Raw genomic sequence first — 115,343 nt, forward strand, 5'->3', positions numbered from 1 at the left:
CAGGTCGCTTGTGGCGGCGGTGCCTCGCAGAACGAGACCGTCCTGACTGTGCGTTTGGGTGATGGCGCGGCCGACGCGCAGCAACGTCGCGATGTTGTAAGGCGTGCTCGCCCACCGCACCTGCACGACCCCGGCCAGACAACCGTCCTCATCAGGATAGGTGACTTTGGGCGAGGCGTCGAAGGTCGCCCGGTCCCCCAGCAGGGAGCTGTATCCGGTGTTGCCGATGAGGGTCGCGCTCACCGGGACCTGCGCACAGCCCTTGTCGAGACTCATCTGGTAGCTGGTGGAAGCGCTGCCGTCGAACGACAGACCACCGGTGGCGTGAAGCTGGTACTCCCCCTCGGTCTGCTGATTCGACAACTCGAACGTGGCGGTGCGCGCGCGGGACATCGCTTTCATCGCCGAGGCGCTCAACTCCTCCGCGGACGCGTCACCGCGAATCGTCCGCCCGGAACCGGCCGCGGACGCAGCAGCCGACGCGCCCGGTGACTTGCGCGCCGCAGGTGAGGACGCGGCGGTGGCGGCCGTGTCCTGCGATCGCAGACCGCGAACCCAGAACGCGCCGCCGATCACGCCGGCCACCAGGAGAACGGCGACCGCCGCCACGACGGCCCGGCGAACCGTCGGCGGACTGCTGACCCGCGCGCCCGTTGGCACGACCTGGAGTGGAGGAAGCGCCAAGGTGGACGCGACCGCCGCCCCCTCCGACAGGATCACCGTGGCGTCGTGGCCCTCAAGCTCCGGCTCGCTGGCGGGAACGGCCAGGCCGGTTCGATCCAGCAGAGATCGCAGCAGTCCCGGCGTGTCCGGCCGCCCCTCCGGATTCTTGTCCAGGCAGGCGATGAGGATGTCCCGCAGATGTTCGGGAACGCCGTCCAGCTGAGGCGGCTCTTGCAGGACGCGAGTGATGACGGCGGGAATCGAGTCATCGCCGAACGGCGGACGTCCCGTGGCGGCGAACACCGTCAGGCTGGCCCAGGCGAACACGTCGGCCGCCGCGCCACCGGACCGGCCGGCCAGCTGCTCGGGAGCCATGTAGGCCGGCGTGCCGACCACATCGCTGGTCACGCCGGTCGCCGTGTCCAGCGCCTTGGAGATGCCGAAGTCGATCACACGTGGACCACCGGCCGCCAGCAGGACGTTGCCCGGCTTGAGATCCCGGTGGACGATCCCGGCCTGGTGGATCGCGCCCAGCGCCGTGGCCGTCCCCACGGCGAGCCGATCCAACTCGGCTCCGCCCAGGGGGCCGCCGTCCCGCACGACACGCAAGAGGTTCGGCCCCTCGACGTATTCGGTGACGAGATAGCAGTCGTCCCCCTCCATCCCGCTGGCCAGGACACGCGCGGTGCAGAACGCGGCCACCCGTCGCGCCGCGGAGAGCTCTTTCACCAGCGCCCGTTGCGAGCTCAGATCGCCATGGGAGTAGAGCAGCTTGATCGCCGCCAGGGTTCCCTCGCTTCCGCGACCGAGATAGACCACACCCTGGCCTCCCGACCCAAGCCTTCCCAACAACGTATAGCCACCGATCAAGCGGGGATCGGAGTGACGCAAAGGCAGGGCGGTGGAAGGCACGCCGTCAGAGGACGAGGTCACGGGTTTTGGAGGCTCCATGCCGATCAGGAAGGTCCGCGGATCATACTTGCGGGCGCGTGCCGTCGTCCGGAGGTAGCGCCGTTCAGGCCGGGTGCGGCCACCCTTGGTGGCATTTCTGGCAAGGACCGGAATGTGTGCCGCTTCGTTGGCTGGTGAATGGCGGGCTATTCGAGGTCGAGGATGGGGGAGTCGAGGCCGCGTCTGCGTCTAGTGCGGCGTGGCGGACGTAGCGGCGGCGGCCCGTTCCAGCAGGGCGGGGTCGGCCATCGCAGCCGGGTGCCGCAGCATGTACGAGATGTCGTTGAGAGCGCGGGCGACGAAGGGGTCGACGAGGCCGGCCTCGAGCAGCTGACGCAGAACCTGGCGCTGCCGCCGCACCTCCTCAGGAGGCTCGATTCCGGCGGCGGCTTCGAGGCGCTCGGTGTCTCCGCCCGTGGAAACACTCCAGGCGGCGTCCACCACGACCTGTTGCAGGTCGAAGAAGCCCTCGGCCGGGACGGACAGGTCGGGCCCGCTCGTCAGGTAGGCCGACAGGCACGAAGCCTGAAGCGCCGCGGAGCTCATGCCCTGGCCGTAAGCCGGATTGAACGACGCGACCGAATCCCCGACCCCGACCAGGCGCGCCGGGAAGTGCCGCAGGCCGGTGAAGTCTCGACGGCGGCTCTCCCCCTGGTGGTAGGTCGCGATGTCGCGGGTCGGCGCACCGCTGGCGGCCTGCGCGAAGACACCTGGGAGTTCGGAGCAGGCCGCGCGGAACTCCGCCAGGGTCCGCCCCGGCCGCTCCTGGCCGTAGCCCATCACCAGGACCAGCCACTGGTCGTCCTCGATCGCGTTGAGGGAGGCGACCGAGAGGCCGGTCGCGCCCAGACCCTGCGCGTAGACCGCGATCGCGGCGGCCACGTCCAGGTCGGCGGCCGGGGTGGGACGTTCGAACAGCGCGGTCGCATAGTTGATGGGGTTGCGCAGGCGCTCGAGTCGCGGCTTCTCCAAGCCCGCGTCGCCGAGCCACTCCGCCAGGCGGCTCGAACGGCCCATGGCGTCCACGACGAAGTCCGCCTCCACGACCCCGTCGGCATGGCGGACGCCCCGGACCTCGTCCTCCCGAACCACCAGACCAGCTGCGCGCGCCCGCACCACCCTGACGTTCGGCAGTGCCGTGACGCGCTCGCGGATGCGCGCCTCCAGAAACGGCCTGCTGGCCATGAGCAGGACATGCCGATCATCGTGGGTAGCCGCTTGGAGCCGCCCGTCGAAGGCGGTGATGGAGGTGGCCGTCCCCGACAGGACGGCCCCCAGATCCTGTGCCCGCTGCGTGAAACCCGGCAGCCACCGCTCGATCCAGTGCAGACCCGCCGGAAGCAACGTATGCACCTGCAAGTCATGCGGCGTACCAGGACGCGACCCCGCCCCACCCGAGATGTCGTCACGCTCAACGATGACGACCTCACGTGCATGGTCAGACAGAACCCGCGCCGCCAGCAGCCCCGAGACGCTGCCCCCGACAACACACGCGGTGTCAACCAGAACCCGCCCCCGACCAGGAGGACCCGCCGCCACAAGCTCGTCGAAAACACCGACCACCGACTCAGCCATGGCACTCCCCCCGCGTCGACAGGCTCACCTCATGATGATGCGGGACGAATCCCCCTCCACTCCCCCGTAACCCAGATGTGGCCAACACGGCCAGGCGGCCCAGCCAGACCAGGCCAGACCTAGCTGCAGCGTCCCGTCACACGCCGCCTTGACAAAGGCCAGCCAGGGCCCGTCTGGCCTCGTCTGTGAGCGGGAACATGGAGCCGAGGGGTGGCCCGAGAATGTCTCTCTCGAGCGCCGTGCGTGGCATGGTTCATCGCTGGGCCCTCAGGCACCAGTTGTGCAGGCTCCTATCCCATGAAACGGGTGGATTCGTCGAGAACGATGCTGGCGTTCTCCAAGTCTGCCAGCCGAGCCGCAAGCGTGGCCATGGCAAGCCGCTCAGGTAGCGCTTCAGAGAACTTCAGCCCCTGCAACGCCTTTTCGTCGACGTCGGGCAGGCAGAGCCGTTCAGCCGCATCAGTTACTCCCCATTGCCAGATCTCGCGAGTGAGGTCAGGACGAAGCCGGATCCATTCGTCCTGAAACCGCTGCTTCTCATCGGCAACGCCCGCCAAGGTAGCTGCCAGCACCGCGTTGGCCCGGTAGCCCGCCCAGGTCCACCAACGCACGTCCTCGCCATTGCGGCTGATGACGAGCCCGCCCGGATGCACGCTCCCGACATCGTCCTCTCGCGCTTCCGCAAGCCCTCTGACCGCCCGGTCGGTCAACGCGACCCCAGGGCTTTCCCCCAGCAGGACCGATCGGCATGCACGACTCAACTCGAAGCTCGCGCCGCCGACGGCCGCGCTGAACCATCGGGCCTTGCCAGGAAGATCGGACGGCTCGACGAAGCAGCGACGGCGCTTCCAGTCGATCCAGGTGACACGCCAATTGCGGCCGGCCAGCAGCAGGACACGGGGCCCGTCGACCTTCTCGGTCAGCAGCATGGGGTCAGTCCGGCCGATCTCGCGCCGTCCTGACAGCACGGTGAACTGAGGCGGTGCCGTGAAGACGGCGGTCATGTCCATGAAGTGGCGGCGGCCGAAACGCTCCTCCGCGGCCGGACCGATGAAGTAGTACTCGCCGTCCCTCTCCACGAAGCCGTGGTCGAGCAGATGCCGAATGATCGGCGAGGCGCTCCTGTCGAACGGCGGCAGGCCGCTCCATTCCTCGCTCCACACGCCACGCCCGACCTTGTGTTCTTGGAGGCACAGCGCCAGGAACTGCTGGGCGACGATGTGGCGTGGTTCGGGCGGGGGTTGCACCGGCTCGACGAAGCCTCGCTTCCAGAGCAGCAGCAGCGCCGCTGCCTCCACCAGGGCCGAGTGATCAAGGGCCAGGAAGAGGCAGTTCCGGGTTGTGCCGGGACGGCGGCCTGTGCGACCGAGCCGTTGGAGGAAGGACGCGACCGTGCCAGGTGCGTTGATCTGGATGACGCGGTCGAGGTCGCCGACGTCGATGCCCAGTTCGAGGGTGCTGGTCGCGACGATGACGCAGTCGCGTGCTTCCGCGAAAGCGTGTTCGGCACGGCGGCGTTCCTCCAGTGACAAGGAGGCATGCGACAGGAAGGTGGTCACATCACGGGCTCGAAGCGCCGCTCCGAGCTCCTCCACCAACGCCCGTGAGTCACAGAAGACCAGGCGTTTCTCTCCTCGATGCAGCGCCGCGATCACTTTGGCGGCGTTGCCGACCGATCCCACGTAGTCCAGCTCGACGTCACCTGCGGGCGGGCCGCCCGCGTGGACGCCAGGGGCGATGACCTCGGCCGGACGACTGCCCCGTCCAGAACCCTGAATCCAGTGCAGGAGTTCGGCGGGGTTTCCGACCGTGGCCGACAGCCCGATCCGCTGTATCGGACGTCCGGTGACGCGGGTGAGGCGTTCCAAGACCGCCAGCAGGTGCCAGCCGCGGTCGTCCCCTGCGAACGCGTGCACCTCGTCCACCACAACGGCGCGGAGGTCGGCGAAGAACCTCCGGTGGTCGGTCTTGACACTGACCAGCATTGCCTCCAGAGATTCGGGTGTGGTCAGCAGGATGTCTGGTGGGTCCCTGAGGATGCGCTGCCGGGCTGAGGCCGACACGTCTCCGTGCCACAGTGCGACCTTGCGTCCGAGCCATGCGGCGTAGCTCTCCAATCGAGGCAGAAGATTGTTGAGCAGCGCCTTCAGCGGACACACGTACAGCACGGACAGTCCGGTCCAGTGCTGTTGATCCATCGCCGACAGGATGGGGAAGGCCGCCGCCTCGGTCTTCCCCCCTGCGGTGGGGGCGAGCAGAATCGCGTCGGATCCGGCCAGCAGCGGACCGATCGCCTCTTCCTGGAGTGGACGAAGTTCCCGCCACCCGAGCGAGTTGACGATGTGATGAACCAGGACCGGTGACAGTCGCTCGAAGCTCTGCGCTGTCACGGCAGATCCAGGTCGACGTCCCCTGCGCTCGCGGCGACGACGTTGCGCTCGAGCTCGTTCAGTTCACCGGACGAGACCGTGAGCGCGTAGTCGCGGCGTGGATCGAAGTCGTCGAACTCATCGATTCGGTCGAGGACGTCAGCCACCAGTTTGCGGAGGAAGACACGTGGTGCGACGCCGACCCGGCCGCCGAGCCCGCCGGTCACCGCAGTGGCAAGTTCGGCGATATAGGCGTCGTCTGCGCTGGCCAGGATGGGTTCGGGGTTGCGGGCACCTGCCGCATACAGGTCACGGACGCGGCGGCCGAGCTCTCCGAGGCCTGGCAGGTCGAACCCGGTGAGGCGGAGCTGAACGGCACGCGGGGAGTCGAAGCGCGGATCGGTGGTGAAGTCGGTGGCGAGCCGCTGGGCAAGCGGTTGCAGCCGTTGGATGCCCTGCTGCCCGTCGAAGAACGCGGGCGTCCCGGTGATCATCAAGAAGAGGCCGGGGAAGCGGCCACCGTCGATCTCGTCCAGGAGCTGCCGGAGGGCGTTCAGTCCCTTCTCCCGGACATCGCCGCGCACCCGTTGCAGGGTCTCGATCTCGTCCAGCACCACCAGGAGTCCCGGGTGGCCGCTGTCGCGCAACAGGGTCAGCAGGCCCTGGAGGAACCCGAGGGCGGCGAAGTGGTCGAGGTCGCCCCGGACTCCGGCGGCACGGCGTGCGGACGCGGCGACGGACTTCTGCCCTCCGATCCAGGCGACGAGCGCCTCGGCGGTGGCGTTGTCCCCGGCCGCCGCCGCACGCCGGTAACCGCGCAGGGCGGCGGCGAACGCCGGAGTCGTGCGGGCGACGTCGGCAAGCCGCTGCTCCAGCAGGGCGTCCACGGCCCGGAGCAGGCCCTCGGTATCGTCCTCGGCGACCTCCCCGGCATCGAGGATCTCTTCTTCGAGGGTGTAGAACCACAGGTCGATGACCGGGCGCAGCGCGCTCGCGGTGTGCGTGGCCGTCACGAGCCGCTCGGTCAGCCGGCGGTACACGGTCTCCAGCCGGTGAAGGGGCGTCTCGGTCTCGGAGATCTGGATCTCGGCCACGGCCAGGCCCGCGCGTTTGGCGCGCTCTCCCAGCCACCGGGCGAAGAAGGTCTTGCCCGAACCGTATTCGCCGCGAATGGCGTGGAAGGCTGCGCCTCCCTTGGCCACCGTGGCCAGCTCGTCGTCCAGCGCGCCGGTGAACCGGCCGAGTCCGACAGCGAGCAGGTCCAACCCGGCCTGCGGCACGGTACCGCGCCGCAAGGCGTCGATGACCTCGCGACGCCGTGCGGCGCTGACCGTCTCGCCACCGCTCACTGTGAACTCCCCACGCCGAACTGTTCGCGCAGCGTTGCGACGTTCAGCTGGACGGTTCGGCCGGAGTCGATGAGGTCGAGCACCGGGTACCCCTCGACGTTCAGCAGCCGTTGCAGTGCGGTGACGAACAACTCCGGGCTGCGTGGCGCACGGCCACCCGCCGCGGCCGCCGCCGCGGCGACGGCGGCGACCGACAGCCGTTCTCCTGCCGTGGCCAACGCATCGACCACAGCGGCGACCTGGTTGGCAGGAGGAGGCTTGCGCAGGTAGCGGCGCTGCTCGGAGTAGACCGCCGACGCGGTCACGACAGCTCCAAGGGTCGCCGGGACGGGCTCGGCAGGTGGAGCGGACGGCGCGGCCTCGCCCACCGAGAACAGCGCCTCGCCCTCCGGCTCCTCCATCCTCTTGCGGGCCCGTGTTGTCTTGAGCACCTGCGAGCTCGATGGAACCTGCACAGGCACCGGCTTCTCGGAAGCCTCCCTGCCCGTCCACCATGCGGGCTCGGTCTCCTCAGGCGGCAGCAGTTCCCAACCCTTGGGCCGGTCGGCGGCGTCCGGCAACAGGACGAGGACGGGCACGGCCATCTCCGCAAGCGACGCCCCACCGTGGTAGCCCGCCTTGCGCGGCGTGTACCGGATCTCCTCACGCCACGGCACCACGACTCGACCACCGTTCTCCAGCACCCGCGGCCCGGCAAGCTCGACCTCACCCTCACCGGGCGTCCCCGTGCGCCACCGCGCCGCGCCGATCTCCGTCGACGTCACACGCGGCGTACCGGGCGCGGACTCCTCGCGTTCGAGCACGTGTCCGTGGTCGGCGACCAGCACGACGGGACGCCCGAAGTCGAGTGCCGCGTTGAGCAGGTCCGGAAGGTAGCTGATGTCCTTGAGACGCCAGCCGGCACGGTCGCCTTCCTTTCCGTGGTCGAGGGCGTCGTCGATGGTGTTGAGAACCACGGCGACCACATGGTCCTCCGCCAGGGCGACGGCAAGGTCGTCGGACAGGCGCTGTCCGGCAGGGCCGGGAACCTGCGCCTTGTGGAAGACGAGCCCGCTCCGCCGGTGCCGCTTCCAGAACCGCTCGAACCCCGCCACCTCGACGGCCTGCCCGCCCTCGGCCGGTTCACCCGAAAGCAGCGAGGCCCGGCTGATCCTGGTCACGGAAGGAATCATCGCGACGGCCGCGGAACGGCGACCGGAGCGTGAGGTCACCTCGGCCCACCTCCCGCCGCGCGCCAGTTCCTCTCCCAGCTGGACGGCGACCGGGCCGCTCATGCCGTCCAGCACGATCACCAGCGGAGCCCCACCAGAAGCGGCGACCGGCACCACGACCTCCGCGAGCACCGACTCGACCAGCAGTGCACCGCCCGGTGCCTCGACGGCAGCGCCCGGTGCCCAGGAGGCCAGCCGGTCGGCGAACCTCTGATCCAGTTCAGTTCGGCGGGTGCGTGCCCGCTCGTACAGGCGGCGATAGGCGCGTCCCACCGTGCTGTCCAGGTCGGACGAACCCGACCACAGCACGGTGAGCGCCCGGTCCAGCCACGCCCCGTCGGCCAGGTAGTCGGCGACGCCATCCGCGACGGAGCGGGCATCAGGCACATCGGATCGGTCCAGCCAGCGGCGCACCCGCAGCGCCATCCTGGCTACCTCGACGCTGTCCGGTCGCAGGCCGCTGAGGCGGTGCTCGACCACCCTCGCCAAGGTCTCCTGGGCCGACTCCACGCGACCGCTCAGCACGGCGGCGAAGTCCTGAATCCTGCTGCGCAGTCCGGACGGCAGGAAGGCGTTGTCGACGGGCGTGGCACCGCCGGGTGCGAGTCCCGCACTCGCGGCGAGCCGGTCGGCCCGTCCCAGGACGGCCTCCACCCGGTCGCGGGCTTCGCCGGTGCGATCGGGGCTGGACTCGGCCTCGGCGATCCAGCGGGCGAGGATGCCCTGGACAGCGACCGTGAACATCCTCAGTTCCTCGATGCCCGCGGTGACGTCGGCGAACAGCCGTCCGATCGCCAGCGTGGCAGCGGGCGGCGACGCCGGATCGTCCAGGGGCCCTGCGATGATGCCGAGTGCCATGGCATCCTCGCCCCGGCCGGCGCCCGCGAGGCCGAGCAGCACCGCGACGGCGGGTCCGGAGGTGCGTTGAAGCCATGCGGCGATGCCGTGACGCTCGTCCGGGCCGAGTGCCGCGAAGCGGTCGGTGGCCCCTGGCTGACGCGACCAGGCCAGCAGTGTGTCGATGTCGAGCTCACCCGAAGAGCCGGAGCGGCCGGTGGTGATCTCAAGGCGGGTCTCGACGAGGGCGTGCAGTGCCGCGTCATGGGTGAGCAGCGCGCCGCCGCTTCGCCGCCAGGCCGCAGCGGCGGGGTGGGTGCGCCAGCCGCCCGACGGTTCGGCGTCCAGCAGGGCGTCCACCAGCCATTCCTCGGCCCGGATGCGTGGGTCCAGCCGGGCCGCGCCGAACCGCTGCTTGACGATCTCGGCCCGGTCCACGTTGAGCGGGCGGCGTGCCAGCGCGTGCCCGCGCAGGTCCGCGCCCAGTTCCCGGGCGTCCACCCCGGTAGTGATCACGAGGAGGGGGGCAGAGTCCGCCGGTGTGCCGCAGTGCCGTTCCCAGGCGTCGATGATGCCCAGCACGGACGGCTGGTCGCTGACCCGGACGCGCTGCTGCCGGTCCCCGATGGTGATCGTGAACTCCGAGGCGGTGCCGGGCTGGTAGCGGCCGTGGACAAGGACCAGGCGCGGTCCTGCCGGACCGGCCTCGTTTCCGCGCGCGGGCAGTTCGAGGCTCAGCAGCGCCTCCAGGACGCGCCTGTCCACCAGTGGCGGAGTGCTCACCGGCCCGTCCCCTCGTCCACGACGCGCCACTCGATCTCGATCGATGCTCCCGGGTTGGCCTCGGCGAACTCCCTGATCTCCGCCTGGAGGGCGACGACCGCCTCGGGCAGAGCGGAGTCGACGCGGGCGGCGGGGACGCGGCGGCTCCCCCTGGCCCGGGGAACGGGGGGACGCGGAACGACCGGTGCGACGGGATCGCTGGGGACCTTCGGCTCTCCACCGCCTGCCAGATCGACGTCACCAGGGCCGCTGGGCCGGTCCGGGTTCGGCGCCGGAGCAGGCGGAGTGTCGATCTGAGCCGCCTCGGTGACCAGCGCCGACGCGGTGTCACTGGCAGCGATCAGCACGGGCGCGAGGCGCGTGGTGAACTCGTCGTGGATCGCGGCCTCGGCAAGGTCGGCCAGCAGGGTGCGGGCGCGGGAGCCGATGCCGTCGGAACGGCGCGCCAAGGTGGGGACGGCCCCGAGAAGCTGCCACTGAGCGCTGGTCAGTGCTTCGAGCTGGTTTGGGGCGGAGGTGACCGCCGCACCGAGCACCTCGTCGGAAACCTCGTAGGTCGCCGCAGCGAGTTCCTTCAGCAACGGCGTGTCCCCGTCGCTGCTGCGGGGTGTCAGCCGGGCGAGGAGGTCGGCGGCGTAGCGTGCGGAACGCCGTCGGTCGCCGTTCTCGTCGGTGAGGCCCAGCAGGTCCGCGCGGTCCTTAAGCGCCCGCTCCACACCGGTGACGGCGTTCTCCAGATCCGCCGACCGCTGCCGCACCTTGCGAGCGAGCTCGGTGACGTTCCGGGTGGTCAGCGTGTCGGCGACGGTGACGCCAAAGATCCGCTGCGCGCGGCGGCGCGCCTGCTCGAACTCGGTGGCGGACGGTTTGGGCTGGTCCCGCAGCGCCCAGCCGGGTCCGATCTTGCCGAGTTCCGGCGTCGGTTCCGGGCTGCCGTTGAGCACCCAGACGCGGTCGGACAGCAGCGCGTATCCCGTGATGATGAGGTCGGCCACGGGCCGGTCGAGCCCGGTCCAGCCGTACTCCTCGATCCAGCGGCGGATCTCCTCTACCGGATAGTCGCCGGTCTTGCGGTGAAGGGACGCCTTCTGCTCGATCCGTCGCTGCCATTCGGGTGAGAGAACGAGCGGACCGTCGTGGACCTCGCCGAGTTCCAGCGGGTGCACGATGCGCTTGAGGGTCGTGAGGTGCTTGCGGTCGTCGACCACGGCCCGTCCTGTGCCATCAGCCTGGGCTTCGGCCAACCATCGCGCGGCGAGCCGCAGTTCGGCGAGCGTGACCGGCTTGCCGCTCTTCAGCAGGTCGAGGTCGGGATGCTTGGGGTAGATGTCGTCGAACAGCCGACGCGCGAGGTCGGTCATGTTGTAGTCGAACCCGGCGGCGGCGTGGAGCTGCCGGGGCTCGAAGCCAGGGCGCAGCGACAGGATGTGCTTGTTGTCGGGAACCTCGCCCGCCCGGTTGGTCTCGTCGCCCTGGGCGATGCCGTAGAGCTGCTGCAACACGGTGGTGAGCTGCGAGGTGAGGTTCTCGGCCTGCGCCTTGAGCTGGTCGCGCAGCCGGGCCCGCTGGTCGGACGCCAGGTGCCCGGCGTAGTCGTCCAGCCGGTCCCGCTCCAGCAGGTACTGGATCTTCAGCAGGCGGCCGAGCTGCTTGGACTTGGTCACCGACAGGTGGTCGGGCAGCCAGACCAGGGTGTCGGCGGCCAGGCCGTCGCGGCGCAGTTCGTCCACCCGCCCCATGTCGTCGGACGGGTAGTAGTCGGCGACGTCGAAGGGGTAGTCGAAGACGAACCGGATGTTGCCCGCCACGGACGGCTCGAACGCGAAGGAGTGCATCTCGGAGTCGTCGCGGACGTTGCCGAAGACGAACTCGGCGGTCCGCCGGGTGCCCTTCCAGATCACCTCGCGCTCGTCATGCTGGCCGCCGGACTCCTGGACTCCCAGCTCCTTCCAGAGCCGCAGCTTGACCCAGCGTCTCCGTGCGCCGACGTTGTCGACCTCGCCGACCCGGTCGAGCAGCGGTTCGACGTCCAGGTCCGACAGGTGCAGGGTGAAGACCGGGTCGTTGTCCCCGTCGGCGCGGATCTCCCCGAAGCCGGCGCCGATCATCTCCTGAAGCCGGGCGATCACGACGCTTGAGGGCGAGCTGACCCGCGACCGGATCGTGCCGTGGTTCAGAGCTGCCAGCCGCGCGCCGGTGAGCCGCTGCAACGCGGGCACGTCCGGCGCGAGCGCCGCCAGGATCAGGGTCTTGACGAGGCGGTCGTCGGTGCGGAGCCGCTCGTCCTCCGCCCCGTACTTCTCCAGCAAGTAGTTCCGAACGCGGGTGTGGAAGCGCTTGGCGTGCTCGACCTCGGTACGCAGCAGGTCGGAGAAGGGTTCACCGACGCCGTCCATGAGGACGTCCCACAGGTCACCGAGCGGGATGAGCTGGCCGACCTTCATGTCGTCGCGCCGCCGCGACAGCAGCTCCAGGATCAGTTTGAGGCCGGAACGCTCACGCTGAAGCGCGCCCGACAGGGCGACCAAGGTGTTCAGCAGCGCCGGAGACAGGGGGTAGACGTCCCGGAACTCCTGCCAGGTGGCGTGGGTCGCGCCGCCGGAGTCGAGCAGAATGTCCTTGACCAGGGAATTGCTGGACTCGATCCCGGCGAACGCCTCGTCGAGCTTCCCCTTCATGTCGGGACGGGGCCTGAGTATCCGCTCCTTGACGATCGCCGGAAGGTTGCGGTCCTCCAGGCTGATCACCTTGAGCCGCCCGGCCAGATAGTTGACCTTGTTCTCCAGCTCCTTGACGTCAGAGCCCATGACGTCCTCGCCGACGAGCTGCGTCAGGTCCCGCTGCTGGGAGATGAACGACACGATCGGAACCGGACGGCGGCCGGTCCCGGACTCGACCAGCTTGACGAGCTTGTCGAGCTCACTCTTCACCTTGGCCTGGTCGGACATGTACGCCTGGAGCCACAGGATCAGCTCGTCCAGGAACAGGATGATGCCGTCGTAGCCGTGGCGCTGCGCGTGGGCGCTCATGGCGGCCAGGCCGTCTTCGAGCGGCAGGAAGGAGTCGGCATCGCCCTGAGTGCCGGTGACGTAGTGGCCGAACGGGCCATCGAGCAGCGCGGTCTCCAACGCACTGCGCGACTCGTCGCCGTAGGGCGCCGTGAACGCCTGATCGAGCAGCTCCGTGGTCCAGCCGCCGTCCGACTTGCGGTCGAGGTTCGGCAGATCGCCCTCGTCCTCGCCGTCCAAGGCGATGCCGAGCAGGCCGGCGAACTGCTCGTCGCCAAGCCGCTCGCGCATGTTGCGGGCGTCCGCGAGCATCGCGTCGCTGCGGTAGACCGGCGGAGCGGACAGCCCGAGCCGCCGGGCCTCCCGCGCGTATCCACCGAGGATGGCCGAGCCCAGGTCGGTCGCACCGATCAGGTGGAAGGGAATCATGAGGAACCGACGGTCCCTCATCCACTCCTTCTCGTGGTCGTCGATGAGCGTCCGCAGCCGCTCCTTGCGCTTGGCCGCAGGGTCGCCCGACAGGACGGCGTGCAGAACGGTGAGGAAGTGGCTCTTGCCGGAACCGAAGGAGCCACGCAGGTAGGCGGCCTCGGACTCGTTCCTGGTGACAGCGCCCTTCACCATGCCAAGCGCGGTGGCGAAGGCCCGTTCGAGCTGGTCGGTGACGACGTACTCGTCCACCCGGCGCGCGACATCGTCGAACCCACCGGACAGCTCGACCTTGAAATCACCGGCGTGCACCATCTCGGGGATGACCAGCACGTCCCGCAGGTACACCACGTCCGCCGCCCCGCTCATGCCGACATCACCGCGCAGTCCGCCACCGTTGTCCCCATTCTTCGGCGTTTTCTGGGCACCAAAGATAGTGCTCGAGGTGGCAGCTTGACCTGATGTTTACAGGAGGGTGATCAACCTGGATCGATCGTGCTCACGAGGGCTCAGCCACCCGGCCTCACCGTCATCACCCGCCTGGGCTCCCCTGCCCCTGGTGAGGGTCATCGTCACCTCCTAGCCCATGGCGTGGAGGTATTCGGCCAGCAGGTCGATCTGGATATTGCCGTCGCCGTCGAGGACCTGGTTCACAACCGACCGACGGATGCCCAGCCGCTCGGCAAGCTCGGCTGCGTCATGCCGGAGGACTTGAGTCCCTGGTGCAGAAGGTTGAGCACGCCGCGCCGCAGCCGCGCAGCCGCCAGTCCCCGCATCCCGTCCGGTGTCCGAGCGAGAAGCTCGTACAGGATCTCCGCCATTTCTGTTCCTCCTCCGGATCACCAGGCCCTGCGAACCCGAGCCTTCGGTGCCCTACCTTCAAGCGCTCACCTGGTAGGGCAGGGCCGCGGCGGACGGGGGTCCCGCGCGGCCCTGCCGGTCTGCGAAGGCTCAGGCGGTGTCGACCTGGGCGATGATGGCCTCGATCGCCTCCTGTGCGTTGGGGAGCGGCATCTGAACGGGCTCGCCGTCCACACCCCGCCAGGCGTAATGCGTACTGGTGATCTCCACGCACAACTCCTCGACGGTCACCAGCACCGAGGTGTCGAACTCGCTGATGTGCGCCGCGAAAAGACCCCGCAGGCACAGCTCGATCAGCAGCCCGCATCCGGCCTGCAACGGTGTGACCGCCTCACGCGACTCCGGCCACGCGTCCGGAAGAGCCAGTGAGAACCACACCGCCTTGCCGCTGACAGGACACGGCCGCAGACGCGACCGGCTGCGGTGCGTGCCCATGTCCTCGGCGAGTGCGGCCACGATCGCCAGGCCCTTCCCCGACTCGGCGAGGAGGTCCCGGCACACCGGCGTGACCAAGTCACGAGGATCGGCGTCGAACACCGACACGACCAGCGCGGGGCGCGGAGTGGTCCGCACCCATACCCAGAGCTCGGCGGCATCCTCGTTGGCGTGCAACAAGGCATTGGTGCTGAGCTCCGACACCCCGAGCGTCCCGTCGTCGATCAGGTCGACCGGAAGCCCCATCTCGTGCATCACGATCGAGAGCGCCGACCGCGCCACCGACGCGCACGTCCGGTCCGGCGGCAACGGGAACACTCGAGCCTCCCCCGCCATCAGGACGGGTGTGTCGCTGCTCAGCACGACCCACCCCGCAGCTCCCGCTCGCCACGCGGAGCCTCCTGTGCGCAGCACTCGTACGGGCACGCGGAAGGTTCAGCAGACCGACGGCGCAGCACACGCCGCACCAGCCCACCCCGGCTGTCCCCTCCGGTGTGCACACCCGACGCAGACGGCGGCATCGCCACGCTCTCCGCAGGCACCGGAGCGAACCGCATCGGCCTCGGCTCGGATGCGACGTCCACGTCCGACCAATGCAAGACGGACGGCATGGCCGCCTGCCTGCACCCGGACTGCGTGGCCAGCAACCGCACCAGCTCGTCGGCATTCCGGGCCTCGATCAGCCTTCCGTCCTGCGAGAGGAACCAGAAGCTCCCAGTCTGCTCTCCGTACCAGCAGACCATCTGCGGGCACCAAACCCGCAACACAGCCAGCACCTCCGCCGGCCTCCGTCCGACACCCAGCGCAGTGCGCTGAGGCACGAACTGCACCTGAACGGGTGGCCTCTCAGAGCTGGCCACCGCCGCTCCCGCCGCAGCCGGTTTCGTGGGATCGTAGATCACAGTCGGACCTCCGTTGTCCGATCAGGTCCCGGCCGGTGCGCTACCACCGCGTCCGGGACCGTCCCTTTTCTGAACCTCCCCAGGAAAACGATCTTCCGCTGGGGCTTCTCTGCTCCCCAGAGTGAACCCGCAAGCTAGAATCTGCAATGCAGAAATTCAAATCAGTCCAAAACGCGTTTGGATGTCCGGTTGCAGGTGATCGAACTATCGTCGTCCCGACACAGCCCCATCCTGGAGAGGCTCCATGAATGATCAAAGGCGCAGCCCAACCGTGCGCCGACGTCGCCTTGGGATTGAATTGCGCAAATTGCGCGAATCCAACGAGATGACCGCGCAGGACGTAACAAGATCGCTGGAGTGGTCCCCAGGCAAGGTCACCCGCCTCGAGAAGGCGCAGGCGGTCAAGCCGATGGTCGTGGACACCCGGTTGCTGCTCGATCTCTACCGCGTCACCAGCGACGACCCCAGGTACGACGAGCTCGTCACCCTGACACGCCAGGCACGGCAACGCGGCTGGTGGAACTCCTACAAGGACGTCCTCGACGACTCGTACGTCGAGTTCGAGGCCGGGGCTGCGAGAATCCAAGGATTCCAGCTCTCGGTGATCCCTGGACTTCTCCAAACTCCCGAGTATGCGACCAGCTTGATTCGCGGCAACCTCACCCGCGACCCGACTGAGGTCGAGCGCCTCGTACAGCTCCGGATGCGTCGTCAGGAGTTGCTCAGCGACCCGCATCCGCCGTACTTCTGGACGGTCATCGACGCCAGCGCCGTCATGCGCCCCTTCGGCAACGTCGAGGATCAGCGTGCACAGCTACAGCGCCTTATCGACACCGACCATATGGAGCACGTCAACATCCAGATCCTGCCGCTGGATGTCGGGCCTCATCCAGGCTTGGCGGGATCGTTCGTCGTCCTGGACTTCCCTGACGAAGACCCGAGTCTTGTGTACCTGGAGACGCAACAAACCAGCATCTACCTCGAAGAACGCGAGGAGCTCCAGCGCTACGGCATGATCTTTCAGCATCTCAGCGCCATGGCCTTGAGCCCGGACGCCAGCGTCGCATACTTGAAGGATCTTGCTGGCCAGCTCGGCTGACGACGGAGGAACCATGCCCGAGAACCTTGCAGTGACACCAGAAACCGCTTGGCGGAAGTCCAGCCACAGCCAGGGCAGCAGTGGCGACTGCGTTGAAATAGCCGAGCTCCCCAATAGCGAAATCGCGCTGCGCGATTCCAAACTCGTCCCAGGCCCCGTGCTCACACTCACCCGTGCCGCCTTCGCCGCCCTGGTCACCACCGCTCTCCTCACCACCCCCAACCCGTAGCACCGACGAATCCTTCGAGCCCGAGCCATCTGTCCGATCACACGGAGACCCGAGCAGCTTCGTCCTGATCGGGCTACTCGCGACCGGTTCAGGCAGTCTTGCCGGAGCCGATGGACCGTTCGTGCTGCTGGCCTTCGATGAACCTGACCCCATGTGGGGTACTCCGGGGGCATGACCGGTTGCATTTACGTCGGAAGCCGAGAGCAGGTCACCCGCTGCAGGGTGACGTTTGAGCGTCTGTTCGAGGCCGCGCTTTCTTCGGAATCGGTCGCAAAACCTACGCCAAGGAGTGACGGGTACCCATGCCTACCGCCCCTTACGTTGCCCCTGTCTGGCGGAAGTCAAGTCGGTCCACCAGCAGCAACGACTGCGTGGAGGTGGCCGAGCTCCGACACGAAGTGATCGCCGTGCGCGACTCAAAGCTCGTCCCCGGCCCTGTGCTCATCCTCTCGCGCGTTGCCTTCGCTAACATCGTCACCGCTGTCCGACTCACAGTCCCGTCACCTGAAGCAGACCAAGCACTCGAACCTCAGCCGACTCCCCGTGCGTCGCGGAGCCCCGAGCCACCCGTCCGCTGGATGAACGGGTATTGAGGCAGGCGAACAAATCCACCAGCAACATGTAATGAAGTATCGCCTTCGAAGGCATCAACCTCACTCGGTCTTCTTGCGTCCGCCCCGCTTCGTCTCGACAGGCCGCCAGTCTCGAAGGTCTCGTTCGGAGATTTGGTGCTTGGCTCGCTGCTCATCAAGGAAGGCTTGGAACTCCTCGGCCGGAACACCCTCCCACTCACTGTCGTACTCGCCGTGCCACTGGTGAACCCACGGCATCAGTTCAAGAAGGCCTGCCAGCAGCGGCGTGATCTTTTCAACCTCCCAGGCTGCCTGCTCGGTCCGGTCATTCACGATGTTGACGAGCGCCTGCGCCTGATCCTTGTGGTCCCATCCTGCCCAGCCGAGCAGCAGCGTCCGATCCCCTCCCGGTGATGCCCCGGGGTACGAAATGAACCGCTCCTTGGGCACGTCAAGGTTGCCACGCTGCGACCAATACGAGCTTTTCTTGAAGTCCTTGGACGCATACCTTGATGGAAGGGCAATGTCGAGCCGCTGACCTGTTCGATCCTCCTCGCGCTGGTCCTCCCATACCTGTTCCCACTCTGACCGCTTGCGCAGCCCCGTTTCGGTGTAGCGAAGCGCGGCAAGGTACGGAACGTTCTGATCTACGATGAGCTCAGTCAGCACTACCTCAAGCGGAACGTCGGCTTTGCCCAAGTGATCGCTCGCGTACAGGGCCGCGACGCTCTGCATGTCAATGTCGCCACTGAACTGATCAGCAAGTTGCGCAATTGTCAGCGTGCGTGGCTGCCGGAAGCCATCGCGTATCGAATGCCAGCCACCCTCCCGCTCACAGCGGTCGAGAATCCACTTTCGCAGCGCAGCTGACTCTTTTCTCTCCCAAGTTTCGTCAGACCAGCGCCGCTTATGATCAGGCCGCTCCAACAATCCGATATCTTTAGGTCGTTTCCGAATCAGGTCGATCCGGGCCTGCACAACCCGCCGGTACTCCTCCGGCCAATGCGAAGGAATCTGCGTTATAGGCGTAGATCCATGCCGCCGAAACCATTCGTCGCTGGTCTCACCGGACTCAATCTGTCGAGCGAGCACGATCTCGAATGCGCGTTGCCCCAACTCGATAGGAGGAACGTGCTGCTCTGTGGGCATGGTAACTGCGTTCAGCGTCATGCCGCGGAGCACCCCATAGAGCCCGTAGACTTTCCAGTCGAGCTCCTCCTGAAGAGAAATTGCAGCTTCCCGCCGAACGTCAGACTCGCGCCGGAGTCTGGCAAGCTCCTCGCGCCACGGAATTATGGGGAAATTTTCGCGCCAAACGGACAAATTCAACCGGGCAAGTTTGTCGATTTTACCAGCCAATTCCCTCACATCCCCCGGTGGCATTGGGAGTTTTTTTAGGTTAGTGCCGGTAAACTCATAAAACCTCTCCCACTCATGGGCCTTATAACCTTCATTGACCCCCTGTCCACCCTTGTCATGGCTCACATACTTAAGCCAGAAGCAGGCAACCGAAGAGTTCAGGATTCCGAGCAGCCCAAGGTGATCGTCTTCCGTGGCCGAGGGGACCAACTTGATTCCCGGTGCACTTCTGTTGAAAACCTTACCGTCTCGATCGAGGGAAAAGTGAGGATGGCTCGCCACAAAAGCCATACCTATCCCCAATTTCACCACAAATCGCTCTGGGTGCCACCGACTCCATTCGAACCATGTAAGTCCTATCTCTTCATGGGAACCAGCTGGCTCGCGCCGAGCTCGAAGGAGTGTCCTGTTGGGCCATAGAATTCGGGCTAGCTCCACATCACCAAGTGACGGGGAGAGCTTAGAATCATATGGAAATAGCGCAGTCTCACGGTCACGGACAGTCCAGTCGCGAATCACATCGCCCGTCACCATGGCGACAATTGACTCCTTCTTCACTCTATGCCGTTCCCAAACACCTCGAGCGGCAAAGTAGCTTTCGTCTGACCCTGTATGAGTGACTCGCCCAATAACTTTCACGAGATCGCCCAGCTCGGCCGCCTGATTCTTTTCGAGCAGCTTAACTAGGTCGTCTGCGCCCCCACCGTTGAGACTCCACGGGAATCGACGCAGGATGTTTCGCGGCCAATCTACGACCTCAATCCAGGGAGATTCGAACCCGGGATTTTCGATCTGAGTAACGATGGACCTCCAAACACGCCCTTCTTCAGGACTTCCCATCTCTTCCGTGTCACCATTCACTGCGAGGGCGACACGAACTGTTTCCCCCTCATAGCCAAGCATATTACGACCCACGAGAATTACGGTGGGAGTGCCATGGCTGGGAATTCGCACCCCTGATGTGTCAATAACGTAGCTCATTGACACGCTGGCCAGGAACTGCTCGACCAGCTTCTTGCCAAATTCGCGCTTCATGAAAGCATTTGAGGTCAGCTGGCCAACAAATCCTGCGTTACGATTGCTTCCGCCAGCCGTAATGGCGAGATCAAAAGAACGCTCCATGAATGGAACAGCCAGCGTCCACAGCCCTGCACAAGTTCGATATGCCTTCTTGTAATTCTCTTTTTCCTGGCGATCTTTAACCGTAATATAAGGCGGATTTGCCACCACTGCATGGTATGCATTCAATCCAAGCAGATCGCATCTATCGACATACAAATCGACATCTTCGAATCGATATCTGAACTCTTCATCGCCACCAAAGAGTACGTCAGTTGGCTTACCTGCCCCCCTGCCATGGAGTAGCGAGTCGCCCACTGCGATATTGATCGGGAATTGCGGAACACTTTTTAGTTGAGCCTCACCTGCAGCTTTCAGAACTGCGACCAACAGGCGAAAGCGAGCTATACCTGCCGCAAAAGGATTCTTGTCACATCCGTGAATCGATTGCAATGTGCGACGGATTCGCTCCCATTTATCGAGATTAGGGGCGTGCGCATCCCATTTTCGGAGCAGGCGATTAAAAATTCCCAGCAAGAAGTGTCCGGAACCGCATGCAGGGTCGATCGTGCGCAGGCCCCGAATATCCTCGCTTGGGTCTCCAGTCCAACCGTTCGGGCGATATTTCCAAACCGGCTCAAGGCCGAATTCCTTAACGGCAGGCTCAAGAACTAGGTCAAGAATGAACTCCTCGACAAACTCGGGGGTTTGTCTAAGTGCATATTTTTCCTGGGCATGCTTCGACAAGTGCTCATACAGGTCGCCGAGGAAGCGAGTCTCCAGATCCGGGTCGGTGAAGTCATGAACGGCCGCGCCGTCGGAACCAACGCGTCGCCAGAACTTCAGCAGGTCGCTTGCCGCTTCATAGGACGGCTCCAGCTCCCAAAGAGGGTTGTGGTCACGGTCGAACAGGCCCGCGACCGTCTCGTTCGTCCCGGCGAGGTGGTCGAAGGCGGCGGTGAGCCAGTCGCGGTCGTTCTTCTCTGGGTGTTCGCGGAAGAACCTCTGGTGACGTTCGTCCGCAACGACGAGGCGTTCGCCAGGGCCAGCGATCCATGCGTCCGCGATCAGGCCGTTGTCCTCGCAGAACCGGACGAAGACCGTGGCCAGGACCCATGCCACTGCGGCCTGCGTGACGCGGTCGTCGCGCCACGCGCCGTAGGTCGCCGCAGTACGCTTCGCTGCTCGGGCCCGCTCGTACTCCGCTTCCAATGCCTCGCGATATTTCGGTTCCGACTCGGTCCGTTCGCGCAGGTCGTCTTCCAGGGCTGTGACCTGCTTTCGCAGGTCCTTCAGCAGGGCGGCCTGGTTCACGGTCACTCGAGTGTCCTCTCCGAAAACGGCTTACGAAGGGTCAAGCACGAAACGAGGGATTACGCTGCGCGGGGGCCGTGGAGGCGCTCCACGGACTCGCGGTCGAGCACCACCCACTCGGCGTCGCCGCCGATGGCCTCGACGGTTCGGCCGTCCAGGTTCGGCAGAGCGCGGGGGGACTCCGACGGGCAGAGCAGCCACAGCCCGTGCGGGGCATCGCCGGGGCGGCGGGCCGCTTTTTGCAGATCTGCCAGCATCTGGCGTCCGCCTACGTCGAAGTAGCGGGCCAGCAGGCCCGCGTTGTGGAGGAGCAGCACGCCGGTTTCCCGGTTCAGCAGGGTGTCCCGGGTGCTGTCCATGACTCGGGTGACGAAAGAGCGGAGGCCTCCAGGGACCTTCCCCTGCTCAGTCATGCGCTCGTCTGCCCGAAGTACCTGGGACCAGTCCACGCCTTGCTCGTCCGCAAGCTTGCGGAACTCGGTCAGGAAGACCTCGGCGACGTCCACCAGGACGACCGGGTATCGGGTGGCGAGGGCTTCGGCGAGGCCGGGGAGGCGCTTGTAGTGCACCGTCAGTGCCAGGAATCCCCCTTGGCGGTGCGCCGAGTCCAGCTTGGCGGCGACGGCGTCTTGGTGCACCTGTTCCGGTGTCGCCACCCCGCGGCCGAGCGGCTTGCTCGTCGCGGTGATCGACGATGTGAGTGCCGGAGCCGGGGCCGGGGGCAGGAACCTCTTCTGCTCACGGCTGTAGACGAGCGGGAAACCGGCGTCCTTGAGAGCTGCCTCCATCGTGATGTACGTGGGCGATGGGGCATAGGCATTGAGGCCGGGGAATGCAGCCTGGACCTTGGACATCAACCTGTCCAGGGTGATGCCGTCCGGGTGGCGGACGCCCGCTCCGGCTTGCGCCAGCCGCAGTGCCTTGGCCAGTGGAAGGTCACGCCGGTAGAGCTGCATCCCCGGCGACATCAGCACGCCTGGAGCGACGGCCGCGGCGAGGGCGATCAGGCGGGCGTCGGCGAGTGCGCCCATGCCTTCCGGGGGCGCGACGGCCCGCAGCGCTCGCAGAACCTCCGCACGGCCTGGCAGTGGCTCGGCCTCTGCCAGAGAGGCAGCTTCGCCACCCAGCTTGTCGGCGTAGTCGGCGAGTTCGCTGGGGGTGGGATCGTCGGTCCCGGGCAGGGATTCGAGCGCGACGAGCACCTTGCCTCGCCGGCGCAGGCGGGCCAGCCTCGGCTCGTCCTCCTCCGACTGGCCGACTCCGACGTACATCTCGGCCTCGACAGCGGCACGGACGACGGCCAGGGCCATGGCGGCGACGGTCTCGGGGGTGAGGCCCGATGCGGCTCCGTGGCGGACGCGCAGGGCGGCAGAAAGCTCGCCCGCGGTCGCCACGCCGCCCAGGGCGTCGAGCCGTTCGACGATCTCCGCGCGGACGGGATCGAGCCAGCTCGCCGCGGCCCAGTCGGCGGTCGCCGCCTTGTGGTGTCGCGACACGGTCGCCTGGGTGAGGCCGTGCCTCTTGGCGACCTCGCCCTGGGTGGGCCAGCCGAGATCTGGAAGGGTGCCGTCCGGTGCGGGCAGGCCGAGCAGCAGCCGCAGAACCTCGTTCCTGCTCGAGTTCTTCCGCGTGCTGGACGGGACGAGGAGCGCGGCAAGCTCGTCGACGCGCAGACGGTCCCGGTCTTCCGCCGAAGAGGAAGGCGTCGCCGGGCCGGTGGACGAGCTTCCGGCTACCGTCTTGTCCCCGGCATCGCCGGTGGGTTCGGGCGTGCCGTACTTGGCGGTCCACTGCCTGTGGCGGAGGTTGAGCTCCTTGCGGGCGATCGCGCCCGCGCCGCGGGCCCTCGAGATGAGATATGGGGGCACCCGCAGGAGCTGTCCGACGGTGGCAGCTCCGAACCCCCGGGCCACCGACACCCCGCGCGGCGACAGGCCCGCGGCCTCCAGCGGTGTTTCCAGGGTCGCGGCCTCGGCGGCGGCGTCGCGGGCGGCCTGCAGGGCGTCGCGGTCCAGGATGGGGTCGGCGTTCTCCCCACTGGCCGTGATGGGCGTCCCGGTCGGTGCGCCCACCGGAGCAGTCTGGTCCGCCTGTTGGAAGATGGCCCGCCAGGCCGACGTCATCTGGGCGAGCGATTCGAACCGCTGCGCGACGTCGCGGTGGAGTGCCTTCCGGAAGTAGGCGGTGAGGCCCTCGCGCAGGGCGGGTTCGAACACGTCCTCGGCGATGCGCGGCAGGTCGTCGTCCGCGGTGCGTGGGTCGGTCTTGCCGTCGCCCCAGACGGGCCGCTCGCTGGAGGCCATCTCGTGGAGGGTCACCGCAGCGGCGTACCACTCGGCGTGGTCGTCGAAGAACGGGCGGCTGAGCTCACCGACGAAGGGGTCGACGTAGCCGCGGGTGCCCGCGGTGATGTCGCTGTCGGACACACCAGCGTGGGAGAAGTCCAGCAGCTTCAGTGCCCAGGTGCGGTCGGCGCGCAGGAGGACACCGAAGTTCTCCGGCTTGAGGTCCCGGTGCCGCAGGCCCTCGGCCGCGAGCTGGTCCAGTGCCCGGAACAGGTCCTCGGAGAAGCGTTCGAGCTGGTGGTAGGTGAGTCTGCCCTCTTCGGTGAGGACACGGGCGAGCGTGCGGTCTCCGGCGAACTCCAGGTCGAGGACGGTGCGCCCGGCGACCTGCCGGGGGCCGTCGTACAGCTTGACGACCGCTCCGCCGCCGACTTTGGCGAGTGCCTCAGCCTCGATCTGGAGCCGGTCGGCCCGCGACTCGTCCAGGGCGACCTTCAGGACGCGCCGCTGCACGACCTCCTCGCCGTCCCCGTCCTCAACCGAACGAGTGACGAGGATCGCACGGGCGGTGCCGCCGGTGCCGAGCTGGCGTTCCATCCGCCAGGGCCCTTCGGCGTCCCCGTCCACGGCCTGGCCGGGCTGGGCGAGGAGCGGGTCCACCACCTCCCAGTCCTGGCCACCAGGCTCACCGGTGGGGACGGCATTGTCCTCCTCGGCCTCGTCCAGCAGGTCCAGGAACTCGTCGGCCGACGCCAGGCGGAGCGCGGGCTCACCGGCGGTGGCGCGGTAGACGAGCTGGTCGAGGTCGTCGGTCAAGCCGTCGGCGACCGCATAAGGGTGCAGGCCGCCTGCACCACGGCTCGACACCCGGTCGATGAGGGCCGGCCGGTCCGGCGCCGGCTGCTCGCCGGTGAGGATCAGGTAGGCGACCGCTCCCATGCCGAACACGTCCAGCTCGACAGGATCGGCGTAGGAGTACTCGAACTCAGGGGCGAGGTACACCTGAGCGGTGTCCTGGAGATGGGCGTCGGTCTGCGGCGAGTTTCCGATCGTGGTCGAGGTGTCGAAGTCACGGGCGGCGGCCTGCCAGTCGATGATCCGCAGAACGGGCCGGGAGCCGTCGTCCGCGGACGACACGTACACCGACCGGGCCGCGAGCGCCCGGTGGTACAGCGACCGGTGGTGCGCGTACCGGACGGCCTCGGCGAGCTGGCGGACCAGGTCGAGCCGCGTCTCCGGCGTGAGTTCGGACGCGTACTGGTCGAGGTAGGTCTCCAGCGGCTGGTCCGCCGGGTCGTGCCGGAAGAGGATGGCCGGAGCACCGCGGTGGTCCCGGATCAGCTGGGCCTGGGCGATGCCGCGGTGGTTGATGCCCTGGAGCACCTCGTACTCGCGGCGCGCAGCACGCTCGACCGAGACGTAGGTGTCCTGGGTGGCCTGCTTGCCGACCAGGTAGACGCGCACGCGTCCGGCCTCGTGGACGAGTCCGGTCCGCGCGGCGAGGCGGTCCTCCCAGGTCGGCCCGGAGTCCAGGACGTCGGAGTCGAGCTTCCAGCCGTCGCCGAAGTCCAGGTGCGCCAGGGAGTGGGTGATGCCGATGGCCTCCATCAGCCTCGGCAGGTGCTGGGACAGGAGCGGGCCGACGCGCCGCGCCTCGCTCTGCGGCGGCCGTCCCAGCAGGTCGGCCCAGATCTTCGAGAGCCCGTGGGAGACGTCGTCGCGACCGTAGACGTTGCGGTCCTGGACCTCGTCGAGTTGGCTGACCAGTCCGGTGTCGGAGAGGAAAACCGCCGGCTCGATCCGGGGAATCCTGAGGCTCGAACCAGGAAGTACCTGGTGGACGGCCCATTGGAGCTGGTTCTTCAGCTCCTTGCTCTTCTGGTCGGTGAGGTGCAGCGGGTTGCGGATGCTCTTCGGACGAGCCGTGCCGTAGCGGAACGTCCACCAGCCGCCATTGTTGGAGACTTCTCCGCGATGCCCCTTCAACTCGACGAGATACAGGCCGCCAGGGGTGGCGATGAAAAGGTCACACTCGTTCACTCGGCCCGAGCGAGCGGTGAAGGAGAACGTCGCCCACGCACGGTAGGGCTCCGTCCGGGGCATCAGGTTCCTGATGAAGTCGAGGCCCTCCTGCTCCCAGGGGTACTCGGACGGCAGCTCCTGGAACCAGCGGCGCTGGGGCCTCGGAGGCCGTGGCACCGGCCCGCTCACGTCCGCCACCGACAATCCTCCCCCGTGGAATTTTGCGTAGATCTTAACCAGTCGGTCCCGTCAGCGCACCGTAGTTCGGGCGAACGATTACCACCCGGACCACGGCCTGGATAGCCTGAATTGCTCCGAGACACGGGAACGGTGCGGAGCCGAGTGCTGACTCATCTCGAAAAGCCGCAAGACATAGCGGTCAACGGGGTCGATACCGGTCACCGCACCTTGGCTTGGGGGGTGCATGGAGAGCACGGTCGCGCGTCCGTTCGCGCATCTCGACACATCGCTCGTCGAAACCTATCGCCGCGTGATGCGGGTCTTCATAGCCAACAAACGGCGCTTCGTCGTGCATCTACGTCCCGAGGACGTAGCCGAGGCGCTACGGCAAGACGGCGGCCCGTCCATCAGTCAGGACGCCGTGGACGCGGCGCTGAAGTCGCTCACCGGATGGGTGAACCTTCGTTCGTCCCCGGACACGGGCCGGGTCACCACCGTGGAGGACTTCAACCGGCCGCGCCACCTCTACCAGCTGAGCCGGGAAGGCGAGGCCGCCGAGCGGGCTCTGGAGGTCTACGAGCAGGAGATCGGTCGGCGCGGTGAACTCCAGGCGGTCGCGCTGGAGGACATCCGGGTGCGACTGCGGGCTCTACGCGATCTACCGGAGCACCCCGACCCTGCGGTGGTCCACAACCTGCTGCTGGAGCTGATGGGAAGGCTCGACAGCCTGGCCGCCAACGCGAGCGCGTTCATGAGCGGACTCCAGCGCACGATCGAGCTACAGGACGTGGACGAGGAGGCGTTCCTCGCCTACAAGGACCGCCTGATCGTCTACCTGGAGCGGTTCGTCTCCGAGCTGGTCGTCAAACAACACGACATCGGCTCGACGCTGCGCGACTTGCCGACCGCGCGGGTCGCGGTGCTGCTTGCCCTCGCCGCCGAACGCGAAGCCGTCGACGCCGTGCCGGAGGGCGCCACGTCCGAGAACGCGCCAGAAACAGGCGACATCGAGGCCGGCGAGCCGATGGTCACCGTTCCGGTGGGCGAGAAGCTGGCCTTGTGGGAGAGCCGCTGGTCAGGGCTGTGGTCGTGGTTCGTCGGTGGGCGCAGTCATCCCAGTCAGTCCGACCTGCTGCGTACCCGAGCGCGCAAGGCGATCCCCGACCTGCTGGCCACCATCAGCGTGCTTCAGGAGCGGCGCGCCGGACGCAGCGACCGGTCCGCGGACTTCCGGACACTCGCCCGCTGGTTCGCCCAGGCGCCCAACGAGCAGGACGCGCACCGGCTGTGGCGGGCGGCCTTCGGCCTGTCCACCGCCCGCCACCTGACCGCCGAGAACGACACCGAGCCTGCCGATGTGCCCGCCGCGACGAGCTGGGCGGACGCTCCGGAAGTGAAGGTCTCGGCACGACTGCGGGCCACCGGTCAGTACGCCAAGCGCGGGGCGAAGAAACGGGTGCGCGACCGCTCGGCGGAGCGGCGACAGCTCGCCGCAGAGATCGCGGACGAGCGTGAGCAGATCGAGTCCGCCCGCCGGGCCCTGGCCACGGGACGACCCATCCTGCTCAGCGAGCTGGGCAAGCTCGACCGGCGCGAGTTCCGGCTGTTCCTGCGCCTGCTCGGCGACGCACTCGCCGCCGGTCCGTCGGATCCGTCTGGGACGATCCACATCCGGACGTCCGACGGCACGCTGGAAGTCACCTTGCGGCCACGCGACGGCCTGGCTGAGATCCACACCGAGGACGGCGTGCTGCGCGGTCCCGACCACGAGATCACGATCGTCGACCTGAGCAGCCCCCGCCCGGCAGCGCCGACAGAGGGTGCCCGATGAGCGGCAACCTCGCGGACGTGCTGGACGAGCGGCGCGATGACGAACGCCGCCGCGCCGTGCGCGCGCTCCTACGGAATCCGCTGCTCACCCCGCGCGATCGGGACTACGCGCTGGTCCGCAGGCACGCGGGGTACCTCGGCCAGTGGTTCCCCCGCGAGACCGGCTGGAGCCTGTACACCGACCCGGGCGTGGCGCGGCTGCGCAAGGTGCCGGGCGACCTGTCCGACGGCAGCAGGGCTGCGTCGGTGCGCGGTGGCGGAGCCCGCGCACGGCTGCCGTTCAGCCGTCGCCGCTACGTGCTGACCTGCCTGGCGCTGGCGGCACTGGAACGCGCCGAATCGCAGGTCACACTCGGCTGGCTGGTCGACCGAGTGATGGTGTTCGCCGCGGACGAGCAGATCACCGCGGCCGGGATCGTGTTCACCATGGATGACCGCGACGAGCGCGGCGACCTGGTCGCGGTCGCGCAACTGCTGCTGTCGCTGGGCGTACTGGCGAAGATCGCCGGTGACGAACAGGCGTTCGTCAACCGCACCGGCGACGCCCTCTACGACGTGGACCGGCGCGTGCTGGCCGTACTGCTCGCCACCCGGATCGGCCCATCCCTGGTGGAGACTGACGACCACGACGCGCGTCTCTCAGCGGTGACGCGCGACATGGTTCCCGACACCGAGGACGGCCGCAACCGGCAGGTCCGCCACACCATCGCACGGCGGCTGCTGGACGATCCCGTCCTGTACTACGCCGACCTCACCCCTGAGCAGCGTGCCTATCTGGACATGCAGCGCGGCCCGCTGCTCAAACGGCTCACCGAGGCGACCGGTTTCCTGGCGGAAGTGCGCGCCGAGGGCATCGCGCTGGTCGACCCGACTCACGAGGCCACCGATTTCGGGATGCCCGACGAGGGGACCGAGGGGCACGCCACGCTCCTGCTGGCCGAATACCTGTCCGGCCGACTCCGCGACGCGGCCGGTCCCACCACCGTCGCCGAGGCCGAACGCCACATGACCGAACTGATCGTCGAGCACGCCCGGCACTGGCGCAAGAACACCCGCGACCCCGGCGCCGAGCAGCCTCTCACCGCGCACGCGCTGTGGCGCCTGGAGGCTCTCGGGCTGGTCCGGGTCGAGGGCCAGATCGTGACGCCACTGCCCGCACTCGCCCGCTTCGGCTACGCCGACCCCACGATCATCGGAAAGCGAGACGACCAATGACGGCCATAGCCGACGCCGCCCCCGGTCCGGCCGAACCGGCGGACCTGCCGATCGCACGCACCTCACGCTGGCAGCCGCTACGCAGCGGCCTGGTCGACCTGTTCTACTACGACGCCCAGGAGTTCTGGTTCCGCGACGGCCGGGTCACCTTCATCGGCAACAACGGCACCGGAAAGTCCAAGGTCCTCGCGCTGACCCTGCCCCTGCTGCTGGACGGCGTCCTCACTCCGAGCCGCGTCGAGCCGGACGGCGACGCCAAGAAGCGCATGGACTGGAACCTGCTGCTCGGCGACCGGTACGACGAACGGCTCGGCTACACCTGGCTGGAGTTCGGCCGCGTCACCGAGGACGGCGAACACGCGTACCTGACGGTCGGCATCGCCCTGAAGGCCGTCGCCGGACGCGGCATCACCGACCACTGGTTCTTCCTCACCTCCCAGCGGATGGGCCGGGACCTGTTCCTCATCGGCCCGACCGGGACGACACTCACCCGCGACCGCCTCACCGAGGCGATCGGCCCGCACGGCCAGGTGACACAGACCGCCGAACGGTACCGGCGGATGCTGGACGAGCACCTGTTCCGACTGGGTGAGGAACGCTACGACGCCCTGGTCAACCTGCTGATCCAGCTCCGCCAACCCCAACTGTCCAAGCGTCCGGACGAGAAGCGACTGTCGACGGCCCTGTCGGACGCCCTCACACCGGTCGACCAGGCAGTGCTCAGCGACATCGCCACCGCCTTCCACGACCTGGAACAGCAGCGCAAAGAGCTGAAAGACCTCCGTGACACCCGCCGCCACGTATCCCGGTTCCTGCAGCGCTACCGCCACTACGCACAGGTCTCAGCGCGCCGACAGGGGCGTGAGCTCCGCACGGCGCACAGCGGTTTCGAGAACGTCCAGCGTTCCCTGGCCGGCCTACGTGAGGAGATCACGGAGGCTGACACCAAAGAACGGCAGGCGAGCGAGCGCATCGAGGAGTCCCGGACCGAGCGGGCCGAACAGAACGCGGCCCGGGAGGAGCTCAGCTCCGACCCTCGGCTGAAGAACCTCGCCGACGCCCAGCGCTACGCCGAGCAGGCCGAACAGGACGCCGCGCGCGCCCGTGGAACAGCCAAACGCGCCGAACGGACCCGCGCCGAACGGCAAACCCGCCACGACGCCGCCACGCGCGCCGCCGAGTCCAGCGGCACGGCCCTGGACGAAGCGCGCGTGCTCGCCACGAACGTCGCCCACCACGCCGGAGTCGCCGGACAGCACGCGGAGATCGTTCTCAATCCGCCGAGCGAGGAGGTTCTGCGCAGGGCCAAGCAGCGCACCACCTCGATCGCCGATTCCCGCGACGAGGCCATCCAGCACGTCACCGCCCTGGCGGGCAAGGCCATCGCCGCGGAGGCCGAACTCAGCCAGGCGCGGCGGACCCTGACCGAGCGCGAAGCCGACCGCGATGCCGCAGCCGGCGCACTCGGCGAAGCCCAGGACACGCTCATCGACCGGATCGGCGAGCACGTCGGGGAGTGGCGTGACTACGGGCGATCGCTCGCCGAGCTGACCGTCCCCGACCCCGACGATGTCGGCCTGGCCGACTGGGCCGAGACCCTGGACGGCCCGCATCCGCTGGTCCATGCGTTGCGCCAGGCCGCAGACGGCACACGGGAAATGCTGGTCACCGCCCGCGCCGAAGCGAATGCTCGCACCGCCAACGCGCAGAGCGAGCTGGAGGAGCTGACCTCCGAACGTGAGCGGCTCGTCTCCGGAGCCGATGAGCCCCCGCCCGCCCCGCTTACCCGAGGATCCGGCACGCGCACCGGTCCAGGCGCCGCGCTGTGGCAGGTCGTGGACTTCGCACCTGGCCTGGAAGCGCCCGAACGCGCCGGACTGGAGGCGGCACTCGAGGCGTCGGGCTTGCTGGACGCCTGGCTCACCCCTGACGGCCGCCTGGTGAACGCCGACGCCCACGACATGGTCGTCCTGCCGGGCGCTCCCACGGCGCGACCGCTGACCGACGTGCTCACCGTCGCCATCGACCCCGACGACGTACAGGCCACCGCACTGTCACCGGAGACCGTGACGGCCGTCCTGGCCGGGATCGGCCTGGGCGAGCAGGACACGACCGCATGGGTCGAGCCGTCCGGCCGCTGGCGGGTCGGCCCGCTGCGCGGTGCGTGGACCAAGGACGCCGCAGCCCATGTCGGAGCCGGCGCCCGGGAAGAGGCACGCAGACGCCGGCTCGCCGAACTCACAGAGTTGATCACCCGCGCCGAGCGTTCCCTCACAGACGCGCTCAGTGCCGTGCAGCAGATCGACCTTCGTCGTCGGGCGCTTGAGGCCGAGCTACGGCGCGAGCCGTTCGATCAGCCGCTGCGTGACGCCCACGGCGCCGTGACGGGAGCAGCGGGGTCGCTCGCCCGCGCCGCCGAGCGCGTAGACCGATCGGCCGAGGCCGTCGAATGGGCTCAACATGACCTCTCCGCCGCTCTCGCCCAGCGCGACCAGGTGGCGGCCGATCTCGCGCTGCCCGGCGACCCGGCGGGCCTCACCGAGGTGTCCGCCGCGCTGACCGACTACCGCCAGGCCATGATGGACCTGCTCTCAACGGCTCGCCGACACTCCGACCGCCTCACCGAAGTCCAGACCTGGACCGCCGAGTTCGTGGCCGCTGCCGAGGCCGCGGCGGAGGCCAACGAGGAGACGCGGAGCGCGGCGGAACGCGCCGCCGAGGAGCGCGGTCGATTCGAGGCCCTGCGCACGTCGATCGGAGCCTCGGTCGAGGAGTTGCGCGACCGGCTGGAACGGACCCGCCGGCGGATCACCGAACTCGACGGCATCATCACGGAACTCGAAGGCGAGCACCGCCGAGCGAGTGAGAAGCGCGCCCGGGCGCAGGGCCGAGAGGAGCAGTTGGCTGAACAACTCGGCCAAGCGGCCAGGCAGCGCGACCGCGCCGTCGACGAACTCCGGCGGTTCGCCGACACCGGGCTGTTCGTGGTGGCCTGCGACGATCTGCCGATCCCCGACCCGGCCGAGACATGGGCCGCCGATCCCGCCGTCCGCCTCGCCCGGCGTCTGGAGGATCGCCTGCGGGACGTCGAGGACGGGGACGATGCCTGGCGTCGAATCCAGGACGAGATCACGCGCTCCTACACCGACCTGAACGAGGCTCTCAGCAGGAACGGCCACCACGCCCACGCGGGGCTGACCGACTGGTTCGTGGTCACCGTGACCTTCCAGGGCCGCGAGCGCACACCGACCGAGTTGACCGACCTGCTCGAAGGCGAGATCGGTTACCGCGAGCGGATGCTCACCGCCAAGGAACGCGACCTACTGGAAGAGCATCTGGTCAACGACGTCGCCAGCCACCTCCAAGAGCTGATCGGCGAGGCCGAGGAACAGGTCGGATTCATGAACAGCGAACTGGAGGAACGCCCGACCTCCACCGGTATGCGGCTGAGGTTGCGCTGGGAACCGCTGTCCGAGTCCGACGGTGCACCGATCGGACTGGCCGAGGCCAGAGCCCGTCTGCTGCGGCAGGGCTCCGACCTGTGGTCTCCGGCCGACCGCGCGGCCGTCGGCGACTTCCTCCAACACGAGATCGAGCGAGTGCGGACCAAGGACGAGCACGGCACCTGGCAGGACCACCTGCGCAAGGCACTGGACTACCGCGCCTGGCACCGCTTCGTCATCGAGCGGCACCAGGACGGCCGCTGGCGCAGCGCACTGGGACCGGCCTCCGGCGGTGAACGCGTCCTCACTGTGTCGCTGCCGCTGTTCGCCGCCGCTGCCGCGCACTACAGATCCGCACATCCCCATGCTCCGCGCATGGTCGCGCTCGACGAGGCATTCGCAGGTGTCGACGACGACGCGCGCCGAAAGTGCCTCGGGCTGCTGACCACCTTCGACCTGGACGTGGTGATGACCTCCGAACGCGAGTGGGGCTTCTACGACACCGTCCCCGGCCTGGCAGCCCACCAGCTCCGCCGTCGGGACGGCATCGACGCCGTCCACGTCACCACCTGGGAATGGGACGGGAGCACACCCGTCCGAGCCGACCGCGAAACCCGCTCACGTCCGCCTACAACCCGCCCGAGTCTCGATGAGACCAGCGCCGGGTCGGACACGGATGCGGGCCCGGACGATGACTCGCTGTTCTGAGCGGGGGGCATATGGACGTCGATCTCCCCAGGCTTCGCCGCACGCTCGGCGCGCCATCACTCGACCGTCTGGTGCGCAGACTTGCCCGGCGGATCGAACTCGGCCGTCCGCTCACCGGATCGTTGGTGCTGGATTCCCCGTCCGCCGACGAGATCAAGGCACTGCGGTCCCTGCTGGGCTCGGGCCGACTCCGCGCCGCGGCAACGGTGACCGTCGACCTGGACCGGCTCTCGGGCGTGCTCGCCGACGCGGGCATCGCCACCGACCTACCCGCCGCCGTCGAGGCACTGGTCGGCTCGATCACGCCACGCGAGCAGGTCCGTGCCACTGACCGTCTCGCCCATGAGGCGATGTTCGCCACGCTGGCGACGAGCAGGCATGCGGAGTCCGGCTGGTACAGGCAGTGGACGAAGAGCCTGGACCGCGAGGGCGCTCTCACCCGAATGCTCCGTCGCGGCGACACTCGACTTCTCGCCGCGGCCGTCGCCGTCCTGGACACGCTCCCCGCCTCGGGACTGCCGCTCCCGGTGGTAGCCGAGCGCGCCACCGGCGACACAAAGGCGTTGTCCAGCACACCGCTGGCCACCCTGGTCCTGCGTGCGCTGGCGGTTCGGGCAGGTGTTCCGGTCCCGCGTGGATCCGAGGCAGAGCGCCGGTTGTGGGAGTCGGCGGGAGTCCTTACCGACGACCTGTCCAGCCAGGTTCTGGTGTTGGGGCTACACGCGGAGCCTGGCGCGCCACTGGCGGGTTGGCTGACCGAGGCCGCCCACCGTCGCACCCCGTTCCGCGTCACCCTGCACCAGCTGGTCACCATGCCGCCCGTGCCCAAGGCGGCCGAGGTCTATGTGTGCGAGAACCCCTCAGTCCTGCGCGCAGCCGTCGCCGAGCCGCCGGGCGCACCACTGATCTGTACCGAGGGAGTCCCGTCGGCCGCCTGTCACCGCCTGCTGGAAGCCGTGCGGAACACCGGGGCGGCCATCCGATGGCGCGGCGACTTCGATTGGACGGGCCTGCGCACCACGACGATGGCGATCGACCGCTACGGCGCCGTCCCCTGGCGGATGACCTCCGATGATTACGACACCGCGCTGGGGGAGGGTGAGTCCGAGCCGCTGCGAGGTTCCCCGGCCGCGAGCCCCTGGGATCCCGACCTGGAACAACGTCTGCACGCCACCGGCAGGGCGGTCATGGAGGAACGCCTCATCCCCCTCCTCCTCGCCGACCTCACCCGGGAGTGAGCCGACCCGATTGTCGCGATATGCACCCTTGGCGCCAATTACGCTTTTCTGACGACCGTCAGGTATCCGAAAACTTGGCGAATATCCCCGTTTACGTTGCCCTTGGCCGGGCCCTGCGGGAGGATCTTCCATAGTCCGCTCGATTCCGAGCGGGCATCGCGGCCTCAACGCGGAAGGGCCGACACTCCAGCACCTGCGGGAACAGGCGCTAATCCGAAGTGTCGGCCCTCCACGCACCGCCGCGACCGGTCCTTAACGAGTCGTCACGGAGGTACGTTCGTGCGCGAGTGTACTATTCACGCCCCCATGGTCGTGGCCCACCCCCTCATCACAGGGTCGGCCCTTCCTGGCCAGAGGTTCATCTCCCAGGGCAGCATCTCAACGACGATCCTGCTCTGGAGCGTCCTCGGTCCGGTCGCCGTCTCTCTCGGGATGGTCGCCCTGATCGGCCTGATCGCATGGCGGACGCACGTCAGGGGCGACGTCGAGCGCAACATCCGCGTCCTGGAGATCCTGGTCGGCGTTCTCCCGTGGTACCGCGGCCGTCGCCCCTCCCCCAGGACGCGGAGGCCGGCCAAGTCCGTCACCGCACGGAAGCGGCGCAGCTGATGGCCGCCGTCGGACGCAGGCCCGCCGCTGCGGAAGGAACCTGCTCAGAGAAGGAATGCCGTCGGCCCACACGGTTCCGTGTCCACGTGCGGACGCCGGCCGAGCGCGACAGGACGGACTCCTGGACCACGGGCTCCTGCGGTGCCCATCTCGTCGACACCATCCAGCGGTTGGCGAGCAGGGCGCACGAACGGAGGCGCGATCCCGCCTATGTCACGGTTTACGCCACGACGGAGGCGCACTCCCCCGATGGCGGCGGCCCCGGCTCCCGCATTGAGGAACTCACGGTGGGCACCTTCCTGGTGTAAGGCTGAGCCGGAAGCCCCACAAGACGGCATTCAAACCCGTCATAACTGGCGATATCCGGCCAGCCCGCCCCGCCTTCCCCCATCGCGCCTTTTCTCGATACTGAAGGCTCCGCGACCGGAGGAAGGCGGGGCACCATGGAATTCCAGCTGGGTCTGTTCTCCCCCAACACCGAATCAGGGCTGGCCATCACCACCGTTCCCGAACGGTGGCACGCCACCTGGGACAACAATCTGCGGCTCGCCATGCTCGCCGATCGCGCGGGGCTCGACTTCCTGCTCCCGGTCGCGCGCTGGATCGACTGGGGACCCGACACCGCCTTCCATCGCAGCGCACTCGACCCGCTGGTATGGGCCTCGGGTCTACTGGCCGCAACCCAGCGGCTCCGGGTGTTCAGCACAGTGCACACCGCGTTCCATCACCCCGTCGTCGCCGCCAAGCAGTTGGCCACGCTCGACCAGGTCGGAAAGGGTCGAGCCGGGCTCAACATCGTCGCGGGATGGCACGCCCCCGAATACGCGATGTTCGGCCTCTCCCTGCCATCCGACCACGACACGCGATACGCCTACGCGCAGGAATGGTGGGACATCGTCCAACGCATCTGGACGAGTACCGCCCCCTTCGACCATGACGGCCGTTTCTTCCACCTGCGTGGCGTGGTCGGCGCACCCGGCCCGTACGACGGGAACAAGGTGCTGACCATGAACGCCGGGTCGTCCCAGCAAGGACGGTCGTTCGCCGCCCGCAACGCCGACCACGCCTTCACCGTCGTCGGAGGCCCGGAGGACGGCTCCGACATCGTCAAGACGATCAAGGCGGATGCCGAGGCGCTGGGCCGGTCCGTGGGCGTCTTCACGCTCGGCCACGTGGTCTGCAGGCCCACCCGGGCCGAGGCCGAGGACCGGCTGGCCTACTACGCCGACGCACACGCCGACTGGCCCGCCGTGGACGAGGTCATGCGCCTGCAGGGACTGCACGCACAGTCCTTCACGCCCGAGATGCTCCGCACCTACCGCGGACGGTTCGCCGCCGGTCACGGCAGCTGCCCGCTGGTGGGCACCCCCGACGACGTCGCCGACGCCCTCGCCGGGTTCGCCGACGCCGGGTTCGACGGGATCGCGCTGTCCTTCCTCGACTACGCCGACGAACTCGGCTACTTCGCTGCCGAGGTGCTGCCTCGCCTGGCCGCCCTCGGTGTCCGCCCGTCCGCCGCCGCGCCCAGACCCGAGAGCGACTCGCCATGACCGCATCCCCTCCCCCCGTCCCCCCACTGTCGAACTACCAGCGCGCCGTCAGTTCCAGCGTCGAGGTCCTGCACGACAAGGTCGAACCGTATGCCGTGGGCCACGACCTCCAGCTCAGGGAACCTGGCATTCCCCTGGACGGGATGGTCAACGCCCTCGGCATCGGGGACGTCAACCTGGTGTGGGTCCGCTACGGCGGCGGCGGGGTGATCGTCGACACCCCGCCCGTCGAAGCCGAGTTCGCCATGTGCGCCCCCCAGGCCCCCATGGACGTGGAGTACCGCAAGTCCGGCCGCAAGGACACCGTGGACGGGCTCCTCGTCCTCTCCCAGGACGAGGCCATGCGGATGAGTCCGCACCCCACCCTCGGATGCCTCGTCATGGCCACCACTACCGAGCGCCTCACCCGGCATCTGTCCGACCTCCTCGGCCGTCCCGACCACGGCCCTGTACAGATCCACCCGGAACAGGGCGACGCGATCATGTCTGCGGCGCTCGTCGAGCAGACCTGGCGGCATGTGTGCCTCGTCCTCAATGACTTCGTGGCGGGGGGCACGCTCAATCCGCTGGCCGCCCGCGCCATGGAGGAGACTCTCCTCAACGCGGTCCTGCTCGGCCTGCGACACAGCGCGACCTCCACCATCGCCGAACAGCCGGTGAACCGCCGCCGCCATCACCTCGTGCCGTTCATCGAGGATTGGGTCCAAGCCCACCACCACGAGGCCGTCGGTGTCACCGACATCGCCGCCGCAGCGGGCATAGGCGTCCAGCAACTCCGGGTCATCTGCCGTGGTGAATGGGGAGTCACCCCGGTCCAGTACCTGCGCGGCGTCCGCCTCGACCACGCTCGCACCGCCCTGCTCAAGGCCGTCCCAGAACCCGGCACGATCGCCGCCGTCGCCACAGCGGCCGGATACCTCCACAAGGGCCGCTTCGCCATCCACTACCGAGAGCGCTTCGGCGAACTGCCGAGCCAGACTCTCCACGGCCAGGCGGGCAGTTCGATATACCCCCGCATCGGCTGACCGGGCCTTACTCCTGTCGCACTCTGTTGGGCTTGGGATTGCTCCGGCTGCAGTGACGTTGGTGTGCCCTTGGCCCGAGGAGTGCCGGGCCAAGGGCCGCGTCGGTCAGTGGCCGCAGATGTGTTGGTGTTCTAGTTCGAAGGGGATCACTCCGGTCGTGGCGGGGGTCACCTCCAGGATGAGTTCGCCTGCGCGGTAAACCGGGCGGACGAAGTCGTGGGTGGTCAGGACGGTGTCGGGCGGGAGGGGGCCGCCTAGTGGGTCGATGCGGTCCACTACGCCGGTCGCCTCGGCTTCTGCCAGGGTCAGCGTTCCGCGGAGGAGGTGCTGGCCGGGGAAGCGGACGGCTCGGCCCTCGCGGCGGTGGGCGGCGAGGGCCTCGCTGGCACCGGGTGCGTGCTCGTCTGGGCCGGTGACCTGGCCGTCCTCGGCCACGGCCGCACCCTGGGCGAGGAACGCCATGGTCGCTGTGGCGGCGGTGGCCGGGTCCAGTTCCACCGATGCGGCGTGGTGGGCCTGGCCGTGGCGGACGGGGTGGGTGCAGAGCAGGATCGGCTCCGGCACGGCGTCCAGGATCATCCGTTCCAGAGCTGAACGGTCGCGGTGACCCGCGTCCACACCCAGGACGGTCATCGGACGTCGACGAAGATCGGGTTGGCGTAGCACCACAGGTCGTCCCAGGGGGCTGCCGCGCCCTGGACGTCCATCATCGGCTCGAGCCCGTTCGAGCGCTTGCCGTCGGTGCCGCGCAGCCGCACGTAGAACGGCTCGCGGACGTTACGGAAGCGGTGTTCGAAGTGCAGGACGGAGGCGTGCCCGCGCGGGGTGAACGACTCGACCACCGACACCTGCGGGTTGGTGAAGGAGTCGCGGTCGGCGGCGGGGCCGGTCACCGCGCCGCGGATGAGGTCGAGGCGGGCCAGCCGGGGGATCTCGCCAGAGGCGTTGGGGGTGGTGGCCGTCCGGACCGTGACGCGGACGGTGACGTTCGCGCCGCGCCGGACGGTGATCCGCCCGCCGAGTGTGGCGGGGTGGCCGCCGCCCTCGCCGTGCACGCGCACGTCCAGGTCCGACACCAGGCCGCCCATCGCGACCCACACGCGGCCCTGGCGGATGGCCTCCATGACGCCGCGGAAGGTGGGCGAGGTCGCGCCGACGACCGTGCGGCTGAACTGGCCGGGCCAGAAGTCGGCGTAGGTGTGCGGCGTGCCGGTGTCGACCGGGTCGGGGTAGCGGCCGTGCGCGTCGTACCAGCCGTCCGGGACCGAGGGCGAGGCGAGCGTGCTGCCGGTGGCGCTGTGGACGTCGGAGTTGCTGGTGATCCACCAGCCGCGGCCCTCGGCGAGCATCGCGTCCCAGAGTCCGCCCAGCTTGGCGGTCATCCAGTCGAAGCCGCCGAACGTCCGGTAGGACTCCGACGGCCAGCCCGTCCAGGAGTCGGTGCCGGGCGCGTTGCCGTAGCCGCCGCGGTGCCCGCCGTCGTTCTGCGCGCCCGGCGAGCCCTCCATGCCGACGGCGATGTGCGGGGCGGTGTCGCGGTAGTTGCGGAACTCGTGCGGCGAGTAGCGGCCGTTGCGGCTCGGGTGGTTGGCGATCATCAGGGCGGAGTCGATGGCGCCCCGGTCGATCTGGCCCGACATCCAGCGCAGCCCGGCCAGCGCGGTCGCCTCGTTGGCCGGCGAGGTGTGGTTGGTGCCGTTGATGTTGCCGTCGAACAGCTTCTCGAAGGCGCGCAGGGCGGTGAGCTCGTCCCGGGCGGCGTCGAAGAAGACCGTGGCGTGCTCGCCGGACGGAACGTTCCACTCCAGGCCCTGCCAGAGCAGCATCGACGGGTTCGCCCGCCGGGCCCGCAGGACGTCGGCGTAGGTCTGCTCGACGGCGAACTTCTCGTGCGCCACGTGCCCGTGGTCGGTGATGACCATCCAGTCCAGGCCGTTCTCGCGGCCTGCGGCGACCTGCTGCGCGACGGTGTGCATCGCGTCGTAGCTGGACTGGGTGTGGACGTGGTGGTCCCCGGCGAGCCAGCGCAGGCGGCGCGGGTCGGGGACGGCCGGCCGGTGCTTCGGCTCGGCGGACGCGGACGCGGGCGTGGCCAGCACGCCGGCGCCGGTCGCCGCCACCCCCACCAGCCCGAGCCGTTGCAGGAACCGGCGGCGCGCCAGGTCCCCGGGCGGCAGCTCGGCGTCGGGCACCGTCGCGTCCGCGTACGGCTCCTGGTGGTGCTGATGGTGGTGGTGGTGTCCCACGTGCCCTCCTCGTTGACAAACCCGCGTGGGACAGAACCTAGACACGTGAAACGACGGCCAAGGGTACGAAAGGTGACTATTCATCGAAGATCATCCGATATGAGGGCGGGGTTCACCTTCGAGTCACGCGGGGACGTGACGCTGCGCACCATGATCAGAACGCGCATCGTGGCGACGCTCGCCGCGGCCACCGCCGTCCTCGCCGCCGCACTCCCCGGGACGGCCACGGCCGACACCCTCCGGCTCGGCCCCTGGAAGCAGACCGGGAGCGTGGCCCGCCCGTCGGCCACCAGCAACCAGGGCCTCGCCACCGTCCGGGGCAAAGGGCTCTACTACACCGGGAACGGCACGGTTCCGGACGAGCTGAAGACCGCGGGCTGGGGCCACGTCGGCGACCCCGACTCCGCGCGCGGCCACGTCTTCGACGCCTACCAGTGGACCGCCGCCGACCCCACCGCCAAGATGTTCCTCGTCACCACGCCCGGCGGCGCGCGTTACCGGTACGTCCACCCGCTGGCGCCCGGCGAGATGATGAACAACTCCTACGCGGCCGTCACGCCGAACGGCCAGTGGCTGGTCAGCGGCGAATGGGGCACGATGAACCGGCTCCTGGTGCTGCCGACGCCCGTCCTGAACCCGCGGACCCCGCGCACGGGCGGCACGCTCCCGCTCGCCGGTCAGATCACGCTGGACCGACCCGTCCGCGACGTCCAGGGCTGCGACTTCGTGACCGCGACCTCGCTGGTCTGCGCGACCGACGACACCGGCACCGACCTGTTCCCGACCACCAAGCAGCTGCTGCGGATCACCCTGTCCGAGCCGCTGCGCGGACGGGACGTCACGGCCACGGTGACCTCGCTCGGCCAGGTTCCGCTGGTCAGCGCCTGCTCCGGCGAGTTCGAGACCGAGGGCGTCGACTACGACAAGACCAGTGGACGCCTGCGCGTCGCGGTCGTCCCGCCGAGCCCCTGCGACGTCGACACGACGATCTACACCTTCCAGCGCTGACCTCCTCCGCACGTGTTCTCCCGGAGGCCACCACGCGGGACGATCCCGCGTGGTGGCCTCCGACTCCGGTGGATCAGCCGAGCGGGAGACGCTGGACGCCGGTGTAGTTGGTACCGGCGAACAGCCAACGGCCGTCGCCGCTGGTCACCAGGGAGGACGTGGCGGGACTCGGCAGGCCCTTGCTGATGTCACGCCAGGTCACGCCCGCGTCGTCGCTGCGCCACACACCCGTGCGGCCACCATCGCCCGTCCACGCGGCGAACAGGGTGCCCGGACGGCTCGGGTCGGCGATCACCTGCTTCAACGTGCCACCGTCGGCGGGCTGGACGGTGGTGAAGGTCGCGCCGCCGTCGGTGCTCAGCCGCAGGTCCGAGCCGCCCGTGACGACGCGCTTCGGGTCGCGGGGGTCGACGAAGACCTGCGGTGAGGGGTCCTCGCTCACCGAGGTGAAGGTGCGTCCGCCGTCATCGGAGCGCATCAGCCCCTCGCGCGTGCCCACCCAGACCCGCTGCGGATCGCGCGGATCCCCGGCCATGGACGAGTAGGGCGCGTCGGGAAGGTTCGCCGTCCACCAGGTCGCGCCCTCGTCCTCGCTGCCGCGCATCTGCCAGCCGTTGAACGAGAAGTACAGGACGAGCACGCGGCGCGGGTCGGCCGGATGCACGAGCAACGCGGTCGGGTTGCCGCCGGAGCCGATGACGCTGTTCCTGGTCCAGGTCGCGCCGCCGTCGTCGCTGCGGTAGATCCCGGTGGCCAGGCCGTTCTCCTCGGCCCGCCAGACCGTCCGCGGCGACCGGGACGACACCCCGATCTTGGGATAGGCGTGCAGGGTGTCGGAGGTGACGCGCGTCCAGCGGCGGGTGGCCTCGGTGACGTTGCCCGTGGGCAGCGCCGTGTGGAACAGGTCCCAGATCCCGGTGGAGACCAGCAGCTCCCGGCCGCTCGGATCACGCGAGGTCAGCAGGTGCGTGGCCGTCTCGCTCGGCACGCCGACCGGACGGTAGTCGCGGCCGTTGGTGGTGCTGAACACGCCGTTGTAGCCGTCGGAGACCAGCGTGGTGCCGTGCGCGCCGCCCATCGGCGCGACCTCGCCCACGCCCTTGCCCGGAATCGGCACGTTCCAAGTGGCGAAGGACCGGCCGCGGTCGCGGCTCACGTAGATCTTGTTCGCGGTCGTGACGAACACGTCGTCGCCGAAGATCTGCGGCCCGTAGAGGTTGGCGGCCTTGTCGGTGACGAGCGTCCGCCAGGTCTTCCCCTGGTCGGAGGTGCCGTAGAGCGCGTGGCCCGCCGTCACCACCACGCCCCAGTCGGCCGCGGCGACCTCGTCGACGTCCTGCCGCCCCACCTGCCCGAGGCGCTCGGGGACGGGGACGGCGCCGTTGATCCCCCGGATCACCCAGAGGTCCTGGCCGGGCGCGGCCGTCGTGGCGTACAGGTCGTCGCCGACCAGGCTGAGCATCCGCTTGGGCATCGGCGCGGCCATGCTCTCGCGCGCCCACGGCCGCCGGATCTCCCGCCAGTCGTCCCCGCCGTCGGTGCTCACCCCGATCGTGTCGAGGCCCTCGGTGACGACGGTCCGTCCGGACACCGCGAGCTGGAGCGGGCCGTCCTGGGTGTCGTGGCGCAGCGTCCGCCAGGTCTCACCCCGGTCGGTGCTGCGCATCAGCCAGCCCTCGTAGGTCCCGAAGCCGGACCCCTTCGCGACCAGCAGGTACATCCGCCGGGGGTCGGCGGGGTCGACGACGAAGGAGCGGGTCGAGCCGTACAGCTTCGGGACGGTGTCACGCAGCCGCCAGTGCGCGCCGCGGTCCTCCGAGAGCCAGAGCAGCTGCGGCGAGTCGGTCATGAGGGCGAGTTGGTTGGGGTCGCGGGGCGACAGGCCGATGGACCCGCCGACCGAGTCCGGTCCCACCGCCTCCCAGCTGGTCTCCGGCCTGGACTGGACGGCCTGGTCGGCCCGCGCCGCGCTCGTCCCGGACACGGCGAGCGCCGCCCCGGTCACGACGGCGGCGAGCCGCACGATGACGTTCCGTCTCACGCGATGGTCTCCTTCAGGGGGATGATCATCAACGCCCCGAGCCTGATCGACTACTTCCCAGTAGGGAAGAGCCACAGTCCACAAGATCGTTTAAACATCAATCCCACCCCGGAGGCGACAGCATCCGCCCACCCCGCCCGGCCCTGTCCACCGGACCCAACGACGACAACGCCGCGAGCCCGTCCCGAACAGGCCGGGACGGGCTCGCCGCTTCAGCGAAGGATCAGTGCGCGGGAATGGTGTCGACCACCGTCTCCTCCACCGCGGCCGACTTCTCCTTCGGCCCCGAACCCCGCAGCGGGACCTCCTTGACGAACCAGGCGGCGACGAACGCCAGCGCGGCCAGGACCGCGCCGCCGATCGCCACGCCGTGCACCCCGCTCGTGACGCCCGCCTCGAACGCCTCGCGGATGTTGGCGGGAAGCGTCTTCAGCATCTCGGGCGTGAAGTGCCCGCCACCGGACACGATCTTGTGCGCCGCGTCCGAGCCGAGCCGGTCGGAGAGCACGCCCTCGAGCCGGTTGGTGTACACCGAGCCGAGCAGCGCGACGCCGAGGGAACCGCCGATCGTGCGGAACAGGGTGACCGCGCCACTGGCCGCGCCCATGTCGCGCAGCTCGACGCTGTTCTGCGTGACCAGCATGCTGATCTGCATGATGAAGCCCATTCCGAGCCCGACGCCCAGCGTCAGGAACGAGCTCATCGCGGTCGAGGTGTCCACGGTCAGCGTCAGCAGGACGAGCATCCCGCCGGTCAGCACCGCGCCGCCGATGATCGGGTAGATCCGGTAGCGGCCGTTGCGGGTGATGAGCTGCCCGGTCGTCAGCATCACCACCAGCATGCCGAACATCAGCGGAAGCAGCAGCAGACCACTGTTGGTCGGGGACGCGCCCTGGACGTTCTGCATGTACTGCGGCAGGAAGTTGACCGCGCCGAACATCGCGCCGCCCACCAGGAAGCTGAGCACCTGCGCGGCGGCGAAGTTACGGCTGCGGAACAGCCGCATCGGCAGGATCGGCTCGGGAACGCGGTTCTCGGCGAACACGAACGCGACCAGGGACACGACACCGACGACCCCGAGGCCGATGATCTGCGCCGACGCCCACGGGTACTCGGTGCCGCCCCAGCTGGCGACCAGCGTGACGCAGACGACGCCCACGGTCAGCAGGGCCGCCCCGATGAAGTCGATCTTCGCCTTCAGGCGGCGCGAGTGCAGGTGCATGCCGAACCCGGTCACCAGCAGCGCGACCGCGCCGATCGGCACGTTCACATAGAACGCCCAGCGCCAGCTCAGGTGGTCGGTGAGGAAGCCGCCGAGCAGCGGGCCGCCGACGAACGCGACCGGCATCATGCCGCCGATCATCGCCTGGAACTTGCCGCGCTCACGCGGCGGCACCAGGTCGCCGATGATCGCCATCGCGCCGACCATCAGGCCGCCCGCGCCGAGGCCCTGCAGCGCGCGGAACCCGATCAGCTCGCTCATGTTCTGCGCCAGGCCGGACAGCATCGACCCGACCAGGAAGATCACGATCGAGGACATGAACATGCCCTTGCGGCCGTACAGGTCGCCGAGCTTGCCCCAGATCGGGGTCGCGGCGGCCGCCGCCAGCGCGTAGGCGGTGACGACCCACGACAGGTGGGCGAGGCCGCCCAGGTCGCCGACGATGGTCGGCAGGGCGGTGCCGACGATCAGGTTGTCGAGCATCGCCAGGAACATCCCGAGCATCAGCCCGAAGATCCCGATGTAGATCTGGCGCTGGCTGTTGGCCTCGGCCCCCGCGTCCGCAGCGGCCCCGGGCCCCGCTGCGGCGGGCGGCGCGGCCTGCCCGTTTCCTGCCTGCGACATCGCTAGTCTCCCCTGAAGGACGGAACCCAACTTACTTGCCGTCCGGCTAGTTTGCTTACCTGTCGTACGGTAAGCTGCCAACTAGCCGGTCGTCAAGTAAGTTGCAGGGACAGGGGAGAGATCATGGGCGGACGACGGGGCAACACCCGCGAGGAGATTCGCAGGGTCGCACTCGAACTGTTCGCCGAACAGGGCTACGAGAAGACCTCGCTGCGCGAGATCGCCGAGCGGCTCGGCGTGACCAAGGCCGCCCTCTACTACCACTTCAAGACCAAAGAGGACATCATCGCCAGCCTCTTCGAAGAGGTCGGCGAGAAGGTGGACGAACTGGTCGCCTGGGCGCAGTCGGAGCCGATGACCCGCGAGCACCGCGTGGAGATCATCGAGCGCTACGCCGAGATGCTGCGCGGACCCGCCGGCGACCTCATGCGCTTCATGTCGCAGAACCAGCAGGAGGTCCGCGACCTCAAGCCGGGCGAGGGAGCGCGCGCCCGCTTCCTCAAACTCGCGCGCGTCCTGGCGGACGACCGCGACCCCGTGGTCGACCAGCTCCGCGCCCGCCTGTCCATCATGTCCCTGCACATGAGCGTGTTCCTGATGCGCGACATGGACATCTCCGACGACGAGCGACACGAGGCCGCCCTGCAGATCGCCATGGAACTGGTCGACAACCACCCCGCGCACGCCCAGCGGCAACAGCCCGCGAACTGACCCGCGTCACCGGCGCGGACGGCTCCGAGCGGAGCGAGCCGATCAGCGCGCCGAAGACCGGCGGCACCCGCCGGGCCGGAGATCGGCGCGTCCAAATGTTTGCACACTTGCGCAAGAGATAAATAGGATGGCGGCTGCCGGTAGGAGGCGCGGGACGCCGTCGCCCCCGACCCGGCGTCCACGTCGGGCGCCGCCCCGAAGGGGTGGCCGCCCGGGCCTCTCGTGACCGGGCCCGGACGGCCGGCCGCCCGGCGGGTCGTGCACCAAGGGGGGACGCCAGGCGGCCCCGGCCCCGGAGGACCACCCGATCCGTCCTCCGGGGCCGGGGTCAATCACAGCCCGGGACCATGCCCCGGACTCGCGTTCCAGGCCGGGGACACCGCGCCGCACGGCCCGGACGGGGCACCCCAGATCCCCGTCCGCACCGGGGCGGTCGCGCGGAGCGCCCCGACCCGGAACGCTCCATGAAGCCCCTGGCATCCGGCCGGCCGACCCCACCGCCGACCGGCCGGACGACCTTACGGGCTAGTAGCTCCGGTACAGGTAGCTCCGGTACACCCAGCCGTAGGGGTGGTAGATGTGGACGTAGCCGTAGTGGCTGTGGCACTCACCGCGGATGTGCCTGGCGTAGCGGTACAGGTGCCCCACCACGTAGTGCGGCCGGTAAGGCCGGTTCCAGACGTCGATCCAGTAGTGCCCGTGCGAGTGCACGTTGTAGTAGCAGTAGCGCGCCGCCGACGCCGCGGAGGGAGTGGCGGTCGAGCTCGCGTTCGCCTGGCCGGGGACCAGCGTCGAGGCGGCGATCAGCGGGACGGCCAGTGCGGCTGTCTGCCAGATCTTCATTGAGTACCTCCTTGATGTACTCGGTGCAGACTGTGGAACGAGTGCAGCACCGGACGGCAGAAGCCTCAAGAAAGCCCGAAATCACCCGGACGACATGTAACGCCCCAGCGAGCCCTGTCATCGCAGGTCACGGGGCCTCCACGAAGATGCTCTTACACCTCGGCGGCCTAACACCATGACCACTCGGTCACATGGTGGCGATCTGCTGTTCGCCCAGTTCAGAGCGCCGGAGAACTTCTTACACGCGCCGCGGCGCGGCGCCCGCCGGACACCGCGCCGCGGCGAGGGGAAAGGGGCGGCCCCGGAGGACGGGTCGTGCTCCGTCCTCCGGGGCCGGGGGGCGTCGGTGGCCCGGACACGCACTCCGGGCATCGGCCCCCTGGAGTCCGGCCGGCCAGGCCCCACCGCCAGGCCGGCCGGACGGTCCGGCTTGCTAGTGGACCCTCTTCAGGTAGTGACCGTCGGACCAGCCCATCGGGTGGGTGAGGTGGACCCAGGTGCGGTGGTCGGCACGGTGCGTCTTGCAGTCACTGGGGACGTGCTTGGCGTTGTACCGCAGACGGGCGACGATCCGGTAGTGCAGCCCGGGACCGAACCGGACGTTCAGGTAGTGACCGGGCTGGACGTGCACCACGTCGTAGTAGCAGACGGGCGGTGCGGACGCTGCGCTCGTCGCCGTGCTCGCGTCCGCCTGGGCGGGCGCCAGCATCGAGAACGTGACCAGTGGGGCGGCCAGTGCGGCCGCCTTCAGGATTTTCATGAGTACCCCCTTCGCGTACTCGCGCAGAACTGTTGAAAGAGTGCAACACGAGCTGGAAGAAGCCTCAAGAAAGCCTGAACTCACCGAAGCGATATATATCGCCAGGGAGAGTCATATCGCCGCAGGTCAGACACGCCGTCACGGAATGATCTGCCCCTCCGGAGGCAGCCCAGAGTGACCCCGTGGTCACAGGTCGGCGAACCACTGTTTGACCAGTTCAGAGCGCCAGAACGCGGTTCGGCTAGTGGACCTTCCTCAGGTAGTGACCGCTCGCCCAGCCCCGGGGCCGGTGGAGGTGGACCCAGCCCCTGCGGGACTTGTGGCAGGCGCCGGGAATCCGCTTGGCGCCGTGCCTCAGATGACCCACCACCCGATACCTCAGACCGGGACCGGACCGGACGTTCAGGACATGGTGGCGGTGCACGTGCACCACCTTCCAGTGGCACGTCGGCACCGAGGCCGACGAGGCCGGCTCACTCGCCTCCGCCCGCCCGGGGGCCAGCATCGAGAACGTGATCAGCGGGACGGCCAGCGCGGCCGTCTGCCAGGTCTTCATGGTTGCCTCCTTCACGCTGCGCGGGGTGTTGAAGGAGTGCAACACGAGTCAGAAGGGGCCTCAAGGAAGCCCGGGGTCACCGAGACGACAGGTGACCTCGCGGCGAGCCACATCGCCGCAGGTCAGCGGGCTTGTGACGGGTCGGCGCCCCCGCTCCGGGGGCACAGCACAGTGACCTCCCGGTCATGCGCCCGCGAGATCCCGTTCCCCCTGCTCAGAGCCCCGATGATCCGGCTCGACGCCCCCGCTCGACGCCCCGCTCGGCACCCTCCGCTCGACGCCCCCCGCTCGGCGACCGTGGCCGGTCGTGCGGTTCAGTGGACGCGGCTGGCCGTCCGGGTCCCGTGGTCCGCGTGCTCCTCGTGGACGAACCGCTTCCCGCGCAGCAGCGAGGCGACCGCGGCGACCAGCGACATGGCGATGGCCAGCGAGAACACGATGACCAGGCCGTGGTGGAACGGCCCGGAGATCAGGTGCGGGAAGTAGGACCGTCCGGTCAGTTCGGCGGCGTCGCCGGGCGGCAGCGAGGCGAGCACCCCGCCCTGGCCGAGCAGGCTGCCGATCGGGTTGTAGCCGAGGAAGGCGGCGAACAGCGTGCCGACCGGCGGCAGGCTCGCCACGTGGTCCGCCGCGGACGGCGGGACGCCGTGCGCGGTCAGCCCGCCGGACAGCGTCCCCGGCAGCCGGTCCGCCAGGCCCGCGATCATCAGGGAGAAGAACACGCCGATGGACAGCACCATCCCGGCGTTCATGAAGGTCGCCCGCATCCCGGACGCGACGCCGCGCTGGTCGGCCGGGACCGCGTTCATGATGGCGGTGGTGTTGGGCGCGGCGAACAGCCCGGAGCCGAGCCCGCTCACGAAGATCAGCAGCGCGAACAGCCAGTACGGGAAGTCGGTCGGGATCAGCAGCAGTCCGGCGAAGCCCGCCGCGGACAGCAGCAGCCCGCCGGACGCGAAGGCCCGCGCGCCGTGCCGGTCCGAGAGATGGCCCGACAGCGGCCCGGCGACCAGGAACCCGACGGTCAGCGGCAGCAGGTAGATCCCGGCCCACAGCGGGGTGTCGGCGAAGTCGTAGCCGTGCAGCGGCAGCCAGATGCCCTGCAGCCAGATGATCAGCATGAACTGCATGCCGCCGCGCGAGATCGCGGCGAGCAGTCCGGCGGCGTTGCCCGCGGCGAACGCGCGGATCCGGAACAGGCCGAGCCGGAACATGGGTTCCGGAACCCGCGTCTCGACGACGCAGAACACCGCGAGCAGCGCGATCCCGCCGATGACGCCGGTGAGCACCCAGGGGTTCGTCCAGCCCATGACGTGCCCGCCGTAGGGCTGGATGCCGTAGGTGATCGCGGCGAGCAGCGCGGTCAGCCCGGCGGCGAAGGTGAGGTTGCCCGCCCAGTCGATGCTGATCCTCGTGGCGCGCCGCGCGGTCTCGACGAGGCTGCGGTAGGCCCAGACCGTCCCGATGACGCCGATCGGCGCGGACGCGAAGAACACCAGCCGCCAGCTGACCTCGCTGAGCAGGCCGCCCGCGACCAGGCCGAGGAAGCTTCCGGCGATGCCCGCGACCTGGTTGACTCCCATGGCCATGCCACGCCGTCTGGCGGGGAACGCGTCGGTGAGGATGGCGGCGGAGTTGGCCATGAGCATCGCGCCGCCGATGCCCTGGAAGATCCGCCAGCCGATCAGCCAGACCGCGCCCGCCCCGCCGTGCAGCGGGTCGAGCGCCAGCACGAGCGTCCCGGCCGTGAACACCGCGAAGCCCGCGTTGTACATGCGGACGCGGCCGAACAGGTCGCCGAGCCTGCCGAGCGTCACGACCAGGACGGCCGACACAAGCATGTAGCCCATCAGGATCCACAGCAGGTAACTGACGTTGCCGGGCTGGAGGGGGTCCAGGTGGATCCCGCGGAAGATCGCGGGCAGGGAGATGATGACGATGGACGAGTTGACCGTGGCGAGCAGCATGCCGAGCGTGGTGTTGCTCAGCGCGATCCACGCGTAGCGGGTGGACGGGCGGGCGTGGTCCACGCGGACCTCCGGAAGGGGCGGCGGGGGAGGCTTCCGAATAGTTTCTTACGCTAACTAACGTACGTCAAAGGGTGGTATCCGTCACGTTCGGGTAGGAGTGTGGCGAAGGGAGGCGCATTCGGTGTCCGACGTCGAACTGGCCCGCGATCTGGCCGACTCCCTGTTGCTCGCGGCGGGCCGTCCGCGCCGCGCCCTGGCCCCGCCCGGGCCGGGCGCCGCGTCCCGTGTCCGCGCCGACTGCGCGCTGCGCGCAGGTCCGAGCGCGCTCGTCCGGATGCGGCTGCGCTTCCTGCACATGCAGGCCCGCCGGGTCGAGCCGGACGGCGTCACGGACTGCCACGGCGTCGCCCTGCATCCGGGCGACGAGGCCGTCCCCGAGGAGATCGCCCCCGAGTACCGGCTCGCCGACCTGCTCGCCGCCGAGCACACGCTGGTCCGGGTCGTCCCGGCGCGCCGGACGGTCGAGCCGCTCGTGTGCGGACGCGTCGTCCGAAGCCGCTGGCCCATCCACGTCCTCGTGCGCACGCGCGCCGAGGCGTTCACGCGTGCCGGGCGCCGCGGGCAAGGGCTGACGCGGCTGAACATCGAGGTCCTGAACGTCACCGACTGGCCGCACTCGCTCGACCCGGACGAGTCGCTGCGCCGTTCGCTGCTCGTCCCGCACCTGATCGTCGCGCTGGACGACGCCGTGTTCGTCCCGCCGGACCGTCCGCACGAGCGGGACGACCTCTGGCCAGTCCTGCTGGCGGGCGACCTGATGCTCGCCTCCCCCGTCCCGCTGCCCGACCGGCCGGGCACGACGGTCACCGGGCGGCGCGCGGCCGACGCGGAAACGGGTTGACCTGGAGCGCGCTCCAGATGGTGGGATCGGCGGCATGACCGAATCCCACGTGACCCTCATCACCGGCGGCGGCACCGGCATCGGCGCGGCCACCGCCCGGGAGCTGCTCGCCGCCGGACGCGAGGTCGCCATCACCGGACGCCGCCAGGAGCGCCTCGACCAGGTGGCCAAGGAACTCGGCGAACCGGACGGCCTGCTGACGATCGCGGGCGACGCGTCCGACTACGGACAGGTCGAGGCGGCCGTCCGGGCCACGGTCGAGCGGTTCGGACGCCTCGACGCCGTCGTCGCGAACGCGGGCGGCGCCAAGGGCCGTTCGGTGGCCGACTCCGACCCGGACGACATGCGCGAGATGGTGCTGACCAACGTGCTCGGCCCGGCCTACCTCATCAAGGCCGCCCTGCCCGAGCTGAAGAACGCCCAGGGCAGGATCGTGATCGTCGGCAGCGTCGCCGGGTTCGTGAACACGCCCGGCAACCTCTACGGCGCGACGAAGTGGGCGATGACCGGCCTGGCGGAGAACACCCGCCGCCTGGTGACGTCCGATGGTGTCGGCGTCACGCTGATCGCGCCGGGCGCGACCGAGTCCGACTTCTGGGAGCACGTCGGGAAGCCCGACTACCCGCGCATGCTCACCTCGGAGGACATCGGCCGCGCCATCGTCTGGGCGGTGTCGCAGCCCAACGGCGTGGACGTCAACACCATGGTCGTCCGCCCGATCGGCCAGGCCAACTAGCACGCGCCCGGCCGATCACGGGCCTATTCCTTGAAGAGCAGCCGCTCGAAGGGGACGGGCTCCTCGAAGGGGTCGGGCTTGGCGGCGGGGGCCCGTCCGACGATCGTGTCGGCGAGCTCCCGCCCGGCCCGGTCGACGCGCTCGGCCAGCTCACCGCTCCCCCAGTCCTCGGTCGCCGCGTACACGGCGGTCGGCTGGACGGCGGCGCGCAGGTAGGCGAACAGCGGACGCATCGCGAAGTCGATCGCGAGCGAGTGCCGGGGCGTGCCGCCGGTCGCGCCGAGCAGCGTGGGCGTGTTCTCCAGCGCGTCCTTGTCGAGAACGTCGAAGAACGTCTTGAACAGCCCGCTGTAGGACGCCTGGAACACCGGCGTCACGGCGATCAGCGCGTCCGCGCCGGTCACCGTCTCGACGGCGCCCTTCAGCTCGCCCGCCGGGAACCCGCTGACCAGGTTGTTGACCAGGTCGTGGCCGAGGGTGCGCAGCTCGATCACCTCGACGACCGCCTCCTCGCCCCGCTCGCGCAGGGCCTCGGCGGTCGCCTGGGCCAGCCGGTCGGCGAGCATCCGGGTGGAGGACGGCTCGCGCAGGCCGGACGACACGACCGCGAGGCTGCGCGTGGTCGTCGGCGTGGTCATCGCGTGACCTCTTCCTTGTCGTCGCTCTTGCCGCTCTCGTCCTTCTTCGCCGCGAGCAGGGACGCGTGGGTCGGGGCGTCCGGGACGTGCGCGGGGCGTCCGATCGCGAACTCCTTGCGCAGCACCGGGACGACCTCCTCGCCCAGGATGTCGACCTGCTCCATGACGGCCTCCTCGGGCAGCCCGAGGTCCAGCGTGAACAGCTGCCGCTGGTAGTCGCCGACCGCGTCGCGGAAGGCGAGCGTCCGCTCGATGACCTGCTCGGGCGTGCCGACGGTCAGCGGGGTCGTCTTCATCGTCTCCTCGAGGGACGGCCCGTTCGCGTACACGTAGGACGTGTCGAAGTAGGGCCGGAACTCGCGGATCGCGTCCTCGGCCTTGGGCCGCATGTAGACCTGGCCGCCGAGGCCGACGATCGCCTGGTCCGCCGCGCCGTGGCCGTAGTGCTCGTAACGCCGCCGGTACAGGGCGACCATGCGCTGGACGTGCTCCATGGGCCAGAAGATGTTGTTGTGGAAGAAGCCGTCGCCGTAGTAGGCCGCCTGCTCGGCGATCTCCGGGCTGCGGATGGAGCCGTGCCAGACGAACGGCGGGACGCCGTCCAGGGGACGGGGCGTGGCGGTGAAGCCCTGCAGCGCGGTGCGGTGCTGGCCCTTCCAGTCCACGACGTCCTCGCGCCAGAGCCGGTGCAGCAGGTGGTAGTTCTCGATCGCCAGGTCGAGGCCGTCCCGGATGTCCTTGCCGAACCAGGGGTAGACGGGCGCGGTGTTGCCGCGTCCCATCATCAGGTCCGTCCGGCCGTCCGACAGGTGCTGCAGCGTCGCGAAGTCCTCGGCGATCTTCACCGGGTCGTTGGTGGTGATCAGCGTGGTCGCGGTGGACAGCACCAGCCGCTCGGTCTGCGCCGCGACATAGCCCAGCAGGGTCGTCGGCGACGACGGCACGAACGGCGGGTTGTGGTGCTCGCCGGTCGCGAAGACGTCGAGCCCGACCTCCTCGGCGCGGCGCGCGAGCCGGACCATCATCCGGATCTTGTCGTGCTCGCTCTGCACCCGGCCGGTGGCGGGGTCGGTCGAGACCTGTCCGACCGAGAAGATCCCGAACTGCATCATCACGACTCCATTTAGTAGAAGGTTCAACTACCTTAGCGGAGTCGCCCCCCGGGTTATTCCAGACCCGCCCCCCAAGCCTTGATCAGGCACATATGTCCAGGTCAAGGGCACTGAACAGCCACCAGTGCGCCCGGCTGACCACATGCGGACCGCCGGTGACGGCCTCGGTGAGCGCCCAGTACCGGACCATGCGCGGCTCATGATCGGCGGGGAGGGCGCGGCCATCTCCAGGAAGGCGTCCAGGAACGGCCCCTTCTCGAGCGCGACGGCCTGGCTCCGCCAGAAGCCGGTGAGGACGGCGTGCGCGGCGGGGCCGTCCGCGACGGCGGCGAGCAGGTCGAGCCGCGCGGCACGTCCTGCCGGGTCCCCCTGCTCGGCCGCCCGGAGCGCCGCGCTCCGCCAGGCGAGCACGGACAGTTCGGCGTCCACCGAGGCGCGCTCCCGCGCGATCGCCTCGCCGAGATCGTCCTCCCCCGCGAGGACGGCCCGGATCGCGGCCAGGCCCATGCCCAGCGACCGCAGCCGCCGGACGGTCCGCAGTCGCTCCGGCGCGTCCAAGCCGAACCGGCGGTGCCCGCCCTCGCTCCGCAGCGGCTCGAGCAGGCCCTCGTCGCAGTAGAAGCGGATCGTCCGGACGGGCACACCGGTCCGCCGGGACAATTCCCCGATGCCCAGCGGAGTGACATGGGCCACAGACACTTGAACCTCCAGCGGACTGGAGCTCCTACGGTACGGGCATCGGTTCGACATGACAGATCGGACGACAACGCAGAAGGGGCCATCTCATGGACACTCCACCCCGGGACAGGCTCGCCGCGGCCCTGCGGCTGCACGCTTCGGCGCTCGGCCGGAAGGCGAGCGGCGGAGACCCCGACATGACCGTGCCGACCTGCCCGGACTGGACGCTGCGGCAGCTCGTCGAGCACATCGGCGGCGCACTGCCCGCGATGGCCGAGACCATCGAATCGCGCGCGCGTGAGCCGCTCCCCCAGGTCGTCCCGGACGGCATGAACCCCCACCTCTGGGAAGCGTGGCTCGGCGGCGGCGCCGACCGGCTGGTCGCGGCCGTCGAAGCGGCGGACGAACCGGTCTGGAGCCCGTTCGGCGACGACGTGCCCGCCGGGTTCTGGCTGCGGAGGCTGCTGCACGACACGACCGTCCACCACGCGGACGCGGCGATCACCGTCGGCGCGGAGTGGGAGCTCGACGCCGACCTCGCCGCCGACGGCGTCGCCGAGGGCCTGGCCCTGGTGGCCTCGCCGTTCGTCGCGCGGGTGAACCCGAAGATCGCGCAACTGCGCGGCGACGGCGAGACCCTGCTGTGGCGTCCCGCCGAAGCGGACCTGCCCGCCTGGCTGGTCACCCGCACGCCGGACGGGCCGCGGGTGACCGAGACGGCGCGGGCGGCCGACGCCCAGGTGGTCGTCCGCGGCGGGGCCTCCGACCTGTTCCTGCTGCTCAGCAGGCGTATCACCGCCGATGACCCGCGCGTGAGGGTCGTCGGCGACCGGGCCCTGCTCGACCACTGGACGTCCCTGACCGCGTTCGGCTGAGTCCGGGGGTGCCGCCGGGCCGGGGCTCGGGGATACCGTGAGGCGAAAGATCGTTCCTGAGGTTCAGGAGGCGCCCATGCCCCGCTCCACGATCCCCGGCTCGACACTGCGCGCGGACGCCGACGGCCTCCGCGACGACCTGGTCCGGCTGCGCCGCGACCTCCACCGCGAACCGGAGCTCGGGCTGGACCTCCCGCGCACCCAGGAGAAGGTGCTCGCCGCGCTCGACGACCTGCCTCTGGAGATCTCGACCGGCGAGCGCCTCCACTCCGTCACGGCCGTCCTGCGCGGCGGGCGTCCCGGGCCCACCGTCCTGCTACGCGGTGACATGGACGCGCTGCCGGTCACCGAGCGCGGCGACGCCGACCTGATCTCGCGGACGCCGGGCCTCATGCACGCCTGCGGCCACGACCTCCACACCAGCATGCTCACCGGGGCCGCGCGGCTGCTCGCGGACCGGCGCGAGAACCTGGCCGGGAACGTCATCTTCATGTTCCAGCCCGGCGAGGAGGGCCTCGGCGGCGCGAAGATCATGATCGACGAGGGCGTGCTGGACGCGGCGGGCGAGCGTCCGGTCGCCGCCTACGCGCTGCACGTGCTCTCGGCGGGCTTCCCGTCCGGGCTGTTCGTGTGCCGCTCCGGCCCGATCCTCGCCGCCGCCGACCGCCTCCGCGTGACCGTCCGCGGCACCGGCGGCCACGGCTCGATGCCGCACCTCGCCAACGACCCGCTCCCCGCCTCGTGCGAGATGGTCACCGCCCTCCAGAACCTCGTGACCCGCCGCTTCGACGCGTTCGACCCCGTGGTGCTGACCATCACCACCTTCCACGCGGGCACCATGGACAACGTGATCCCGGACGAGGTCACCTTCACCGGCACGGTGCGCTCCTTCGCCGGGCACGTGCCCCAGGAGATGGCCGACCGCTGCGCCCGGCTCCTCCACGGCATCGCCGACGCCCACGGCCTGGAGGTGGACGTCCAGTACTTCCAGGACTATCCGGTCACCAACAACGACGACGCCGAAGCCGCCTTCGCCGGCGAGACCGTCCGCGAGACCTTCGGCGCGGAGCGCTACCTCGACTCCCCGCGCCCGATCCCCGCCTCCGAGGACTTCTCCTTCGTCGGCAACGAGATCCCCTCGGCGTTCCTGATCCTCGGCGCCTGCCCGCCCGGGGTCGACCCGTCCGAAGCCGCCAACAACCACTCCGCCGACGCCCGCTTCGACGAGGACGTCCTCCCCGACGGCACCGCGCTCCTCGCCGAACTGGCCATCCGCCGCCTCAACGCCGAGACGCCCTCTGAGGCCGAGGTGTGAGGTGTGGTCGGCCGCCTAGGAGTCGGCCGGGCGGGCGTTGCGGGCGTACCAGGCGGCTATCTCGGCGCGTGAGGAGACGGCGAGTTTCGCCAGGATGTGCTCGACGTGGGAGTCGGCGGTGCGCTTGGCGATGACCAGGCGGTCGGCGATCTCCCGGTTGGTCAGGCCCTGCGCGACCAGCTCGGCGATCTCCCACTCGCGGGGGCTGAGCGATCCGCGGGGACGCCCGTTCGCCGGACCGGCGGACGGCGCCTCGCGGCGTTCGCCGAGCGCCTCGGCGAGAACGGCGTCCAGGTCCGTCCGGGCGCCGGACTCCGCGGCGGCCAGGAAGGGCTCGGGGCCGAGTTCGGTGCGCACGCCGTCGACCACGACGCCGATGATGGCCGCGTAGACCGGGCCGAAGAGCACCGCGCCGCTGTCGTCGTACTGCCGCTTGGCCGCGCCGAACAGGACGGCCGCGCCCCGGTGCTGGTCCGTCGCGGCCAAGCCGCAGGCCACGACCTCCAGGCACAGCGCCAGGCCGAGCCGGTTGTCCAGGTCGGCCATCGTCCGCAGCCCGGCGCGTCCGACCGCGAGCCCCTCGGCGGCCTCACCGAGCAGGAGCAGCACGACGCCGTGCAGGGCGCGGGCGTACGCCTGCCCCCACACGTTGCCCTCGCGTTCGGTCTCGCGCAGCGCCCGCGCGGCGATGTCGCGGGCCGTGGCGAGGTCGCCGAGCGCCGCGTGCGCGACGCCCGCGAGCAGCGGGACGATCGATGAGATGACCTCGCCCGGACACGCCTGTGCGAGCAGGCGCCCGGCCTCGGTCAGCGCCGCGAGCGCCCGCTCGGCATCACCCTCCTGAAGTGCGACGACGCCCTCGGCGGCACGCGCGTATCCGGCTCCGCATCCGTCCTTCGGGCCGGACGGGCGCGCGAGGGCCTGGGCCGCCAGCCCGGCCGCGCCGGCGAGGTCGCGCTGGAACCCCGCCAGCATCGCCGAGAGCCCCAGCGCCTCGCCCCAGAACGGCTCGTCACCGGGCGGACGGGCGTCCAGCATGCGCCGTACCCAGTGCCAGGACTCGCCGATCCGGCCGCGCAGGCAGAGCAGGCGGCCGTTGCAGACATGCGCCGAGACGAGCGCCTCGTCCGGCGCGGCGCGGATGCCCCAGTCGAGCAGCGCGCGGATGCCCGCCTCCTCACGCGCGTGCCACTCCAGCCAGTGCCGCTGGCGGGGGCCGCCCAGCTCACTCACCGCGGTCTGGAGCGTCCCGGCGAACCAGTCGAAGGCGCGGGCGCGCGTCAGCTCGGTCTCGCCGAGCTCCTCCAGCCGTTCGGCCCCGTACTCGCGCAGCGTGTCGAGCATGCGGTAGCGGACGCGTCCGTCGCGCTCCACGCGCTGCACGATCGACTTCGCCAGCAGGCCCGCGACCAGGTCGAACACCATCGCCGGGGCGAGCCGTTCGTCGCCGCAGACGTGTTCGGCGGCCTCCAGGTCGAAGTCGGCGGCGAGCACCGACAGCCGCGCCCACAGCAGACGCTCGTCCGGCGAGCACAGCCCGTGGCTCCAGTCGATCGCCGAACGCAGCGTCTGGTGTCGCAGCAGCGCGGTGCGGCGGCCCCTCACCTCGAGGCCGTGCCGGTCGAGCCGCTCCAGGATCTGCCGCGGCGACAGCGCCCGGACCTGGACCGCGGCCAGTTCGATCGCCAGCGGGATGCCGTCCAGCCGCCGGCACAGGAGCGCGACCGCCTCACGGTCGTCGCCGGACGCCGTCCAGCCGGGCACCACGGCGGACGCCCGGTCGGTGAACAACGCGACCGCTCCGTCGGCGGCGCCCGGCCCGGCGCCGTTCGCCCCGCCCCTCGCGCCCTCCTCGCCGGGCACCGGGCTCGGCAGCGGCGCGACGACGAGGGTGTGCTCGCCCGCGATGTCGAGCGGCTGCCTGCTGGTCGCGAGGACGCGCAGGTCGGGCGCGGCGTGCAGCACCGTCTCGGCGAGCATCGCGCAGGAGTCGATGAGGTGCTCGCAGGTGTCCAGCACGAGCAGGCCCGGACGGCGGGAGAGGAACTCGATGGTCGCGTCCAGCGGCTCGCCGCCGCCCTGGTCGGGCAGGCCGAGCGCGTCCGCGACGACCCGGGCGACCAGGCCGGGCTCGGGCGCGGCGGTGAGGTCGACGAACCAGACGCCGTCGGGAGGGGCGGCGGCGCGGGCGGCGCGGACCGCGAGCCGGGTCTTGCCGACCCCTCCGGGGCCGGTGAGCGTGACCAGGCGGCAGCGCGCCAGCAGGCGCTCGATATCTGCCAGTTCCTCGCGACGGCCGACGAAGCTGGTCATCTCGGCCGGGAGGCGTCCCGGCCGTTGGTGCAGGGTGCTGAGCGACACCGGCGCCTCTTCCCACCGGCGCGGGCCGGTGACGGATGGGGGGACGTCGTCGCATGGTACCCCTTGGAGCACAGCGTGCAACCGCTCCGTCACCCCGGGTTCCGGCTCGTCCGAATCCCCCGGTCCGACCGGCGGTGAGAGGCCACCGGGACGGGTCAGCGGGGCGGGAGCAAGAGCCGTCCGGTGCGCAGACCACGCGCGGTGTTGATCCCCGCGGCGAGCCATCCGGCCGCGAGGACGAGGTAGAGGGCGACCGAAACCCAGGTCATCGCGGTGAGGCCGGTGGCCCTGGCCAGCGCGGACGCGCCGGTCACGCACGTCCCGACCGGGAAGGTGAACGCCCACCACGTCATCGCGAACGGCATCCCGGACGCCAGCGCCCGGCGGTTGGCGGCGAGGCACAGGACCAGCCACACCAGCGCGAACCCGAGGACCGGCACCCCGTACAGGACGCCGAACGCGTGCATGGCCCGCGCGTACTCGGGCGCGGCGGCGGGCGCGGCCCCGCCGAGCGCGCCGGCGGCCGTCGTGGACTGGCCGAGCGGCCCGAGCACCAGGAAGAGCGTCGGGGTGAGGGTGAGCGGCGCGAGCTTGTCGTGCGCGATCCGGTGCCAGACGACCGGGAGCAGCATCATCGTGAGCATCAGGCTCACGCCGAACATGGCGTAGCAGCCGTAGAGCATGGTCGCGCGCGCCTGGCCGTCCGGGAGGTGCGGGATGAGCGCGGGGCCGGTCGCGGCGGCGACCATCGGCGCGACCACGGGAAGCAGCCAGGTCGGGTTCGCCGTCCCGGGCCGAATCTCGTGCCGCGTGGCCATCAGGTAAGGAATGCCGAACGCGACCAGCAGCGAGTACACCGTTCCGGCCGTCCACAGGACCCAGGCGACCGTGACGGCGGCGGGCTCGCCGAGGACGTCGCGGCCGAGCGTGAGGGTGCCCGCGCCGACGGCCAGCAGCGCCATCGGCGGGCAGCCGTAGAAGACGGCCGTCCCCGGGTTCTCCAGCAGCATCGCGCGCGCCTCGGCCCGATAACGGACGAAGTGGACGAGCCGGGCGCCTGACAGCGCCAGGAGCATCAGCAGCCCGAGCCCCCAGAACACCACGGCGAACCGGTGCAGGCCGGGCACCGTCACCGGCAGCGCGTTCGCGCCGTTCGCCATGATCGCCGTCCCCATGACGGCGGCGTACCAGTTCGGCCCGAGGTGCCGGAACGCCTCGGCCGGACGATCGAGCTCCCCCAGAATGACCCGCTGAGGCGGTGCGACGGTGATCCCCATGCCCTCAAGACTGCCGCCGCCCCGAAACGATCAGTAGTGGTCACGGCCCTATGGGGCCATAAGACGAGGTTATGGCCGGGGCTAGACTGGGATCATGCCGCTGTCCCACCGCGTCCCCGATCTGACCGCGCTCGAACTGCTGCTCGCGGTCGTCCGGCTGGGCAGCGTCGGGCGCGCGGCGGCGGAGCTCGGCGTCACCCAGCCCGCCGCGAGCGCGCGGATCCGGTCCATGGAACGTCAGCTCGGCATGGCGCTCCTGGAGCGCTCGCCGCGCGGCTCGCGCCCCACGCAGGCGGGCGCGCTCGTCGCCGAGTGGGCCCAGCAGGTGGTGGACGCGGCGCACGCCCTGGACGCGGGCGTCGGGGCCCTGCGGGAGCGGCGCGACGGACGACTGCGCCTGGCGGCGAGCCTGACCGTGGCCGAATACCTGATGCCGGGCTGGCTGGTGGCGCTGCGGGAGGCCCGTCCGGACACGGCGGTGACGCTGCGCGCCGCCAACTCGACCGCCGTGGCCGAGCTCGTGCGCGCGGGGGAAGCCGACCTCGGGTTCGTGGAGGGCGTGCGCAAACCGTCCGGGCTGAGCGGCGCGATCGTCTCCACGGACCGTCTCGTCGTCGTGGTCGCGCCGAAGCACCCCTGGGCCCGCCGCCGCTCGGGGATCACCTCGGAGGAGCTGGCGACGACGCCGCTGATCCTCCGCGAGGAGGGGTCCGGAACCCGCGAGGTGCTGGACCGGGCGCTCTCCGCGCACGGCGGCGCGGCCCCGCCGATGCTCCAGCTGGCGTCCACGACGGCGCTCAAGGGCTCGGCGGTGTCCGGGGCGGGCCCGGTGGTGGTGAGCGAGCTGGCCGTCACCGACGAGCTGGCCCGGGGCAGGCTGGTGGACGTGCCCGTCCGCGAACTCGATCTGTCGCGTCCGCTGCGTGCGGTCTGGCCTGCGGGAACGCGTCCGGCGGGCCCGGCCCGCGACCTGCTGTCGCTGTGCCGGAGCGCTGCGCCCGCGCCCTGACACGACCCTGCCGCCGGCCGGCGGGCGTCAGGCGGCCTTGACCAGCTGGATCTCCAGCTGGATGGCGATCGTGTCGCCGAGGACGACCTTGTCGCCCTGGAGCGGGATGTTGAACTCGATGCCGAAGTCGCGGCGGCTGATCTCGGCGGTGGCGGTGAAGCCCGCGCGCAGGCCGCCCCAGGGGTCCTCGCTGACGCCGTGGTACTCCGACAGCATCCGCACCGGGCGGGTCACGCCCCGGACGGCCAGCTCGCCGTCCACGTGGAAGCGGGGCGTGCGGGCGCGGCGGCCGACGGTGGCGCGCTCGACGCCGGTGGTGGTGAAGCTCATCACCGGGTGCCGCTCCACGTCCAGGAAGTCGGCGGACCGGACGTGCGCGTCCCGGTCGGCGTTGCGGGTGTCGAGGGAGGCGAGCGTGATCTCCGCCCGCGCGGACGAGTCGAACGGGTCGTCCGCGATGCGCGCCTCCCCGGCGAACTCGGGGAACGTCCCGCGCACGGTCGTCATCAGGTGCCGGACGGAGAAGGTGATCTCGGAATGGGCGGGGTCGATGGTCCAGCGCCCGGACGTCAGGCCCGGCGCGGCGTCATCCAGCGTCAACATTCCCCCAAATGTCTACATTTCACGCAGCGCACGTGAATCTACCGCAGAACCACCCAGACAGGTCCAATCCAGACGAGGCCGGGGGACGACCGCCGACCGCCCTCCCGCATGTCCGCCGACCTGGGGGGAAGAAACAGGACGTGATCGGAGAACACGTGCTGGCCGGGTACGAGTCGGGCAGCGGCGGCCGCGAGGCGCTGCGCCTGGCCCGGACCGTGGTCGCGCTGACCGGGGGCCGCCTGACCGTCGCGCACGTCCACCCGCCGGACCGTCCGGCCGCCGCGGGCGAGGCGCTGACCGTCCTGAAGCAGGCCGAGGAGCTGCTCGCCGAGTCCGCGCCGGAGCTGTCCGCCGAGTTCGTCGCCCAGGAGGCGCGCGGGGTGGGCCGCGGCCTTTCCACGCTGGCCAGCCGGACGGGCGCGGACCTCATCGTGATCGGCTCCCAGGAGGGCGGCGCGCACGGCCGGGTCGCGGTCGGCGCGGCCGGCGACAACCTGCTGCACGCCTCCAACGAGGCCGTCATGATCACTCCGGCCGGGTACGAGCCGCCCGAGCGGCTCGGCCGCATCACCCTGTCGTACGTGCGCCGCCCCCAGGCCGACGAGGCCGTCGAGCGGACCGCCCTGGCGGCCCTCGCCCTGGACGTCCCGCTGCGGCTGATCACCCTGGCGGTCGGCGACGACGAGCCCCGCGGACGTCTCCGCGACGACCTGGCCCTGGCCATCCGCCACGCCCAGGAGACGTCCGGCCTGCCGGCCGAGGCCGTGACCGCCGAACTGGCCGAGGGCGACGACGTGGCCGACGCTCTCGCCGACGTGCCCTGGCCCGAGGGGGAACTGCTCGTCCTGGCCAGCTCCGAGGACGCGTCCGCGCACCAGGTCTTCCTGGGAGAGATGGCGCTGAAGGTCCTGCGGGCGGCCTCCTGTCCGGTCGCCGTCCTCCCGAGGGGCTACTCCTGACCTAGTCACCGGCGACCCCCACGCCGATAGCCCAGGATGGCCGTTTCACCCCGAACTGCTTGCGGGTCGAATTTACCTTCGCTACATTCCGTCGAGATCAATACGTGACCTTGGAGCGTCATTGGATCCCATCGGCGGGAAGTTGCTGGACATCGCCCGGCAGCAGATCGGCTACCAGGCGAAGGACGACGGTTACTCCAAGTACGGAGAGTGGTACCGGACGGCCGTCGACGGCGACCACGACTCCTACTTCTCCACCGCTCCGTGGTGCGACATGTTCCTCGCCTGGGCCGCCCAGCAGGCCGGGGTCGCTCAGCAGGCCGGCCGGTTCGCGTCCACCGTCGACCACGCCAAGTGGTTCCAGAAGCAGGGCGCGTTCGGGCACACCCCCGAGGCCGGGGCCCTGGTGTTCTACGACTGGTCCGGCAGCGGCGACCTCGACCAGATCGACCACGTCGGCCTCGTCGAGTCGGTCGACGGCGACTGCCTGCACACGATCGAGGGCAACACCGACGGCGGACGGCTCATCCGGCACACCCGCTGCGACGACGCCAAGGTGGTCGGCTACGGCTACCCGGGCCGCGTCAAGATCACCGAGCGGCACGCGCCGAAGCACGCCGCTCCCCCGGCGTCCGTCCGGGACGTCGGCCCGGACGTCGGCACCGCGCAGGACGCGTCCGCCGCGACGGCCCGGCACCTTCCGGCCCCGACGCCCCACCAGGGGGGCGATCTCCCCTCGCAGGAGGTCGTGCTGGGCGGCGTCCTGGCCCTCATCCTGTGCGGGACGGTCGCGCTCAGCGCCGGGAGGGCCGCCGCCGCCCGCGCCGCCGAACTGGCCCCGGACCGCGCGCCCATCCGCGTCCGCAAGCGCGGCAAGCACCACCGCCCGGCCGCCCCGGTCGCCCTCCCCGCAGACGTCACCCCAGCCGACCTGGACGAGGCCGCCTCCGAGACCACGGTCATGCCCGCCCTCTCCCTCGCCGCCGCCCACCAGGCCGAGGACCGCGAGTTCTGGGGCCGCATCGCCCACCTCCAGGAGGACGAGGACCTGGCCTTCTGGGACGACCTGCACCACGAGTCCACGCTCACCTCCCCCCTGTCGCGCCCCCTGGCCCCCGCCGGGGACGAGAAGACCACACCCGCCTAGGGCGTGCCTCAAAGTCGCCGCCGCCCGGGGCGAGTGGGGCGGGCGGCTTTGAGACACGCCCAGGGAGCCGCAGGTGGCGGGCGTGGCGCGCGGGCACGCGAGGCGCGCCCGCGCGAGCGTCGAGTGGGCATCATCGCCGGAGTTCCGCTAAAGTTAACGACGTCGCCGGGGAAACCCGGACGGCACGCGGAAGTGGCTCAGTGGTAGAGCATCACCTTGCCAAGGTGAGGGTCGCGGGTTCGAATCCCGTCTTCCGCTCTGAGAGGCAGGCCGTTTGCCGGTCTCGCTCTGGTGGAGTGGCCGAGAGGCGAGGCAACGGCCTGCAAAGCCGTGTACACGGGTTCAAATCCCGTCTCCACCTCTGTGCCGTGCCCCCTTCGAGTGCACGAGCCCGGGCGATTAGCTCAGTGGGAGAGCGCTACCTTGACACGGTAGAGGTCACTGGTTCAATCCCAGTATCGCCCACCACCCACCCCAGGTCAGGACCCCGGTCCTCGACTTGGGGTTTTCCGCGTTCGCCCTCTTCCTCGTTCACGCCCTTCCTCAGCGCCCCCGTCGGGCGTGGGTGCGCGCCGACAGCGGCACGAACACGATCAGCAGCGCGACCGAACAGATCAGGACCGCGGCCACCGGGTGCTCCATCGGCCAGGCCGGATGCGCCGACCGCACGCCCGGGTTCCCGAACAGGTCGCGCGCGGCGGCGGTGATCGCGCTCACCGGGTTCCAGTCGGCGACGAACCGCAGCCAGGCCGGCATGCCGTCCGTCGGGACGAAGGCGTTGGACAGCATCGTGACCGGCAGGAACAGCGGCACCAGCTGGGCGGCCGTCTGCTCGTCCTTCACCACCAGTCCCAGGTACACGCCGACCCAGCCCAGCGCGTACCGCAGCAGGACGATCAGCAGGAACGCCTCGGCCGTGGAGATCGCGCCGCGATGCGGCTGCCAGCCGACCAGGAGACCGGTCACCACCATGATCGCGAGCAGGGGCAGGCCGATGAGGGAGTCGGCCCCGGTCTGCCCGAAGGGAACGGCGAGCCGCGCGGTCGGCATGGACCGGATCCGGTCCGTCACGCCCTGGGACGCGTCGGCGGCCGTCCGCGTCATGACCCCCTGGACGGCCGTGAAGGTCACCATCGCGAACAGGCCCGGCATCAGGTACTCGCGGTAGTCGCCCCCGCCCGGCACTTGGATGGCGCTGCCGAAGACGTAGCCGAACAGCACGACCATGACGACGGGGAAGATCAGCGCTGCGACGATCTGGCCGGGCTCGGCCTTCAGACGCGCGACTTCGCGGGCGACGAGGACCAGCCCGTCGCCGACCGGCCGGCGCAGACGTCCGGCGGTGGGGGTGGGGGTGGCCGTGGTCATCGGACGCTCTCCTCAGAGTCGGCGAAGGGGGCTGCGAGGGAATCGGTGAGGCGGAGGAACACCTCGTCGAGGGTGGGACGGCGCAGCCGGACGTCGGCGGCGACGACCCCGGCGCGGTCGAGCTCCCGCACGACGTCGGCGAGCCGGAACGCGCCGCCGGGCAGGGGCACGCTGAGCCGGTCGGCGCCGGTCATCGTGGGGTCGGTCCCGGCCAGGCCGTGCAGGACGGACGCGGCGGGGCGCAGCGCGCCGGGGTCCTCGAGGACGACGTCGAGGCTGTCGCCGATGGCGGCCTTCAGTTCGTCGGGCGCGCCGGTGGCGATCACCCGTCCGTGGTCGACGACGGCGATGTCGTCGGCCAGGCGGTCGGCCTCGTCCAGGTACTGCGTGGTGAGCAGGACCGTGGTGCCGTCCGCGACCAGCGCGCGGACGGCGTCCCAGATCTCGGTCCGGCTCCGCGGGTCGAGGCCGGTGGTCGGCTCGTCCAGGAAGAGCACGTCGGGGCGCTGGATCAGGCACGTGATCAGGTCGAGGCGGCGGCGCATCCCGCCGGAGTAGCCGGCGACGCGGCGGTCGGCGGCGTCCGCCAGCCCGAAGCGTTCGAGCAGGTCGTCGGCCCGCCGGTGCGCCTCGCGCCGGGGCAGGTGGCACAGGCGCCCGAACATGCGCAGGTTGGCGCGTCCGGTGAGCTTCTCGTCCACGGCGGCGAACTGGCCCGCGAGCCCGATCCGCTCGCGCACCCGGCCCGCCTGGCGGACGACGTCGTATCCGGCGACGCGGGCGTGTCCGGCATCGGGGGCGGACAGTGTCGCGAGGATGCGCACCGCGGTCGTCTTGCCCGCGCCGTTCGGGCCGAGCACGCCGCAGATCGTCCCTTCGGGGACGCCGAGGTCCAGGCCGCGCAGAGCGCGCGTGTCGCCGAAGGACTTGTTCAGCCCCTCGGCGAGGACGATCGGATCGGTCATGATCCCTCCACTGGGTATGCTGTACGCAGAAAGTGAGACTAGTAATCGCGTACCGCGTACGCAAGTGGTTGCGCCGAATTACCGGGTACTTCGTACGCACTTGGAGGGGGAAGGGTGCCCGACGCCGAGTACACCAACATCTGGATGCGGCCGGAGCGGCCCGCCCGGGGCCCGAAGCCCGCCTACAGTCGCGCCCAGATCACCGAGGCCGCCGTCCGGATCGCCGACACCGAGGGCCTGGAGGCCGCGACCATGCGGCGGATCGCCGCCGAGATCGGCGCGGGCGCGATGTCGCTGTACCGGTACGTCCCGAGCCGGGACGACCTGATCGAGCTGATGGCCGACCACCTCATGGGCGAGATCGACCTGAAGGACGTCCCGTCCGGCGACTGGCGCTCCGACCTGCGGCGTTACGCCGACCAGACGCGGGCGATGTGGTTGCGGCACCCCTGGATCGCCACCGCGAACCGTTCGCTTCCCGGGTACGGCCCCAACCAGCTGCGGCTGATCGAGCAGGTGATGGGGGTGTTGGACCCGCTCGTCCCCATCGACGAGAACCTCGCGCTCATGGGGATCCTGAACGGCTACGTCGAGGGTGCAGCCCGCGACGAGGTCACCACGGCGGAGGAGATCCGCCGCAGTGGGCTCAGCGAGGAGGACTGGGCCGCGCGCAACCACCCCTACCTGCGGCAAGTCCTGGAAAGCGGTAAGTACCCGCTCTTCACGAAGATCGCGATGGAGGCGCGCCAGCCACGCCTGAGCCGCGACGAGCAGTTCCGGCACGGCCTGGACCGCGTCCTCGACTGCATCGAGGCATCCCTCCCCCATTCCACCGAAGACTGACCGTCTGCGAGGACACGTCGAGCAGTATCTGCGTGCGGCACGCCGCGCCCGCCCGGGCGGTCGGCGGTTCGGGCGGTTCGACGGTTGGGCGGGAGGTCAGATGGGGGTTACGGCGCCGTTGAGGAAGATGTCGATGGCGTCCTCGATCGGGATGGCGGCCTCGCCGACCGGACGGCTGCGGCTGAACGCCAAGCCCATGAACATCGCGGCGATCTGCTCGGGGGGAAGGCGGAGCCTGTCGCGTTCGGGTTCGAAGAGTTCGGCCAGGGCCTCGAGCGTGCTCTCCATGGACGCGCCGCGGTCGGGGCCGGGCCCGGCCTGCTCGGCGCCGCCTTGGGCGCCGCGTCCCTTGCGTCCGGTGGCGAACAGGGCGCCGAGGACCATGCCCATGCGGGCCAGGTAGGCGTCGATCGCCGCGACCGCCTCGGTGAGGCGCTCGGCGAGCGGACGGTCGAGGGAGATCTCGGCGATCTCGGCCAGGACGTGGTCGTTGCGCAGGACCTCCGCGGTGCAGGCGTCGAGCAACGCGTCCTTGTCGGCGAAGACGCGGAAGATCGTCGCCTCGCCGATGCCGGCGGCGCGGGCGATCTGCCCCGTGGTCACGGCCGTGCCGTGCTCGGCGACCAGCGGCAGCGCCGTCCGGACGATCATCTCCCTGCGCTGTTCGGGACTCATGCCCGGCGCCCTGCGGCGGGTGGGTGGGGTGTCCATGCCGCCCACGGTACGGAGTGAGCACTCACTCCGTCAAGGTCGGGTGAGTTCACTCCGAGGCTGACGCAGCGGGTTCGTTCTGAGGCGTGTCGGGCTTCGGAGTTGGCCGCGCGAGGGCGCTGACCTGCTGTTTTTCGGGGTTATCCACAGTTGCGGCGTCGACTGTCGCTCGAGGTGCCGTGCCGCCCAGGATGGTTCGTGAGCCCAACCGGCACTCGAGAAAGGAACGACACATGCACGGCGGATTCCCGGGAATCGGCGTCAGCACCCTGGTCTACGGAACGGTCTGGATCGCGACGGCCACCGGCCGCGCCCTGGCCCGGATGCGAGGCGCCCGATGACCGCCCCGACCCTCACGACCGAGGCCACGACGTCCGGCTCCGGCGACCTGACGCTCACCGTCATCGTCCCGGCACACAACGAGGAGGCGGGCCTGCCCGCCACCCTCCGGTCCCTGCGTCGGCAGACCGTCCCTCCCGACCAGATCATCGTGGTGGACGACGGGTCCACCGACCGCACGGGCGAGGTCGCCCGCGCTCACGGCGCGACCGTCCTGCGGCCCGACCGTCAGCTGGGCAGCAAGGCCCGCGCGCAGAACCACGCCCTCCCCCACTGCGAGGGCGACCTGGTGCTCGCGGTCGACGCCGACACCGTCCTCGCCCCCGACTACGTCGAACGTCTGCGCCCGGTCTTCGCCGACCCCGGCGTCGTGATCGCGGCCGGCAACGTCCAGACCCGCTTCACCCGCACCCTCTGGGAACGCGGGCGCTCGGTGGAGTACCTCTTCGGGTTCCACTTCCAGCGCCCCATCCAGCAGGGCGCGGCGAGCCCGATGGTCTGCTCCGGCTGCTGCTCGACGTTCCGCCGTGACGTCCTGGCGGCGTCCGGTGGCTTCCCCGAACGGACCATCGTCGAGGACATGGACGCCACCTGGACCTGGCAGATCGAGGGCCGCCGCGCCGTCTACGTCCCCGAGGCCGTGGCCTGGGCGGCCGATCCCGAGTCCCTGGTCTACCTGCGCCGCCAGGTCTGGCGCTGGATGTCGGGGTTCTTCCAGAACGTCCGGCTGCACCTGATCCCGATGGTGCGCCACAAACCCATGCTGGCCCTCTGGGTCGCGCTCGCCGTCCTGGAGATCCTGCTCGCCCCGTTGTGGTGGCTGACGCCCGTCCTGCTGACCACGGCCTGGCACGTCCCGCTCGCGTACGCCGCCCTCTGGTGGCTGGCCAGCGAGTTACCGCTGCTCGTCGGGACGCTGCTCTACGCCGCCCGAAAACGCGATATCCCCCTGCGCCGGGTACTGACCAACCTCCCGTGCCTCTATCCGATCCGGGTCGTCAACACGTACTACGCGTGGAAGGCGATGCTCGTGGAACTCGTCCTGGTCCCACTGGGCCTGGCCAAGACCCTCACCACCTACCACAAGGGCCGCTGACACCCAATCGCCCGTCACTTGCCAACCACGTCCATGGACAGCCAGGCGCGATGCTTCCGGGACTCCCCCGAAAGCCCCGGAAGCATCGCGATCCCTCCCACGAACCCCGGCCCCACGAACAGGCCGCCCTACCAACCGGCCACGTCCTACGAACGGGCGCGTCCAATGAACAAGCGCGTCCTGCGAACGGGCGTGCAGTGCGAACGGCCTGTGGGCCGCGTGCATGCTCGCTCTCTTGGGTGGGCCTTTCGTGGGGGGCGTGCTGGGGGGAGCTGGGTCGGTGTTCGTGGGGTGCTTTGGGTTGTCCGATCGCGTTGGGAATTCGGGTGGTCGCGCGGTGCGGTGCGGTTCGGTTCTTTACTGCTTGAGGGTGGGCGGATCGGGATTAATCGGCGGCGTTGCTTCCGGCGGGCGCGGCAGCCTTTCGTCGGTTTCGCCGTTCTCGTCGGGGTCGACTCCGGCTTGTCGGTTCGGTGACGACACACCCGGGTGCTCTTTCCGCAGTTCATGATGTGGTCGCGACGGAGCTGGCATCCTGCTAGCTGTAGTTGTTGTCGGGTCGAGTTCCCAGCTCGCCCGGGTCGTCCGACATTGGCCAGCGATTTGGCGAGATCGTGGCGCAGGACGATCGCTTTGGACGACCCGTCGCCGATAATCTTCCGATCAACACCCTGGCCATCAGCACCCGGTGTCCTTACCGGCCGCCGGGCCCTGTACGGATTCGCACTCATATCCCGCGACTGAAACCCACTTGCGATGTTGGCGCGCAGCTCGTCCGGCGCCCTGATCTCGACGGCGGTATTCCATGGCCTTCACCCCCTCGGACCCCGCGGACCCCGACTTCGGGGACCCGGAACCGAGCCCTCCTCCGCCCTTCGGCATGTCACACCTGCTCGAGCCGGCGCTGTCCCTTCCCGGCGATGCCGACCGTCCGCCACAGTTCGACGAGCCGTTCGGGTCACCGCGCCGGGCCTTCGGCGACGGGGTGGGTCCGCCGCCTGGGCAGACCGCTTCGAACACGATGGATCTGCCGTCGTTCCCCCCGGCCGCGATGCGGGCACCGCGCAAGCCGCGTGGGTCGAGCAAGACGGCGCTGGTCGTCATCGGCGTCGCCGCAGCCGCCGCTGGAGGCGTCATGGCGTGGGCGGTCGCCGGGCAAGGCGAGCAGCCCTCCCGGCCCGGCCCGGCGGAGACGCCTCGGGCCACGCTCGCCAGCGCGGCTCCCGCCACCACACCGACCGGTGTTCCGTCTCCGTCCACGACGCCTACTACCGGTCCGGCCTCGCCTACCGATCGTCCGTCCGCCAAGGCCGAGCCCACCGGTTCGGGTAGGGAGTCCGGCGACTCCCGTCCGTCCCCGGGGCCCAAGAGGAGCAGTGGTGGCAGTGGTGGCAGCGGCGGCGGTGGACACCGGACGAGTCCGCCGTCGCACCACGCCAACCCGCCGCACACCACCAAGCCCAAACCGAAGCCCACGCAGCGTTTGTGCCCCGTCTACGACAACGGTGTGCTCGTGGCCTATCGACCATGCTGACCCGTCCCGACCCGCTGTCCCAGCCGACCCGGCCCGCCAGAGGTAACCGACCAGATTGGACCTCGATGATCAAAACTCGTGCAGTGTTCGCCCCTCTGGCACTCGCGGCGATCACCGCCGCGACCGCCTCCCCCGCGTCCGCCCAGCCCGGCGCCCCCAATTCCGCACCGACCGGCCTCCGCGCCCCGTCACAAACAGCCACAGTCTCCTCCGCGCCCACGGCCAGTGGGGGCTTGGCGCGGCTCACCTCCGGTGGCTCGGGGCGGGTGGGTTCCGGTGGGGGTGCTTGGGCGGGCTTGGCGGCGGTGCCTTGGCGGCCTGCCTGGTCCAGGCTTGGGCCGCAGCATGCGACGTTGACCAGTGACTTCTCGCCGGTGAGCGTGCTTCTCGTGACGCATCTGAAGTCCGGCGCCAAGGCTCCCTGGACCAAGGGCGTCCAGGCGTGGGTCACCGGGCCGGGGGGCTGGAAGCAGAGCCTGACCTTGAAGTTGTGGAAGGGGCAGTCCCACAGCGACGGCAACTGGTCGAACTGGCTGTCGCTTCCGCCGCACGCGCCCGCGGGGAGCTACAGCGTCGGGTTCCTGGCCACCAGCAGCACCGGGCAGAAGGCGTGGCGCGGTGCCGCCGCGTCCTTCACCGTCGGCAAGGTCGGGCACGCGCCGCTCAGCGTCACGCCGGGCAGTCCCGTCACGATGACCGCCAAGGGGCGGGACGTGACCGTGAAGTTCTTCTCCCCGACACGCACCAACGCCGCGTACACGACCTTCACCGGGCCCAACGGTAAGACCGTCACCACAGGGCTCAGCCTGGTCGCGGGGAACGTGAACTACGGCATGTGGCAGGCGAGCGTGCCGCTGCCCGTCACGTCCGCTCCCGGGTCCTGGCGCGTCAGCACCGCCTACGCCGCCGCGCCCGGCAGCGGATGGCGCGCCGGGCCCACCACGTTCTTCGCCCTTCGGCAGTTGTCCGCGTTCACCGTCACCGCCAAGCCCACGACGATCAAACGTGGCAGCCCGGTGGTGCTGTCCGGCAGGCTCGCCGGACGGCTGCCGAACGGCGGCTACGGCGGTCTCGCCAAGCGCAGGCTTCAGGTGATGTTCCGCTGGAACGCCGGCGGCGCGAACCCGCAGAAGATCAACAGTGTCACCACCGACGCCAAGGGAGGCTTCCGCGTCTCCGGGTACGCCGCCCGTCCCGGCTGGATGTGGGTCGCCTGGGCCGGGGACGGCCTGTACCAGCCCGGTACCAGCCGCGGCTTCTGGATCACCATCAAGTGACACCCGCGGGGACGTATGCCGACGCCGCTCTGATCGGTCATTCGGGGTGTCCCCCCGAATGACCGACCGTTTGGCGGTCGGGTGTCCCGCGCCCGCACCGTTTGGATCGGGGGACGCGATGTGTTGCCGGGGCTGGGTCAGGGTTGGCGGTTCAGGCGGGTGAGGACGGCGGACATGCCCGTGTCGCGCATGGTCGGGTCGTTCGTGGTGAGGCCGCGGGTGACCTCGTACCAGGGGCCGAGCTTGTGCCAGAGGAGGCCGCGGGCGCGGAGGTCCGGGGTCACGCCGTAGGCGCCGGCAAGGGCTTCGGCGAAGGCGGGCGGGGTCCCGTAGAGGGTCCACGCGAGGTCGATGGCGGGATCTCCGGCGTGGGCGTCGCCGAAGTCGATGACGCCGGAGAGGCGGCCGTCCGCGACGAGGACGTGTTCGGGGCCGAGGTCGGCGTGGACGACGGTGTCGCGGATGCCGATGTCGAGGGCGTTCAGGAGGGACGCACCTGCGGCGCGGGCATGTTCGGGCAGGAGCGGGATGACGCGTTCGCGGAAGAGGGCGAGGTCTTCGGCGAACTCGTCGCGGGCGTCGCGCAGGCCGTGGGCTGTGGCGTCATGGAGGTCCGTGTCGTGAAGGGCTCGGAGGAAGTGGCCCAGGGCGCGGCCGTGCTCGGCGGCCGGCGACTCCAGGGGGACGCCGGGCACCAGGCGGTGCCGGACGGCCAAGGGGTCGGACGACGCGAGTTCCGGCACGGGCACCGCGAGGGGAAGGCGTGGGGCCAGCCAGGGCAGGAGCCGGATCTCGGCCAGCAGGCGCGGGTGGACGTCCGGACGGCGCGGGGTGCGCACGACCCAGCCGTCCTCGAGTGTCGCCGTGCTGTCCCAGCCCCCGTCGAAGTCGTTCATGATCCAAGTAGATCACTGGGGTTGCAGGCCGGGGCGTCCGAGCTTGGATCCGCGCATCCGCATGGAGCGGTTGAACGTCGTGGTCAGCGCGATGGCGAGCGTCAGCAATGACAGGAGCAGGACGGCCCCGCGCGGCCCGGTCGCCGACAGGAGGGAGCCGCCGAGGAGCTGCCCGAGGGGCATGGATCCCCAGGAGGCGAGCAGGGCGACGCTCTTCACGCGGCCGAGGAGGTGGTCCGGGATCACCTTGTACTGGTAGCCGACGACCACGACGTTCCAGATGGGGCTGACGACGGCCATGCAGGCGATGATCGCGGCCACCTCGTAGGGGCTGGTCGCGAGGGCCAGCAGCGGGGCGGTCGCGGCCCAGACCCAGGCGGTGCCGATGGCGACGGCCCTGGAGGACAGCAGGTCCGGGACGCGTGGAGCGACGAGGGCTCCGACGAGTCCGCCGACGCCGAAGCAGCCGAGGATCAGGCCCGTTCCGGCGCTGCCCGCGCCGAGGTCCCTGGACAGGACGATCAGCGTGAGGATCAGCGCCTGGAACATCAGGTTGACGGCGGACGTCAGCACCACGCTCATCCGGACGAACGGCTCGTTCCACAGCCAGCGCAGGCCGGTGCGGATCTCGTCGTACAGGCCGCTCGCCCAGGACCGTCCGGCCGTGCCCGGCTCCGGCGTGGGGGCGGCGCGGCGTTCGGTGCGGATGCCGACGACGGTGGCCAGTGAGACCAGGTAGGACGCGGCGTCGGCGACGAAGGGAAGGGCGTGGCCGACGCCGAAGAGCAGGCCGCCGAGCGGGGATCCGGTGAGGGCGGCGCTGCGGCTCTTGGCCTCCTGCCGGGCGAGCGCCTCGGTGAGGCGTTCGGACGGGACGAGCGCCGGGAGCAGGGCGCGTTGCGCGACGCTGAAGAACACGAAGCACGAGCCGGACACGAATCCGGTGGCGAGGATGTGCGGGAACGTCACCGCGTCCAGGGCGAACGCGGCGGCGAGGCCGCCGAGCGCGGCGAACTGCCCGATCTCGCAGCAGAGCATGACGCGACGCCGGTCCCAGCGGTCCACGAGGGCGCCGGCGGGCAGGTAGAGGAGCACGTACGGGAGGGTTCCGGCGAAGCCGGAGATCCCGGCCTTCGCCGGGGAGCCGGTGAGCGTCAGGACCAGCAGCGGGAACGCCACCGAGGTCATCCGGGTGCCGGTCTCGGAGAAGGTCTGTCCCACCCAGAGCAGGACGAAGTTCCGATTTCGCCAGAGAGACGCTTTTCCGTGCATCACGCCAAGATCACCCGCGCGCGGGGAGCCCGTCAAGGTTCCCGGCCGCCACGTGCGGGTCACCGGGAGGGCGGTTCGAGGATCCCGGTCCTCCGGAAGGACATCAGCGCCCTGGTCCACGGCCTCAGCTTGATCCCCTTCGCGTCGAGCCAGGCGTCGCTCCAGTACGTGGTGGGGTACAGGTCGCCGTCATCGCAGATCAGCGTGGCAACGGCGCCCTCACGGCCGTCCCGGACCATCCGCGTCACCAGGTGCAGAGCACCCCAGAGGTTCGTGCCGGTGGACGCGCCGACCCGCAGGCCGGTCGTCCCGTACAGGAACCGCATGGCCGCCAGGCTCGCGGCGTCCGGGACGGGCATCACGGTGTCCACCACGGACGCGTCGAAGCTCGGCTCGACGCGCGGGCGGCCGATCCCCTCGATCAGGGACGGCATCCCGGTCGTGTAGTCGTCGGCGCCGTAGGCCCAGCCGGGAAAGTACGCCGAATTCTCCGGGTCCACGACCGTGAGCCGGGGGCCGCGGCCCCCGGCGCCCGTCGCGATGCGGCGGCCGATCGCGGTGGCGGTGCCCCCGCTTCCCGCGCCGACCACGATCTCGTCGGGGACGACCGGGAGCCGGTCGAACAGGACGTGCCCGATGTCGTCCTCACCGCCCGCGCTCGCCGCGATGGCGTCGGCGGATGCGGCGAGGTAGTTCATGTAGTGGCCGCCGCTCCGCTCGGCGAGCTGCTCGGCCTCGTCGTAGATGGCGAGCGGCGGATGGACGAGGTGGACCGTCCCGCCGTGGCCCTCGATCCGCGCGATCTTCTCCGCGCCGGAGCGGCGCGGCATGACCGCGACGAACGGGTGTCCCAGGAGGCGGGCGACGTACGCCTGTGCGACGGCCGCGTTCCCGCCGGTCGCCTCGACGACCGTCGCCCCCGGCTCGAGCGCGCCGCGGCGCAGGGCGTCCCGGAACAGGGCGCGGGCGAGGCGGTGTTTGAGGCTTCCGGTCGGATGGGTCGACTCGTCCAGCAGGTACAGGGCGACGCCCCACTCGGGCGGCAGCGGGAACCGGCGGACGACGCCCGTGGTCGTCCGATGGTCGGCGGCGTCGGCGTCCAGGAGGCGGAGGGAGTCGATCACCAGGAGACAGTAGCCGTCCGAGGAGGGGGATGAACCGCTCCCGTTCCCGCTCGGTTCCTGGGTGCCCCGAGGCGATCCCGGACGGTCCGGTACCGCGCCGGGCCCGGTGTGAGTAGGTTGATGATCATGAGGATGACGAAGTACGGGCACGCGTGCGTCCGCCTCGAGAAGGACGGGCGGGCCCTGGTGATCGACCCCGGGGTCCTGACGCCCGAGACCGAGGCAACCGAGGGCGTGGAGGCGGTGCTCGTCACCCACGAGCACTTCGACCACTTCAGCCTCGGCGCGCTGCGGGACGTCCCCGCGATCTACACCAGCCAGGGCGTCACCCGGGTCCTGGACGAGACGGACGGCTTTCGCGAACTGGACCGCGACCGCGTCCATGTCGTCCGGGACGGCGACACGTTCGAAGCCGCCGGGTTCCGGGTCCGCGTGGCGGGCGAGAAGCACCACCTCAGCCACCTCGACTTCCCGCCCTGCGACAACGTCGGCTTCCTCCTGGACGACGAGGTGTTCCATCCCGGCGACGCGCTGACCAGGGTGGACGTCCCGACGTTGCTGGTTCCGGGGCAGGCGCCGTGGCTGACCGTCCCGATGATGACGGCGTACCTGCGGGCCGTCGCCCCGGAGCGGGCGTTCGCGATCCACGACGGGCTGGTGAACGAGATGGGCCTGCGGGTGATCGACGACGTGCTGGAGATGGAGGCCGACCGGGCGGGCCGCGAGATCCGGCGGCCGTCCGCCGGGGAGGTCGTGGAGCTGTAACCCTGGGGAAGCTTGGGGCGGTCGTGGGCTCCCCACTGCCCGACCTTGGGGAACGCTCCCTGCATGAGCAGTACGGAAAGGGACGTCCAGGCCGGGCGGGTTCTCGGAACCTGGCGGGACGGGATGGCGCGGTTCCTCGGCATCCCCTACGGGCGTCCGCTCACGGGCGAGGCCCGGTTCGCCCCGCCGGACACGGACGTGGGCTGGGAGGGGGTGTTCGACGCGACGGTGTTCGGGCCGTCGCCGCCGCAGGCCTCCGTCACGTCCGGCCCGCCGGGCTCGGATCCGGACGACTACCTCCGCCTCAACGTCTGGACGCCCGATCCCGACGCGTCCGGCCTTCCCGTCATCGTGTGGGTGCACGGGGGCGGATTCGTGACGGGGACGTCCGCCGATCCGTCCTTCGAGGGGACGGGCCTCGCGCGGGACGCGAACGCCGTGCTCGTCTCGCTGAACCACCGCCTCGGCATGGACGGGTTCGCGCTCGTGGACGGCGCTCCCGCGAACCGCGCGCTGCTCGACCAGGCGGCGGCGCTGCGCTGGGTGCACGACAACATCGCCGCGTTCGGCGGCGATCCCGCGAAGGTGACGCTGTACGGGCAGTCGGCGGGCGCGGGATGCGTCGCGGCGCTGGTCACGATGCCGTCGCTGCACGGGTTGTTCCGGCGGGTGATCCTGGCCAGCCTGCCGAACGCCTACCAGTCCCCCGAACGCGCCCGGCAGGTCGCGGCGGACGTCGCGGGACGCGTCGGGGCTCGTCCGACCGCCGCCTCCCTCGCGCGCGTCCCGGCGGACGTGCTGGTCAGGGCGGTCGCCGAGGGCCTGGAGCGGAACAGCCCGGGCCCGGTCGTGGACGGCGAGGTGCTGCCCACCGACCCGTGGACCGCGTTCGGCGACGGCGCGCTCGGCGACGTCCCGGTCATGATCGGCCACACGCGCGACGAGTATCGGCTGTTCGTCGCCCGCGCCGGGCTGCTCGGCCGCGTGCCCGCCGAACAGTCCGAACACGCGCTGAAGACGCTCGCGCCGGGCAGTCCGGAGGCCTACCGGACGGCCTATCCCGAGGCCTCGCCCGAGCAGTTGTACGACCTGGTCGTCAGCGACGCGCTGTTCCGCATGGGGACCTACCGGCTCGCCGAACTGCACGAGGGACCGACCTACCTGTACGAGCTGAGGTTCCCGGTTCCGGCGGAGGGCGGAGCGCTCGGCTCGCCCCACGGCGCCGACATTCCGCTCGTCTTCGACGTTTTCGACGAGGGCCTCGGGCTCGAGTTGTACGAGGGCGAGCCGTCCGCCGAGGCCCGGGAGCTGGGCGCGGAGATGCGCCGGGCCTGGGGCGACTTCGCGCGCGCCGGTGATCCGGGCTGGCTGCCGTTCGACCAGGACCGCCGGTTGACACGGGTCTTCGACGGGCAGCTTTCGGAGGTCCGGTACCCGGAGGAGGCGTCCCGCCGGATCTGGGCCGAGACCCGGTTCGGCCCCCTTCCCCCTTCGTAGGGCGCGGGCGACCGGGTTCGTCGTGTGGAGGCCACGCTTCGCGAACATGACGGGCAGTTCGCCGTTACTTGACCTTTCTCTAGGCACGTCCGGGTATCTCCAGGCGAAAGCGGGCCGCGGACGGACGCGGGCAGCGGATCGGGAGGTACTCAATGCGGGTCTTCGTCACGGGCGCGTCCGGATGGATCGGGTCGGCCCTCGTGCCGGAACTCCTCGGAGCAGGCCACCAGGTGACCGGCCTCGCCCGGTCGGACTGCGCGGCCGGGGCCATCGCCGGGTCGGGGGCCGAGGCGCTGCGCGGCGACCTGGACGACCTGGACCTGCTGCGCGCCGCCGCGTCCGACGCCGACGGGGTCGTCCACCTGGCGTTCGACCACGACTTCTCCCGGTACGAGCAGTCGGTGCGCGACGACGCGCGGGTCATCGGCGCGTTGTGCGAGGCGCTCGCGGGATCCAGGAAACCGCTGGTCGTCACGTCCGGAACGCCGATCGTGCCGGGACGCGCGGCGACCGAGGACGACGAGTCCCCGCCGGGCACCCCGGCGGCGGCCCGGGACGCCAACACCCGGCTGGCCCTCGACGCGGCGGGCCACGGTGTCCGGTCGTCGGTCGTGCGGCTGCCCCGGTCGGTGCACGGCGTGGACGACCTGCACGGCTTCGTCGCCCGCATGATCGACATCGCCCGCGCGAAGGGCGTGTCCGGAAAGGTCGGCGACGGGGCGAGCCGCTGGCCCGCGGTCCACGTCGAGGACGCCGCGCTCCTGTTCCGCCTGGCGCTGGAGGAGGCTCCGGCGGGATCGGTGCTCCACGCGGTCGGCGACGAGGGCGTCCCGATCCATGACATCGCCGACGCGATCGGCCGCCACCTGGACGTGCCGACCTCGTCCGTCCCGGCGGACGACTTCGGCTTCCTCGGCCCGCTCCTCTCGGTCGACCAGCCCGCCTCGAGCATGCTGACCCGCCAGCTTCTGGAGTGGCAGCCGACCCGTCCCGGGCTCCTGGCCGACCTGAACATGGGCCACTACTTCGACGAGGTCGTTCAGTAGGCGGAGCCGCCGCCTTTTCGCCCGCGTCCGGCCCGACGGCGCATCACGACGTTCACCGGACGGCCCCCACCGCGGGGCTCACCGCTGGACGCGGTCCAGGAACCCGGCGATGAGCGGGGCGATCTCGGGCAGGTGTGTCTCAAGGGCGAAGTGGCCCGTGTCGAACAGGTGGAGTTCGGCGTCCGGCAGGTCGGCGAGGTAGGCGCGGGCTCCGGGGGCGGGGAAGAACGGGTCGTTCGCGCCCCAGGTGATGAGCGTGGGCGGGGTGTACTGGCGCAGCCAAGCCTGCCAGGCGGGGTAGCGCTCGACGTTGGAGTGGTAGTCGAACGCCAGTGCGACCTGGGCCTCCTTGCGTCCGGGCAGGTCGAGGAAGTGCTGGTCGAGCGTCCACGACTCGGGGGCGATCGTGGCGGGGTCGGCGACACCGGTCTCGTACTGGCCGCGCGTGCCTTCGAGGGTGAGCAGGCCGCGGACGGTCCGTTCGGCGTCCGGCCGGCCGGGGCGCAGGGCGATGAAGTCGCGAGCGCCGTCGGAGAGCCCGGCCTCGTAGGCGTTGCCGTTCTGGACGACCAGGCCGGCGATCCACTCGGGGTGCCGCTCGGCCAACCGGAACCCGACCGGAGCGCCGAAGTCGAAGACGTACATGACGAACCGCCGCAGTCCGAACCGCTGGACGAATCCCTCGGTGACGTCGGCGAGCCGGTCGAACGAGTAGGTGAAGTCGTCCGGTGCCTGAGTGTGCCCGAACCCCGGATAGTCGGGCGCGATGAGCCGGTAGCGCGTCCCCAGGGCGTCCATCAGCCGCCGGAACTGATGCGACCCGGACGGGAACCCGTGCAACAGGAGCAGGACGGGCGCGTCCTCACGCTCGGGCAGCGACTCCCGGTAGAAGACGCGCACGCCGTCGACGTCCAGGTGACGATGAACGGACCGGCTGGCCTGAGGAAACGTCATCACTAATGCCTCTCTGCCATGAAGATGCGTTAGTTATAGCGAGCAATGAACTAACGGGTCAAGCGGCTGGATGTAGCATTAGGTTCATGAGCGACGTCGTCCCGCTGACCGGTGAGCCCCTCGCACTGGACCTGGTCAACACCCTCACCGCCGCGGGCGACCTGCTCGCCACCCCCGATGACCTGCGGAGATGGCGCGATCTTCAGGAGGAACGACTCCCGGACACCCCACCCGCCGACGCGGACGCCCTCGCCGCCGTACGGGTCGTCCGCGAGCACACCGCTCGGGCGCTGGACAGCATCCGGCACGGCGAACGCCCGGACGACGCGGACCTGAAGGCACTCAACGACGCGCAGCGCGCCGCACCCGCCATCAAGGATCTGACGTGGGACGGCTCGACACTCGTCGCGTCACACCACCGAAGCGGGCCGCCCGAAACCCGGCTCGCCGCGCACCTGGCCGAGGCGGCGGCCGAGCTCCTGTCCGACCCGGCGGTCACCCGGATTCGCGAGTGCGAGGCGGACGACTGCGTGATGCTCTTCCTCCCCGCCCACCCGCGCCGCCGCTGGTGCTCCCCCGCCCGCTGCGGCAACCGCGTCCGCGTGGCCCGCCACTACCAACGCCACAAGCCCAACTAGCCCCCACCCCCTCCCCATTCGACGGGTTCGCGCTCACTCGAGGCATTAGCCGCTGATTGGGACAGCGCATTCGCGCACGGCAAAACCCTCCGGAATAGCTCCCGAAACGCGCCCAAGGCAGGGGGATATCACGGAATTGGAACTGTTCGTCCGTGCGGATTTAGCGGGGTCGGATAAGGGATTGGGGTGTTCTGGGATTTCGGGGTCGGGGTGCTTTGGGGTGGGGCGGGGGGTTCGTCCGGGAGGGGGAATCGGGGGGATCGATTGGGGGTGATCTCGGGATACCTGACGATCGGTAGCGAGTAGATCACGCCGCGTATTGATCATATGGGGCCTGGGGGGAAGCATGGCCGGTTCGCGGCGCGGCGGAATGTTCCGCTATCTGAGCAAGACGAGGGCATTCATCGCCGCCGCTTTGCGCGGCACGCTGATCACGACGGCGGTTTCGCCCGCGACGGTCGGCCACGCGCGAGCGGACGCTCTGCGAAGGCCGGCCATTCCGGCAGCGGCGGCGGCACGGCGGCGGCCTCGGCCGTCGCCGTGTTCGTGCGTCCGCCCGGGCCCGTCGGGGTGATCTCGGCGTCAGGCGTCGGCGAGGTCGTCCGCGAGGCGGGCGGTGAGCTGGCCGAGGCACTGAGTTTCAGTTGTGGTCAAGCTTCGATTGAAGTTCAGTCCGCCAGCGGGAGGAGGTCCGGGCCGTCCGACTCGGCGGCCAGGGTGACGATGCGGAGCAGGTCGGAGAGCTGGCGGCGCTGCGCCGGAGTCAGGGCCGCCAGCAGGACGCGTTCGCCGGACGACCGGTCCTCGTAGACCGACTCCCACGCGTCGCACGCCTTCGCCGTCAACCGGACGTGCAGGCGGCGGCGGTCGTCCGGATCGGGGACGCGATCGACGTAGCCGTCGCGTTCCAGGCGTTCCAGGCGGTTGGTGAGGGTGGCCGGGCGGACGTCCAGGACCTCGGCGAGCCAGGTGGGACCGGCCTGGAACGGGGCGCCCGTGGAGCGCAGCCACCAGATGACGTCGTACTGCCAGTCCTGCAGGCCGTGCCCGGCGAGCGCCGCTTCGCGCTCGTGGCGCAACCGCCTCACGACGGCCTGCATGCGGGTGATCGCCCCCTCGACGTCCGGGTCGAGGTCGGGCAGTTCGCGGGACCAGAACGCGATGTGCCGGTCGATGGAGTCCTGAGCCATGGAGCGATATTACCATTTCGAATATTTCCAAATCGTAGTAACCTCGCTCCCGTCAACCCCCGACGACGAGGAGGACGGTCATGCCGCTTTGGCCTGATGACCTGGCCGGACAGGTCCACGAGCACACCGTCGACAGCACGCTGCTCCGCGACAACCCGCTCGGCGACCCGCACGAACGACCCCTGTGGGTGTACACGCCGCCCGGCTACGACGACGACCCGGAACGCCGCTACCCGACCGTCTACATGCTGCTCGGCTACACCGGGCGGCTGGAGGCGTGGAGCCGGGCGACCTCGGCCTACCGCGAGCCGGTCCCGGTCGCCACCGACCGGATCTTCGCACGTGGCGAGGCGCCGCCCGCGATCCTGGTGTTCGTGGATGCGTTCACCGTCTACGGCGGAAGCCAGTACGTCGACTCGCGCGGTACCGGGCGCTACCACTCCTACCTGTGCGACGAGATCGTCCCGTGGGTGGACGCGCACTACCGGACGCTCGCCACCCGCGACCACCGTGGGATCGCGGGCAAGTCGAGCGGCGGGCTCGGCGCGTCCATCACCTCGATGATGCGTCCCGACCTGTTCGGCGCGTTCGCGACGCACTCGGGCGACGCGCTGTCGGAGGCCCAGTACACGCCGCACTTCTACAAGGCCGTCCGTGACCTCCGCGCCTACGACGCCGACATCTTCGCGTGGTGGAAGGACTTCGGGTCCCGCGTCGCGTTCACCAAGCAGGAGGACCTGCGGCTCCTGGAGATCCTCGGCGTCTCGGCGTGCTTCTCCCCCGCCGAGGACGGCACTCCCCTGCTCCCCTTCGATCCGACGACGGGCGCGCTCCGTCCGGACGAGTGGCGGCGCTGGCTCGACTGGGACCCGGTGCGGATGGCTCCGTCCCACGCGGACGCGCTGCGCTCGATGCGCGGCATCTGGATCGACGCCGGGACGCACGACGAGTGGTTCCTCGACCTGGGCGCGACGGCGTTCCGGAGGGCTGTCGCGGATGCGGGTGTGCCGGACGAACGGGTCTTCTTCGAGCTGTTCGACGGCGGTCACATGGCCGTCGAGTACCGGCAGCCGCCCGCCGTCGCCTGGCTCTCGCGCGTCCTCACCCCGGCGGTCGGCTAGCGGCGGGTGACCGTCCGGGTGACACCGGCCGCGACCGTGGACACCAGGATCCAGCCGACGGCGACCAGCACGAAGGAGAACCACTGTGCCGCGCCCTTCGGGTTGAAGGCGTACTTCTGGCCGAGCGTCACCAGCGGCAGCATGAGGTCGAGGGTGTAGACGAACGGGTTGAAGTGCGGCGCCTCGCCCTTCTTCAGGGGAGCGGGGTGGTCCAGGGAGAAGACGGTCGTGCCGACGGTCAGGAAGAACGCCACCCAGGCGGCGGCGAGCCAGGGCCGGTACCCATAGCCGACCGTCACGTCCTGGACGAGACTCCACGCGCGCGCGACTGGCGACCGGAACCGGCGCTGGCTTCGTTCTCGCTCGTAGAGGATGCGTTGGGCCTGTGACTGCCGACCCAGGTGGACGTACATCTGGGCCAGTTGGTCACATGCCTGAGGACGCTGGTCCTGCGGCGCGCGTTCCACCCAGTCGAGGCGTTCGCGGGCGGTCAGCGCCGGTTGCAGCGTCTCGTACACGAGGCCGTCCATGCTCAGGCTCGCGGGCCAGCTCTCGGGAAGGTCGCGCAGGACGGTCAGGCGGGCGCCGTCGAGGACCACCCGGCCCTCGACGGTGTCCCCGGGCAGGAGGGCGAGCTCGGTCGCCTGGATGCCGGAGACGTCGAGGGCCGTGCCTCCGGGACACCGCAGTTCGATTCCGGTGAGGTCGATGCCGAGGCGGAAGCGGCTGTCCACAAGGCGGATCTCGCGGTCGGCCCGCACCTTCAGCAGGCGGATGCTGGAGGCGACCTCGTTGCGCGTGAAGCGGAAGGCGACGCCGGTCGGAGCGCCGCTCAGCCGCATCTTGCTCGCGAGCACGCTGCTGTTCAGGGTGCTGTTGCTGATGCGGAGCTCGCCCTCCGCCCGCAGCCTGCTCAGCCGCAGCGTGCCTCCGACCTCACCGTTCTCCATGTCCAGGCAGACCCCGTCCCGGCCGGGGCCGAGGGACGCGTCGACCAGGCTGAACTCCCCCGCGACGCGCGTGCCGCCCAGGCGGATCTCTCCACCGCTCACGGTCAGGCGGGGCGCGTCGAGGTGCCCGATGGTGGCGCGCTCGAGGCTCAGGGCGGGGCGTCCGGCGCCGTCGAGACGGGCGTCGGACAGGTGCACGCCCCCGTCGAAGCGGACGCCGACCAACCGGAGCTCGCCCTCGACGGTCAGGCCGCGTTCGCACCAGAACGCGCCGGTGAGGTGGGCGCGCGCGGCGCTCAGCGCGAACCCGCCGGGGTTGCTCAGGCGCGCGCCGGGCAGCAGCAGCGGGCCGCCGATGTCGGCGCTGCGCAGCCGGATCTCCCCCGCCGCCACCATGCCGATGCCGTCGATCCCCTCGCCGATGGTCGCGTTGTCGATGTCGAGCACCACGGCGCCGGGGTTGCCGATGCGCGCGCGGGCGAGGTCGAAGTGGCCGGTGATCCGCGCGCCGCGCAGGACGACGGGACCGTCCGTGACCAGGTCGGGGCAGGCCAGGTCGCCGCGCACCGAGACACCCTCGCCGTCCAGTGCGGCGTCGTGCTCGGACCTGCCGACGGTCGCGCCGTGCAGGCGGAGCCCGCCGGTGATCTCGCCCTGGTCGACGCGGATCCCGCGCTCGATCTCGGTGCCGCGCAGGTCGAGCACCCCCTCGATCCGGACGCGGGGCGCCTTGAGCGCGTTGAGGCGGCTTCCGACCAGCCGGACGGTCCGGGTGACGGCCTCGGCGAGGCGGAGCGGCGCGTCGAAGACGCAGCTCTCGCAGATCAGCGCGACGCCGATGGAGGCGCCCATCAGGTCGAGCCGTCCGGTGACCGTCGCTGCGCGAAGCCGGACGGCGGCGAGCTGACCCGGCTCGGGATCGTGCCCGCCGAGGAGGAGAAGCCTGATGACCTCGGCGCGGACGGTCGTGTCGGCGGCGCCCGTGAGGTCGACCCACGCGCCGGTCGGGAACGCGTCCCAGAGGAGCTGTTCGGCGTCGCTCAGGTCGTCGGGAGGCACCGGATCATTCTGGGGCGATCTCGTCGTCCGGGCCAGACTCGCCGGGGAACAGGATCGGGCTGAGCAGGTAGCGCGTTCGTCCGGGCTCGGACGCGTTGGCCAGGTGGGGGACGATCGCGGCGCGCAGGTCGGCGAGAAGCGCGGCCAGTTCGTCCGGATTCAGCCAGACGGCGTGCTGGCGGTATCCGACCGGATCGGACGACGGGTCGGAGCCGTCGCGGCCGAGGTAGGCGTCGAACTCGGCGGCCAGGGCCGCGAGGGCGGCGGTGAACGCGGCTCGGTGCTCGTCCGGGGAGAGCGCGGCGGCCTCGGCCGGGTCGACGGAAGCGCGCTCGCGGCTCAGGCGGTAGCGACGTTCGACCGCGCCGCGGACGCGCCGCTCGTCCGCGACCTCCAGGACGCCCCCGGCGGCGAGCGCGTCCACATGGCGGTAGACGGTGGCCTTGGAGACGTCCGGGATCAGCTCGGCGAGGCGTGAGGTCGCGAGAACGCGGTCACCGCGCAGCGCGTGCACGATCCGCAGCCGGACGGGGTGGGCGAAGAGGTCCAGAGTGCACACGGGACGAATGCTCTCACACATGCTACCTTTCGCAAATATGAGAACGGATGCGTGGACCCCTCCGCCCTATGCCACCCCGGACGCCCTCGACGAGCGCGACGTCGCGGTCGGCTCGGTCGGCGGAGCGCTGGCGTTGCCACGCGCGGAGGTGCGCGTCGGGGCGGTGCTGCTGAGCGGCGGCGGGCCGTTCGACCGGGACGGAACGGCCGGGCCGAACAAGCCGCTGAAGGACCTGGCGTGGGGCCTCGCCGGACAGGGCATCGCGTCGGTGCGGTTCGACAAGCCGTCCGGGCAGGCCGCGACGATGACGGACGAGTACGTGCCGTTCGCCGTGGAGGCCGTCCGGCGGCTGCGTGACGTGGCGGAACGCGTGTTCGTCGTCGGGCACAGCATGGGCGGCAAGGTCGCGCCGCGCGTCGCGGAGGCGGTCGCGGTGGACGGTCTGGCGCTGCTCGCGGCGGACGCCGAGCCGATGCATCGCGCGGCGGTGCGGGTGTCACGGCATCTGGCGTCACTCGACCCCGCGTACGCGGAGTTCGCGACGCTGATCGAGCGGCAGGTGGCGGCGCTGGACGGGCTGACCCCGGACACGCCGTCCGCCGACCTGCCGTTCGGGTTGCCCTCGTCCTACTGGGCCGACCTGCTCGGATACGACCCGGTCGCGGCGGCCGGGGCGCTCGGCCTGCCGATGTTCGTCGCGCAGGGCGGACGCGACTACCAGGTCACCGTCGCGGACGACCTCTCCCGCTGGCGCGCCGCGTTCGAGGGGCGGCCGGACGTCACGTTCCGGGTCTACGAGGCCGACGACCACATGTTCTTCCCCGGATCCGGGCCGTCCGGACCGGCCGATTACCTGCGTCCGCAACACGTCGATCCGGACGTCGTCGGAGACGTCGCCGCGTGGCTGCTCACGGTGTGAACACCTCACGCGGTGCGCCATCCCCGGGCGACTGGCCAACTTGTTTAAATTTGAACTAGTATGCGGTCATGGTCAGGATGCCTGCGATCTACCTCAGCCACGGCGCGCCGCCGCTCGCCGACGACCCGGTCTGGCCCGGCGAGCTGGCGGCGTGGGCCGCCGACCTGCCGCGCCCCGAGGCCGTCCTCATGGTGTCGGCGCACTGGGAGGACGCGCCGGTCACGGTCGGCGCGACCTCACCCGTCCCGCTCGTGTACGACTTCTGGGGGTTCCCGGAGAAGTACTACCAGGTCACCTACCCCGCGCCCGGCGCGCCGGAGCTGGCCGCCAAGGTGCGCGGGCTGCTCGGGCCGTCGGTGCACGAGGCGCCGGAGCGCGGTCTCGACCACGGCGCGTACGTCCCGCTGAAGGAGATGTACCCCGACGCGGACGTCCCGGTGCTGCAGATGTCGATGCCCACGCTCGACCCGTCCGAGCTGTACGACCTGGGACGGCGCCTCGCGCCGCTCCGCGACGAGGGCGTGCTGATCGTCGGCAGCGGCTTCTTCACCCACAACCTGCGCGCGCTCGACATGTCCGGCCGCGTCGCCACCGCGACCGCCGAGTTCGACGAGTGGGGCCGCCGCGCCCTCGACGCGCACGACGTGGACGCGCTGCTCGACTTCGAGCACAAGGCCCCGGCCCCCGGCTTCGCCCACCCGCGCACCGAGCACTTCGCCCCGCTGTTCGTCACGCTCGGGGCGTCGTCCGGGCAGGACGAGAACGACACCAGCCAGCCCATCGACGGGTTCTGGCTCGGCATGGCGAAGCGGTCGGTGCAGTTCGGCTGACGCCTTCACTCCCGGTCGAGACCATAGACGCGGCGCGCGTTGCCTGCCGCGATCATCCCCGCCAGGCGGGACGCGTCGGCGCCCGTCCACGAACCCTGGGCGACGCCGCCGTCCAGGACCATGGCGAGCGCCCTCCGGAACAGCAGGGCCGCGAGATGGTAGTACTCGGCCAGGCCATAGGCGTCGGACGAGTAGAGCACCTTGCCGAACGGGGCGAGTTCGAGCAGCTCCCCCAGCAGGACCGACGCCCGGTCGCCGACGCCGTGCAGCGCGAGCCCGACGTCCGCGAACACGTTCGGGAAGACCTGCGTGAGATACCCGGCGTTCCGGTGGAACGGGTAGTTGTGCAGGAGCAGGACGGGCGTGCCCGCGCGCGCGAGCTCGCGCAGCAGGCCCGTGAGCAGCAGCGGATCTCCGAGCCTGAGATCGGCCTCGGCGTCCCCGTACCCGACATGGAACTGGACGGGCAGCCGCAGGTCGGACGCGCACCAGACCAGAAACCGGTGCAAGACCGGATCGGCCACGCGCAGCGTCCCTCCCTCGGAGGCTCCGCGCAGTAGACGCTCGACGGCCTTCCCCACCTCGCGGTCGGTCGGGCGTTCGCCCGCCAGGTCGAGCCCGGCGCGGTAGGCGGCGATCGACTTCACCCCGATCGCGTTCCGCGTCCTGTCGGCCAGGGCCGCGCGGAACGCGCCGGGGAAGCCGTCCGCGCCGTCGTCCCGTGCGGCGACGGTCTCGGCGAGCGTCTCCAGCCGGACGATCTCGTGCGCCGTCGCGCCCGCGAGCCCGCCCAGTTCGTCCGGAGTGAGCAGCCCGTCCGCGTCGAAGCCGGTGTCGACGCACAGCGCGTCCACCCCCGCGGACGCCAGGAACCGCCGGTTGACCTCGGCGAATCCGAGCTCGGCGCGGCGCGCGAGATAGGCGTCCGGCGACGCGTGCGGCGCGAGATCCAGAACGGGCGCGCACCACCGCCGGACGGCCATCCCGACACGCGCGTCGAAGAAACTCCCCCCGAGCGGCCCGGGGGCGGCGTCCGCCTCGGTCATCAGCGCCTCGAACCCGGCCCGGTCGAGATCACGGCGGACCACCCCATGGCAATGGTGGTCGACCAGCGGAGGAATGTCGTCGTCAAGCACCGCGCCTCCCTCGTCATAGCGTCAGGACGACCCTACGATGCGTAATTGCGACCGTGCGGCACCCGACGTCCTCATCCGCACCACACGGGGCACCGCACGCACACCCGTCCCCGCGCTCGACGAACGGCGCGTCCACGCGCGACGCGGCAGACGGGACGAGACGGACCGGCCAGGACGTGGACGAGCGATGGGAGCAGGGCGTGGAACGGAATGACAGCGGGGCGGCGCGGCAGGCGTTCCAGCCCCTCGACGCGGACGACCGGAAGCGGATGGCCGCCCACGCGGCGCGGCTCGTGCCCGAGCTGGAGGATCTCGCCGGGGTCGTGCTGGGCTGGGTGGACACCAGCGGCATCACGCGGATCAAGACCGTGCCGGTGCCGCGGCTCGAGCACGCGGCGGAGTGGGGCGTGGGCATGGCGCCGTGCTTCGACGTGTTCCTGCTGGACGACTCGATCGTGGCCGGGGAGTACATCGGCGGGCCGGTCGGCGACCTGCGCCTCCACCCCGACCTCGACCGGCTCGTCCGGCTCGCGGCGCTGCCCGGCTGGGCCTGGGCGCCGGTGACCCGGTACACCCAGGAGGGAACCGTCCACCCGCTGGACTCCCGCGCGCTGCTCGCCCGCGAGGTCGAGCGGCTCGCGGAGCTCGGCTGGTCGGTGCGCGGCGCGTTCGAGATCGAGTGGTCGCTGTCGGACGACGACGGGACCGACCACTTCACCCCGGCCTGCAAGGGCCCCGCCTACAGCATGACGCGGCTCAGCGAGCTGAACCGCTACCTGCGCGACCTGCTCGACGCGCTCACCGAGACCGGCGTCTCGATCGACCAGCTGCACCCCGAGTACGCGCCCGGCCAGTACGAGCTGTCCTTCGCGGCCGAGGACCCGGTGGGCGCCGCCGACACCGCCATCCTCGTCCGGGAGACGATCCGCGCCGTGTCGCTCGACCACGGCATGGTCGCGTCGTTCTCGCCCAAGGTGCTCGCCGACTCGGTCGGCAACGGCGGGCACATCCACCTCAGCCTGTGGCGGGACGAACCGGCGCGCGGTCGGGCGGAGGAGCCTGTCGCGGGCGCCGTGGACGGGCCGGTGAACATGATGACCGGCGGGCACGGGCCGTTCGGGCTGACTGCTGAGGGCGAGGCGTTCGCCGCGGGGATCCTCGGACGGCTGTCCGCGCTGCTCGCGATCGGCGCGCCGACCGTCTCGAGTTACCTGCGGCTGATCCCGTCGCACTGGGCGGGCGTGTTCGGCTGCTGGGGCCTGGAGAACCGGGAGGCGGCGATACGCCTGGTCACCGGCGCGGTCGGCGACCGCGGCCGGGCCGCCAACATCGAGATCAAGTGCTTCGACGAGGCCGCGAACCCGCACCTGCTGCTCGCCGCGCTGCTCGCCGCGGGCCGTGCCGGGCTCGCCGCGAAGGCGGCGCTGCCCGAGCCGATCGCGGTGGACCCGGCCTCGCTGTCGGACACCGAGCGCATCCGGCTCGGCATCGAGCAGCTGCCGGAGTCGCTGGCGGAGGCGGTCGCGGCGTTCGAGCGGGACGAGGTGCTCGCCGAGGCCCTCGGTCCCGAGGTGATCGACACGGTGGCGACCGTCCGGCGCGGGGAGATCGAGCTGTTCGCGCAGGCGTCGCCGGAGCAGATCACCGAATCCACCCGATGGCGCCACTGAGCGCAACATTTCCCGACATCTTTCACACTCGCTGACCAGCGAGACCTTCTGGACGACCGAGGTAGATCGGACTTTCTTAACAGACCGGACACCGGCCGGTGACCTTCGGACGGCAGGCTCCTGATCGTTTGAGCCGGCGCGCAAGCGTCGGCGCCTCCGACGAGTTCAGGAGCCGACGTGTCCCTCCACGCCGTCCGAATCTCCCTCCGCGCCGCCCGGGTCCCCACGGCCGCCTTCGGCGCGGCCGCGCTGCTGGCCGGGTCCTGGGCGGGCGCCGCCCAGGCCGCGCCCGCCTCCGGCGCGCCCCAGGTCACCGCCGCGAGGACCTGCCACGCGTCCAGCCTCAACCCGGCCACCTCCCGGCCGGACCCGAGGTGCCAGCCCGGCGCGACCAACCCGGCCGTCACCCAGGCGACCATCCACAGGACCATCTGCGTTCCGGGCTACTCCAAGCGGATCCGCCCGCCGTCCTCCTACACCAGTGCGCTGAAGCGGCAGCAGATCAAGGAGTACGGCTACCGGGACACCACGATGTCCCACTACGAGGAGGACCACCTCATCCCCCTCAGCCTCGGCGGCGCGCCACGCGACCCCAAGAACCTGTGGCCCGAGCCGGGCGGCTCCCCCAACCCCAAGGACGGCATCGAGTTCAAGCTGTACAAGGCCGTCTGCGCGGGCAAGGTCAGCCTCCGCGCCGCGCAGAAGGCGATCGCCACCAACTGGACCACCGCGGGCCGCCTCCTCGGCCGCAGCTGATCGTTCTTGTCCTGCCGACCCGTCCGGACCGTCCCCTCCTCCTTCCCCGGGGGACGGCCCGGACGGGTCGCGTCGTTTCCTGGCGGACGGGCGGGTTCTGGCGCTTGACGGGCGGGTCGTCCGGGCCGACGGGATAATCTCGGTGCCAGCCACAGCCGACACCCGCGACAGGCAGGTCTCCCGCCCCATGAAGATCACCGGATACCGCAGTCACGGCGTCGCCGCCGCGGTCGCGCTGGTGAACGCCGTCACCGTCCCGGACGGCGACGACGGCCCGGACGCGCTGCGCCGCATCCTGCGCGTCAACGGGTTCGTCTGGCAGGACTTCGACCCGGCGACCGCCGAGGAGTACCGCGCGTGGGGACGCGAGCTGCGCCCGTTCTTCGAGGCGCCCGACCTGCCCGCGGCCGTCGCCGTCCTCAACGACCTGCTCGAACGGACCCCGACGAACCCGCACCTGTCGGACCACGACGGCCTCGGCCTGCACCTGCACCACGCCCCGCCGTCCGCCAAGCTCCCGCTCCGCTTCCGCTCGACGACGCTGATGCACCTCTCCGAACTCGTCTGCTCCCACGGCATCGGACGGACCGGGGTCTGCGCCGCCCCCGACTGCCTCCGCGTCTACGCCGACACGTCCCGCGCGGGCCGCCGCCGCTTCTGCTCCGAGACCTGCGCCAACCGCACCAACGTCGCCGCCTTCCGCGCCCGCCGCCGCTCCCACACGCCCTGACCACACCCCAACACCCCCGGGTGGCGGGCCTCCGGTCACCGGGTGGAGCGGGGGTCGTCCAGGGTGACGGTCAGGCCCTCGTCGGCGGCGAGCACGTCGTTCTCGAACGCCTCGCTAGCCGCCGCCACGGATGCCGCGCGGTCGTTACCGGGCCAGAAGTGGGTGAGCATCAGCCTGCGAGCGCCCGCCCGGCGAGCCCAGTGCCCGGCTTCGGCGGAGGTCATCAGGTTACGGCCGGGACGCTCCGTCTCACCGTCCCGGTCGGTCGCCTCGACGATGAACAGGTCGGCGTCACGGCCCAGGTCGGCGAGCAGCGGGTGTGGTGCGGTGTCCCCGGTGTAGGCGAGCGTCGCCACCTCGTCCTGTAGCCGCACCCCGGCGTTCGGGACGTAATGCGGCAGCTCGAAGCCGGACAGGGTGAACGGCCCGACCCGGTGGACGCCCGGCAGGGAGTGGACGTCGAAGACCGACTCCAGCTCGACGTCCGGCTCCAGCCCCTGGAGCCGCTCGAGCACGCCCGGCGGGCAGTACAGCGGGACCTTGGCCGCCGGAGCCGGCCGCCCGTAGAACCACACCCGGAACAACCCATGCAGGTCGACGCAGTGATCGGGATGCTCGTGCGTGATGACGACCGCGTCCACGACGCCGTCCGGCCAGTGCGCGAGCAGCCGGGGCAGCGTGCCGTATCCGAGATCGAGGACGACCCGGAACCCGTCCCAGTCCACGGCGAACCCGCTGCACGCCCGTCCCGACTCCGGAAACGCCCCGCAACTGCCGAGCACTGTGACCTGTCGCATCCCTCCAAGATCCCATGCCCCCTGGTCTGTCCGCAGGGCCCGGGCGGCCTGTTCGCGAAGTCCAGATCGAGCTCCACGACGAGCGTGGGGCGGGGCGGCGAGTGCGCTCGCTCGATCTCGTCCGGTGTTGGAGAGGCCGACGTCCTGCGACGTCAGGCGTGCGCGGCGGCTGCGGAGGAAGGTTCTGTTCGGGGCGCGGCGCCACCGGAGGACGGCTCAGCCGGACGGCACCAGCTCGGTGACCGTGCGCATACCGGCCTGAACCACGGAACCGACACCCAGCCCGGCCTTCGCGGCGAGTTCGCCCAACTCCTCGAAGCTCCGCTCCCGTCCGCCGACGTAGCAGAGCATGTTCAGGTCACCTTCGGTGTCGGAGACCCCGGGGACCTCGTCGCCGAAGTGATCCACGACGAGCACCCTTCCCGAGGCCGCCGCGGCTTCGGAGCAGCGTCGCAGGATGCGGAGGGCGTCCGGATCGTCCCAGTCGTGCAGGACGCCCGAGAGCACGTACCCGCCCGCCCCCGCCGGGAGCGCGTCGAAGAAGCTGCCGACCCGCGCGTCCCCGCGATCGCCCAGCCCCGCCGCCTCGATGGCCTGCCGCGCACGGCCCACCGGTCCCGCCAGGTCGACCACCGTCCCCCGCAGGTTCTCGTGGCGGCGAAGGATCGCGATCAGCATGCTCGCGTCGCCTCCGCCCACGTCGACGACGTGACCGAGCGTCCCCCAGGGGTAGGCGGTCGCCACGACCGGCGCGTCGGCGACCAGCCGCGCGCCCATCAACGCGTCGAACGACGCTCCCCGCTCGGGATGTTCCGACAGGTCCTCCCAGAACGACCGTCCGTAGAAGTGCCGGAACGCGGGCTCACCGGTCCGGACGGTGTGCAGCAGGTCGACGAAGCACCGCGTGGCGTGTCCGAGGGCGCCGTCCAGATCCAGCAGGGCCCGGAGGCCCTTCGGGTGATCGTCACGCAGTTCCTCCCCCAGGTCGGTCAGCTGGTGGACACCGTCCTCCGACCGGGTCAGCACCCCGGCCGTGACCAGGTGTTTCATCACCCGCCCGAGAGCGTCCGGATCGGCGTCCACCGCCTCGGCCAGGGCGTCGGCCGTCCGTCGCCCGGCCACGATGTGATCGGCCAGGCGCAGGGTCGCCGCCACCCGGACGACCATCGGAGTGACCAGGTCGGCGACGGCCCAGAGCTTCCCGCCCCAGTCACTGTCCTCTTCAGGCATCCCAGGCTCCTCCGCTCCCGCTCACGACACCGGGTTCGCGCGTCGCCGCGCTCGTCACCCCAGCTCTACCCACTCCCCCCTCAAGGCCATTCCCCCGCCCACCTGACAACCCGACAGCGGAGGCATGTCACGCTTTTCCTGGTTTTTCAGTCGATTTCGCGACGATCTGGACGGCCTGTCCCACGAGACGCTGCACACCGAGGACCGCGTGGTCATCGTCCCGTCGGGTCACCGGCTGTCGGAACGCGCCTCCGTGCGGACGTCCGACCTGGACGGCGAGACGCTGCCGCGCTGGAAGGGTGTCCCTGGAGGCGACGGCACCGGCCCCGAGGTCGTCGACGTGATCCAGCTGCTCCATATGGTCAAGGTCGGCCGGATGGTCGGCGTCCTGCCCCGCTCGCTCGTCGCCCCGGTTCCGCCCGGCCTGGTCTGCGTCCCGGTGACCAACGCCCCTCCGAGCCACCTCGTCCTCGCCTGGAACGCCCAGGACCGCCGTCCCCTGGTCACGTCCTTCGTGATCGCCGCTCTCGGCCACCTTGAGGGCTCCCCTGAGACGGATCCCACCAGCCCGAACACCCGCAGCCCATCGCCATGACCGGCCTCAGGACCGCTCCGCTCCTATGACGTCAAACCTGATACGGCCAGAGGCCGACGCAGTCCGCCGCGACCCTGATCTGCACCCAGGCCCCGTCGACGCTCCTCGGCGGCGCCGCGGCGACGTCGAACAAGATCTGCGCCTCACCCATCTCCAGCACCGCGGCCCCGTCCTCCGTGAGGTGAAGTCGACCGCGCAGGCCGGCCTTGTCGCCCTCCAGCCAGAAGCCGGGCTCGGCAACCGCCGCCAAGTCGGTGTTGCGTCCCCACAGGATGTCCTCGTCGACGCTCCACTCGACATGCCGTTCTGACACCACGTTCGCTCCTCCGGACGACCGCCACTCCACACGCTCGGCAGCAGCGCCTCCCACGCAGGCGACCGTCCTTGACGATGTCACCTGATGGCACAAACCGCAGCGCCAGAACACCCCTCACCTCACCCCCGGCCACCGAACCACACCTGACCAAGGACCTCGGGCCAAGCCGACACAGCCGCGGCCCCGATTCACGCCCGCAGCCCCCCACGCCCCAACGAGGCGGCCCCGCTCCCCCATCACCACCCACTCGAAGACACCCCCAACCAACCCACCCCCAGCACCAACGCCATCCCCCACCCACGCACACCACCCTGCAGGCGAAGCAGGACGCCGCACCCCGGTGAAGCGTCGCCCTGCGGTGAGACGCCACCAGCCGATCGAGCGCCGCGCCGCGGTGGGGCGTAGCGCCCTGGGGTGGGAGGTCGCGGCCCGGTCGAGCACCGCGGTCCAGCGGAGCATCGCGCCACGGCGGAGCTCCACGGCGGAGCGCCGCAGTGCGGCGGGACGTCGCGGTGCGGGGCAGCATCGCGCTGCAGTGGGACTTTGCGGTGCGGTGGAGTGCTGTCGTGCGGTGGGACGTCGCCCCTGCGGTGGAGCGCCGCGGTGCGGTGGGGCGTTGCGGGTCGGGTGGGTTAGGTGGGGGTTGTGAGGCGGTGGGCGAGGGCGGTGTGGCGGCGGCCGGAGGAGGTGGTGCGGACGGCGGCGGCGAGGGCTCGGCGGGAGCCGGTGAGGACGACGAGTCTCTTGGCCCGGGTGATGGCGGTGTAGAGGAGGTTGCGCTGGAGCATCATCCAGGAGCTTGTGGTGAGGGGGATGACGACGGCCGGGTACTCGCTGCCCTGGCTGCGGTGGATGGTGATGGCGTAGGCGTGGGTGAGCTCGTCCAGTTCGTCGAAGGAGTAGTCGATCTCCTCGTCCTCGTCGGTGCGGACGGTGAGGGTGTGGTCTTCCGGGGAGACGGTGGTGACGACGCCGACGGTGCCGTTGAAAACGCCGGCCTCGCCCTTGTCGTAGTTGTTGCGTAGCTGGGTGACCTTGTCGCCGGGGCGGAAGACGCGGCCGCCGTAGCGGCGTTCGGGGACGGTGTCCTTGTGGGGGGTGAGGGCATCCTGGAGCAGGGCGTTGAGGGTGCCCGCTCCGGCTGGGCCGCGGTGCATGGGGGCGAGGACCTGGATGTCGCGGCGCGCGTCCAGATCGAACTTGGCGGGGATGCGGTTGACGACGACGTCGACGGTGAGGGCGGCGGTCTCCTCGGAATCCTCGCAGGGGAACAGGAAGAAGTCGGGGTAGCCGCGGGTGTGCGGGTGGTCGCCGGCGTTGACGCGGTGGGCGTTGACGACGATGCCGGACTGCTGGGCCTGCCGGAAGATCTTGGTGAGGCGGACGCGGGGGACGGTGGCGTCGGCGGCGAGTAGGTCGGCCAGCACCTCGCCCGCGCCGACGGACGGGAGCTGGTCGACGTCGCCGACCAGCAGCAGGTGCGCGCCGGGCGGGACGGCCTTGATCAGCTTGTTCGCGAGGATGAGGTCGACCATCGAGCACTCGTCGACGACGACCAGGTCGGTGTCGAGGGGATTGTCCTGGTCGAACCTGGCGTCGCCGCCGGGCTGGAGCTGGAGCAGGCGGTGCACGGTGGCGGCCTCGTGACCGGTGAGCTCGGCGAGGCGTTTGGCGGCGCGGCCGGTCGGCGCCACGAGGGTGATCTTGGCCTTCTTGGCCGCAGCGAGCTCGACGACGGAGCGGACGGTGAAGCTCTTGCCGCAGCCCGGGCCGCCGGTGAGCACGGCGACCTTCTCGGTGAGGGCGAGCCGGACGGCCTGCTCCTGCTCGGGGGCGAGTTCGGTGCCGGTGCGGGCGCGCAGCCAGGTGAGGGCCTTCTGCCAGTCGACGTCGGCGAACGCGGCGAGCCGGTCCCTCGGAACGTTGAGGAGGGTGCGCAGGCCGCGGGCGACGGAGCGTTCGGCGCGGTGGAAGGGGACCAGGTAGACGGCGGGGACGTCGTTCACGCGCTCGCGGACGACGCCCTCGTCGGCGGCGAGCTCGTCCAGGGCGGGGACGATGAGGTCGCGGGCGACGCCGAGGATCTTCTCGGCCGCGGTGACCAGGTTGGGCTCGGGCAGGTAGCAGTGGCCCTGGTCGGCGGCCTCGGACAGCGTGTACTGGAGCCCGGCCTTGATGCGTTCGGGGCTGTCGTGGGGGATGCCGACGGCCTGCGCGATGGTGTCGGCGGTCTTGAAGCCGATGCCCCACACGTCGGCGGCGAGCCGATAGGGCTCACGGCGGACGGTGTCGATGGACGCGTCGCCGTACTGCTTGTAGATGCGGACGGCGAGTGAGGTGGAGACGCCGACGCCCTGCAGGAAGACCATCACCTCCTTGATGGCCTTCTGCTCCTCCCAGGCGGCGGCGATGCGCGCGGTGCGGCGCTTGCCAAGGCCGTGCACCTCGACCAGGCGGCCGGGCTCCTCCTCGATGACGCGCAGGATGTCGACGCCGAAGTGGGAGACCATGCGGTCGGCCATCACCGGGCCGATGCCCTTGATCATGCCGGAGCCGAGGTAGCGGCGGATGCCCTGCACGGTCGCCGGGAGCACGGTGGTGTAGGAGTCGGCCTCGAACTGCCGGCCGTACTTGGGGTGGGAGCGCCACCGGCCGGTCATCTTGATGCTCTCGCCGGCCTGCGCGCCGAGCAACGCGCCGACGACGGTGAGCAGGTCGCCGCCGGACCTCTCGGTGGCGACGCGCGCGACCGTGTATCCGGTGTCCTCGTTGGCGTAGGTGATCCGCTCGAGCACCGCCTCGAGGATCACCGGTTTCGGGGGAACTGCCGCCTGGTTCGTCACGGATCTCATCCTCGCGGACCGGCCGCCGCCACCGAAACCGAAACCGATTCTGTGGATAACCCGCCGGTCGGTCTTGGCCGCATCCGGCGAACGATCTGGATCCTCGCATGATCACGGCGTACGGTCCGGGCGCACCCGTACCACGAGTACCGGGAGGTCTCCCAGGTGTTCCACTCCCGAATCCTGGCCCTCGCGGTGGGCCTCGCCACCGCGGTCCCGCTCGTCGCCGCCACTCCGGCCACGGGCCAAACCCCCAGCTCGCCCCCGACCCCCATCCCCGGCTTCACGGCCAAGTCCTCGGCCTGGCAGCGCGCGTACGAGAAGGAGCTCAGCGCCATTCCGTCCGCGGCGAACGCGCGGCTGCTCGATGCGGAGCTGGCACGCGAACCCGCGGTGGCGGGGACGACCGGCGACTGGCATCGGGTCCAGCGCATCGTCCGCGAGCTGCGCTCCTATGGTCTGAAGCCAGAAGTGAAGACCTACTACACGTACTTGTCGCGGCCCAAGCGCGTCAGCGTGGAGATGACCGCGCCTGAGCGACGCGTCCTGCCGGTGAAGGAGAGCAAGCAGCCCTGGCAGAAGTACTACGACGACATCATCCCCGGCTACAACGGTCTGTCTCCGTCCGGGAACGTGGAGGGCGAGGTCGTCTACGCCAATTACGGGCGTCCCGAGGACTTCGCGCTACTCGCCAAGAACGGAATCTCACTCAAGGGCAAAATCGCTCTCGTCCGCTATGGGCAGGTGTTCCGGGGTGTGAAACCCGCTCAGGCGGCTAAGGCGGGCGCCAAGGCCGTCATCATCTACTCGGATCCGGCGAATGACGGCTTCATCCGTGGAACGGTCTATCCGCAGGGGCCGTGGCGCGCGTCCGACGGCATCCAGCGCGGCAGCGTCGGTCAGATGATGTACGCCGCGGGCGACCCGCTCACGCCGGGATGGCCCTCAACGAAGCACGCGCCGAGGCTGAAGCCGTCGCAGGCGCCGGAGCTGCAGGGGCTCATCCCGACCACGCCGATCTCCTATGGCGCGGCCGAGCCGCTCCTGCGCGCGCTCGACGGCGCGCAGGTACCGAAGGAATGGCAGGGTGGATTGCCGTTCCCCTACCACTTCGGGCCTGGCGGAACGCGTGTCCACCTGGATCTGCAAAGCGACTTCATCACCACTCCCATTTGGGACGTGACCGTGCGCATCCCCGGGGCGGAGCGTCCTGACCAGGAGGTCGTCCTCGGCGGCCACCACGACGCGTGGGCGTACGGGTCTCTGGACAACCTGTCCGGCACCGAGAACGTTCTGCAGGTGGCTCGTGCGCTCGGGAAGCTGCAGAAGCGCGGTTGGCGTCCGGACCGGACGGTCGTCCTGGCCACATGGGACGGCGAGGAGTACGGCATCTACGGCAGTACCGAGTACGCCGAAGAGCACGAGAAACAGCTCCGCAACGCAGTCGCCTACGTGAACATGGACATCGCCGCCGGTTCGGAGTTCTCCCCATCGGCGACACCCGCACTCGACCAGAGCGTCATCGACGCGTCGAAGGAGGTCGCCTGGCCGGGGACCGATGGGACGCTGTACGACGCGTGGAAGCAGCAGAACAACGGTCAGACGCCGATCGACCGCATCGGCGGCGGATCCGACTTCCAACCGTTCTTCCAACGATTCGGCGTCCCCGCCATGGATCTGGGTGCGAGCAGCCCCGGATCGTCCGGGAACTACCACTGCACCTGCGACGACTTCTACTCGACGGACCGCTTCGGCGACCCGACCTGGGAATACCACGCGGCCATGTCGAGGCTCGCAGGCATCGCGACCCTGCGCTTGGCCAATGCCGACGTCATCGCCATGCACTACCAGCCCTACGCGTCCGAGACGGTCGGCTACCTGAACGACTTCACCACTGAGCAACGCAAGAAGCTCGGCACGGTGGCGGTGGACGTGTCGCGCGACGTCGCGCAGGCGCAGGCATGGGAACGAGCGGCTCAGTCAATCCAGACCCAAGCCGATATGGCGCTCGCCAAAGGCGACACCGCCGCGTTCCGTTCTCTCAACGACCGGCTCATTCGCGCGGAACGGGACCTGCTCACTAACGCCGGTCTACCCGCGCGCCCGTGGTACCGGCACCAGATCTACGCACCGGGCCTCGACACCGGGTACGCCACCCAACGGCTTCCCGGGCTGCACGACGCCTTGTTCCTGAAGAACGACCCAGCAACCGCGCGCGCGTACGAGGCACGTCTCTACAACAGCCTCCAAGCCGCGACCCGATCTCTCACTCTCTGAGGACGACCATGAAGTCCATTCACGCAGCCGCAGGCGCCGTCCTCGTGGGCACGGCCATGCTCTCCACGGTCGCACCGGTCAACGCCGCGAGCGGACCGTCCGTCACGAAGGAGACGTTCGGAAAGCTCGCCGACGGCACCACGGTGGACCGCTACACCCTCAGCAACGCGCACGGGATGCGCGTCCGGATCCTCACCTACGGCGGCATCATCCAGATGCTGGACGTGCCGGACCGAAAGGGCCACGACGGCAACGTCGCCCTTGGCTTCGCCACGCTGAAGGACTACGTCGACAAGAACGGCGGCCCGTACTTCGGGGCGCTCATCGGACGCTACGCGAACCGTATCGCCAAGGGCCGATTCACCCTGGACGGGACGTCCTACCAGCTCCCCATCAACAACGGCCCCAACAGCCTGCACGGCGGCATCAAGGGCTTCAACACCAAGGTCTGGAAGGCCACTGCCGTCAAGGGCAAGGGCAGCGTCGCCCTACACCTCACCTACGTCAGCAAGGACGGCGAAGAGGGCTACCCAGGCACGCTCACGACGAACGTCACCTACACCCTCGGCACCAGCAATCGGCTGAGGCTGGATTACCGGGCAACAACCGACAAGGCCACCATCGTCAACCTGACGAACCACTCCTATTTCAACCTCGCCGGGGAAGGCACGGGCGACGCCTACGGCCATCGGCTTCAGGTCAACGCCTCCCGCTACACCCCGACCGACGCCACCCAGATCCCCACCGGAAAGCTCGCCCCGGTCAAGGGCACTCCGTTCGACTTCACTCGCCCGCACACGATCGGGGAACGCATCCGCGACAACGACCCGCAGCTGCTCATCGGCCACGGCTACGACCACAACTTCGTCCTGAACCAGCGCCGCCCGGACGAACTCACCCTCGCCGCCACGGTCACCGAGCCTCGCACCGGTCGCGTCCTACGCCTCAGCACCACCCAGCCGGGCGTCCAGCTCTACACGGCCAACTTCCTGGACGGCACTCTCGTCGGCACCAGCGGCCACGCCTACCGCCAAGGCGACGCACTGGCCCTCGAAACCCAGCACTTCCCCGACTCCCCCAACCACACGACCTTCCCCTCGACCGTCCTACGCCCTGGCCAGACCTTTACCTCGACAACCGTCTACGACTTCTCCACAATCGGCTGACGCAGTGAAGGGGGAGCCGGGCTAACGCCTGCGCTCCCCCTTGTTTTTCGCCTCCTCAGTAGGCGTGTGGCCGTTGGCGGGGTCCAGCGGACCGGTCTCGGTGATCAGCGCCGTAATAAACCGGGCCGGGGTCACGTCGAAGCCGGGGTTGTGGGCTCGCGCGCCTGCAGGGGTGACCGGGATAGGGCCGTTGGTCAGCACTTCGGCGGGCGGGCGCTCTTCGATGGGGATGTGGTCGCCGTCCGGGGTGGAAAGGTCGATGGTGCTCCAGGGCGCGGCCACCAGGAAGGGGATGTTCGCGGCGGCGCAGGCCAGGGCCACCGCGAGGGTTCCGACCTTGTTCGCCGTATCGCCGTTCGCCGCTATGCGGTCGGCTCCGACGATCGCGGCGTCTATGCCGCCCCGAAGGATGGTGCCCGCAGCGGCGCTGTCTGGTTGGACGTAGTAGGGAATGCCGAGTTGGTCGAGCTCCCGGACGTCCCGATACTCCAGGCGCGCGGGCAGGAGCGTCTGGTCGAGAAGGCGCAGGGAGTCGCCGGTCCACGCGATGGGAGCGATATCTGCCGTCATGGGTTCATTTTCTCGCGCGCCTGTGGGATGCGACGCGTTCGCGGCTGCCGCAGCGTGCTGAGCAGTAGCGGCGGGGCGCGCCACGGCCCGTCATGACGAAGGGCCTTCCGCAGGAAGCGGACGCGCACACTCCGCCTGGGAGGGCCCTGCGTTCGGCCAGGAGGACGGCCAAGGCGAGCGCAGAAGAGGCGGCGAACCATTCGGCCCAGGACGCGTCGTCGCTGCGGTCCGCATGGAGGTGCCAGAACGTGCCGTCATGGGCGCTGAGCCTTGGCGGGGCGGCGGCTTCAGCGAGCAGGTCATTGATGAGGCGGGCGGCGCTGTCGACGTCCTGAGCTCCGAAGATTTCCCAGAGGCGGTCGGCTACCGCACCCAGGGAGGTGACGTCCTCGTCCGTCACGTCCGGTCTGGTCGGCTCCCCGTGCGCGTGCAGGAGGGACGCGACGGCCGAGGCGTCCGCCTTGTCGACGCGCAGTGCGCCTGTCAAGGCCGCTGCCCGCTCGGCCGCGTCCGATGGCCGGTTGATCACCGCATCCTCCTTGTGTTACGCCTTTTACATGCTAACCCGTAACGGAAGTGCGGCGGTCTACTTCGCCGGGGCGCTCAGCGCGCGGACGGCCGACGAGATGTCGGCTCCCGCGTTGCTGCTGCTCGGGATGGCCGTGTTGGGGTCGGAGCGTCCGGCCTCGCTCTTGTTCGCCGCGCTGACCGTGGCGTCCGCCGTGGGCGGGCCGCTGCTCGGTGCTCTGATGGACCGTGCGGCCCGGCCCGGATTGCTCCTGGCTCTCGCACTCGGCGGTTATGCGGCCGGACTTGCTCTGGTGACGACCGTTCTGGGGCAGCTTGGGATTGCCATGACGGTGGCGGTCTTCACGGGGCTTCTGGCACCGTCCCTGTCGGGGGCTTGGACGGCGCGCCTAGCCGACGTCCTGCCTGAGCGGCTTTTGGGGCGCGGCCATTCGCTTGATGCGGCGACCTACAACGTCGCCGCGCTGGCCGGACCGGCCGCTGCGGGGCTCATCACGGGGGTTGGCACCTATTGGGCCATGGCGGCGACCATCGGATTGCTGCTCTTGGCCGTCCCCGCCGCATTGACCCTTCCGCGCCAGCAGGCGCGCGCATCTGTTGCCTTCACCGCGGACCTCAAGGCGGGATTCGTCGCCATCGTGCGCGCGCGGGGGTTGCGTCGGGTCACGGTGGCCTCCATGGTCGCCTTCTTGGGCACGGGCATGCTGATCGTGTCGTGCCCGCCCTTGGGTGAGCGTTACCTCGGCGGAGCTGGCCGTGGAGGGCTGTTGCTGTCGTTGCTGGCAGCGGGGGCGATGGTCACCGCCACAGTCGCGGCGCGGTGGCCACCCAGGCGCCAACCGGAATCGGTGTTCACCATCGCCGCCGTGGGGATCGCATTCGGGTTGGCCGGTCTGGCTGTTGCGCCGAATGCATCCGTGCTCGTTGTGGCGGCACTCCTCGCGGGGGCGGGCGAGGGGCCGCAGTTGGCGGCGGTGTTCGACATCCGGCATCGAGAAGCGCCGGCACGGCTGCGCGGGCAGGTGTTCACCACTGGGGCGAGCCTCAAAATCACCGCCGGCGCGGTGGGTGCGGCACTGGCGGGCAGCCTGCCCCTGACGTTCGCCCTCGGTTTCGCCGCCGCCACTCAGCTGCTGGCGGCGGCCCTGCTCATCGGGTCAGGACGCGAACGGGCGCGCCCGCGAGGAACGCCTCGATATCTTCGACGGCCTCGGAGAAGTACCTCCGATAGTTGTCCTCGGTGACGTAGCCGAGGTGCGGCGTGGCGAGGAGGTTCGGGAGCGTCCGGTACTCGTGGTGCTCCGGGAGCGGCTCGATGTCGTAGACGTCCACCCCCGCGCCCGCGATCTGGCCCTCACGCAGCGCGGTGGCGAGCGCGTCCTGATCCACGATGGACGCGCGGGACGTGTTGATCAGGAAGGCCGTCGGGCGCATCCGCTTCAGCTCGGCCGCGCCGAGCAGGCCGTCCGTGCGTTCGCCCGGCTTCACATGGACGGTCACGAAGTCGCTGGTCTCCAGCAGGTCGTCCAGCGTGGCCAGGCGGCGCGCCCCGGACTCCGCGGCCTTCTCGGCGGTGAGGTTCCGGCTCCAGGCGACCACGTCCATGCCGAAGGCGGCGCCGATCGTCGCCACCCGGGAGCCGATCCGGCCGAGCCCGATCACACCGAGCCGGCGTCCGTGGAGGTCGGTGCCGAGCGTCTGCTGCCAGGGTCCGCCGGAACGCAACGAACCGTTCTCGGGGATCACGTGGCGGGCCAGGCCGAGGAGCAGGGCCCAGGTCAGCTCGACGGTGGGGTGGGTGGCGCCGGCCGTCCCGCAGACGGTCACGCCGCGCCGCGCCGCCTCGTCGAGGTCGATCGAGGCGTTCCGCATGCCGGTGGTGATCAGGAGGCGCAGGTTCGGGAGTCTCGCGAGCAGCTTCTCCGGGAAGGGGGTGCGCTCCCGCATCGCCACGATGATCTCGCAGTCGCCGATCGTCTCGGCGAGCCGCTCGGGGTCGGGCTCGTGCGCGCGCAGGAAGCGGACGTCGACCCGCGACCCGATCCGCGACCAGTCGGCCAGAGACTCCGCAACGCCCTGGAAATCGTCGATGACGGCACATTTGATCTTCATTGCCACCACTGTATCCCGACCCCTCAGAACACTTTCTGACCTGGGGTAACTTGACAATGGTCGAACTTATGTTCGACATTGGCGGAGTGGTGAGCGCAAGGGAGGCGAAGTGGCGGACGCGTCGGCGGCCCCCAGTCTCCCGCCGCACGCCGCCCTGCGGGACCAGCTCGTGCGTACGGGCGGGCCACGGGTGCCGGTGCTGCCCGCGTTGCGGACGCTCCTCCCGGGCGGTCTGCGGGCGGGCTCGGTCGTCGGGCTGGACGGTTCCGGGTCGGCGTCCCTGGGCGTCGCGCTGGTCGCCGGGGCGTCCCTGGACGGCGGCACGGAATCGGACGGAGGGTCGAATGGCTGGTGCGCGGTCGTCGGCGTCCCCGAATTCGGGGTGCTCTCCGCATGCGGCATGGGCGCGGACCCGCGCCGCCTGCTCCTGGTGGACGACCCAGCGGAGCGGTGGCCCGACGTGGTCGCGGCACTGGTCGAAGCCGTGAGCCTGGTTCTGGTCAGGCCATCTGAGCGTCCCGCGCCCGCAGCCGTCCGCCGTCTGACCGCCCTCGCGCGCAAGCACGGGAGCGTGCTCGCGCTCACCGGCCCTGCCATGCACACCTGGCCGGGGGTGAGATTGCGGCTTGCCGTGACCGAATCGCACTGGGAGGGGCTTGGGGACGGTCACGGAGTCCTGGGCGGACGTCGCGCGCTTGTCGTCGCCCAAGGCCATGACGCGCCAGGGGCCGGACGACGCGAATGGCTATGGCTACCCAGTGCCGCCGGGCAGGTCGAACCGGCCGAGGCCCCGCGCGCCCGCGCGTCCGGGCGCCCTGTGCTGGAGGTCGTCCGTCCCCGGAGAGTGTCGTGAGCAGGGTGCTGGTGGTGTGGTGCCCCGACTGGCCTGCGACGGCGGTCGGAATCGAGGCCTCCGCGCCGGGAGCGGTCGTGAGCGACGGACGGATCGCGGCCTGCACGTCGGCGGCACGGGCCGAGGGCGTGAGGCGCGGGATGCGGGTCCGCGACGCCCAGAGGCGCTGCCCTGACCTGCTCGTGCGCACGCGCGACACCGATGCCGAGGGCCGCATGTTCCTCGCGGTGGCGGCGGCCGTGAGTGAGCTGACACCCCGGGTCGAGGTCGTCCGGCCGGGCCTGTGCGCCGTGCCCGCGCGCGGGCCGACGACGTTCTACGGCGGCGAGGAGGCCGCCCGGGTCCTCCTCCAGGACGCCGTGGTCGAGGCGGGCTTCGACTGCGGCGTCGGTGTAGCGGACGGCCTGTTCGCGGCGGAGTTGGCCGCGCGCGTCCAGGGCGGCGTGGTGGTCCCTCCTGGTGGCGCGGCGGCGTTCCTCGCGCCCTACCCGATGTCAGTGCTGGATCGTCCCGAACTGACCGACCTGCTGGACCGGCTGGGCATCCGGACGCTGGGCGACTTCGCCGCGCTGCCCGCCGGGCACGTCGCGGGCCGCTTCGGCGCGGACGGCGCGCTCGCGCACCGGCTCGCGCGTGGGGAACCGCCGCGGCCGGTCGCGCCGTCCGCCGCGTCTGCCGACCTGACCGTCCGCGCCGATTTCGACCCGCCCGCGCAGTCCGAGGAGGTGACGTTCGCCGCGAAGCGGCTGGCAGGCGAGCTACACGAGTCGCTCGCCGAGCACGGCCGTGACTGTGTGCGGCTCTCGGTGGAGATCGGTATGGCGGACGGTCACGTCCTGCACCGGCTCTGGCGGCACGACGGCGCGCTGTCCGCGCTCGCCGTGGCCGAACGCGTCCGCTGGCAGCTCTCCGCATGGCGGACCGACATCCCCGGCCGTAGCGACGCCCCAGGCCGTGCCGACGCCTCCGGCCACGACGAGGACGCCGTGTGGGGCGGCGTGGTCTGGCTGGAGCTCACTCCTGACCAGCTCGTGCCTGCGGTGGGCAGCCAGGACGCGCTGTGGGGGCAGAGCGGCGTGGACGAGCGTGTCTCGCGCGCCACCGACCGCATCCAGGCGCTGCTCGGGCACGGCGGTGTGACGCGTCCGGTCCTCGTGGACGGGCGCGGGCCCGGCGAGCAGGTGTTCAAGGTCCCCGTGGGCGACCTGCCACCGCGGGAGATCCCGGACGGCCCGTGGCCCGGCCGGGTGCCGGCGCCCGCCCCCGCCGTCGTCCCACCGGAGCCTCTGCCCGCCGCGGTGACGGCTCCAGACGGCGCTCAGGTGCGCGTGTCGGCCCGCTGCGCGGTCTCGGGACCTCCGGCCTACGTCGCGGTCGGCGAGGCGCCTCCGGACGCCGTGACGGGCTGGACGGGCCCGTGGCCGGTCGCCGAGCGCTGGTGGGAGCCCGAGCGCGCCCGCCGCCGGGCCCGGTTCCAGGTCACGACCGCCGAGGGGGCCGCGTACCTGCTGGCCGTCGAGGGCGGGCGCTGGCACGTGGAGGCGGCGTATGAGTAACTGGTTCAACCCACCCGTCCCCTGGTCTGAGCTGGAGAAACGCCTCACCTGGAACGGCGGCGGCACGCCCGCTCCCCCGGCGCGCCCGGAGCGGGAGGATCCCCGTCCGCAGGTCGCCTCCGCCCCCGAGGTCGAATGGGCCGAGCTGCACTGCCACTCGTCGTTCAGCTTCCTGGACGGGGCGAGCGACCCCACGCGGCTGGTGGAGGAGGCCGCGCGACTCGGCGTGGGCACGATGGCGGTGACCGACCACGACGGCATGTACGGGGTCGTGCGGTTCTCCCAGGCCGCCCGCGAAGCCGGTATCCGCACCGTCTTCGGCGCCGAGCTCAGCCTCGACATCGAAACACCGCGCGCGGGCGAGACCGACCCGGCCGGACGGCATCTCCTCGTGCTCGCGCGCGACCCGGGAGGCTACGCGAAGCTGTGCTCGGCCATCACCGCCGCACAGCTCACAGGCGGACAGAAGGGACGGCCGATCTACGACCTGGAAGCCCTCGCGCACGCACACGAGGGCCGCTGGGCCGTGCTGACCGGATGCCGAAAGGGGCCCGTCCCGGCGGCACTCGCCGAAGGCGGCCCGGAAGCGGCCGAACGCGAGCTTCGTCGCATGGTCGAACTGTTCGGGCGGGAAAGCGTCTTCGTCGAGCTGATCGACCATGACCAGCCCGGCGACGACCTCCGCAACGACGTGCTCTTCGCGCTCGCGCACGAGGTCGGGGCACCGGTCGTGGCGTCCAACAACGTGCACTTCGCCGCACCCGGAGCCGAGGCGCGGCTGGCCGAGACGATGGCGGCCGTCCGGTCGCGGCGGGCTCTGGACGACATGGTCGGCTGGCTCCCGGCAAGTGGCACGGCGCACCTGCGCAGCGGCAAGGAGATGGCCGCACGCCTGGGACGCTTCCCCGGCGTGCTCGAACGGACGGTCGCCCTGGGCGCAGAGTGCGCGTTCGACTTTTCCGTCGTCGCGCCGAAGCTGCCGGACTGGCCGATCCCCGAAGGCCAGACCGAGGCCAGCCACCTACGGAAGCTCGTCGCGGAGGGTGCCCTTCAGCGTTACGGCACGCCCGACAACGAGAACATGCCCGGCGCCTACGCGCAGATCGCCAAAGAGCTCGACATCATCGAAGGCCTGGGATTCCCCGGCTACTTCCTGATCGTCCACGACATCGTGGCGTTCTGTAAGGACAAGAACATCCTGTGCCAGGGGCGCGGATCGGCGGCAAACTCGGCGGTCTGCTACGCGCTCGGCATCACTGGGGTGGACGCGGTCAGGCACGGCCTGCTGTTCGAGCGGTTCCTCTCCCCCGGACGCGACGGACCACCCGACATCGACCTCGACATCGAGCACAACCGCCGCGAAGAGGTCATCCAGTACGTCTTCGACAAGTACGGACGCGAATGCACCGCGCAGGTCGCGAACGTCATCAGCTACCGGCCGCGCATGGCCGTCCGGGACGCGGCCCGGGCGCTCGGCCACTCCCCCGGCCAGCAGGACGCCTGGTCGCGGGGCATCGATCCGCGCGACCCCGTCGGCTCGGAGACCGAGGTTCCGGGGCCCGTCCGCGAGCTTGCCCACCAGATGCTGGAACTGCCCCGCCACCTGGGAATCCACTCCGGCGGCATGGTCATCGCCGACCGTCCCGTCGGCGAGGTCTGCCCGATCGAGTGGGCCTCCATGGAGAAGCGCAGCGTCCTGCAATGGGACAAGGACGACTGCGCGGCGGCAGGGCTGGTGAAGTTCGACCTGCTCGGCCTCGGCATGCTCGCCGCCCTGCACGACTGCTTCGACCTCGTGCGCGCGCACTACGGCGAGGACTACGACCTGCAGTCCGTCCCGCAGGAGGACTCCGACGTCTACGACATGCTGTGCGACGCCGACACGGTCGGGGTGTTCCAGGTGGAGTCGCGCGCGCAGATGTCCGCGCTCCCGCGCCTGCGTCCTCGCCGCTTCTACGACCTGGTCGTGCAGGTGTCGCTGATCCGGCCAGGTCCCATCCAGGGCGGGTCCGTCCATCCGTATCTGCGGCGGCGCAAGGGGCTGGAACCGCCCGCGTGCCCGCATCCGCTCATGGAGGGCGCGCTCGCCCGCACGCTGGGCGTTCCGCTGTTCCAGGAGCAGATGATGGAACTGGCCATCGCCTGCGCGGGATTCACTCCCGCCGAAGCCGACCAGCTACGGCAGGCCATGGGAGCCAAACGCGCGCCCGAACGCGTGGAACGGCTCAGGGAACGCCTCATGCGCGGGATGGCGGAGCGTGGCATCCCGGACGACATCGCCGAGGACGTCTACCAGAAGATCCTGGGCTTCACCGGATACGGCTTCCCCGAATCGCACGCGCAGAGCTTCGCGCACCTCGTGTACGCGAGCGCGTACCTGAAGCGGCATCATCCGGCCGCGTTCACCGCCGCCATCATCCGCAACCAGCCGATGGGCTTCTACAGCTCCAACTCGCTGCTCGCCGATGCGATGCGGCACGGGATCACCGTTCGGGGCGTGGACGTCAACGCCAGCGACCTGCATACGACGCTCGAAGAGCCGGTCCCACCCACACGCGCGCACAAGCACGCGCCGGACGAACCCCAGCCCGCCATCCGCGTCGGCTTGGCAAGTGTCCGCGACCTGGGGACGGCCACCGCTGAGGCGATTGCGGCCGGACGTCCCTACCGCGACATGGAAGACCTCACCAGACGCGTCACGCTGTCGGCGGCTGCGCTCGAAGCACTGGCGACGGCCGGTGCGTTCGGGTGCTTCGGGCTGTCGCGACGGCAGGCCCTATGGGCTGCTGGCGCACTCGCCGGAAACAGCCAAAACGCCTTGGAGGGCGTCACACCGGGAACGGTCGCGCCCCCGCTACCCGCCATGACGCCCATCGAGGAAACCCTCGCGGACCTGTGGGCCACGGGCATCGCGCACACCCACCCCATGACGCACGTGCGCGAGGCCCTGGACGACCTGGGCGCGCTGTCGTCCGAAACCCTCGGGAAACAGCCCAGCGACACGAACGTGGTGGTCGCCGGGCTCGTCACGCACCGGCAGCGGCCCCCGACGGCGGGCGGCATGGTGTTCATGACCCTCGAGGACGAGACGGGCGTGATCAACGTGGTCTGCCCGCCGCCCGTGTTCGCCCGGCACCGCGCCCTCGCGGTCGACTCCCAGGCCCTCCTGGTCCATGGGCGGCTCGAGCGCGTCGACGGCGTCACCCACGTCCGCGCGACCCGCCTGCGGCGTCTGCCTGTGCCCGGCCGCGTCCGCTCCCGCGACTTCCACTGAACCCAGGATCGACCAGCCCGAAGGCTCACCAGCCCGCGAAGCGGTCGCCCGGGCGTGGGTGCCGGGCGTGCCGGGACGTGAGCAGGTCGGACACGGTCACCAGCGTGTAGCCCTCGCCCTTCAGCCGCGCCACGATCTGCGGGACGGCGTCCACGGACGTCCCGTAGGTGTCGTGCATGAGGATCACCCCGCCCGCCCGCGCGCCGTCCACGGCCCGGTCGGCGACGGTCGAGGCGTCTTGGTCGCGCCAGTCCAGGGTGTCCACGTTCCACAGCGACTGGACGAGGCCGAGCGAGCGGGCGACGTCCCCGACCACCCCGTTGGACGCGCCGTACGGAGGCCGTAGCAGCACCGGCGCCCGGCCGGTGATCTGGCGGACGGCGTCCTGCGTCTGCTGTACCTCCGCGTGCACCTGGATCGGCGCGAGCCGGGTCAGGTCGTGGTGGCCGCGCGTGTGGTCGCCGATCTCATGGCCCGCGTCGGCCATGCGCCGCAGCAAACGCGGATGGGCGGACGCGTTCGCGCCGACCACGAAGAACGTCGCGCGCGCGTGCGCGTGGTCCAGCTCGTCCAGCAGCCGGGACGTGTCGGGCCCCGGACCGTCGTCGAAGGTCAGCGCCAAGCACTTGGCGACGTCGCAGTTCACACGCGCGGACCGCGGGCGCGCCCGGTTCGTCCTCGTGGGCGCGGGGACGCCGGAGGCCAGAGTGAGCCGGGGACGGGGCGTGAGGGACGCGGCGCGGGCGCGCCGGCCGAGGTCCGACAGCAGCGGCTCGAACTCGGAGGCGGGAAGCGCGACCGCGACGCGGCCGGGCGCGGAAGGGGCGACCGAATGATCGCTGAATTCCACGACCAGGTCGCCGTCGGTGTTGAACGCCATGGACGCGAAGGTCGCCGGGACGGCGGTGACACGCTCCGGGTCGGCCTTGGCCTCGATCCGCGCGCGCACGATGGAGGCAAGGCGGTTCAGGGCGTTCTCGCCGTTGACCAAGGCGTCCGAGCCCACGGCCCACCCGGCAAGTCCGTCGTACCAGTACGTGCGGCGGGTCTCGCCCGCCTCCGCGCCCTGCGACTGCCGGCTCACCAGCCGGACGCCGACGACGCTCCCGGACGCGGCCGTCAGCGTCCACTGGACATTCAGCTCCGGCACGAGCACACCAGGCTTCTCACCTGCGCTTTCGCGCTCATAGGGATCGGTCAGGTCGTCCACGGCCTGATCGAGCCGATCGGTCAGCGGCCCTGCGCCGGGCACGATCGGGTAGGACGTGAAGAGCCGCCGCCGCGCGTCCGACTCGCTTCGGGTGACGGTCTCCAGGCCGGCCACGGACGCGGGTTCCACGGCGCGCGGCAGCGTGGAGTCCAGGGCGGCCTGCCGCGCCCACCGCGGGCTCCCGGCCGCGCCCGAGCAGCCGGCGGCCGTCACGCCGAACGCCAGTCCCGCCGCGAGCGTGGCCGCCGCTCCGCGCCACCGCACCGGTCGCACGCCACCCCCTCGTCCCACACCGTGCAATTCAGACCAAACAGACAGACCGGCAGACTATGGCGGTCGCGGCGAGGGTGGCCGCACATCCGGACAGCCATGAACGAGGTTTGCCCACCGCCGATTCTCCTTTACCTCTATTTGGCAATCTCTTGGCTCTGGCTCTACCGACCTGGGCTCTGTCATGGTGTGACCGTCGGGGAATCCGCGTGACGGTCGGGGGAAACCCGCGCGGGTGGGCGGAGTTCAGGGACGCAGGGTGATGCCCATGGCTGGTCGGCCGCTGGGACCGGACGACCCGGTGCGCGTCGGCGCGTACCGGATCGAGTCCAAGATCGGCGAGGGCGGGATGGGCGCGGTCTACCTCGGCCGCGCCGACGGTGACGGCCGCCGCGTCGCGGTCAAGGTCGTCCGGCCCGAGCTGGCCGGTGACCCGGCGTTCCTCGCGCGCTTCCACGACGAGGCCGTGAACGCCGAGCGGGTCGCCTCGTTCTGCACCGCGCAGGTGCACGAGCACGGCCGTGACCTCGGCCTGGCCTACCTGGTCACCGAGTACATCGAGGGCCCGTCGCTGGAGCAGCACATGCGGCAGCGCGGGCCGCTCAGCCCCGGCATGCTGCACGGCGTGGCGGTCGGGGTGGCGGCGGCCCTGGTCGCGATCCACTCGGCCGGGCTCGTGCACCGCGACCTCAAGCCGAGCAACGTGCTGCTGTCGCTGACCGGCCCACGTGTCATCGACTTCGGGATCGCCCGCGCCCTGGACGTCGCGGTCTCGCACACCCGCACCGGCCAGGTCGTCGGGACGCCCGGGTACATCGCGCCCGAGCAGGTCAGCGGCCAGCAGATGACCCCGGCCGTGGACGTGTTCGCCTGGGGCTGCCTGGTCGCCTACGCCGCCAGCGGGCAGAACCCCTTCGGCAGCGGCTCGTTCGAGATCATGATCGCGCGGTCGCTGCACGCCGAGCCCGACCTCTCCGCGCTCACGACCGAGCCGCTGGCCGGACTGGTCCGGCGGGCGCTCGCCAAGGACCCGAAGAGCCGTCCGAGCGCCCAGGACCTGCTGCTCGGCCTCGTCGGCGGCGCGTCCGAGGCCGCCGTGTCGACCACGCTGAACCAGGCCTGGGACGAGCCGCTCCCCCAACCGCTCCCCCAACCGCCCCCTCGACCGCTCCCGGAGGCGGCCCCCGCCCCGTTCCCGCAGCGGCCGTCCGACGACGTCCGCTCCGTCCCCACACCGACCGCTGACGCCGCCACGCATCCCCCGACCGACGTGGCGCGGAACGAGCGAACGCACCCGCCGACCGAGACGGCCAAGGGCTTCGCGCAGGAACAACCTCCTCCCAACCGCGCAAATACCGTCCCCGTCCCTGGCCCCGACCGTCCAACCCCCGTCTACGGCCCCGGCAACGGCCCCGTCCCAAGGACACACCCCGGAGAACGGCCCACACGCACCGCGACGAAGCGCCGCACCGCCCCCATCCTCGTGGCGCTCGCGGTCGCGGCGGTCATGGCGGCCGGAGGCGGCACCGCCTACCTGCTCTCCAAGTCCGGGCACGACAAGTCGTCCGGCAGTTCGAAGTCGGCCTCGGCCGCCGCCGCGTTCCCCAGCGAGACGCTGCTCGCCCGCCAGGACACCGCGCCCGGCTGGCCACAGAAGTGTCACGCGCGCATCGTCCGCTACTCGGCGAACATCGGCGGGGCACCGGCGGCGGTGACGTCCGGAAGCTGCGACATGCTGCCCGCCTACGCTCCCGGCCTGCGCAAGTTCGCCTTCACGAGGAGGACCGGCAGCGGGAACCAGCTCTGGACGGCGGACGCCGACGGCTCGAACGCGGCCAAGCTCGTCGACAAGATCGGCGGCGGACGGACGGCCTGGTCGCCCGACGGCCGCCAGATCGCCTACTTCGCCAAGGACGACGCGGGCGTCAACCAGCTCCACGTCGTCACCGTCGCCGACGGGAAGACCACGCAGCTCACCACCGACGACGCCGTCAAGGACGATCCGTCCTGGGGACGGTCCGGCAAGCTCGCGTACTTCAGCGCCGCGTCCGGGCAGAACCAGATCTACCTGCTCGACCCGCAGCACCCCGACCAGCCCGGCGTCCGCCTGACCAAGGACGACGTCTTCGCCAAGGATCCCTCGTGGTCCCCGGACGGCGCGCGCATCGTGTTCACCCACGGCGCGTACCCGCACGGCGAGATCTGGATCATGCAGGCCGACGGGTCCGGCGCGCACCGCCTGGTGACCTCGTCCGAGCACGCGATGGACCCGGTGTGGTCCCGCGACGGCTCCTGGGTCGCCTACACGCGGGGACCGTACGCCACGCCCGTGGTCTGGGCGGTGCGCGCCGACGGCACGGGTGACCGGAGGGTCAGCCCGCAGGGGACCTCTCTCGCTCACCCGGGCTGGTGACGGCCGGTTCGCGCCCGAGGCGACTCGGCCACCACAGGCGCGCGCCGACGTCCAGGTTGAGCGCGGTGACCAGCACCGACCGGACGACGAAGGTGTCCAGCAGGACGCCGAACGCGACGGTGAAGCCGAGCGCGGTCACGAACACCAGCGGCAGCGAGCCGAGCGCGGCGAACGTCCCGGCGAGGACGGCGCCCGCCGAGGTGATCACGCCGCCGGTCGCGGCGAGGCCGATGAGCGCCCCGCGCCGCGTGCCGTGCCGTTTGGCCTCCTCGTGCACGCGCGTCATGAGGAAGATGTTGTAGTCGGTTCCGAGGGCGACGAGGAAGACGAACGTCCAGAGCGGGAACGACTGGTCCACCCCGGCGAACCCGAAAACGTGCTTGAACATCAACGCGCTCACCCCGAGCGCCGCCGCGTAGGAGAGCACCACGGTCAGCACCAGCACCACCGGTGCGACCACCGCCCGCAGCAGTAGCCCAAGGATGACGACCACGACGCCGAGGACGATCGGGATGACGAGCCACTGGTCATGCCGGGACGCGGTGTTGACGTCCAGGTTGAACGCCGATCCGCCCCCGACCTTCGCCGCCGCGTCCGGGACCCGGTGGACGGCCGTCCGCGCGTCCTTGACGGTCCGGAACGCGGCGCCGCTGTCGGCCGGGGCGGTCAGCGTGCCCTCCATGTACGCGACACCGCCCTTGGACGGCCCGACCTGGTGGACGCCGACGATGCCCGGCACTCCCGACGCCGCCGCCTGCACCTGCGGCTGCTGCGCCGCGTTGGAGACGATCACGACCGGTGAGCCGGTACCGGCGGGGAAGTGCCTGGTCAGCACCTCCTCGCCGGTCACCGAGTCCGGTTTTCCGGCGCTGAAGGCGTCCTTGTTGGCGACCGGTCCCGTGTGCAGGGTGAACAGCCCGGCGGACAGGGCGCCGAGGACGATCGCCGTGCCGAGCCAGGTCACGCGTGGACGCACCGCGATCCACGTCCCCGCGCGGGCCCACAGGCCGTGCTCGGCCGGTTCGGTGGTGCCGTAACCGGGACGCCGCGGCCAGAAGACCCAGCGGCCGAGCGCGACGAGGATCGCGGGCAGCAGCGTGACCTCGGCGAGCAGCGCGACGGCGACGCCGATCGCCATCACCGGCCCCATGCTCTTGGTCGAGTTCAGCTCGGCGACCAGCAGCACCAGCATGCTGATCGCGACCGTGGTGCCGCTCGCGACGATCGCCGGCCCGGCGCGGTGCAGCGCGATCGCCATCGCCTCGTGGCGGTCCCGGTGCCGCCGCAGCTCCTCCCGGTAGCGGGCGATGAGCAGCAGCGCGTAGTCGGTGCCCGCCCCGAACACCAGCACGGTCAGGATGAACGCGGCCTGCCCGTTCACGGTCAGCCCGGCGTGCCTGGCGAGCAGGTACACCACCCCCTGCGCCGTCTCCAGGGCGAAGAACACGCAGATCAGCGGCAGCATCCAGAGCAGCGGGCTGCGGTAGGTGAGCAGCAGGATGAGGATCACGATCGCGGCGGTGATCAGCAGGAGCGTCTTGTCGAAGCCGCTGAACACGTTGCCGAAGTCGCCGCCGTATCCCGCCGGGCCGGTGACGTGCGCGGAGAGCCCGGGCGGATTCCCGTTCCGGGTGATCTTGCGGAAGTCCTTCACGCCGGTCCCGAGCAGGTCCCAGCCGGACGACCCGACCTTGACGTTGACGATCGTCTGCAGCGCCCGACCGTCCTTGGAGACCACCGGACCCTGCACGGTCGAGACGATGCCCCGGCGCGCCTCGCCCTTCGACTTGCCCGTGACGGACTTCAGCGCGACCGCGTCGGCGGCGGCCTTGGCCCGGTCGGCCGTCGTGACCGCGCCACCGTCCCGCTCGTAGACGATCACCGCCGGATACTCGTCGGACGGCACGAACGGCCGGGACAGGTTGTAGGCCTCGGTGGACTCGGCCCTCTTCGGCAGCCAGGACGAGGCGTCGTTCTTCTGCACGTGGACGAGCTTTCCGGCCATCGGCGCCGCGACCACGACGATCACGACCCAGACGAGGATGACCACCCACTTGCTCCAGCGTCCGCACGGCAGTGCGGAGATCCTGTTCGCGCCCGTCATCGCACCCCTCGGAAGCGTGGCCGCCCGCTCCCAGTGCAACTCGACCTTTCAGGACGAGCAAGACATATCGCGTTAATCCAAGGAAACGTAAAGTCCCCTGGCCACAAGCGCGCAGGTGACCGCACCGACGACGTCCGCAAGCGGCCAGCGCGCCCGGCGACCGATGGTCCGGCCCCGCGGCCGGACCACCGCCTCCGTTCCCGCCGTTCCGGTCAGCCGGTGATCATGTCGAGGCGGCGCAGGATGACGCCCTCGCGCAGCGCCCACGGGCACACCTCGAGGACGCGCAGCCCGAACAGGTCCATCGCGGCGTCCGCGACGACCGCCCCGGCGGGCAGCAGCGGCGCGCGCCGCTCGGACACGCCCGGCAGCCCGGCGCGTTCGGCGACCGGCATCCGGGCGAGCTTGTCCGCCCACTCGGTGAGGTCGGAGTGCCTCAGCTCGCGCCGCGCGAGCGGGCCGTCCGAGGACGGCGGGGCGCCGGCGATCCGGGCGAGCTGGCGGAACGTCTTGGACGTGGCGACCGCGTGGTCCGGCCTGCCGTAACGGGAGACCTCCCCGACGTGGCGGGCGATCTCGGCGCGGACGTGCCGGCGCAGCTCGCGCACCCGCTCGGCGGACGGCGGGTCGGACTCGAACCAGTCCCGGGTGAGCCGGCCGACGCCGAGCGGCAGCGAGATCGCGACGTCCGGGGCCTCGTCGATGCCGGTCGCGATCTCCAGCGACCCGCCGCCGATGTCCACCACCAGCAGCCGGCCGGACGACCAGCCGAACCAGCGGCGCACCGCGAGGAAGGTCAGCCGCGCCTCCTCCGGGCCGGGCAGCACCTGGATGTCCACCCCGGTCGAGGCGCGCAGCCGGGCCAGGACCTCGGTGCCGTTGCCCGCCTCGCGGACGGCGGAGGTCGCGAACGCGACCAGGTTCTCCACGCCCTTGTCCTCGGCGATGCGCAGCGCGTCCCGGACGAACGCGGTCAGCCGCGCCTCGCCCTCCGCCGTCAGCCGGTCGCCCTCGAGATGGGCGGCCAGGCGCATCTCCTCCTTGTGGGAGAAGGCGGGCAGGGGCCGGGCCCCCCGATGGGCGTCCACCACGAGCAGATGCACCGTGTTGGACCCGACGTCCAGCACACCGAGTCGCATGGTGCGAACGCTATAGGTGCGGAAGGCCCGGTACCGAATCAGAGGCCCGATACCGCGTCAGAGGCCCGATATCGACCGGCCGCCGTTCCGGATGTCGCCGTGCCGGATCAGTCGTCGCGCCGGATCAGTCGTCGCGTTTCTCC

General features: G+C 70.5%; 86 protein-coding genes and 3 tRNA genes (2 of these 89 cut by a window edge). 43 read left to right on the forward strand and 46 right to left on the reverse strand.

Annotated features, from left to right (window positions below):
- The 8 genes from P696_RS52965 to P696_RS52970 all read right to left on the reverse strand — a co-directional run.
- Positions 1-1,575, reverse strand: partial view of a serine/threonine protein kinase gene (locus P696_RS52965; RefSeq protein WP_170026580.1) — the 5' portion only. 210 nt of this gene lie to the left of the window's left edge; the window shows 1,575 of its 1,785 coding nt (coding positions 1-1,575); its start codon is at positions 1,573-1,575; the stop codon falls past the left edge of the window.
- 228 nt (positions 1,576-1,803) lie between these two features.
- Entirely contained in the window at positions 1,804-3,189 is a 1,386-nt protein-coding gene (locus P696_RS0125385) for an FAD-dependent oxidoreductase (protein WP_034486829.1), read from the reverse strand.
- 290 nt (positions 3,190-3,479) lie between these two features.
- Positions 3,480-5,579: a DEAD/DEAH box helicase gene (locus P696_RS0125390; protein ID WP_026414527.1), complete on the reverse strand. Its 2,100-nt coding sequence runs from the start codon at positions 5,577-5,579 to the stop codon at positions 3,480-3,482.
- Positions 5,576-6,907, reverse strand: coding sequence for a BREX system ATP-binding protein BrxD (brxD, locus tag P696_RS0125395; protein ID WP_026414528.1), 1,332 nt, complete (start codon positions 6,905-6,907; stop codon positions 5,576-5,578). Before brxD ends, P696_RS0125390 begins: the two co-directional genes overlap by 4 nt.
- On the reverse strand, positions 6,904-9,738 hold the full coding sequence (pglZ, locus tag P696_RS0125400; RefSeq protein WP_026414529.1) for a BREX-2 system phosphatase PglZ: 2,835 nt from the start codon (positions 9,736-9,738) through the stop codon (positions 6,904-6,906). Before pglZ ends, brxD begins: the two co-directional genes overlap by 4 nt.
- Positions 9,735-13,544, reverse strand: a complete 3,810-nt coding sequence (locus P696_RS0125405) for a BREX-2 system ATPase PglY family protein (protein ID WP_026414530.1) — start codon at positions 13,542-13,544, stop codon at positions 9,735-9,737. Before P696_RS0125405 ends, pglZ begins: the two co-directional genes overlap by 4 nt.
- Positions 13,545-13,825: 281 nt before the next feature.
- Positions 13,826-13,996, reverse strand: a complete 171-nt coding sequence (locus P696_RS56220; protein ID WP_157429910.1) for a hypothetical protein — start codon at positions 13,994-13,996, stop codon at positions 13,826-13,828.
- A gap of 130 nt (positions 13,997-14,126) precedes the next feature.
- Positions 14,127-14,789 carry an ATP-binding protein gene (locus P696_RS52970; RefSeq protein ID WP_170026582.1) on the reverse strand — a complete coding sequence of 221 codons (663 nt, stop codon included), beginning with the start codon at positions 14,787-14,789 and terminating at the stop codon, positions 14,127-14,129.
- A gap of 828 nt (positions 14,790-15,617) precedes the next feature.
- On the opposite strand from P696_RS52970, the gene P696_RS0125425 reads away from it, so the two are divergent.
- The 3 genes from P696_RS0125425 (at position 15,618) to P696_RS54870 (ending at position 17,294) form a co-directional block, all read left to right on the forward strand.
- Positions 15,618-16,472, forward strand: a complete 855-nt coding sequence (locus P696_RS0125425) for a helix-turn-helix domain-containing protein (protein WP_026414532.1) — start codon at positions 15,618-15,620, stop codon at positions 16,470-16,472.
- Positions 16,473-16,485: 13 nt separating this feature from the next.
- Positions 16,486-16,701, forward strand: a complete 216-nt coding sequence (locus tag P696_RS54865) for a DUF397 domain-containing protein (protein ID WP_084338129.1) — start codon at positions 16,486-16,488, stop codon at positions 16,699-16,701.
- 302 nt (positions 16,702-17,003) lie between these two features.
- A complete protein-coding gene (locus tag P696_RS54870) occupies positions 17,004-17,294 on the forward strand; it encodes a DUF397 domain-containing protein (protein ID WP_084338131.1) in 291 nt (96 codons plus the stop codon).
- A 60-nt stretch (positions 17,295-17,354) separates the two neighbouring features.
- Here P696_RS54870 and pglX read toward each other — a convergent pair whose 3' ends face one another.
- Entirely contained in the window at positions 17,355-21,011 is a 3,657-nt protein-coding gene (gene pglX / locus P696_RS48045) for a BREX-2 system adenine-specific DNA-methyltransferase PglX (RefSeq protein ID WP_034486835.1), read from the reverse strand.
- A gap of 53 nt (positions 21,012-21,064) precedes the next feature.
- The gene (pglW, locus tag P696_RS0125440; RefSeq protein ID WP_026414534.1) at positions 21,065-25,510 is read right to left on the reverse strand and encodes a BREX system serine/threonine kinase PglW; all 4,446 of its coding nucleotides are present in this window, start codon (positions 25,508-25,510) and stop codon (positions 21,065-21,067) included.
- Positions 25,511-25,736: 226 nt separating this feature from the next.
- On the opposite strand from pglW, the gene P696_RS48050 reads away from it, so the two are divergent.
- From P696_RS48050 to P696_RS0125480, 7 genes are all read left to right on the forward strand, one after another.
- Positions 25,737-27,323 (forward strand): TIGR02677 family protein, encoded by a 1,587-nt coding sequence (locus tag P696_RS48050; RefSeq protein ID WP_051468166.1) that lies wholly within the window; start codon positions 25,737-25,739, stop codon positions 27,321-27,323.
- Positions 27,320-28,537, forward strand: coding sequence for a TIGR02678 family protein (locus tag P696_RS0125450; protein WP_026414535.1), 1,218 nt, complete (start codon positions 27,320-27,322; stop codon positions 28,535-28,537). The genes P696_RS48050 and P696_RS0125450 overlap by 4 nt, the downstream gene beginning before the upstream one ends.
- Entirely contained in the window at positions 28,534-32,688 is a 4,155-nt protein-coding gene (locus P696_RS48055; RefSeq protein ID WP_051468167.1) for a TIGR02680 family protein, read from the forward strand. Before P696_RS0125450 ends, P696_RS48055 begins: the two co-directional genes overlap by 4 nt.
- A gap of 71 nt (positions 32,689-32,759) precedes the next feature.
- Positions 32,760-33,926 (forward strand): TIGR02679 family protein, encoded by a 1,167-nt coding sequence (locus P696_RS0125460; protein ID WP_245627808.1) that lies wholly within the window; start codon positions 32,760-32,762, stop codon positions 33,924-33,926.
- Positions 33,927-34,232: 306 nt separating this feature from the next.
- On the forward strand, positions 34,233-34,535 hold the full coding sequence (locus P696_RS0125465) for a hypothetical protein (RefSeq protein WP_026414537.1): 303 nt from the start codon (positions 34,233-34,235) through the stop codon (positions 34,533-34,535).
- A gap of 443 nt (positions 34,536-34,978) precedes the next feature.
- On the forward strand, positions 34,979-36,085 hold the full coding sequence (locus P696_RS0125475; RefSeq protein ID WP_026414539.1) for an LLM class flavin-dependent oxidoreductase: 1,107 nt from the start codon (positions 34,979-34,981) through the stop codon (positions 36,083-36,085).
- Positions 36,082-37,110, forward strand: a complete 1,029-nt coding sequence (locus P696_RS0125480) for an AraC family transcriptional regulator (protein WP_026414540.1) — start codon at positions 36,082-36,084, stop codon at positions 37,108-37,110. Before P696_RS0125475 ends, P696_RS0125480 begins: the two co-directional genes overlap by 4 nt.
- Before the next feature lie 105 nt (positions 37,111-37,215).
- On the opposite strand, the gene P696_RS52975 is transcribed toward P696_RS0125480, so the two are convergent.
- Together P696_RS52975 and P696_RS0125490 are read right to left on the reverse strand one after the other, a co-directional pair.
- Positions 37,216-37,728 carry a hypothetical protein gene (locus tag P696_RS52975; RefSeq protein ID WP_157429911.1) on the reverse strand — a complete coding sequence of 171 codons (513 nt, stop codon included), beginning with the start codon at positions 37,726-37,728 and terminating at the stop codon, positions 37,216-37,218.
- Positions 37,729-37,739: 11 nt separating this feature from the next.
- A complete protein-coding gene (locus tag P696_RS0125490; RefSeq protein ID WP_245627809.1) occupies positions 37,740-39,356 on the reverse strand; it encodes a PHP domain-containing protein in 1,617 nt (538 codons plus the stop codon).
- A gap of 150 nt (positions 39,357-39,506) precedes the next feature.
- On the opposite strand from P696_RS0125490, the gene P696_RS0125495 reads away from it, so the two are divergent.
- Positions 39,507-40,364: a hypothetical protein gene (locus tag P696_RS0125495; protein ID WP_026414542.1), complete on the forward strand. Its 858-nt coding sequence runs from the start codon at positions 39,507-39,509 to the stop codon at positions 40,362-40,364.
- Positions 40,365-40,437: 73 nt separating this feature from the next.
- Here P696_RS0125495 and P696_RS0125500 read toward each other — a convergent pair whose 3' ends face one another.
- Together P696_RS0125500 and P696_RS48065 are read right to left on the reverse strand one after the other, a co-directional pair.
- On the reverse strand, positions 40,438-42,405 hold the full coding sequence (locus P696_RS0125500; RefSeq protein ID WP_026414543.1) for a hypothetical protein: 1,968 nt from the start codon (positions 42,403-42,405) through the stop codon (positions 40,438-40,440).
- 223 nt (positions 42,406-42,628) lie between these two features.
- The gene (locus P696_RS48065; RefSeq protein WP_084338133.1) at positions 42,629-44,251 is read right to left on the reverse strand and encodes an MDR family MFS transporter; all 1,623 of its coding nucleotides are present in this window, start codon (positions 44,249-44,251) and stop codon (positions 42,629-42,631) included.
- 123 nt (positions 44,252-44,374) lie between these two features.
- On the opposite strand from P696_RS48065, the gene P696_RS48070 reads away from it, so the two are divergent.
- Positions 44,375-44,962 carry a TetR/AcrR family transcriptional regulator gene (locus P696_RS48070; RefSeq protein ID WP_034486843.1) on the forward strand — a complete coding sequence of 196 codons (588 nt, stop codon included), beginning with the start codon at positions 44,375-44,377 and terminating at the stop codon, positions 44,960-44,962.
- Positions 44,963-45,487: 525 nt separating this feature from the next.
- Here the strand turns inward: P696_RS48070 and P696_RS0125515 are convergent.
- From P696_RS0125515 to P696_RS48075, 4 genes are all read right to left on the reverse strand, one after another.
- Positions 45,488-45,805 carry a hypothetical protein gene (locus tag P696_RS0125515; protein ID WP_026414544.1) on the reverse strand — a complete coding sequence of 106 codons (318 nt, stop codon included), beginning with the start codon at positions 45,803-45,805 and terminating at the stop codon, positions 45,488-45,490.
- A 433-nt stretch (positions 45,806-46,238) separates the two neighbouring features.
- A complete protein-coding gene (locus P696_RS0125520; protein WP_026414545.1) occupies positions 46,239-46,565 on the reverse strand; it encodes an SH3 domain-containing protein in 327 nt (108 codons plus the stop codon).
- 241 nt (positions 46,566-46,806) lie between these two features.
- A complete protein-coding gene (locus tag P696_RS0125525; RefSeq protein ID WP_026414546.1) occupies positions 46,807-47,121 on the reverse strand; it encodes an SH3 domain-containing protein in 315 nt (104 codons plus the stop codon).
- Between the two features lie 314 nt (positions 47,122-47,435).
- Positions 47,436-49,151: an MFS transporter gene (locus P696_RS48075; protein WP_051468169.1), complete on the reverse strand. Its 1,716-nt coding sequence runs from the start codon at positions 49,149-49,151 to the stop codon at positions 47,436-47,438.
- Between the two features lie 121 nt (positions 49,152-49,272).
- On the opposite strand from P696_RS48075, the gene P696_RS0125535 reads away from it, so the two are divergent.
- Together P696_RS0125535 and P696_RS0125540 are read left to right on the forward strand one after the other, a co-directional pair.
- The gene (locus tag P696_RS0125535; protein WP_026414547.1) at positions 49,273-49,992 is read left to right on the forward strand and encodes a hypothetical protein; all 720 of its coding nucleotides are present in this window, start codon (positions 49,273-49,275) and stop codon (positions 49,990-49,992) included.
- 34 nt (positions 49,993-50,026) lie between these two features.
- A complete protein-coding gene (locus P696_RS0125540) occupies positions 50,027-50,728 on the forward strand; it encodes an SDR family oxidoreductase (protein ID WP_026414548.1) in 702 nt (233 codons plus the stop codon).
- A gap of 23 nt (positions 50,729-50,751) precedes the next feature.
- Here P696_RS0125540 and P696_RS0125545 read toward each other — a convergent pair whose 3' ends face one another.
- From P696_RS0125545 to P696_RS48080, 3 genes are read right to left on the reverse strand one after another with little or no spacing between them, the layout of a single operon-like run.
- Positions 50,752-51,366, reverse strand: a complete 615-nt coding sequence (locus P696_RS0125545) for an FMN reductase (RefSeq protein WP_026414549.1) — start codon at positions 51,364-51,366, stop codon at positions 50,752-50,754.
- Entirely contained in the window at positions 51,363-52,475 is a 1,113-nt protein-coding gene (locus P696_RS0125550; protein WP_026414550.1) for an LLM class flavin-dependent oxidoreductase, read from the reverse strand. Before P696_RS0125550 ends, P696_RS0125545 begins: the two co-directional genes overlap by 4 nt.
- 30 nt (positions 52,476-52,505) lie before the next feature.
- Positions 52,506-53,177 carry a MerR family transcriptional regulator gene (locus P696_RS48080; protein WP_211245855.1) on the reverse strand — a complete coding sequence of 224 codons (672 nt, stop codon included), beginning with the start codon at positions 53,175-53,177 and terminating at the stop codon, positions 52,506-52,508.
- An 86-nt stretch (positions 53,178-53,263) separates the two neighbouring features.
- Here P696_RS48080 and P696_RS0125560 point away from each other — a divergent pair, with 86 nt between their 5' ends.
- Positions 53,264-54,031 carry a maleylpyruvate isomerase family mycothiol-dependent enzyme gene (locus tag P696_RS0125560; protein ID WP_026414551.1) on the forward strand — a complete coding sequence of 256 codons (768 nt, stop codon included), beginning with the start codon at positions 53,264-53,266 and terminating at the stop codon, positions 54,029-54,031.
- A gap of 76 nt (positions 54,032-54,107) precedes the next feature.
- Positions 54,108-55,346 (forward strand): M20 metallopeptidase family protein, encoded by a 1,239-nt coding sequence (locus P696_RS0125565; protein WP_026414552.1) that lies wholly within the window; start codon positions 54,108-54,110, stop codon positions 55,344-55,346.
- Between the two features lie 15 nt (positions 55,347-55,361).
- On the opposite strand, the gene P696_RS0125570 is transcribed toward P696_RS0125565, so the two are convergent.
- Entirely contained in the window at positions 55,362-57,707 is a 2,346-nt protein-coding gene (locus P696_RS0125570; protein ID WP_026414553.1) for an ATP-binding protein, read from the reverse strand.
- Positions 57,708-57,862: 155 nt separating this feature from the next.
- Entirely contained in the window at positions 57,863-58,984 is a 1,122-nt protein-coding gene (locus P696_RS0125575; RefSeq protein ID WP_051468171.1) for a TDT family transporter, read from the reverse strand.
- Between the two features lie 94 nt (positions 58,985-59,078).
- On the opposite strand from P696_RS0125575, the gene P696_RS0125580 reads away from it, so the two are divergent.
- A complete protein-coding gene (locus P696_RS0125580) occupies positions 59,079-59,993 on the forward strand; it encodes a LysR family transcriptional regulator (RefSeq protein WP_026414555.1) in 915 nt (304 codons plus the stop codon).
- Positions 59,994-60,020: 27 nt separating this feature from the next.
- Here P696_RS0125580 and P696_RS0125585 read toward each other — a convergent pair whose 3' ends face one another.
- A complete protein-coding gene (locus tag P696_RS0125585) occupies positions 60,021-60,596 on the reverse strand; it encodes a YceI family protein (RefSeq protein WP_026414556.1) in 576 nt (191 codons plus the stop codon).
- 140 nt (positions 60,597-60,736) lie between these two features.
- Here P696_RS0125585 and P696_RS0125590 point away from each other — a divergent pair, with 140 nt between their 5' ends.
- The 5 genes from P696_RS0125590 to P696_RS0125610 all read left to right on the forward strand — a co-directional run bounded on the left by P696_RS0125590 (position 60,737) and on the right by P696_RS0125610 (position 63,170).
- Positions 60,737-61,555: a universal stress protein gene (locus P696_RS0125590; RefSeq protein WP_026414557.1), complete on the forward strand. Its 819-nt coding sequence runs from the start codon at positions 60,737-60,739 to the stop codon at positions 61,553-61,555.
- Positions 61,556-61,676: 121 nt separating this feature from the next.
- Positions 61,677-62,702, forward strand: a complete 1,026-nt coding sequence (locus P696_RS48085; protein ID WP_064744111.1) for a CHAP domain-containing protein — start codon at positions 61,677-61,679, stop codon at positions 62,700-62,702.
- Between the two features lie 186 nt (positions 62,703-62,888).
- Positions 62,889-62,960 (forward strand) — tRNA-Gly (locus P696_RS0125600).
- 32 nt (positions 62,961-62,992) lie between these two features.
- Positions 62,993-63,063, forward strand: a tRNA-Cys gene (locus tag P696_RS0125605).
- Between the two features lie 32 nt (positions 63,064-63,095).
- Positions 63,096-63,170, forward strand: a tRNA-Val gene (locus tag P696_RS0125610).
- A gap of 75 nt (positions 63,171-63,245) precedes the next feature.
- Here P696_RS0125610 and P696_RS0125615 read toward each other — a convergent pair.
- Positions 63,246-64,070 carry an ABC transporter permease gene (locus P696_RS0125615; protein WP_026414558.1) on the reverse strand — a complete coding sequence of 275 codons (825 nt, stop codon included), beginning with the start codon at positions 64,068-64,070 and terminating at the stop codon, positions 63,246-63,248.
- Entirely contained in the window at positions 64,067-65,035 is a 969-nt protein-coding gene (locus tag P696_RS0125620; RefSeq protein ID WP_026414559.1) for a daunorubicin resistance protein DrrA family ABC transporter ATP-binding protein, read from the reverse strand. The genes P696_RS0125615 and P696_RS0125620 overlap by 4 nt, the downstream gene beginning before the upstream one ends.
- A gap of 114 nt (positions 65,036-65,149) precedes the next feature.
- On the opposite strand from P696_RS0125620, the gene P696_RS0125625 reads away from it, so the two are divergent.
- Positions 65,150-65,878: a TetR/AcrR family transcriptional regulator gene (locus P696_RS0125625; RefSeq protein WP_026414560.1), complete on the forward strand. Its 729-nt coding sequence runs from the start codon at positions 65,150-65,152 to the stop codon at positions 65,876-65,878.
- A 96-nt stretch (positions 65,879-65,974) separates the two neighbouring features.
- Here P696_RS0125625 and P696_RS0125630 read toward each other — a convergent pair whose 3' ends face one another.
- Positions 65,975-66,589, reverse strand: a complete 615-nt coding sequence (locus P696_RS0125630) for a TetR/AcrR family transcriptional regulator (protein ID WP_064744112.1) — start codon at positions 66,587-66,589, stop codon at positions 65,975-65,977.
- Between the two features lie 337 nt (positions 66,590-66,926).
- On the opposite strand from P696_RS0125630, the gene P696_RS48090 reads away from it, so the two are divergent.
- Positions 66,927-68,024 carry a glycosyltransferase family 2 protein gene (locus P696_RS48090; RefSeq protein ID WP_051468172.1) on the forward strand — a complete coding sequence of 366 codons (1,098 nt, stop codon included), beginning with the start codon at positions 66,927-66,929 and terminating at the stop codon, positions 68,022-68,024.
- Positions 68,025-69,911: 1,887 nt separating this feature from the next.
- The gene (locus tag P696_RS0125645) at positions 69,912-70,835 is read left to right on the forward strand and encodes a hypothetical protein (protein ID WP_157429912.1); all 924 of its coding nucleotides are present in this window, start codon (positions 69,912-69,914) and stop codon (positions 70,833-70,835) included.
- Between the two features lie 137 nt (positions 70,836-70,972).
- On the opposite strand, the gene P696_RS0125650 is transcribed toward P696_RS0125645, so the two are convergent.
- Genes P696_RS0125650 through P696_RS48100 form a run of 3 tightly spaced genes read right to left on the reverse strand, consistent with a single transcriptional unit; the run spans position 70,973 to position 74,127 of the window.
- Positions 70,973-71,731 (reverse strand): phosphotransferase, encoded by a 759-nt coding sequence (locus P696_RS0125650; protein ID WP_026414563.1) that lies wholly within the window; start codon positions 71,729-71,731, stop codon positions 70,973-70,975.
- Between the two features lie 12 nt (positions 71,732-71,743).
- Entirely contained in the window at positions 71,744-73,003 is a 1,260-nt protein-coding gene (locus P696_RS48095) for an MFS transporter (protein ID WP_064744113.1), read from the reverse strand.
- 59 nt (positions 73,004-73,062) lie between these two features.
- Complete coding sequence (locus tag P696_RS48100; RefSeq protein ID WP_245627810.1) at positions 73,063-74,127, reverse strand: PLP-dependent cysteine synthase family protein; 1,065 nt, start codon at positions 74,125-74,127, stop codon at positions 73,063-73,065.
- A 126-nt stretch (positions 74,128-74,253) separates the two neighbouring features.
- On the opposite strand from P696_RS48100, the gene P696_RS0125665 reads away from it, so the two are divergent.
- From P696_RS0125665 to P696_RS0125675, 3 genes are all read left to right on the forward strand, one after another.
- A complete protein-coding gene (locus P696_RS0125665) occupies positions 74,254-74,892 on the forward strand; it encodes an MBL fold metallo-hydrolase (protein ID WP_026414564.1) in 639 nt (212 codons plus the stop codon).
- 63 nt (positions 74,893-74,955) lie between these two features.
- Positions 74,956-76,389, forward strand: a complete 1,434-nt coding sequence (locus P696_RS0125670) for a carboxylesterase/lipase family protein (protein WP_026414565.1) — start codon at positions 74,956-74,958, stop codon at positions 76,387-76,389.
- A 152-nt stretch (positions 76,390-76,541) separates the two neighbouring features.
- Positions 76,542-77,435 carry an SDR family oxidoreductase gene (locus tag P696_RS0125675; protein WP_026414566.1) on the forward strand — a complete coding sequence of 298 codons (894 nt, stop codon included), beginning with the start codon at positions 76,542-76,544 and terminating at the stop codon, positions 77,433-77,435.
- A 78-nt stretch (positions 77,436-77,513) separates the two neighbouring features.
- Here P696_RS0125675 and P696_RS0125680 read toward each other — a convergent pair whose 3' ends face one another.
- Positions 77,514-78,389 carry an alpha/beta fold hydrolase gene (locus P696_RS0125680; protein WP_026414567.1) on the reverse strand — a complete coding sequence of 292 codons (876 nt, stop codon included), beginning with the start codon at positions 78,387-78,389 and terminating at the stop codon, positions 77,514-77,516.
- A gap of 86 nt (positions 78,390-78,475) precedes the next feature.
- On the opposite strand from P696_RS0125680, the gene P696_RS0125685 reads away from it, so the two are divergent.
- Positions 78,476-79,027: a CGNR zinc finger domain-containing protein gene (locus P696_RS0125685; protein ID WP_026414568.1), complete on the forward strand. Its 552-nt coding sequence runs from the start codon at positions 78,476-78,478 to the stop codon at positions 79,025-79,027.
- 668 nt (positions 79,028-79,695) lie between these two features.
- On the opposite strand, the gene P696_RS0125690 is transcribed toward P696_RS0125685, so the two are convergent.
- Complete coding sequence (locus P696_RS0125690) at positions 79,696-80,217, reverse strand: MarR family winged helix-turn-helix transcriptional regulator (RefSeq protein WP_026414569.1); 522 nt, start codon at positions 80,215-80,217, stop codon at positions 79,696-79,698.
- 80 nt (positions 80,218-80,297) lie between these two features.
- Here P696_RS0125690 and P696_RS0125695 point away from each other — a divergent pair, with 80 nt between their 5' ends.
- A complete protein-coding gene (locus P696_RS0125695; protein ID WP_026414570.1) occupies positions 80,298-81,338 on the forward strand; it encodes an alpha/beta hydrolase in 1,041 nt (346 codons plus the stop codon).
- Here the strand turns inward: P696_RS0125695 and P696_RS0125700 are convergent.
- Both P696_RS0125700 and P696_RS0125705 read right to left on the reverse strand, forming a co-directional pair.
- On the reverse strand, positions 81,335-83,347 hold the full coding sequence (locus P696_RS0125700) for a hypothetical protein (RefSeq protein ID WP_026414571.1): 2,013 nt from the start codon (positions 83,345-83,347) through the stop codon (positions 81,335-81,337). The two genes, P696_RS0125695 and P696_RS0125700, sit on opposite strands and share 4 nt — an antisense overlap.
- 4 nt (positions 83,348-83,351) lie before the next feature.
- Positions 83,352-83,906 (reverse strand): helix-turn-helix domain-containing protein, encoded by a 555-nt coding sequence (locus P696_RS0125705; RefSeq protein WP_026414625.1) that lies wholly within the window; start codon positions 83,904-83,906, stop codon positions 83,352-83,354.
- A gap of 37 nt (positions 83,907-83,943) precedes the next feature.
- Between P696_RS0125705 and P696_RS48105 the strand changes: the two genes are divergently transcribed.
- Complete coding sequence (locus tag P696_RS48105) at positions 83,944-84,825, forward strand: alpha/beta hydrolase family protein (protein WP_051468175.1); 882 nt, start codon at positions 83,944-83,946, stop codon at positions 84,823-84,825.
- A 68-nt stretch (positions 84,826-84,893) separates the two neighbouring features.
- Positions 84,894-85,655, forward strand: coding sequence for a dioxygenase family protein (locus P696_RS0125715; RefSeq protein ID WP_034486850.1), 762 nt, complete (start codon positions 84,894-84,896; stop codon positions 85,653-85,655).
- A gap of 5 nt (positions 85,656-85,660) precedes the next feature.
- Here the strand turns inward: P696_RS0125715 and P696_RS0125720 are convergent, their stop codons facing one another.
- Positions 85,661-86,791, reverse strand: a complete 1,131-nt coding sequence (locus P696_RS0125720; protein WP_026414573.1) for an amidohydrolase family protein — start codon at positions 86,789-86,791, stop codon at positions 85,661-85,663.
- Positions 86,792-86,991: 200 nt separating this feature from the next.
- Here P696_RS0125720 and P696_RS0125725 point away from each other — a divergent pair, with 200 nt between their 5' ends.
- From P696_RS0125725 to P696_RS48110, 3 genes are all read left to right on the forward strand, one after another.
- Entirely contained in the window at positions 86,992-88,461 is a 1,470-nt protein-coding gene (locus P696_RS0125725) for a type I glutamate--ammonia ligase (protein WP_211245857.1), read from the forward strand.
- Between the two features lie 177 nt (positions 88,462-88,638).
- Positions 88,639-89,217, forward strand: a complete 579-nt coding sequence (locus P696_RS0125730) for a hypothetical protein (protein ID WP_157429913.1) — start codon at positions 88,639-88,641, stop codon at positions 89,215-89,217.
- Positions 89,218-89,359: 142 nt separating this feature from the next.
- Positions 89,360-89,947, forward strand: a complete 588-nt coding sequence (locus P696_RS48110) for a CGNR zinc finger domain-containing protein (RefSeq protein WP_157429914.1) — start codon at positions 89,360-89,362, stop codon at positions 89,945-89,947.
- Positions 89,948-89,982: 35 nt separating this feature from the next.
- Here P696_RS48110 and P696_RS0125740 read toward each other — a convergent pair whose 3' ends face one another.
- Both P696_RS0125740 and P696_RS0125745 read right to left on the reverse strand, forming a co-directional pair.
- Positions 89,983-90,744 (reverse strand): MBL fold metallo-hydrolase, encoded by a 762-nt coding sequence (locus P696_RS0125740; protein ID WP_026414576.1) that lies wholly within the window; start codon positions 90,742-90,744, stop codon positions 89,983-89,985.
- 216 nt (positions 90,745-90,960) lie between these two features.
- Positions 90,961-91,974 (reverse strand): methyltransferase, encoded by a 1,014-nt coding sequence (locus tag P696_RS0125745; RefSeq protein WP_026414577.1) that lies wholly within the window; start codon positions 91,972-91,974, stop codon positions 90,961-90,963.
- Positions 91,975-92,098: 124 nt separating this feature from the next.
- On the opposite strand from P696_RS0125745, the gene P696_RS48115 reads away from it, so the two are divergent.
- Positions 92,099-92,569 (forward strand): LysR substrate-binding domain-containing protein, encoded by a 471-nt coding sequence (locus tag P696_RS48115; protein WP_211245858.1) that lies wholly within the window; start codon positions 92,099-92,101, stop codon positions 92,567-92,569.
- A gap of 31 nt (positions 92,570-92,600) precedes the next feature.
- Here the strand turns inward: P696_RS48115 and P696_RS48120 are convergent, their stop codons facing one another.
- A complete protein-coding gene (locus P696_RS48120) occupies positions 92,601-92,885 on the reverse strand; it encodes a hypothetical protein (protein ID WP_051468177.1) in 285 nt (94 codons plus the stop codon).
- 632 nt (positions 92,886-93,517) lie between these two features.
- The gene (recD2, locus tag P696_RS0125760; RefSeq protein WP_245627811.1) at positions 93,518-95,728 is read right to left on the reverse strand and encodes an SF1B family DNA helicase RecD2; all 2,211 of its coding nucleotides are present in this window, start codon (positions 95,726-95,728) and stop codon (positions 93,518-93,520) included.
- 195 nt (positions 95,729-95,923) lie between these two features.
- On the opposite strand from recD2, the gene P696_RS48125 reads away from it, so the two are divergent.
- Positions 95,924-98,005 (forward strand): M28 family peptidase, encoded by a 2,082-nt coding sequence (locus P696_RS48125; RefSeq protein ID WP_034486952.1) that lies wholly within the window; start codon positions 95,924-95,926, stop codon positions 98,003-98,005.
- A gap of 8 nt (positions 98,006-98,013) precedes the next feature.
- On the forward strand, positions 98,014-99,171 hold the full coding sequence (locus tag P696_RS0125770; protein ID WP_026414579.1) for an aldose epimerase family protein: 1,158 nt from the start codon (positions 98,014-98,016) through the stop codon (positions 99,169-99,171).
- Between the two features lie 21 nt (positions 99,172-99,192).
- Here P696_RS0125770 and P696_RS48130 read toward each other — a convergent pair whose 3' ends face one another.
- Positions 99,193-99,741 carry a translation initiation factor eIF-2B alpha/beta/delta subunit family protein gene (locus P696_RS48130; RefSeq protein WP_051468179.1) on the reverse strand — a complete coding sequence of 183 codons (549 nt, stop codon included), beginning with the start codon at positions 99,739-99,741 and terminating at the stop codon, positions 99,193-99,195.
- 4 nt (positions 99,742-99,745) lie between these two features.
- A complete protein-coding gene (locus tag P696_RS0125780; RefSeq protein ID WP_026414580.1) occupies positions 99,746-100,270 on the reverse strand; it encodes a CGNR zinc finger domain-containing protein in 525 nt (174 codons plus the stop codon).
- On the opposite strand from P696_RS0125780, the gene P696_RS48135 reads away from it, so the two are divergent.
- On the forward strand, positions 100,263-101,513 hold the full coding sequence (locus P696_RS48135) for an MFS transporter (protein WP_211245859.1): 1,251 nt from the start codon (positions 100,263-100,265) through the stop codon (positions 101,511-101,513). The genes P696_RS0125780 and P696_RS48135 overlap by 8 nt on opposite strands.
- On the opposite strand, the gene P696_RS0125790 is transcribed toward P696_RS48135, so the two are convergent.
- Complete coding sequence (locus tag P696_RS0125790) at positions 101,419-102,381, reverse strand: D-2-hydroxyacid dehydrogenase family protein (RefSeq protein WP_026414581.1); 963 nt, start codon at positions 102,379-102,381, stop codon at positions 101,419-101,421. The genes P696_RS48135 and P696_RS0125790 overlap by 95 nt on opposite strands.
- Positions 102,382-102,490: 109 nt before the next feature.
- Here P696_RS0125790 and P696_RS48140 point away from each other — a divergent pair, with 109 nt between their 5' ends.
- The 3 genes from P696_RS48140 to P696_RS0125805 are packed head-to-tail and all read left to right on the forward strand — an operon-like array spanning position 102,491 to position 108,064.
- Complete coding sequence (locus P696_RS48140; protein WP_211245860.1) at positions 102,491-103,234, forward strand: hypothetical protein; 744 nt, start codon at positions 102,491-102,493, stop codon at positions 103,232-103,234.
- Positions 103,231-104,790: a DNA polymerase Y family protein gene (locus tag P696_RS0125800; RefSeq protein ID WP_026414582.1), complete on the forward strand. Its 1,560-nt coding sequence runs from the start codon at positions 103,231-103,233 to the stop codon at positions 104,788-104,790. The genes P696_RS48140 and P696_RS0125800 overlap by 4 nt, the downstream gene beginning before the upstream one ends.
- The gene (locus P696_RS0125805) at positions 104,783-108,064 is read left to right on the forward strand and encodes an error-prone DNA polymerase (protein WP_026414583.1); all 3,282 of its coding nucleotides are present in this window, start codon (positions 104,783-104,785) and stop codon (positions 108,062-108,064) included. The genes P696_RS0125800 and P696_RS0125805 overlap by 8 nt, the downstream gene beginning before the upstream one ends.
- A 25-nt stretch (positions 108,065-108,089) precedes the next feature.
- Here P696_RS0125805 and P696_RS48145 read toward each other — a convergent pair whose 3' ends face one another.
- Entirely contained in the window at positions 108,090-109,547 is a 1,458-nt protein-coding gene (locus tag P696_RS48145) for a polysaccharide deacetylase family protein (protein WP_157429915.1), read from the reverse strand.
- Between the two features lie 265 nt (positions 109,548-109,812).
- Here P696_RS48145 and P696_RS48150 point away from each other — a divergent pair, with 265 nt between their 5' ends.
- Complete coding sequence (locus P696_RS48150; protein ID WP_051468181.1) at positions 109,813-111,957, forward strand: protein kinase domain-containing protein; 2,145 nt, start codon at positions 109,813-109,815, stop codon at positions 111,955-111,957.
- On the opposite strand, the gene P696_RS0125820 is transcribed toward P696_RS48150, so the two are convergent.
- From P696_RS0125820 to P696_RS0125830, 3 genes are all read right to left on the reverse strand, one after another.
- Positions 111,917-114,061: an MMPL family transporter gene (locus P696_RS0125820; RefSeq protein ID WP_026414584.1), complete on the reverse strand. Its 2,145-nt coding sequence runs from the start codon at positions 114,059-114,061 to the stop codon at positions 111,917-111,919. The genes P696_RS48150 and P696_RS0125820 overlap by 41 nt on opposite strands.
- Before the next feature lie 212 nt (positions 114,062-114,273).
- The gene (locus P696_RS0125825; protein ID WP_026414585.1) at positions 114,274-115,200 is read right to left on the reverse strand and encodes a Ppx/GppA family phosphatase; all 927 of its coding nucleotides are present in this window, start codon (positions 115,198-115,200) and stop codon (positions 114,274-114,276) included.
- Positions 115,201-115,324: 124 nt separating this feature from the next.
- Positions 115,325-115,343, reverse strand: partial view of an LURP-one-related/scramblase family protein gene (locus P696_RS0125830; RefSeq protein ID WP_026414586.1) — the 3' portion only. It continues 470 nt past the right edge of the window; only the last 19 of its 489 coding nucleotides appear in the window; its start codon lies beyond the right edge, outside the window — the gene reads right to left on this strand; its stop codon occupies positions 115,325-115,327.

This window comes from Actinomadura oligospora ATCC 43269 (assembly GCF_000518265.1).
Classification (GTDB): domain Bacteria; phylum Actinomycetota; class Actinomycetes; order Streptosporangiales; family Streptosporangiaceae; genus Spirillospora; species Spirillospora oligospora.

Bases quoted from the DNA above. Each gene is read 5' to 3' on its own strand.
- P696_RS0125665 (WP_026414564.1), top strand. From the start codon at position 74,254: ATGAGGATGACGAAGTACGGGCACGCGTGCGTCCGCCTCGAGAAGGAC.
- P696_RS48130 (WP_051468179.1), bottom strand. From the start codon at position 99,741: ATGACGGCAGATATCGCTCCCATCGCGTGGACCGGCGACTCCCTGCGC.
- P696_RS48105 (WP_051468175.1), top strand. From the start codon at position 83,944: ATGAGAACGGATGCGTGGACCCCTCCGCCCTATGCCACCCCGGACGCC.
- P696_RS0125825 (WP_026414585.1), bottom strand. From the start codon at position 115,200: ATGCGACTCGGTGTGCTGGACGTCGGGTCCAACACGGTGCATCTGCTC.
- P696_RS48095 (WP_064744113.1), bottom strand. From the start codon at position 73,003: ATGCACGGAAAAGCGTCTCTCTGGCGAAATCGGAACTTCGTCCTGCTC.
- P696_RS0125525 (WP_026414546.1), bottom strand. From the start codon at position 47,121: ATGAAGACCTGGCAGACGGCCGCGCTGGCCGTCCCGCTGATCACGTTC.
- P696_RS48065 (WP_084338133.1), bottom strand. From the start codon at position 44,251: ATGTCGCAGGCAGGAAACGGGCAGGCCGCGCCGCCCGCCGCAGCGGGG.
- P696_RS0125495 (WP_026414542.1), top strand. From the start codon at position 39,507: ATGATCAGAACGCGCATCGTGGCGACGCTCGCCGCGGCCACCGCCGTC.
- P696_RS54870 (WP_084338131.1), top strand. From the start codon at position 17,004: ATGCCTACCGCCCCTTACGTTGCCCCTGTCTGGCGGAAGTCAAGTCGG.
- P696_RS0125540 (WP_026414548.1), top strand. From the start codon at position 50,027: ATGACCGAATCCCACGTGACCCTCATCACCGGCGGCGGCACCGGCATC.
- P696_RS0125805 (WP_026414583.1), top strand. From the start codon at position 104,783: ATGAGTAACTGGTTCAACCCACCCGTCCCCTGGTCTGAGCTGGAGAAA.
- P696_RS0125770 (WP_026414579.1), top strand. From the start codon at position 98,014: ATGAAGTCCATTCACGCAGCCGCAGGCGCCGTCCTCGTGGGCACGGCC.
- P696_RS0125580 (WP_026414555.1), top strand. From the start codon at position 59,079: ATGCCGCTGTCCCACCGCGTCCCCGATCTGACCGCGCTCGAACTGCTG.
- P696_RS0125560 (WP_026414551.1), top strand. From the start codon at position 53,264: ATGGACACTCCACCCCGGGACAGGCTCGCCGCGGCCCTGCGGCTGCAC.
- P696_RS48150 (WP_051468181.1), top strand. From the start codon at position 109,813: ATGGCTGGTCGGCCGCTGGGACCGGACGACCCGGTGCGCGTCGGCGCG.
- P696_RS54865 (WP_084338129.1), top strand. From the start codon at position 16,486: ATGCCCGAGAACCTTGCAGTGACACCAGAAACCGCTTGGCGGAAGTCC.
- P696_RS0125615 (WP_026414558.1), bottom strand. From the start codon at position 64,070: ATGACCACGGCCACCCCCACCCCCACCGCCGGACGTCTGCGCCGGCCG.
- P696_RS0125575 (WP_051468171.1), bottom strand. From the start codon at position 58,984: ATGGGGATCACCGTCGCACCGCCTCAGCGGGTCATTCTGGGGGAGCTC.
- P696_RS0125695 (WP_026414570.1), top strand. From the start codon at position 80,298: ATGCCGCTTTGGCCTGATGACCTGGCCGGACAGGTCCACGAGCACACC.
- P696_RS0125515 (WP_026414544.1), bottom strand. From the start codon at position 45,805: ATGAAGATCTGGCAGACAGCCGCACTGGCCGTCCCGCTGATCGCCGCC.
- P696_RS0125565 (WP_026414552.1), top strand. From the start codon at position 54,108: ATGCCCCGCTCCACGATCCCCGGCTCGACACTGCGCGCGGACGCCGAC.
- P696_RS0125475 (WP_026414539.1), top strand. From the start codon at position 34,979: ATGGAATTCCAGCTGGGTCTGTTCTCCCCCAACACCGAATCAGGGCTG.
- P696_RS0125675 (WP_026414566.1), top strand. From the start codon at position 76,542: ATGCGGGTCTTCGTCACGGGCGCGTCCGGATGGATCGGGTCGGCCCTC.
- P696_RS0125715 (WP_034486850.1), top strand. From the start codon at position 84,894: ATGGTCAGGATGCCTGCGATCTACCTCAGCCACGGCGCGCCGCCGCTC.
- P696_RS0125620 (WP_026414559.1), bottom strand. From the start codon at position 65,035: ATGACCGATCCGATCGTCCTCGCCGAGGGGCTGAACAAGTCCTTCGGC.
- P696_RS0125680 (WP_026414567.1), bottom strand. From the start codon at position 78,389: ATGACGTTTCCTCAGGCCAGCCGGTCCGTTCATCGTCACCTGGACGTC.
- P696_RS48090 (WP_051468172.1), top strand. From the start codon at position 66,927: ATGACCGCCCCGACCCTCACGACCGAGGCCACGACGTCCGGCTCCGGC.
- P696_RS0125385 (WP_034486829.1), bottom strand. From the start codon at position 3,189: ATGGCTGAGTCGGTGGTCGGTGTTTTCGACGAGCTTGTGGCGGCGGGT.
- P696_RS0125650 (WP_026414563.1), bottom strand. From the start codon at position 71,731: ATGAACGACTTCGACGGGGGCTGGGACAGCACGGCGACACTCGAGGAC.
- P696_RS0125685 (WP_026414568.1), top strand. From the start codon at position 78,476: ATGAGCGACGTCGTCCCGCTGACCGGTGAGCCCCTCGCACTGGACCTG.
- P696_RS0125405 (WP_026414530.1), bottom strand. From the start codon at position 13,544: ATGAGCGGGGCGGCGGACGTGGTGTACCTGCGGGACGTGCTGGTCATC.
- P696_RS0125585 (WP_026414556.1), bottom strand. From the start codon at position 60,596: ATGTTGACGCTGGATGACGCCGCGCCGGGCCTGACGTCCGGGCGCTGG.
- P696_RS0125450 (WP_026414535.1), top strand. From the start codon at position 27,320: ATGAGCGGCAACCTCGCGGACGTGCTGGACGAGCGGCGCGATGACGAA.
- P696_RS0125465 (WP_026414537.1), top strand. From the start codon at position 34,233: ATGGTCGTGGCCCACCCCCTCATCACAGGGTCGGCCCTTCCTGGCCAG.
- P696_RS48070 (WP_034486843.1), top strand. From the start codon at position 44,375: ATGGGCGGACGACGGGGCAACACCCGCGAGGAGATTCGCAGGGTCGCA.
- P696_RS0125790 (WP_026414581.1), bottom strand. From the start codon at position 102,381: ATGAAGATCAAATGTGCCGTCATCGACGATTTCCAGGGCGTTGCGGAG.
- P696_RS56220 (WP_157429910.1), bottom strand. From the start codon at position 13,996: ATGGCGGAGATCCTGTACGAGCTTCTCGCTCGGACACCGGACGGGATG.
- P696_RS0125480 (WP_026414540.1), top strand. From the start codon at position 36,082: ATGACCGCATCCCCTCCCCCCGTCCCCCCACTGTCGAACTACCAGCGC.
- P696_RS0125545 (WP_026414549.1), bottom strand. From the start codon at position 51,366: ATGACCACGCCGACGACCACGCGCAGCCTCGCGGTCGTGTCGTCCGGC.
- P696_RS0125520 (WP_026414545.1), bottom strand. From the start codon at position 46,565: ATGAAAATCCTGAAGGCGGCCGCACTGGCCGCCCCACTGGTCACGTTC.
- P696_RS48055 (WP_051468167.1), top strand. From the start codon at position 28,534: ATGACGGCCATAGCCGACGCCGCCCCCGGTCCGGCCGAACCGGCGGAC.
- P696_RS48050 (WP_051468166.1), top strand. From the start codon at position 25,737: ATGGAGAGCACGGTCGCGCGTCCGTTCGCGCATCTCGACACATCGCTC.
- P696_RS0125550 (WP_026414550.1), bottom strand. From the start codon at position 52,475: ATGCAGTTCGGGATCTTCTCGGTCGGACAGGTCTCGACCGACCCCGCC.
- P696_RS0125740 (WP_026414576.1), bottom strand. From the start codon at position 90,744: ATGCGACAGGTCACAGTGCTCGGCAGTTGCGGGGCGTTTCCGGAGTCG.
- P696_RS0125670 (WP_026414565.1), top strand. From the start codon at position 74,956: ATGAGCAGTACGGAAAGGGACGTCCAGGCCGGGCGGGTTCTCGGAACC.
- P696_RS0125820 (WP_026414584.1), bottom strand. From the start codon at position 114,061: ATGACGGGCGCGAACAGGATCTCCGCACTGCCGTGCGGACGCTGGAGC.
- P696_RS0125630 (WP_064744112.1), bottom strand. From the start codon at position 66,589: ATGGACACCCCACCCACCCGCCGCAGGGCGCCGGGCATGAGTCCCGAA.
- P696_RS0125690 (WP_026414569.1), bottom strand. From the start codon at position 80,217: ATGGCTCAGGACTCCATCGACCGGCACATCGCGTTCTGGTCCCGCGAA.
- P696_RS0125425 (WP_026414532.1), top strand. From the start codon at position 15,618: ATGAATGATCAAAGGCGCAGCCCAACCGTGCGCCGACGTCGCCTTGGG.
- P696_RS48115 (WP_211245858.1), top strand. From the start codon at position 92,099: ATGTCACGCTTTTCCTGGTTTTTCAGTCGATTTCGCGACGATCTGGAC.
- P696_RS0125745 (WP_026414577.1), bottom strand. From the start codon at position 91,974: ATGCCTGAAGAGGACAGTGACTGGGGCGGGAAGCTCTGGGCCGTCGCC.